At 43.0% G+C, this 115,343-nt stretch carries 105 protein-coding genes and 3 pseudogenes (1 of these 108 cut by a window edge); 27 read left to right on the forward strand and 81 right to left on the reverse strand.

The window, feature by feature from the left end:
- Both ACFWMP_RS03280 and ACFWMP_RS03285 read right to left on the reverse strand, forming a co-directional pair.
- Positions 1-2,850, reverse strand: a 2,850-nt coding sequence (locus ACFWMP_RS03280) for a X2-like carbohydrate binding domain-containing protein (RefSeq protein ID WP_379423490.1), incomplete at its 3' end; no start/stop codon positions are given.
- 367 nt (positions 2,851-3,217) lie between these two features.
- A complete protein-coding gene (locus ACFWMP_RS03285) occupies positions 3,218-4,459 on the reverse strand; it encodes a purple acid phosphatase family protein (protein WP_379421931.1) in 1,242 nt (413 codons plus the stop codon).
- A 219-nt stretch (positions 4,460-4,678) separates the two neighbouring features.
- On the opposite strand from ACFWMP_RS03285, the gene ACFWMP_RS03290 reads away from it, so the two are divergent.
- The 3 genes from ACFWMP_RS03290 to ACFWMP_RS03300 are packed head-to-tail and all read left to right on the forward strand — an operon-like array spanning position 4,679 to position 8,060.
- Positions 4,679-5,392 (forward strand): polyphosphate polymerase domain-containing protein, encoded by a 714-nt coding sequence (locus ACFWMP_RS03290; protein WP_076298420.1) that lies wholly within the window; start codon positions 4,679-4,681, stop codon positions 5,390-5,392.
- A 23-nt stretch (positions 5,393-5,415) separates the two neighbouring features.
- Complete coding sequence (locus ACFWMP_RS03295; RefSeq protein ID WP_339248529.1) at positions 5,416-6,123, forward strand: DUF4956 domain-containing protein; 708 nt, start codon at positions 5,416-5,418, stop codon at positions 6,121-6,123.
- A gap of 29 nt (positions 6,124-6,152) precedes the next feature.
- The gene (locus tag ACFWMP_RS03300) at positions 6,153-8,060 is read left to right on the forward strand and encodes a CotH kinase family protein (RefSeq protein ID WP_379421933.1); all 1,908 of its coding nucleotides are present in this window, start codon (positions 6,153-6,155) and stop codon (positions 8,058-8,060) included.
- 215 nt (positions 8,061-8,275) lie between these two features.
- Here the strand turns inward: ACFWMP_RS03300 and ACFWMP_RS03305 are convergent, their stop codons facing one another.
- From ACFWMP_RS03305 to ACFWMP_RS03350, 10 genes are all read right to left on the reverse strand, one after another.
- Entirely contained in the window at positions 8,276-8,923 is a 648-nt protein-coding gene (locus ACFWMP_RS03305; protein WP_379421935.1) for a DUF1775 domain-containing protein, read from the reverse strand.
- Between the two features lie 50 nt (positions 8,924-8,973).
- Positions 8,974-9,639, reverse strand: a complete 666-nt coding sequence (locus ACFWMP_RS03310; protein ID WP_042187189.1) for a response regulator — start codon at positions 9,637-9,639, stop codon at positions 8,974-8,976.
- The gene (locus ACFWMP_RS03315; protein ID WP_379421938.1) at positions 9,636-10,430 is read right to left on the reverse strand and encodes a sensor histidine kinase; all 795 of its coding nucleotides are present in this window, start codon (positions 10,428-10,430) and stop codon (positions 9,636-9,638) included. Before ACFWMP_RS03315 ends, ACFWMP_RS03310 begins: the two co-directional genes overlap by 4 nt.
- 269 nt (positions 10,431-10,699) lie before the next feature.
- Positions 10,700-11,659 (reverse strand): hypothetical protein, encoded by a 960-nt coding sequence (locus ACFWMP_RS03320; protein ID WP_379421940.1) that lies wholly within the window; start codon positions 11,657-11,659, stop codon positions 10,700-10,702.
- Between the two features lie 20 nt (positions 11,660-11,679).
- The gene (gene cysK / locus ACFWMP_RS03325; RefSeq protein WP_042187183.1) at positions 11,680-12,600 is read right to left on the reverse strand and encodes a cysteine synthase A; all 921 of its coding nucleotides are present in this window, start codon (positions 12,598-12,600) and stop codon (positions 11,680-11,682) included.
- Positions 12,601-12,754: 154 nt separating this feature from the next.
- Positions 12,755-16,675 (reverse strand): galactose-binding domain-containing protein, encoded by a 3,921-nt coding sequence (locus ACFWMP_RS03330; RefSeq protein WP_379421943.1) that lies wholly within the window; start codon positions 16,673-16,675, stop codon positions 12,755-12,757.
- A 361-nt stretch (positions 16,676-17,036) separates the two neighbouring features.
- Positions 17,037-18,731 (reverse strand): methyl-accepting chemotaxis protein, encoded by a 1,695-nt coding sequence (locus tag ACFWMP_RS03335; protein ID WP_379421945.1) that lies wholly within the window; start codon positions 18,729-18,731, stop codon positions 17,037-17,039.
- Between the two features lie 164 nt (positions 18,732-18,895).
- On the reverse strand, positions 18,896-19,594 hold the full coding sequence (locus ACFWMP_RS03340) for a Crp/Fnr family transcriptional regulator (protein WP_379421947.1): 699 nt from the start codon (positions 19,592-19,594) through the stop codon (positions 18,896-18,898).
- 198 nt (positions 19,595-19,792) lie between these two features.
- Positions 19,793-20,317 carry a hypothetical protein gene (locus ACFWMP_RS03345; RefSeq protein WP_379421949.1) on the reverse strand — a complete coding sequence of 175 codons (525 nt, stop codon included), beginning with the start codon at positions 20,315-20,317 and terminating at the stop codon, positions 19,793-19,795.
- Positions 20,318-20,341: 24 nt separating this feature from the next.
- The gene (locus tag ACFWMP_RS03350; protein WP_379421951.1) at positions 20,342-21,841 is read right to left on the reverse strand and encodes a DUF4153 domain-containing protein; all 1,500 of its coding nucleotides are present in this window, start codon (positions 21,839-21,841) and stop codon (positions 20,342-20,344) included.
- 112 nt (positions 21,842-21,953) lie between these two features.
- Between ACFWMP_RS03350 and ACFWMP_RS03355 the strand changes: the two genes are divergently transcribed.
- Positions 21,954-23,648 carry an ABC transporter substrate-binding protein gene (locus ACFWMP_RS03355; protein WP_379421953.1) on the forward strand — a complete coding sequence of 565 codons (1,695 nt, stop codon included), beginning with the start codon at positions 21,954-21,956 and terminating at the stop codon, positions 23,646-23,648.
- Between the two features lie 28 nt (positions 23,649-23,676).
- Here the strand turns inward: ACFWMP_RS03355 and ACFWMP_RS03360 are convergent, their stop codons facing one another.
- The 6 genes from ACFWMP_RS03360 to ACFWMP_RS03385 form a co-directional block, all read right to left on the reverse strand.
- The gene (locus ACFWMP_RS03360; RefSeq protein ID WP_379423492.1) at positions 23,677-24,147 is read right to left on the reverse strand and encodes a DinB family protein; all 471 of its coding nucleotides are present in this window, start codon (positions 24,145-24,147) and stop codon (positions 23,677-23,679) included.
- 14 nt (positions 24,148-24,161) lie between these two features.
- Complete coding sequence (locus ACFWMP_RS03365; protein WP_379421955.1) at positions 24,162-24,605, reverse strand: GNAT family N-acetyltransferase; 444 nt, start codon at positions 24,603-24,605, stop codon at positions 24,162-24,164.
- 52 nt (positions 24,606-24,657) lie between these two features.
- On the reverse strand, positions 24,658-25,080 hold the full coding sequence (locus ACFWMP_RS03370) for a hypothetical protein (protein WP_052404247.1): 423 nt from the start codon (positions 25,078-25,080) through the stop codon (positions 24,658-24,660).
- Between the two features lie 16 nt (positions 25,081-25,096).
- Positions 25,097-25,816, reverse strand: coding sequence for an ATP-binding protein (locus tag ACFWMP_RS03375; RefSeq protein ID WP_339302289.1), 720 nt, complete (start codon positions 25,814-25,816; stop codon positions 25,097-25,099).
- Between the two features lie 759 nt (positions 25,817-26,575).
- Positions 26,576-27,994, reverse strand: a complete 1,419-nt coding sequence (locus tag ACFWMP_RS03380) for an NAD-dependent malic enzyme (RefSeq protein WP_042187166.1) — start codon at positions 27,992-27,994, stop codon at positions 26,576-26,578.
- 84 nt (positions 27,995-28,078) lie between these two features.
- Positions 28,079-28,579, reverse strand: a complete 501-nt coding sequence (locus ACFWMP_RS03385; RefSeq protein ID WP_379421959.1) for a GNAT family N-acetyltransferase — start codon at positions 28,577-28,579, stop codon at positions 28,079-28,081.
- A 225-nt stretch (positions 28,580-28,804) separates the two neighbouring features.
- Between ACFWMP_RS03385 and ACFWMP_RS03390 the strand changes: the two genes are divergently transcribed.
- A complete protein-coding gene (locus tag ACFWMP_RS03390; RefSeq protein WP_042187162.1) occupies positions 28,805-29,800 on the forward strand; it encodes an acrylyl-CoA reductase family protein in 996 nt (331 codons plus the stop codon).
- A gap of 295 nt (positions 29,801-30,095) precedes the next feature.
- Here the strand turns inward: ACFWMP_RS03390 and ACFWMP_RS03395 are convergent.
- Positions 30,096-30,683, reverse strand: a pseudogene (locus ACFWMP_RS03395) (cupin domain-containing protein); the annotation flags it as partial.
- 172 nt (positions 30,684-30,855) lie between these two features.
- Here ACFWMP_RS03395 and ACFWMP_RS03400 point away from each other — a divergent pair.
- A complete protein-coding gene (locus ACFWMP_RS03400) occupies positions 30,856-31,713 on the forward strand; it encodes an alpha/beta hydrolase (protein ID WP_052404246.1) in 858 nt (285 codons plus the stop codon).
- A 101-nt stretch (positions 31,714-31,814) separates the two neighbouring features.
- Here ACFWMP_RS03400 and ACFWMP_RS03405 read toward each other — a convergent pair whose 3' ends face one another.
- Entirely contained in the window at positions 31,815-32,309 is a 495-nt protein-coding gene (locus ACFWMP_RS03405) for a hypothetical protein (protein ID WP_339802737.1), read from the reverse strand.
- A gap of 82 nt (positions 32,310-32,391) precedes the next feature.
- Between ACFWMP_RS03405 and ACFWMP_RS03410 the strand changes: the two are divergent.
- Positions 32,392-32,439 (forward strand): annotated as a pseudogene (locus ACFWMP_RS03410) (excalibur calcium-binding domain-containing protein); the annotation flags it as partial.
- 7 nt (positions 32,440-32,446) lie between these two features.
- Here ACFWMP_RS03410 and ACFWMP_RS03415 read toward each other — a convergent pair.
- The 6 genes from ACFWMP_RS03415 to ACFWMP_RS03440 all read right to left on the reverse strand — a co-directional run bounded on the left by ACFWMP_RS03415 (position 32,447) and on the right by ACFWMP_RS03440 (position 37,758).
- Positions 32,447-33,205, reverse strand: a complete 759-nt coding sequence (locus tag ACFWMP_RS03415) for an ABC transporter permease (RefSeq protein WP_042187159.1) — start codon at positions 33,203-33,205, stop codon at positions 32,447-32,449.
- A complete protein-coding gene (locus ACFWMP_RS03420) occupies positions 33,202-33,951 on the reverse strand; it encodes an ABC transporter ATP-binding protein (RefSeq protein ID WP_339247218.1) in 750 nt (249 codons plus the stop codon). The genes ACFWMP_RS03415 and ACFWMP_RS03420 overlap by 4 nt, the downstream gene beginning before the upstream one ends.
- Before the next feature lie 124 nt (positions 33,952-34,075).
- Entirely contained in the window at positions 34,076-35,701 is a 1,626-nt protein-coding gene (locus ACFWMP_RS03425; protein WP_379421963.1) for a glycoside hydrolase family 9 protein, read from the reverse strand.
- A gap of 155 nt (positions 35,702-35,856) precedes the next feature.
- On the reverse strand, positions 35,857-36,606 hold the full coding sequence (locus tag ACFWMP_RS03430; protein ID WP_042187155.1) for a GTP pyrophosphokinase: 750 nt from the start codon (positions 36,604-36,606) through the stop codon (positions 35,857-35,859).
- Between the two features lie 86 nt (positions 36,607-36,692).
- On the reverse strand, positions 36,693-37,076 hold the full coding sequence (locus ACFWMP_RS03435) for a hypothetical protein (protein ID WP_339802728.1): 384 nt from the start codon (positions 37,074-37,076) through the stop codon (positions 36,693-36,695).
- Between the two features lie 103 nt (positions 37,077-37,179).
- A complete protein-coding gene (locus ACFWMP_RS03440; RefSeq protein WP_339247212.1) occupies positions 37,180-37,758 on the reverse strand; it encodes an LOG family protein in 579 nt (192 codons plus the stop codon).
- A 97-nt stretch (positions 37,759-37,855) separates the two neighbouring features.
- Between ACFWMP_RS03440 and ACFWMP_RS03445 the strand changes: the two genes are divergently transcribed.
- Positions 37,856-38,173, forward strand: a complete 318-nt coding sequence (locus tag ACFWMP_RS03445) for a MazG nucleotide pyrophosphohydrolase domain-containing protein (protein WP_042187151.1) — start codon at positions 37,856-37,858, stop codon at positions 38,171-38,173.
- 73 nt (positions 38,174-38,246) lie between these two features.
- On the opposite strand, the gene mle is transcribed toward ACFWMP_RS03445, so the two are convergent.
- The 3 genes from mle to lepB form a co-directional block, all read right to left on the reverse strand.
- Positions 38,247-39,107, reverse strand: a complete 861-nt coding sequence (mle, locus tag ACFWMP_RS03450; protein WP_341060446.1) for an alpha/beta fold macrolide esterase — start codon at positions 39,105-39,107, stop codon at positions 38,247-38,249.
- 264 nt (positions 39,108-39,371) lie between these two features.
- Positions 39,372-40,409: an HD-GYP domain-containing protein gene (locus ACFWMP_RS03455; RefSeq protein WP_042187147.1), complete on the reverse strand. Its 1,038-nt coding sequence runs from the start codon at positions 40,407-40,409 to the stop codon at positions 39,372-39,374.
- Between the two features lie 126 nt (positions 40,410-40,535).
- Entirely contained in the window at positions 40,536-41,033 is a 498-nt protein-coding gene (gene lepB, locus ACFWMP_RS03460) for a signal peptidase I (RefSeq protein ID WP_341060444.1), read from the reverse strand.
- Positions 41,034-41,241: 208 nt separating this feature from the next.
- Here lepB and ACFWMP_RS03465 point away from each other — a divergent pair, with 208 nt between their 5' ends.
- Positions 41,242-42,180 carry an alpha/beta hydrolase gene (locus ACFWMP_RS03465; protein ID WP_341061122.1) on the forward strand — a complete coding sequence of 313 codons (939 nt, stop codon included), beginning with the start codon at positions 41,242-41,244 and terminating at the stop codon, positions 42,178-42,180.
- Between the two features lie 140 nt (positions 42,181-42,320).
- Here ACFWMP_RS03465 and ACFWMP_RS03470 read toward each other — a convergent pair whose 3' ends face one another.
- Both ACFWMP_RS03470 and ACFWMP_RS03475 read right to left on the reverse strand, forming a co-directional pair.
- Positions 42,321-42,716 carry a DUF4265 domain-containing protein gene (locus tag ACFWMP_RS03470; protein WP_042187136.1) on the reverse strand — a complete coding sequence of 132 codons (396 nt, stop codon included), beginning with the start codon at positions 42,714-42,716 and terminating at the stop codon, positions 42,321-42,323.
- A 368-nt stretch (positions 42,717-43,084) separates the two neighbouring features.
- Complete coding sequence (locus ACFWMP_RS03475; protein WP_339270464.1) at positions 43,085-43,942, reverse strand: SDR family oxidoreductase; 858 nt, start codon at positions 43,940-43,942, stop codon at positions 43,085-43,087.
- Positions 43,943-44,139: 197 nt separating this feature from the next.
- Between ACFWMP_RS03475 and ACFWMP_RS03480 the strand changes: the two genes are divergently transcribed.
- Positions 44,140-44,916: a hypothetical protein gene (locus ACFWMP_RS03480; protein WP_339247204.1), complete on the forward strand. Its 777-nt coding sequence runs from the start codon at positions 44,140-44,142 to the stop codon at positions 44,914-44,916.
- An 18-nt stretch (positions 44,917-44,934) separates the two neighbouring features.
- Here the strand turns inward: ACFWMP_RS03480 and ACFWMP_RS03485 are convergent, their stop codons facing one another.
- The 13 genes from ACFWMP_RS03485 to ACFWMP_RS03545 all read right to left on the reverse strand — a co-directional run bounded on the left by ACFWMP_RS03485 (position 44,935) and on the right by ACFWMP_RS03545 (position 52,046).
- Complete coding sequence (locus tag ACFWMP_RS03485) at positions 44,935-45,726, reverse strand: lipid II flippase Amj family protein (protein ID WP_042187128.1); 792 nt, start codon at positions 45,724-45,726, stop codon at positions 44,935-44,937.
- A gap of 24 nt (positions 45,727-45,750) precedes the next feature.
- The gene (locus ACFWMP_RS03490; protein WP_081382731.1) at positions 45,751-46,161 is read right to left on the reverse strand and encodes a ribosomal maturation YjgA family protein; all 411 of its coding nucleotides are present in this window, start codon (positions 46,159-46,161) and stop codon (positions 45,751-45,753) included.
- Positions 46,162-46,170: 9 nt separating this feature from the next.
- On the reverse strand, positions 46,171-46,596 hold the full coding sequence (locus ACFWMP_RS03495; RefSeq protein WP_042187124.1) for a hypothetical protein: 426 nt from the start codon (positions 46,594-46,596) through the stop codon (positions 46,171-46,173).
- Entirely contained in the window at positions 46,593-47,180 is a 588-nt protein-coding gene (locus ACFWMP_RS03500) for a histidine phosphatase family protein (protein WP_379421970.1), read from the reverse strand. Before ACFWMP_RS03500 ends, ACFWMP_RS03495 begins: the two co-directional genes overlap by 4 nt.
- A gap of 18 nt (positions 47,181-47,198) precedes the next feature.
- Positions 47,199-47,672: an NUDIX domain-containing protein gene (locus ACFWMP_RS03505; protein WP_042193681.1), complete on the reverse strand. Its 474-nt coding sequence runs from the start codon at positions 47,670-47,672 to the stop codon at positions 47,199-47,201.
- 210 nt (positions 47,673-47,882) lie between these two features.
- Positions 47,883-48,029 carry a hypothetical protein gene (locus ACFWMP_RS03510; RefSeq protein ID WP_156113097.1) on the reverse strand — a complete coding sequence of 49 codons (147 nt, stop codon included), beginning with the start codon at positions 48,027-48,029 and terminating at the stop codon, positions 47,883-47,885.
- A gap of 61 nt (positions 48,030-48,090) precedes the next feature.
- A complete protein-coding gene (locus ACFWMP_RS03515) occupies positions 48,091-48,555 on the reverse strand; it encodes a 2-thiouracil desulfurase family protein (RefSeq protein ID WP_379421973.1) in 465 nt (154 codons plus the stop codon).
- A 145-nt stretch (positions 48,556-48,700) separates the two neighbouring features.
- Positions 48,701-49,267 carry a putative ABC transporter permease gene (locus ACFWMP_RS03520; RefSeq protein ID WP_379421976.1) on the reverse strand — a complete coding sequence of 189 codons (567 nt, stop codon included), beginning with the start codon at positions 49,265-49,267 and terminating at the stop codon, positions 48,701-48,703.
- A 162-nt stretch (positions 49,268-49,429) separates the two neighbouring features.
- On the reverse strand, positions 49,430-49,618 hold the full coding sequence (locus ACFWMP_RS03525; protein ID WP_042187116.1) for a hypothetical protein: 189 nt from the start codon (positions 49,616-49,618) through the stop codon (positions 49,430-49,432).
- A 176-nt stretch (positions 49,619-49,794) separates the two neighbouring features.
- Positions 49,795-49,974, reverse strand: coding sequence for a hypothetical protein (locus ACFWMP_RS03530; protein ID WP_042126589.1), 180 nt, complete (start codon positions 49,972-49,974; stop codon positions 49,795-49,797).
- Positions 49,975-50,065: 91 nt separating this feature from the next.
- Entirely contained in the window at positions 50,066-50,752 is a 687-nt protein-coding gene (locus tag ACFWMP_RS03535) for an LrgB family protein (protein WP_379421979.1), read from the reverse strand.
- On the reverse strand, positions 50,752-51,162 hold the full coding sequence (locus ACFWMP_RS03540; RefSeq protein WP_076283039.1) for a CidA/LrgA family holin-like protein: 411 nt from the start codon (positions 51,160-51,162) through the stop codon (positions 50,752-50,754). Before ACFWMP_RS03540 ends, ACFWMP_RS03535 begins: the two co-directional genes overlap by 1 nt.
- Positions 51,163-51,371: 209 nt before the next feature.
- Positions 51,372-52,046, reverse strand: coding sequence for an NAD(P)H-dependent oxidoreductase (locus ACFWMP_RS03545; RefSeq protein WP_379421981.1), 675 nt, complete (start codon positions 52,044-52,046; stop codon positions 51,372-51,374).
- Between the two features lie 151 nt (positions 52,047-52,197).
- Here ACFWMP_RS03545 and ACFWMP_RS03550 point away from each other — a divergent pair, with 151 nt between their 5' ends.
- Complete coding sequence (locus ACFWMP_RS03550; protein ID WP_379421983.1) at positions 52,198-52,590, forward strand: winged helix-turn-helix transcriptional regulator; 393 nt, start codon at positions 52,198-52,200, stop codon at positions 52,588-52,590.
- Positions 52,591-52,606: 16 nt separating this feature from the next.
- Here the strand turns inward: ACFWMP_RS03550 and ACFWMP_RS03555 are convergent, their stop codons facing one another.
- From ACFWMP_RS03555 to rhaA, 3 genes are all read right to left on the reverse strand, one after another.
- Complete coding sequence (locus tag ACFWMP_RS03555) at positions 52,607-52,978, reverse strand: YkvA family protein (RefSeq protein ID WP_042187107.1); 372 nt, start codon at positions 52,976-52,978, stop codon at positions 52,607-52,609.
- 111 nt (positions 52,979-53,089) lie between these two features.
- Positions 53,090-53,728 (reverse strand): Vat family streptogramin A O-acetyltransferase, encoded by a 639-nt coding sequence (locus ACFWMP_RS03560; RefSeq protein ID WP_042187105.1) that lies wholly within the window; start codon positions 53,726-53,728, stop codon positions 53,090-53,092.
- Positions 53,729-53,844: 116 nt separating this feature from the next.
- Positions 53,845-55,119, reverse strand: a complete 1,275-nt coding sequence (gene rhaA / locus ACFWMP_RS03565; protein ID WP_379421986.1) for an L-rhamnose isomerase — start codon at positions 55,117-55,119, stop codon at positions 53,845-53,847.
- A gap of 281 nt (positions 55,120-55,400) precedes the next feature.
- On the opposite strand from rhaA, the gene ACFWMP_RS03570 reads away from it, so the two are divergent.
- Entirely contained in the window at positions 55,401-55,769 is a 369-nt protein-coding gene (locus tag ACFWMP_RS03570; RefSeq protein WP_379421988.1) for a hypothetical protein, read from the forward strand.
- 184 nt (positions 55,770-55,953) lie between these two features.
- Here ACFWMP_RS03570 and rhaB read toward each other — a convergent pair whose 3' ends face one another.
- The 7 genes from rhaB to ACFWMP_RS03605 form a co-directional block, all read right to left on the reverse strand.
- The gene (gene rhaB / locus ACFWMP_RS03575; protein WP_379421990.1) at positions 55,954-57,441 is read right to left on the reverse strand and encodes a rhamnulokinase; all 1,488 of its coding nucleotides are present in this window, start codon (positions 57,439-57,441) and stop codon (positions 55,954-55,956) included.
- A 27-nt stretch (positions 57,442-57,468) separates the two neighbouring features.
- On the reverse strand, positions 57,469-58,197 hold the full coding sequence (locus tag ACFWMP_RS03580; protein WP_042187097.1) for a LutC/YkgG family protein: 729 nt from the start codon (positions 58,195-58,197) through the stop codon (positions 57,469-57,471).
- Entirely contained in the window at positions 58,190-59,743 is a 1,554-nt protein-coding gene (locus tag ACFWMP_RS03585) for a LutB/LldF family L-lactate oxidation iron-sulfur protein (RefSeq protein ID WP_379421992.1), read from the reverse strand. Before ACFWMP_RS03585 ends, ACFWMP_RS03580 begins: the two co-directional genes overlap by 8 nt.
- Positions 59,740-60,468 (reverse strand): (Fe-S)-binding protein, encoded by a 729-nt coding sequence (locus ACFWMP_RS03590; protein ID WP_042187093.1) that lies wholly within the window; start codon positions 60,466-60,468, stop codon positions 59,740-59,742. Before ACFWMP_RS03590 ends, ACFWMP_RS03585 begins: the two co-directional genes overlap by 4 nt.
- 26 nt (positions 60,469-60,494) lie before the next feature.
- On the reverse strand, positions 60,495-61,253 hold the full coding sequence (locus ACFWMP_RS03595) for a DeoR/GlpR family DNA-binding transcription regulator (protein ID WP_042187090.1): 759 nt from the start codon (positions 61,251-61,253) through the stop codon (positions 60,495-60,497).
- Positions 61,254-61,293: 40 nt separating this feature from the next.
- Complete coding sequence (locus tag ACFWMP_RS03600) at positions 61,294-63,363, reverse strand: bifunctional aldolase/short-chain dehydrogenase (RefSeq protein ID WP_379421995.1); 2,070 nt, start codon at positions 63,361-63,363, stop codon at positions 61,294-61,296.
- Positions 63,364-63,590: 227 nt separating this feature from the next.
- Positions 63,591-64,094, reverse strand: coding sequence for a GNAT family N-acetyltransferase (locus ACFWMP_RS03605; RefSeq protein WP_379421997.1), 504 nt, complete (start codon positions 64,092-64,094; stop codon positions 63,591-63,593).
- A gap of 375 nt (positions 64,095-64,469) precedes the next feature.
- Here ACFWMP_RS03605 and ACFWMP_RS03610 point away from each other — a divergent pair, with 375 nt between their 5' ends.
- The 3 genes from ACFWMP_RS03610 to ACFWMP_RS03620 all read left to right on the forward strand — a co-directional run bounded on the left by ACFWMP_RS03610 (position 64,470) and on the right by ACFWMP_RS03620 (position 67,440).
- Positions 64,470-65,378, forward strand: coding sequence for an alpha/beta fold hydrolase (locus ACFWMP_RS03610; RefSeq protein ID WP_379421999.1), 909 nt, complete (start codon positions 64,470-64,472; stop codon positions 65,376-65,378).
- 50 nt (positions 65,379-65,428) lie between these two features.
- The gene (locus tag ACFWMP_RS03615) at positions 65,429-66,274 is read left to right on the forward strand and encodes a sugar phosphate isomerase/epimerase family protein (protein ID WP_379422001.1); all 846 of its coding nucleotides are present in this window, start codon (positions 65,429-65,431) and stop codon (positions 66,272-66,274) included.
- A gap of 119 nt (positions 66,275-66,393) precedes the next feature.
- Positions 66,394-67,440, forward strand: coding sequence for a glycosyltransferase family 4 protein (locus ACFWMP_RS03620; RefSeq protein ID WP_042187080.1), 1,047 nt, complete (start codon positions 66,394-66,396; stop codon positions 67,438-67,440).
- Positions 67,441-67,451: 11 nt separating this feature from the next.
- Here the strand turns inward: ACFWMP_RS03620 and ACFWMP_RS03625 are convergent, their stop codons facing one another.
- Positions 67,452-68,246, reverse strand: coding sequence for an AraC family transcriptional regulator (locus ACFWMP_RS03625; protein WP_379422003.1), 795 nt, complete (start codon positions 68,244-68,246; stop codon positions 67,452-67,454).
- A gap of 135 nt (positions 68,247-68,381) precedes the next feature.
- Between ACFWMP_RS03625 and ACFWMP_RS03630 the strand changes: the two genes are divergently transcribed.
- The gene (locus ACFWMP_RS03630; protein ID WP_042187078.1) at positions 68,382-69,725 is read left to right on the forward strand and encodes a glycoside hydrolase family 30 protein; all 1,344 of its coding nucleotides are present in this window, start codon (positions 68,382-68,384) and stop codon (positions 69,723-69,725) included.
- Between the two features lie 108 nt (positions 69,726-69,833).
- Here the strand turns inward: ACFWMP_RS03630 and ACFWMP_RS03635 are convergent, their stop codons facing one another.
- The 4 genes from ACFWMP_RS03635 to ACFWMP_RS03650 form a co-directional block, all read right to left on the reverse strand.
- Positions 69,834-71,438: an extracellular solute-binding protein gene (locus tag ACFWMP_RS03635; RefSeq protein WP_379422006.1), complete on the reverse strand. Its 1,605-nt coding sequence runs from the start codon at positions 71,436-71,438 to the stop codon at positions 69,834-69,836.
- A 45-nt stretch (positions 71,439-71,483) separates the two neighbouring features.
- Positions 71,484-72,407, reverse strand: coding sequence for a carbohydrate ABC transporter permease (locus ACFWMP_RS03640; protein ID WP_042187073.1), 924 nt, complete (start codon positions 72,405-72,407; stop codon positions 71,484-71,486).
- 17 nt (positions 72,408-72,424) lie between these two features.
- Positions 72,425-73,348, reverse strand: a complete 924-nt coding sequence (locus ACFWMP_RS03645; RefSeq protein ID WP_042187071.1) for an ABC transporter permease — start codon at positions 73,346-73,348, stop codon at positions 72,425-72,427.
- An 81-nt stretch (positions 73,349-73,429) separates the two neighbouring features.
- Entirely contained in the window at positions 73,430-75,034 is a 1,605-nt protein-coding gene (locus tag ACFWMP_RS03650; protein ID WP_076283055.1) for an extracellular solute-binding protein, read from the reverse strand.
- A gap of 257 nt (positions 75,035-75,291) precedes the next feature.
- Between ACFWMP_RS03650 and ACFWMP_RS03655 the strand changes: the two genes are divergently transcribed.
- A complete protein-coding gene (locus ACFWMP_RS03655) occupies positions 75,292-77,004 on the forward strand; it encodes a sensor histidine kinase (protein ID WP_379422009.1) in 1,713 nt (570 codons plus the stop codon).
- Positions 77,005-77,028: 24 nt separating this feature from the next.
- Entirely contained in the window at positions 77,029-78,639 is a 1,611-nt protein-coding gene (locus ACFWMP_RS03660; RefSeq protein WP_042187065.1) for a response regulator transcription factor, read from the forward strand.
- A 64-nt stretch (positions 78,640-78,703) separates the two neighbouring features.
- Here ACFWMP_RS03660 and ACFWMP_RS03665 read toward each other — a convergent pair whose 3' ends face one another.
- On the reverse strand, positions 78,704-79,798 hold the full coding sequence (locus ACFWMP_RS03665; RefSeq protein WP_042187063.1) for a glycosyltransferase family 2 protein: 1,095 nt from the start codon (positions 79,796-79,798) through the stop codon (positions 78,704-78,706).
- Between the two features lie 168 nt (positions 79,799-79,966).
- On the opposite strand from ACFWMP_RS03665, the gene thiD reads away from it, so the two are divergent.
- The gene (gene thiD, locus ACFWMP_RS03670; protein ID WP_042187061.1) at positions 79,967-80,779 is read left to right on the forward strand and encodes a bifunctional hydroxymethylpyrimidine kinase/phosphomethylpyrimidine kinase; all 813 of its coding nucleotides are present in this window, start codon (positions 79,967-79,969) and stop codon (positions 80,777-80,779) included.
- A gap of 90 nt (positions 80,780-80,869) precedes the next feature.
- Here the strand turns inward: thiD and ACFWMP_RS03675 are convergent, their stop codons facing one another.
- From ACFWMP_RS03675 to ACFWMP_RS03715, 9 genes are all read right to left on the reverse strand, one after another.
- The gene (locus tag ACFWMP_RS03675) at positions 80,870-81,244 is read right to left on the reverse strand and encodes a DoxX family protein (RefSeq protein ID WP_042187059.1); all 375 of its coding nucleotides are present in this window, start codon (positions 81,242-81,244) and stop codon (positions 80,870-80,872) included.
- Positions 81,245-81,484: 240 nt separating this feature from the next.
- Positions 81,485-81,916 carry an RrF2 family transcriptional regulator gene (locus ACFWMP_RS03680; RefSeq protein ID WP_379422013.1) on the reverse strand — a complete coding sequence of 144 codons (432 nt, stop codon included), beginning with the start codon at positions 81,914-81,916 and terminating at the stop codon, positions 81,485-81,487.
- A gap of 127 nt (positions 81,917-82,043) precedes the next feature.
- The gene (locus ACFWMP_RS03685) at positions 82,044-82,472 is read right to left on the reverse strand and encodes a hypothetical protein (protein WP_076283059.1); all 429 of its coding nucleotides are present in this window, start codon (positions 82,470-82,472) and stop codon (positions 82,044-82,046) included.
- Positions 82,473-82,585: 113 nt separating this feature from the next.
- Positions 82,586-83,929, reverse strand: a complete 1,344-nt coding sequence (locus tag ACFWMP_RS03690; RefSeq protein ID WP_379422015.1) for a glycoside hydrolase family 30 protein — start codon at positions 83,927-83,929, stop codon at positions 82,586-82,588.
- Between the two features lie 84 nt (positions 83,930-84,013).
- The gene (locus ACFWMP_RS03695; RefSeq protein ID WP_379422017.1) at positions 84,014-85,651 is read right to left on the reverse strand and encodes a type 2 periplasmic-binding domain-containing protein; all 1,638 of its coding nucleotides are present in this window, start codon (positions 85,649-85,651) and stop codon (positions 84,014-84,016) included.
- A 120-nt stretch (positions 85,652-85,771) separates the two neighbouring features.
- Entirely contained in the window at positions 85,772-86,659 is an 888-nt protein-coding gene (locus ACFWMP_RS03700; protein WP_042187049.1) for a carbohydrate ABC transporter permease, read from the reverse strand.
- A 14-nt stretch (positions 86,660-86,673) separates the two neighbouring features.
- Positions 86,674-87,615: an ABC transporter permease gene (locus tag ACFWMP_RS03705; protein ID WP_042193674.1), complete on the reverse strand. Its 942-nt coding sequence runs from the start codon at positions 87,613-87,615 to the stop codon at positions 86,674-86,676.
- 230 nt (positions 87,616-87,845) lie between these two features.
- Positions 87,846-88,856, reverse strand: coding sequence for a LacI family DNA-binding transcriptional regulator (locus ACFWMP_RS03710; protein ID WP_042187045.1), 1,011 nt, complete (start codon positions 88,854-88,856; stop codon positions 87,846-87,848).
- Between the two features lie 128 nt (positions 88,857-88,984).
- On the reverse strand, positions 88,985-89,272 hold the full coding sequence (locus tag ACFWMP_RS03715; RefSeq protein ID WP_042187043.1) for an ArsR/SmtB family transcription factor: 288 nt from the start codon (positions 89,270-89,272) through the stop codon (positions 88,985-88,987).
- Positions 89,273-89,482: 210 nt separating this feature from the next.
- Between ACFWMP_RS03715 and ACFWMP_RS03720 the strand changes: the two are divergent.
- Positions 89,483-89,577, forward strand: a pseudogene (locus tag ACFWMP_RS03720) (alpha-L-arabinofuranosidase C-terminal domain-containing protein); the annotation flags it as partial.
- 106 nt (positions 89,578-89,683) lie between these two features.
- Here the strand turns inward: ACFWMP_RS03720 and ACFWMP_RS03725 are convergent.
- The 3 genes from ACFWMP_RS03725 to ACFWMP_RS03735 form a co-directional block, all read right to left on the reverse strand.
- On the reverse strand, positions 89,684-92,065 hold the full coding sequence (locus ACFWMP_RS03725) for an alpha-L-arabinofuranosidase C-terminal domain-containing protein (protein WP_379422020.1): 2,382 nt from the start codon (positions 92,063-92,065) through the stop codon (positions 89,684-89,686).
- 197 nt (positions 92,066-92,262) lie between these two features.
- Positions 92,263-93,168, reverse strand: a complete 906-nt coding sequence (locus ACFWMP_RS03730; RefSeq protein WP_379422022.1) for a hypothetical protein — start codon at positions 93,166-93,168, stop codon at positions 92,263-92,265.
- Between the two features lie 205 nt (positions 93,169-93,373).
- On the reverse strand, positions 93,374-94,255 hold the full coding sequence (locus ACFWMP_RS03735) for an AraC family transcriptional regulator (RefSeq protein WP_379422024.1): 882 nt from the start codon (positions 94,253-94,255) through the stop codon (positions 93,374-93,376).
- Between the two features lie 56 nt (positions 94,256-94,311).
- Between ACFWMP_RS03735 and lacZ the strand changes: the two genes are divergently transcribed.
- The 3 genes from lacZ (at position 94,312) to ACFWMP_RS03750 (ending at position 100,538) form a co-directional block, all read left to right on the forward strand.
- Positions 94,312-97,425: a beta-galactosidase, LacZ type gene (gene lacZ / locus ACFWMP_RS03740; protein ID WP_379422026.1), complete on the forward strand. Its 3,114-nt coding sequence runs from the start codon at positions 94,312-94,314 to the stop codon at positions 97,423-97,425.
- 291 nt (positions 97,426-97,716) lie between these two features.
- Positions 97,717-98,742, forward strand: a complete 1,026-nt coding sequence (locus tag ACFWMP_RS03745; RefSeq protein ID WP_379422028.1) for an ABC transporter substrate-binding protein — start codon at positions 97,717-97,719, stop codon at positions 98,740-98,742.
- 140 nt (positions 98,743-98,882) lie between these two features.
- The gene (locus tag ACFWMP_RS03750; protein WP_379422030.1) at positions 98,883-100,538 is read left to right on the forward strand and encodes a helix-turn-helix domain-containing protein; all 1,656 of its coding nucleotides are present in this window, start codon (positions 98,883-98,885) and stop codon (positions 100,536-100,538) included.
- Here ACFWMP_RS03750 and ACFWMP_RS03755 read toward each other — a convergent pair whose 3' ends face one another.
- Genes ACFWMP_RS03755 through ACFWMP_RS03770 form a run of 4 tightly spaced genes read right to left on the reverse strand, consistent with a single transcriptional unit; the run spans position 100,539 to position 103,453 of the window.
- Positions 100,539-101,264 (reverse strand): hypothetical protein, encoded by a 726-nt coding sequence (locus ACFWMP_RS03755; RefSeq protein WP_341053859.1) that lies wholly within the window; start codon positions 101,262-101,264, stop codon positions 100,539-100,541.
- Positions 101,261-101,974, reverse strand: a complete 714-nt coding sequence (locus ACFWMP_RS03760) for a fluoroquinolone export ABC transporter permease subunit (protein ID WP_379422032.1) — start codon at positions 101,972-101,974, stop codon at positions 101,261-101,263. Before ACFWMP_RS03760 ends, ACFWMP_RS03755 begins: the two co-directional genes overlap by 4 nt.
- The gene (locus tag ACFWMP_RS03765; protein WP_042187029.1) at positions 101,971-102,825 is read right to left on the reverse strand and encodes an ABC transporter ATP-binding protein; all 855 of its coding nucleotides are present in this window, start codon (positions 102,823-102,825) and stop codon (positions 101,971-101,973) included. The genes ACFWMP_RS03760 and ACFWMP_RS03765 overlap by 4 nt, the downstream gene beginning before the upstream one ends.
- 1 nt (position 102,826) lies before the next feature.
- Positions 102,827-103,453: a TetR/AcrR family transcriptional regulator gene (locus ACFWMP_RS03770; protein ID WP_341144883.1), complete on the reverse strand. Its 627-nt coding sequence runs from the start codon at positions 103,451-103,453 to the stop codon at positions 102,827-102,829.
- Between the two features lie 171 nt (positions 103,454-103,624).
- On the opposite strand from ACFWMP_RS03770, the gene ACFWMP_RS03775 reads away from it, so the two are divergent.
- The 3 genes from ACFWMP_RS03775 (at position 103,625) to ACFWMP_RS03785 (ending at position 105,704) form a co-directional block, all read left to right on the forward strand.
- Positions 103,625-104,536: a helix-turn-helix transcriptional regulator gene (locus ACFWMP_RS03775; RefSeq protein ID WP_042187025.1), complete on the forward strand. Its 912-nt coding sequence runs from the start codon at positions 103,625-103,627 to the stop codon at positions 104,534-104,536.
- A gap of 79 nt (positions 104,537-104,615) precedes the next feature.
- On the forward strand, positions 104,616-105,131 hold the full coding sequence (locus ACFWMP_RS03780; RefSeq protein ID WP_339247117.1) for a DinB family protein: 516 nt from the start codon (positions 104,616-104,618) through the stop codon (positions 105,129-105,131).
- A gap of 3 nt (positions 105,132-105,134) precedes the next feature.
- Positions 105,135-105,704: a YdeI/OmpD-associated family protein gene (locus ACFWMP_RS03785; protein WP_379422035.1), complete on the forward strand. Its 570-nt coding sequence runs from the start codon at positions 105,135-105,137 to the stop codon at positions 105,702-105,704.
- A 136-nt stretch (positions 105,705-105,840) separates the two neighbouring features.
- On the opposite strand, the gene ACFWMP_RS03790 is transcribed toward ACFWMP_RS03785, so the two are convergent.
- From ACFWMP_RS03790 to uvrA, 3 genes are all read right to left on the reverse strand, one after another.
- Positions 105,841-106,371 carry an HAD family hydrolase gene (locus ACFWMP_RS03790; RefSeq protein WP_339247115.1) on the reverse strand — a complete coding sequence of 177 codons (531 nt, stop codon included), beginning with the start codon at positions 106,369-106,371 and terminating at the stop codon, positions 105,841-105,843.
- A gap of 20 nt (positions 106,372-106,391) precedes the next feature.
- Complete coding sequence (locus tag ACFWMP_RS03795; protein WP_379422037.1) at positions 106,392-107,405, reverse strand: LacI family DNA-binding transcriptional regulator; 1,014 nt, start codon at positions 107,403-107,405, stop codon at positions 106,392-106,394.
- 264 nt (positions 107,406-107,669) lie between these two features.
- The gene (uvrA, locus tag ACFWMP_RS03800; protein ID WP_379423495.1) at positions 107,670-110,174 is read right to left on the reverse strand and encodes an excinuclease ABC subunit UvrA; all 2,505 of its coding nucleotides are present in this window, start codon (positions 110,172-110,174) and stop codon (positions 107,670-107,672) included.
- 261 nt (positions 110,175-110,435) lie between these two features.
- On the opposite strand from uvrA, the gene ACFWMP_RS03805 reads away from it, so the two are divergent.
- Entirely contained in the window at positions 110,436-110,873 is a 438-nt protein-coding gene (locus ACFWMP_RS03805; RefSeq protein ID WP_231573481.1) for a MarR family transcriptional regulator, read from the forward strand.
- Between the two features lie 98 nt (positions 110,874-110,971).
- On the opposite strand, the gene ACFWMP_RS03810 is transcribed toward ACFWMP_RS03805, so the two are convergent.
- Complete coding sequence (locus ACFWMP_RS03810) at positions 110,972-113,725, reverse strand: alpha-mannosidase (protein WP_379422039.1); 2,754 nt, start codon at positions 113,723-113,725, stop codon at positions 110,972-110,974.
- 45 nt (positions 113,726-113,770) lie between these two features.
- Positions 113,771-115,343, reverse strand: partial view of a beta-galactosidase gene (locus tag ACFWMP_RS03815; RefSeq protein WP_379422041.1) — the 3' portion only. 1,577 nt of this gene lie beyond the right edge of the window; the window shows 1,573 of its 3,150 coding nt (coding positions 1,578-3,150); its start codon lies off the right edge, out of view; the stop codon is at positions 113,771-113,773.

The raw sequence follows: 115,343 nt of genomic DNA on the forward strand, positions 1-115,343 counted from the left end.
CGCAACCGCTAAGGATTGCGTCGCACCTGCGCTAAAGCTGAACGTCAGCGTGGTCGTTCCTACCGCTTGCGTCGCTAGATACGCCTTCTTAAGGGTTACTGTTGAACCGCTGACAGTATAGTCCGTTCCAGCTGCAAGGCTTGCCGTTCCGTTCTTGATTGTGCTGAGCGTGTTTCCATTCAGCGTCATGGTTACTGCGACGTCGGCCTGATTCGCTGTTTTCTTATCAAAGCTTGCGGTTGTTGGTGTTATCGTGGAGTTACTTACTGGTGTTGTCGTATCCGTCACCGCAACCGCTAAGGATTGCGTCGCACCTGCGCTAAAGCTGAACGTCAGCGTGGTCGTTCCTACCGCTTGCGTCGCTAGATACGCCTTCTTAAGGGTGACGGTAGATCCACTGACCGTGTAATCTGTACCACTAACCAATGTCGCCGTTCCGTTCTTGATTGTGCTGAGCGTGTGTCCATTCAGCGTCATGGTTACTGCGACGTCGGCCTGATTCGCTGTTTTCTTATCGAAGCTTGCAGTTGTTGGAGTAATGGTTGAGCCTGTAGCTGGTAGATTGACAGGATCAGCATACAATGTGCCTCGGCCATTCGTTCCGAGATATACACGTCCGTAAATTCTTGGGTCACCAGTAATCGCCATATTAATCTTGGCGTATTGGTGGGCATCGTCATTAATACGAACCCAAGTTGCGCCAACATCATCGGAACGGAAGACACCCCGCACGCCATCAATCTTCGCTACCGTGTATAGTGCCATGTAAGTTTGACCCGGCGCAGCCTTTCCATAACCAATGAGATCAGCTTCTTGTACGTTGGTTAACTTCGTGAAGCTCGCACCAGAGTTCGTGGAGTGCCACAAACCATACTTATTCTCAGTCGTATTTCCTCCTGCAAACCAGATGTCACCTTCAATACCTGGTACTGCTTTCATGCTGATCTGAGCTTCATTCGGCTGTAATCCAGCTACATTATTGGTTGGGAAACCTGAAGCTGAAGTGGCAGTAAATGTAGCTCCGCCATCCACACTAACATAGAAGACCCCAGCAAAAAATCCATAAAATTTGTTAGCATTCACTCGGTCAGATGCTACTTTTGCTCCTGCAGGTAATCCGGCGCTTGCTGTCCAAGAGTTACCTGTTGTTTTGGAGTAGTACACACCAATATCCGAGGTGCTCCACAAAATAGAGTTCCCACTTGCAGACACAGCTACTTGTCCATGCCCCACTGTTGTTTTGGTGCCATTTGACGGTTCGGAATTTGGCATGTACCAGTTCACTCCACCATCGTTAGAGATACCAATGGATTTCATACTTGGTGTCTTCTCTTTATCTGCACTGCCTACCCGTACCATATATGATGGACTCAACTCTGCATAATCAATACTCATTGTTGTTGCCCATGAAGGACTAGTCTGGAATTTAGTTGGAGCTACCGACAAATCCTCATGACGGAAACCAGAAACGTCACCAAGTGCAGTGATCAAATGGGAGGTTCCCGTTGGCGGGCTTATCAACCCTAATACTGCAGTTTCCTCCACACCTTTTGCCATAACAGAGATATTCACCTTGCCTCCGGTATCCCATGAGGTCAAATTGTTTGAGCCATAAATGGTAGCCCCCGTCCCATACATCATCCGGTTAGAGTTGAAAGGATCAATTTCCAGATCGCCCATCATCCAGCCCAGTTTTGGTGAAGGATCAAGAGAGGTCGAAGTCGTTCCGTGATCGAGCCAAGGTGCTGCTGTGATATCCATACTGAACTTATAAGTTCGTTCTGGATAATTGCCCCAGTCCCAAATTCGGCTCCATGTTGCACCACCGTTAGTACTGCGGAAAATCACTTCATCAGGCCACCAAGCGTTTAAACTGGATACCATAACTGTGTTAGGATTCTGTGCATCCACAGCTAAACCACCGAAGCCATACCAATTATCCGTTCCGGTTGAAGGACTGATGTTCGTCCATGCACCGCTTGTTTTATTGTATTTCCAAACCTCACCTTTACTTCCGTCATAAGGACCTACACCATTGCTATAAGTAATATACAGATCGCCTGTAGATGAAAGCACGCCATGATGTGGCAAGTAGCCTGAAGGTTGTCCTGCCAGAGCTGTCCAAGTTACGCCTCCATCTGTACTTCGATATACGCTGCTTGCTGTATCGGCAACCCCTACATATATCGTTTGAGTCGCATTGCCAAGTGTTCCTGTGCTCTTATCGAACGTAATCCAGGATAAGCCAACGAGATCATTTCCATAATCCAGTGTCGGATTCTGAATATATGTTCCTACATTCGTAAAGGAGGTTACCTTCGACCAAGTAACACCGGAGTCCGTACTTTTCCAGAGCCCATTGCCACTTCTGGCTCCGAAGAATAAAATATTATTCTTATTCGGGTCAATGACGAGGCGTTCACCCGCAGAGCGGCCCGGCATATTGCCACCTACCTTAAAAGGCAGCGGAGTGGTTTGCCAGGTGTTTCCCCGGTCACTAGAACGCATGATCTGACCGTTATTATCCCAGGAGTTAGTATAAGTACCTGTTGCCATATAGACTTTGTTCGGATCAATAGGATCTGTAGCAAGGGCATCTACACCATTCTTATTCCAATCGACCCAGCCTACGGAGTCACTAATCGAAGTCCAACTAGAGGTAGCCTGATTCCATCGATACGCACCACCAATATCTGTTCTGGCATAAATTAAATTGGGTTCGGACTGATTAAAAATAATTCCGGGTACAAAACCACCGCCGGCTCCCGTTACAACACTCTTCCAATTGTAAGGTTCACTTGCGGCCGCATGAGTAGTAGCTGGGAATGCAGAGAATAAAGAGCCTATCATCGCGCCAAGCAGGATTAACAATCCAGTTTTTCGGATACGATTACGAATCACGTTTTACGCCTCCTACAATTTTATTGGTTTGCTTTTGCTTTCCTCCTACTCTGTATCCCTGCTTCTTCCCTCCCCCCTAAATTCGACTATTTAAATTTTTCTGATAACGCTTTCATTATAATGGTAATGTTTTTCATAATCGATAGAAAATGGTTGTATTTTCATGAAGTTTGTCTCTAAAAATCGTACCATTTTCACACCTTAGATTACATTTCACAAGCATAAATGCCTCCCCTAAGAGGAGTGTCAAATCAAAAATCCAGAAGAATCCCAAAAAAGCCCTCTCCACCCTAACGGTGAAGAAAGCTACTACTGGTTAATGCGTAAGCACAAATTCATCCAGCATCTTACCATCCACATCATAAGCCTGATAAGTCAAACTATCCTTGGTAACACTAATCCCTGCGAACATTTGCTTGTAGTTTTGAAAATGCACCGCATGATAGAACTGATCCTCTTTTTTCTCATTAAACTTCCCACCAGATGCATTGGTCACCACATATACCGTACCTTTTTTAGCACCTACCGGATTCTCACCTTCAGGAACGATTTTTCCAGCCCGCAAAGGGTAGGATCTGGAGTACTCATGATTATGCCCCTGCAGCACCAGATCGACCTCATATGCATCAAAAATATCCGTCCAATCTTCAACCTTCTTATATGAATTGCCCCCGTAAGCCGGACGGTGCATCGCAACAATCTTCCATTCCTTATCCGTGCTCTTCAAATCTTGCTTCAGCCACTCAGCTTGCTTTTTCAAATTGCTCTCCGTATTCAATACAGACACATGTACAGGACCGTAATCGAAGGAATACGAGGTGCCCGCAATAGAACCTTTTGCCCCGTTATCTGGCAGGTTGAAATGAGAAGTAAAGTCCGTCGCATCGTCATCAACCTGATCATGATTTCCCGTAACAGGCATTAATGGTGTCCCCGAAAGCAAGCCTTGCACGTTACCAAAAAATTGATCCCAGCCCGCCGAATCCTCCGGATCCTCCGTTAAGTCACCATTATGCACAATAAACTTGGCCTCTGGAAAGGTCTGAAAGGCCTTGCTCAATGTCTTCCCCCACAGTTTAAAATCATCCGCCCTCTCCCCTTGAGAATCCGCGACGTTGATAAACGTAACACTATCTAGTCCAACCTCTTCCGTGGTAAATTCCGCAACTGAACTCCATCCTCCCTCAAGCCCGCTGCCCACTCTGTAAGAATATAACGTCCCAGGTTCAAGTCCTGTAACCTCCGCTTTGTGAACACCTCTGGGACCATGGTCCGTTTTTATGGCGCTACTATTTGCTTCTACCCTTAGTACATCCGATTCTACAAAAGAGGACATCTGTCCCTTTACTAACTCCAGAACTCCTGCGGAATTGGAATCGCTAGTATACCAAGTAAACGCACGACTCGTTCCCGCATCTCCCTTAAAGGTGGTAACAAGATCATACGGGGCTGATGATTTCTTGGAGCTCCCGGATTTGGACCACTCCATCCCAACAGCCACCAAGATCAGAACAATCACTACTATCCCTAGGATGATGGCGAATTTATAGTCTTTCATCACGGCTCCTCCTTCATTTTTCTCTCTAGTCTTCTAACTAAGATAGCCTTCCAGAAAGTCAGAAGTCAAATCTATAGATCTATACTTTTGTTAACGCAGTGTAAAACATTCAGCTAACATTCAGTCTATTTTAAGTTAAGCATAAGGTCTGTCTCCTAGAATTAGTTGTGCAACAAGGTTAGCCAACGACAGAGATAGAGATAGAAACGAGGTGGGAAAATGAGTAACAAGCTTCAATTCCGGCATGAACTAAAATTCTTCATTAACTATCATCAATACCTTGTATTACGCCAACGATTACAGAGTTTGATTGATACAGACCAGCATGCCAATGAAAGTGGCGAATATCATATCCGCAGTTTGTATTTTGACGACATCAACAACTCGGCGCTTGCCGACAAACTCGGAGGTCTCAGAGAACGCGCCAAATATCGTATTCGTATCTACAACATTCAAGACAACATCATTCACTTTGAGAAAAAAATCAAAATGGACGATTATATCGCCAAAATTAAAGAGCCGCTGACCCGTCAAATGTACGACGAGATCATGGCAGGTAACTATGAGGTCCTGAATGTCCCGGACAGTCCACTGTTCATGGAATTATACAATCAGATGCGCCATAACCTTCTTCGGCCGAAGGTCATCGTGGATTATGTTCGCGAGCCCTATGTTTGCCACAACGGCAACGTGCGGATCACGTTCGATAAAGAATTACGTACCGGTCTGCATTCGACGGATATTTTTGATAAGGATTTGCATCCGATTCGGGCGATTGATGAGAACTTTATTATTTTTGAAGTGAAATTCGATGAGTACATTCCGGAATACATTAAGATTGCGCTGCAGTTAGAGGGGCTGAACAGACAGTCCGCTTCAAAATATGTGATCTGCCGCAAATTCTTAAAAACCAACACTTGGGAGGATTATTGATTATGAATGCATCACTAGCAACAATGGCAGCAACCGCAACAACAGATACAACCACAAATACTTTTTCAGATATCATTAAAAACTCGGTGATAGACAACTTTGTCTCCGATATAAGCATCTCGAAAATGCTAATCACGTTAGGTGTGGCTTTTCTGATCGGATACTTTATTTATCTGCTCTATAAACGTGTATTTAGCGGAGTGTTATACTCCAAAAGCTTCAACGTCTCGCTAATGGGCATGACCATGATTACAGCCACTGTCATTATCGCTATCAACTCTAACCTGGTTCTGTCCCTCGGTATGGTCGGCGCATTGTCCATCGTTCGTTTCAGAACGCCGATCAAAGATCCAACTGATCTGATCTTCTTATTCTGGGCAGCAGTCGCAGGGATTGTAACTGGCGCAGGCTTCTTCACTTTGGCTATTGTGGGTTCAATCATAATCGGTCTAATTCTGTTCCTCTTCATCAAGCATTCTTCTATCGAAACACCATATTTGCTGGTCATTAACTGTGATAGCGATGAGAGTGAACATGAAGTCCACAACCATATCACCAAATCCGTGAAACGCTACAACGTGAAGCAAAAAACAGTATCTGCAAACAATATCGAATTAACACTAGAGCTTCGTCTGGATGATAAAGTAGGTGGCTTTGTCAACACAGTTTCCGACCTTAAAGGTGTAAAAAATGCACTTCTGATTAGCTACAGCGGTGACTATGTATCCTAAACATAATAAGATGAAAGGCGGTGCCCCAGATGAAAGCAAGAGGTAAATCTATCCTGCTGAGTCTTTGTTGCCTGCTGCTGGTCATCGCTGTAGCTGGGTGCCAGAACGCAAGTCCATCAGCAACAAACGAAACTGCAACAGATTCTAAGGATAAGGTAGTCTCGAGCGACGAGAAAAATCTAGACGAGCAGGTCTTTCCAAAAGATAAGGTCGTCGATGTCAAAATCACTTTGGACCCGGATGATTTTCAGGATATGCTGGATAATGCCAGCGCGGAAGAATATAAAACCGCATCGGTTGAGTACAACGGCGTTAAATTCGATAACGTTGCCGTGCGGACCAAAGGAAATCTTAGTCTCAGAAGTGTAGTACAGATGACAGACTCTGATCGGTACAGCTTTAAAATTTCTTTTGATGAATATGTGAACCAGAACTTATTCGGCATCAATAAGATCAACCTGAATAACAATTACAGCGATGCTTCTTATATGCGTGAATTTCTGACCTATGAGCTCGCTGAGAGTGTCGGACTCCCGACGCCGAAATATTCCTTCGTTAATGTATACGTCAACGATGAACTGAAGGGCTTCTACCTCGCGGTGGAACAGATCGGCGACGCATATTTGGAACGCAATTTCGGGAACTCTTACGGCGCACTTTATAAAGGGGAAATGACCGGTCAGGGCAGTGACTTGACTTGGCTTGGTGACGACCCTTCCCTCTATACCGGATTAGTAATGAAGTCGGATAAATCTAACGATGAAATTCTGATCGATATGCTGAATGAGCTTAATAACGGCACCGATTATGAAAAATACATCGACGTAGAGGAATCGCTGAAGTATATCGCTCTAAATGCGGTCACGGCAAATATGGACAGTTATTTAGGTGGTAATAAACAAAATTATTACTTATATGAAGACGAAGGCGTCTTCTCGATCCTGCCGTGGGATTATAATATGGCTTTTGGCGGCATGGGCAGCGCAGACGTACTGATTGACGAGCCTACACAAGGCACGCTGGCTGAACGTCCTCTGATTGCGAAGCTACTTGCTAACGACGAATACAAAGCGAAATATCACGAGATCGTCAGCGAAATGATTAATGGCTATCTAGCGGATGATACGTTTCAAACTAGAATGGATCAGCTGGACATGATGATTTCCAGCTATGTCAAAGCAGATCCTTCTGCTTTCTACACCTTCGAGCAATATGAAGAAGGGATTAAGTCTGTTAAGACCTTCATGTCGAACATGGCTAAAAATATCCAGCAGCAGCTCGACGGAACCATCCCTTCCTCCGGTGACGGATCGGGAAGCGGTATGGGTGGTGGCATGGGCGGCGGCGGCTTTGGAGGTGGTGCTAGGAATGGCGCTGGTGCTGGAGAAGGCGCGAACGGCGCGGGTAACGGGCAGACTGGCGCGGGGGCGGATCAGAGCGCGGGTGGTGCTGCACCGAACGCCGAAAGCGGGCAAGCTGCCACGGATGGGCAGGCTCCTCAGGGCGGCGCAGGCGGTGAGCCCGGTGCCATGGGCGGACCGGCTATCCCTGATGCCGGCGCGGGTCCCGGCAGTAACACGCAAGCAACAGCTGGCGGGCAAGCTGCTCAAGGTGGTCAAACCAACACCGACGGGCAAGCCGCTCAGGGTGCGCAGACCAATACCGATGGGCAAGCCGCTCAAGGTGGATTCACTGGAGGGCCTGGCGGTGCACCGGGTGCCATGGGTGGACCAGCTATCCCTGAAGGTGGAAATGGCCCTGGCGGTGGCGGAATGGGTGGCGGTATGCCTGGTGGCATGGGTGGTAACTTTGGCGGCAGTGCTGGCGCTATGCAGCAAAAAGGCAGCACGAGTGAAGCCATCACTACTGGGGTCGCGATACTTCTCTTACTGCTGACTGCAGTCTTTGTGACCTTCTATAAGCGGAAACGGCTGTAGCCAAGTAAAAGTAATTCACAACAAAAAAACATAAAAGAAGCTCCCGTCGTTTATCGGCTGGGGCTTCTTTCATGTCCTAAAGATCATATTGCCAAATTTCCACAAAAAAACCGTGAACAGTCTCAAACTTCACTCGAGACTGTTCACAGTTATAAATTCAAACTTTTCTCTTATCAAAGTATCCAACTCAGATCACGGAATCCAACGATCTCCGCTTACTCTTTCCGCCCGCGCAATATACTTATAGCCGCTATTAAAAAGGCAAGTAAAGATATCCCGACTGCGATGTAGACCATTGGATTGACACTGTTTGATTTTTCCTCATCTTTCATAATAGCATTATGCTCTTCCATGCTCATGGAATCGCTCTTGACATTGGAACCGTGAGAATGTTCATCCCCACCGGAAGCTTGTACAATTGTAGTAATGGAATGCGGATTCTCTGTTCCAGCCTCACCGGACCATTGCACCAAGCTTCCATCGGCATAGTGCTGATAAGCATCCCATGCAATGTCGCCAGCGCCATCAGGGTTCTTGGCCGTAAAGTAGAAGCGTTGGAATTGCCCCTTCTGAATGCCCTCACCATTAGCTATCCAGCTAACCTTATTCCCCTCAATGGTAACATCCCATCCGGGTGTAGCCTCATATTGTTTAAACTCGGCACCTGCTGGAACTCGTAGATCAACTTGTACAGTTGCCACGTCTTTTTCCGAAGGAACCTTTAATGTATAAGTCTCCCATGCCCCCGTGCTAGATTGTGCTGGTGCCACGGTTACGTGCGCGCTAGCCACTGCTGCGAACAATAACAGTGTTGCTGCAGCTGGTGCGAATAACGTCATTATTTTTCGAGATAATCTGTTCATAGTTAGCCTCTTCTCATCAATAATTATATATCTTCGTCCTTAATTCCCTGCTATACATCTTTCGAAAAATCTCGTTTACGCGAAGCAAGCCCTTGCTCCAAGGCATAACGCGTCAGCTGCGTTCGGTTTTGGAGTTGCAGCTTTTGGAGGATGTTCTTCAAATGGTTTTTTACGGTATGCTCCGAAATCCCCAAGCTCACTGCAATCTCCTTGTTTTTTGATCCAGAAGATACACAGCTTAAAATTTCTTTCTCTCTAGCCGTCAACGACTCCCCTTCATCCGTTACAGAGGGTACGGTGAACTCCTTCAAGATTTGAAAAGCCAGCTCCCGACTAAGCGGTGCTTCTTCATTAACAATGGCCTGCAAATATTGAATCCAGGTGGAAGGTGCCAGATTCTTTAGCAAATACCCCTGTGCTCCTTGCTTTAGCGCTTCGAGGAGGTGGGAAATTTCGTCCGATACGGTAACGATAACGATTTTGACATAAGGATATTCCTGCTTGATCCGGCGAGTCGTCTCCAGCCCGTCCATTTCCGGCATCTGAATATCGATTAGGATGAGATCAGGCATCCACTGGGCTGTGAAAGCGATCGCTTCAGCACCACTCTCCACTACTCCAATGACCTCAAAACTATCATCCATGGACAAAATCTCGCACATCGCCTCACGTGCATGCGCATGGTCATCTACAACTAAAACCCGGTATCGGCTCATGGACTGACTTCCCCTTTCGTAATTTCAACCTGGGTGCCTGTGTCACCAGAAGTCAGCCTAAGCTTCCAGCCCATCCCCTCGACACGTTCCTTCATGATCTGAAGTCCGTAGCTGCCACTCACTTCAAATGGATCATACTGAAATCCTTCTCCATTGTCTGTAACAACTACCCTCCAGTTCTTCTCATCGCCAGCGCCAGTAATTGAAACCAGTCCAGCTCGTGTATGCTTACGAACATTAATGATCGCTTCGCGAATACAGGATAACAATTCTGATTTTTCCGAAGGGGAGAGCGCATCATCTTGCAGGCTCCATTCGAGAGAGGCTTCAATCATAATCTCGTTCGCCATCTGGGTTAGCTGATCTTTTACCGACTGTTCCAATGAAAAAGAACTCTGCTCTGAGACCGGAATCTTCAGATTGGCAATGGCCTGCCGCACATAACGGTTCACCTCATGGACCGTCTTTTTGATCTGATCCACATTTTCCTCACTGACCTCACCATTCTTGCGGCTTGCTTCTAACCGGTCGATTTTGACAGATAAGAGAAATAAAGATTGCGCCATTCCATCATGCAGTTCTTTGGCAAGTCCTTCCCGAGCCTTCATTGCATCTTTAAGCGCACGTTCCTGCTCCAGCTCCCGCTGATTCCGTTCCATAAGAGAGAACAAAGGGACGAGCAACACAAGACTGACTAAAAACACCAGGACTGGCGTCAAATAGTTCCCCAAATCCATAGAAATATAAGGCATTAGAAACTGGTGACGCACAATCTCCCAGATCCCCACCATTAGCGTTGGCAATAACAGGATCATATACTTTATTTGTTTATACGTTGCCGTCCCCTCCTGCACATCTTATGCTTAACAATATCACCGTCTCATCTAAGCGACATGACTCGATCGGGCTATATAGACCCATTAATGTTACAAATTTAAGTATTTTAAAAGGTGATTGCTGACATTCATAATATCATAAGCAGGCTTTCTTATATTGTAGCAAAAAAAAGATACATCTCACGATGCACCATGTCATTTCTACTTTTACTGCGAAATCCTACCTAAAGTGGTGAAGTATAACGTCCATATTGGATATCCATTTCTTTAAACGAATCTCCCTCTCCTTTCAGAAAAAACGTATTTACTCCCTCTGAGCCCCACCAATTCAGGCCGAGTAATGGGCCCTCTGAGGTATAAGCAGCAAAAAGGATGGAGAACATTTCAGGCATAACCTCTCCGCCATCATCCACCCGCCAGACCGAATATTCATCTCCTTGAATCACCGCTGGATAGTCCATGAAGGTAAATTCATCTTTTTCTTTCCAAACGAGACTAAATAACATATTCTGATCCAGCCTTACGAATTGAACGAGATACAGCTGTCGATCTGTAGATAGGTCTGCCAGCTTCCAGATTTTCTGAATTTCACGTTTTTTCGTATCTACAATACGCTGTCGAATACTTTCCTCCACAGTAGATAAAGCTTCTTGACCCTCTAAGGATTCAATAGGCAAAAGCGCATCAACCTTAAAGTCTGTTTGATCCGTCAAATAGTAGGTTTCATCCGGGGTCGCACTTGCTTCTTCCACCGTAAAAAGATAACCCGCCAGATTTACAAAATTATGTGCCATCTCCCGGCCATTGCTGTTCTCTGTTCCATCCTGCCATTTATTAAATTTAACCTTTAACACATTCCCCTGATCACCAATAGCCTCATTTAATTGTGCCATCTCCTGATCCAGCCCTTTTTCATGCCCGGTAACTAGAATATTCCGCCCCTCTGCATCCGCAAAGCCAAAATTCGTCTTCAGCTTCTCAGTATCTAGATAAGCTTCAGTCTTCTGCTTGCTTGGAGTTGGTAATGGCTCTGCGCTTGGAGGAAGCGTTGGTGAAGGTAGTACAGTTTCAGCACTTTGTTCCGGTGTAGACTCAACATGATCGCCATCACTGGTCATAGAGTTGTTGCTGGAACAACCCACCAACATAAGAGCAATAAAGAAACTTACCATAAGCTTATTCATTCTTTTTCCTCCAAACGAAGTTAGAATATTCCCATGCTCAGGTAACGTTCCCCCGCATCAGGTGCAATACATAGCACTCGCTTGCCGGCCCCGAGGCGCCGTGCTTCCTGCAATGCTGTCCATACTGCGGCTCCACCTGATGGTCCAAGCAGAATTCCTTCCTGTGCTGCCAGCATTCTCACGGTATTCAGTGCATCTTCATCCGAAACTTGAACAATTTCATCGTAGACCTTTGTATTCAGAATGGCGGGTATAAAGCCCGGACTGGTTCCAACCAGCTTATGCGGTCCAGGCTTTCCACCGGATAATACTGGTGAGCCCTGCGGCTCAACAACTAGAATGCGAATATCTGGAAGCTGCTCACGCAACACTTCCCCAGTTCCAGTTATCGTACCACCTGTTCCCGAAGAAGCAACGAACACGTCCAGCTTCCCTTCCATTTGCTCCATAATTTCAAGAGCTGTCGTAGTACGGTGAATGTCAGGGTTCGCTTTGTTCTCAAATTGCTGTGGAATAAAGCTGTTTGCCACTTCTTTCCCTAGCGCAATTGCTTTTGCAATAGCTCCCGGCATCCGCTCCGCTGCAGGAGTCAGCACAACTTCAGCGCCATAAGCCTTTAGAATATTGATTCGTTCCTTCGTCATATTGTCAGGCATGACAAGAATCGCTTTATAGCCTTTTGCAGCGGCATTCATAGCCAATCCAATGCCTGTATTTCCGCTTGTCGGCTCTATAATGGTCCCTCCGGGCTTCAGCAGCCCGGCTAGTTCTGCTTGCAGGATCAGATTATAAGCTGCTCTATCCTTTACACTGCCACTGGGATTGAAGCGTTCCAGCTTTACATATAGTTCTGCATCTTGGGGGGTGGTCAACCGATTTAGTCGCACAACCGGTGTATTCCCAATCAGCTCAGTTATATTGTTAACAACTAGTGGTGTCATATATAGTGCCTCCTTCATTACTTTACATACCCTTCATTGTAACTTGAGTGGCACCTCCTGTCGATTCTGGAGCTTGCAAGCTCCCTAAGTTAAAAAGCCGCCTCCCAAATTTATGGGTAGGCGGCTTCATTATAACTGACTACTGATCTACAATTTACGGATTCACGTTAATGGTAAAAGTAGAAGTATTATTCTTAATATTTGTTACCGTGTTCGTAATCTTTAGATTGTTGAAGGTTGCTGAGCCTCTGGCTGGACCTTGACCAGCCTCAGCAGCTTCATTCACCCAGATACCCACTCCGGATTTACTATCAAAAGCATCGCCGCTCTTCTGCGCACCGGTAATTGTAACATTATTAAAGATGGTATCTGTTACAGGGAATTGTGGAGTGGAACCTACATAGTTGGTCTGGAACATGATGCCATGATAGGTCGGATCAATGATATCCACATCATTGACTCGGATACCTTGGAAGACCTTGGAGGCCGAGAATACCCAGATCGCCGGGAAAGTCTGCGCGCCCCAGAAATGCCCACCTGCACGAACAATAGAAATATTCTCAAAATTCGTAGTCGGTGAAGCTCCGAAGCCATTCATCGGATATCCAAAGTCTAAAGAGCTGATTGTAATCCCGGAGTAGCAAAGTGTATCCGCAATATAAATATTACGGAAGGTATTTGCGTATCCACCATAGACAGCTACACCAGCAGCACGCCAAGTCAAGATTGAAGTGAGGTTCTCATAGATGTTATCCTTCATATCTGCACCACCAGAATCAATCGCCGAGAACAATGCAAAGCTATCATCACCTGTTGCCCGTGCTTCAATATTAGACACCAGGTTATTCGTGCTTCCATTAGTCATATTGATGCCGTCAGCGAAGGTGTTACGTATACGGGAGTTTTTAATCACCATGTTATCGGTATTGGCTCCCCAGTACATACAGACCTGATGTTCAGTCCAGATGTTGTCGATCGTAATGTTCGCCACATTGGAGAAATCAAATACTTTACCAGGACCGTCGATACGAGAAGTATAGTTTCCGAAATAAGCGAAATTTGCAAAGGTAGATCCATTCGCAGTATCACTGGCTCGGAATCCGACATCGGTATTCTCTTGGTTAGTTGGAGCAATGAACCTTGTATACCAAGGACCCGCACCGATAACCTTCACTGCCTTGCCGTAGACCTGAAACTTGTTAGAGGTCTGATAGTTTCCTGGTGGCAAATATACACCTACGAGATTTCCTGTGGTGTCCATCCGCACTTTATCAAGCGCATTTTGAACATCCTGATGCGTAAAGCCTGCAGGAACAGTGTATTTAGTCGGATCTGGATTAGCAATCGGTGAAACCTGCTCAAGACTGATGAAGTCGATGGCGTATTGGGAAGTGTTAGTGGAATCCTTTTGTAAACGGATCGTACTTCCTGCCGGAATGGTACTATCAAACATAATGTTAGCTTCATCATAAATATGCCGTGGAGAACCTGCGCTTGGCGAATTTCCAGGACTTGTCTCAGAACCGTACAACCATGCATATTTAGAGGTTAAGTTAATAGCTTTGCTAAAGACACCATTAACATAGATGTTAAGCGTAGCATTTGTGCCGTCACCACTCGCTGAATCTGGAATCGAGAAACGAGTAACCAGAGTGTTCGTGCTGGCTTTTGTCGTGAATTCAACATAGCTACCTGTGGTGTTCAGAGTGACTGCTCTTCTGCCTGAAGCCTCACCTGCAGGATCGCCGATGGTCCGGTTGGCTGAAAGTTTCACGGCCCCACCGCCAATAACTCCATCCTCAGCCTCATACATGTCGTAAGGCATGTTCGCACCTCGACCGATGAACAGTGACTGCGTCTGAATATTATTAGCCCGTTTTACAGGCAGCTCATTAGCATCTACTGCAATTTCACTCTTCACAGTATATTTGCCATTTCCTGCAGTCCAATTGCCAAGAGCTACAGGCGCTGTGGTCACCCCACTTGCGATCACGCCGTTATAAGAGCCTGTTAGAGTCTTAACCACCGCATTCGTAGTAGCATCTAAAACCGTCAGAGTTATGTTATGCGCACCACTCGCGGAAGCTGCTGTACCTTGATTCTTAATGGCAACTGAGAAGCTTACAGTGTTGCCGCCTGCTGGATTGCCAGGTGTCCAACTGACGGAGGAAGCAACCAGATCAGAACTGGACACTGGAGCAATAATAAGGGAAGCCGGACTAGTAAAACTATTATTCCCCTCATTTGATTCAATCACTGTATTATTCTCATCGACCTTTGCACTTAATGAGTAGGTTGCTGCATCTTTTGCGCCCAAGTTAAGAGATACGCTCGTTGATGCGCCAGCAGCTAGAGCACCTACTGGACTAGTACCTACAAGGGTAGTGCCCAAATAAAAGTTCACATTAGTTGCAGCAGATGCTAGAGATCCGATATTCTTAACTATTGCATTAAGTGTAATGGCATCCGTCTCAATTGGAGAGGTTGGAGTCCATGTAAGAGCAGTCACCGTCAAATCTGGATTCGCAGATGGTGTACCAATTACCTGAAATTCAGCAATTTGTCCAGCACTTGAACCAGAGTTGGTAGTGATCTTTAGCTGCAATTCACTAGCCGTAGCCGTGACCGGAATCGTCACTGTATTACCGGTTGCCGGATTAAAGGTATACACGGTCGCAGGTACAAGACTCGTAAAAGCCGTTGTATTCTGATTATGCCCAAGGACTTGAATGGTCTGAGTACGTGTCGACCACGCCGATGCAGGATTCAGCTTGAGAACAACCGATGTAACATCAGCATTGCTGCCCAAATTAACAGTTAATGTGTTCGGATAACTTCCCCCTGCCCCCTCCCAATAAGTAGTTACATCACCGTCATTCGCATTCGTCTGCACAAAGATAAAGACCGAGGACGACGCAGTTATACTTTTGTTCAAAGCCAAATTTGAACCCGTCCCAGGTGTTGGGGTTACCGTTGGTGTCGGTGTTGGTGTCGGTGTTGGCGTTGGGGTTACCGTTGGTGTTGGGGTTACTGTCGGTGTCGGTGTTGGTGTTGGTGTTGGTGTTGGTGTTGCCGTTGGTGTTGCCGTTGGTGTTGCCGTTGGCATTGGGGTTGGCGTTGCCGTTGGTGATGGTGTTGCTGTCGGTGCTGAAGATGGAGTAAGGATCAGGTTGTCCAGATTCACGTTTCCAGTATCACCAGCGTCATATTTATAAGTAATCGTATTAGCACCAGCATTCAAGGCTAGCGTTTCAACCTTTGTGGACCATGTATTCCAGTTGGCCAGATTTAAAAGAGAAGATTGCTTTAATTTCGTCCCATTTACATAAATACTTACCGTTTTTGTGCTGCCTGAAGCATTTGCATATTTTAATGCGGCATCATAGTTTCCAGCAGAGGCAACATTAACACTAAAGGCAGTCGTTGCTCCTTGTGTCAAATAGCCATCTACAAATCCGGTTCCGGTATAACCGGTATGATCTGTATTGACTTTTGCTCCACCGGATAAAGCAGCATTCTCCGCTTCATATCCTGTTGTTGGAAGTGTCGTTGTGCTGCCATAAATCTCAAATTCCGATAACTGTGCTGCTGGCCATCCTGTATTTGCCGTGAAGTTCAATTTAACATATCTAGCACTCGCAGCTGTAAAATTAATGGTCACAGTATTAGATCCGCTTGCTGGATTAAAGGTGTAATTGGCAGAGGCTGCTAAATTAGTGTAAGTAGAATCATCAGAGCTTCCCTCCACCGACAACGTTTGGGTTCTTGTTTCCCAGTTCGTCGGCAGTTTTAGAACAACCTGATTGACACTGCTTACGTCGCCTAAGTCCACTTTAATCCATTGCGGGAATGCGTTACTTACACTCTCCCAATACGTTCCTTGATTGCTGTCATTGGCATTAGTTGCTACATAAACATCGCCAAATGAGCTTGAAGTAATGCTTTTACCTTGGGCTAAATTCCCCGCAGCTAAACTCACCGAGGGGTACAACGCTAATTGACCTACAAACAATATTACAATCAAAAAATACATTACTGCCGACTTACCCGTATTTTTTTTAGAAGCTGCTATCATTAGAGAACCACCTCCCAAAGTTTTGTGAAGCTATGCAGCCAATAAGAATACGCTTTCAAAATAGTATTGTTATAGACATTCGCCTCCTAAAATGGACCTGATAGTTTTCAACGAGACTTAACAATCGTTTTATTATTAGCTGCCTGTCCTCCCGTATCCTTGACTCTGACTTCAATAAGTCACTGATCTATACCCAGAGGTTGACCACAAACTAACTAATAATGGTAATAATATAAGTTATAGGCAGGTGGACGTCGATGGCAATTTCTATGCTTAGTATGTGGGATATTACGTTCAACCAAATAAAAAAAGAAAGCTCCAGAGAGCACTGGGATTCCCCCTCAACTCTCCGAAGCTCGCCTTATACATTAAATCTAGCTACCAGCCCCTGTAGTCCATGAGCCATTAAGTTTAATTCACTTGCAGAGGAAGCAATTTGTTCCACCGAAGCCCTTTGCTCTTGTGAGGCTGCCGACACATGTTGTGTACTCGCTGCAGTCGTTTCTGCAATTGTCGTAACACTTCGAAGCGATTCCACAATCTCTTCCGTAGCCGCTGTTATCTCTTCCACAGCTCCGGATACTTCCTGAACCTGCTCGGCTAGTGAATCTATAGATAACCGAATCTCACCAAAGGAACGTCCAGCCTGCTGAATAATCTCCGTGCCTCCCCTTACTTCACTCATACTACTCATCATAACCTTCATCGCATTATCTGCTTCACTTTGAATCCCGCTCGCCATTTCCGCAATTTGATTAGCGGATTCTGCGGATTGCTCTGCCAGCTTACGAACCTGGTCGGCAACTACAGCGAAGCCTCTCCCTTGCTCACCCGCGCGGGCTGCCTCAATAGTCGCATTTAACGCCAGCATATTCGTTTGCGAAGCGATCCCTTTTATAACTCCTACAGCACCGCCAATTTCCTGTGATCGATTTACAAAGCCTTGGACTTGCTGTGACAAAGAATGTATAGATCGATTAATGGATTCCATCTGCTGACCTGCCGCCAGAAGTGATTCATCTCCGGCAATAGCAAACGACGCAGAACGATGCGAGGCTTCAGAAATATCCTGAACACTGGAGGCAATTTGACCGATTCCAATCGATATTTCTGAAATTGTTATTGTATTGGTCTGTAGATCATTCATCTGTTTAGCAGTTCCCGAAGCTACTTCACCCATAATATCCGATATTCGTTCTGTCGCTCCTGCTGTCACTCCACTATCCGAGGTAAGATTTGTAGAGGAATTCGCGAGACTATTCGCCGATAGCTTCACTTGTTCAATCATCGAGCCCAAATTTTCTGTCATTTTATTAAAATTAAACGCCAGTTCACCTATCTCATCTTTTGACCGGACGTTTAGCTTGCGAGTAAGATCGGCATCTCCATCTGCAATCTCCTTCAGCTGTGTGTTCACATCCCGAAGTGGTTTAATAATTCGTCCAGATATTAATAGTGCAAGAATTAGGGCAAGAACAACCGATAATCCGGTCACACCAAAGCTAGTAATCATAGCGTTATTACGATGGGCTTCTGCTTGACTCTGCCCGTTCTGTATTTCCTCCATGAGCATGCTCTGGAATACAATCTGAGATTCAATCATTGCATCTAAAGATAAATTGGTAAACTTCTTCTGCGCTTCCGGGAAGTTTCCGTCCTTGGCTAAGGCGAAGGCTTCCTTCAAAACGATCAAATAATCATTCCATTTCCCCTTCAGCTCCGTTACACCCTCTAGTTCTTCTTCACTTAATCTAACACTCTCCAGCTCCTTGATGGCATTCTCAATCAATGGGAGCGTCTCTTCGTACTTAGACAGATATGATTTCCGCTCAGCCTCTGTGTTGCTCATCACATAACGAGCCCCTAGCTCATCTGCCGTACGAATTTTATCCGTTAATCCCTGTACAAGCGACAGCTTGTTCCAGTTGCGATTGACCTGATCCGTCAGCATCGTAGCCTTTCCTTGAAACCATGTATTTCCTGCTATTGCCACTAGAAAGACCACAATCACAGCAGTAAATCCCAATATCATTTTTCCGCGGATATTTCTGAACATCGTTGTTCCTCATCTCTATATGTATAGTAGGTTTCTAATTGGTACTTTTATCCTACTATCGTTCCCTTAAGCCACTCTGAATTTGAACTGAATGTTCGCTTAAAAAAACAAAAAGACCTCTACGTCCGGCCCAAGGCTGGAACTAATGGTCTTTAGAGATCTTTTTATTCGTATAAATTTCCGTTCGCCAGCTCCGCGAGCTTCTCTTCGTCCAGTACGCTTAGGCGTCCACGATTTCGTGTAATAATTCCTTCATCAATGAACCGACGCACGATCCGGTTAAGATGCCGATAACTTGTACCTAGCAACTCTGCTGTCTCTATAAGGCTTGAGGTCCGAATCTCCTCCACACGTCGGTCACCGTTTTTATCGGCGAATAAAGACATCAAATAGCTGGCAAATCGATTCTCGACCGGATACAACAGGTTAAGTGCGGAGGCTTGACCGAGCGTATGCAATTTGTGACTAAGTTCCCCTACGAGAAAACGTAACAAAGCTGTATTTTCCTCAAGCTCTCTCAGCAGTAATCTTCTCCCGGCAAAAAGAATCAAGCTCTCACCCACAGACTCCACTTGATTCTTGACAGGAAAGCGATGAAGCAGCTCCACATCCCCAATTACTGATATCGGATTTGTAAACCGCACCAGCATAGATTTGCCGTTCGGCAGCAGTGTCTGAATTTTGAGCTTGCCCTCAACCAATATGAACATCCCATCCAACTGATCGCCTACCAAACACAGCTTCTCTTCATCCGTATAACGTCTCAATTCCATTTTATACGTGACTAGCGGGCTAAAAATTCCGTCCAGACCGTTCTTCACTGCCAAGGCACGGACAGCTTCACGGTCATTTATCGTTTGCATGTGGTGCCCCCTCTATTGTTTGCTCAAATAAGTGTAATTTAGAATACCCCACAAAAAAAGGACATATGTCCTTTTTAATAATATAAGAAAGTATAAGTTTCACACAATACAATATTTCTTATATTTCTCGCTTAACCACTTACCGACCTTATAAGGAAGCCGAAGGCGTTTATGCTTGTAAGGATATCCCAAAACATCTTACATCACAACAGAGTCCACACTATATCGGATCATATTCACTTTCTGATCTTGTAACCAAAATTCTAAATTCCGATGATTGATTTTATCCACATACCCGATAATATCAGCCCCTTGTTCCCCTCTTTTATAATAAGAAGAGCCATAAGCTTCAATCACATCATCTGTAGAAGACCCCACGTGAATACCTCTGGCAGTACTCATCTTCAGATCTGAATAGACGCTAATTAGAATGATTTTATCGTCACCACGCGCTGTGGCTACTGTTGTTTCGTTGTCCAAATGATAATATTGATACCGTTCAATATCGTCACGTGGTTTAGGTGCCTGGGTGAGCGATTCGGGACTCTGAAGCAGCTGGATGCCTCCCAGACGTTCCTGCTCTAGATTGCTGCTGGATACGCGAGAGTAATGACTTTGTCTTGGGGCATTGTATAAATAAATATGATAGATCCCATAACTTAAACCTACCGTAATAAAAATGATGATAAATAACCAGCCGTTACTAAATGGCTTCTTTCTCACTTTCCTCTCACCTTCTTCTAACCTTTACTGTGCAAAATACTTCTCCAGCTCACGCTGCGCCTGATATTCCGGGAAATTAAAGGACTGCCACTTCCGCTCTTGCTGAGCACCGTCCCACCATTTGTTTTTCAAAAATTGATCTAGCATCCCGTCTTCCTTACGACTGAACTTAATCAGAGAAGGGATGACTTCCGGTGACAGACCAACCAAATAATCTGCATCCAGCTTACCACTCACCTCATAACGCTCCATATTCTTATTAGCTATAATGACATCCATACCTATATAGTTCATAACAACATAAGAGATCAGACCTAGCACAATATAACATTTAGCCAACGGCAAACGGGGCACTACAATCCGTACAGCTGCAAGAATCAACAGCAAACCCATAAATATCATAAATGCATGAACTAGGAAACGAATCGTAGTATATCCATACGCCTCTTCATATAGGGTTAGTCTAGTATAGGCAGAATACAACATGACAGTTGAACAGCCAACTAAGATATACAGCATAATATTAATGACTTTTTGGAGCAGTCCTCCCCTCTTTCCTTCTGATCCCAATGCCAGCATTAGAATCACGAAATTAATCGCGGTCACCATAATTAACTCGAAGAATCCACTACGAGCGTAATCAGCATAGGAACTACCCTCTGGTAACATCCCTTCCCAAGCTCCAAACAAGTAAGAAAATTGGACGAATACGAACAGAACATATACCGTGTTAATGGCTATAAGAATTGTCGTCATAATTACTGGATCAACCTTAAAGGTCACAGGCGCCTGCACAGGTCCGTACTCCCTTGGTTGCACATTCCAGTCATAGACCTTCGAATCTACAAAGCCCCATACTAAGCCGAACAATCCCATGCCTATCAGGAGTACCCATAACGTCCGTACAATAATTTCACCAAATGAAATTCGATCCAGCATATTTGGCAGCCATATTAGCACATGATGAAACACACCATCGGCCGAGGCCAGCAGGGTAATCACAACAAGCAGTATCGGTAAAGAGATCGCAAGTCCTGTAAACACTTTCCCCAGCACTTGCTTGCGTCCATCCTTCACCTTACTATCACTGCTACTTTTGACGTCCTTGAACACAGTACCCCAGTGGCGAAAGTTCTGGGGAAGCAAATGCTCTAGTGTATCCCAAAGTATTCTGAATTGACTCCAAGAGGGGCGTTTATCACTTAGCAAATAAGTCATATGTAATAAAATCAGCATAGGGATTACTAATAGGTTCAACCCAAAGTAGAAAAGATTATGAAACAACACATAGGTCATCGAGAGTAGAAAAATCGCTCCAAACCAGAAATAACTGAGTTTGGTCAGTTTGCGCATTTTAGCCTTAGCGTAATAAAGCATATAAACATAAAACAGACAAACGAAGATAGGATAAGAAACACCTGGCAACTTTCCGTAGAACAACAACTGATGAACAATCGCCAGTAAGAAGGCAACAATTAAAGCGGCAAGTGATCGATTAAGCTTAAGCTCCGTTTCATCGGTCATGGTAAACACCCCCATATTCTTACTTTCTTATCCTTATTCTAAGTGATAAAATAAGAAAAAAAAGAGAAAGAATTTTTTAATAATTTCCTATTTTCTGAAAGGGACTTAAAACATGAAGCTGCATAGCCAATATTTAAAGCTGCACTCGCAGTTTGGGGGAGTCACAGAAATCTCAGTTACGATGGATGAGCTAGCCTTGACCTTCGGATGTACACACCGCAATGCCATGCATATTGTGAATAAAATGATGCAGCTGGAATGGGTCCAATGGACGCCGAAGCGCGGACGTGGAAGTCGTTCCTTATTACAGTTCCTTGTCCCTTCCGAAGAAATTGCGCTTCAATCCATGATGCAGGCTATCAGCCGTAAAGATGTTCACAAAGCTATTGATGGCATCAAAACCCATGCCAGCTCTTCCTCGCTGCAGGATACTTTACAAGGCTGGCTGCTGACCTATTTTGGTCATCATTCCGAAATCCGAAGTGACAAACAGATTGATACCCTGCGGCTTCCCATCACCCAGCAGCTACATACCTTCGACCCGCTTCATATGAATCTATTGGCAGAGTCTTTTGTTTCCAGTCATGTCTTCGACGGATTAGTGAGACGCAGCGGGGAACGGGATAAGATTGTGCCTAGTCTTGCTCATGCCTGGGAAGTGGATGAGAGCCGTACGATTTGGACTTTTTTTCTTCGCAAAGAAGTGCTGTTTCATCATGGAAAAGTACTGACGGCAAAAGATGTAGTCTATTCCTTGGGACGGCTGATGCAAACCTCAAAGCGGACACTCTATAGCTATATTTTCAAAGAAATCCAGCAAGTTATCGCACTAAACCCATCCACCGTTCAAATTACACTTAAACAGCCCAATGAGCTTTTCCTCCCTTTCTTGTGTACGAGTAGAGCGGCAATTGTTCCGCGTGATTTAGAAGGAATGGACGAACCTAGCTTTGGCCGCAGACCTGTGGGGACAGGACCATTTAAGGTTGTGGACATGAATGAGGACACTTGTGTGCTGGAGGTTTTTCCTTATTATTTTCTAGGAAGAGCTCATTTAGATCGAGTCGAAATAATGTATGTTCCGTGGGATACTGCGTCCGATTCCTCAGATACTGGCTCGGCTTTTCATGTGATTCAGAATCCTTCATCCAACAATTCTTCTTCTTGGAGTCGGATTCATTCAGAGTCCTACATCCGTAAATTTGTTACCTGCAACACACAAAAAAAAGGACCGCTTAGCGACCCCCTTCTTCGGGCAAAGATCGTATCCTGTTTAAAAGAAGAGTCATCGTCTGTAACGCATAAGTCAATGGAAGACTATGAGGTCACCTTGCAAATAACTACCATTCCGCAATATGCTAACGATGCTGAATGTATTGCTGCTAAACTAGAGCGTCAAGGTTATCCGTGTACGGTTGTTTCCGTGTCTCCAGAGGAGTTCAAGGGCCCGATCCGACTGGAGTCCGACCTGATTGTTTTTTCATTATTTCGTGACGAGGATGAACAGCTTCGTTTATTTGATCTATATCTCACGCTTTCCCAGCATATAGAACCGCATACTCGTGCGGATATTGAAGGCTGGCTCTATACCATTGCACGAGAACCTAACCCTGAGGCTAGATCCGAGAGCTTTAGTATGATCGAGAACCGTCTTCTTGAGGAACATCATCTGCACATCTTGTATGAAAAACCCACCCAAACTGCTTATCTCCCCTCGGTCCGAGGCGTAAGCTTCAATAGTCAGGGCTGGGTTGATCTTCGTCATTTGTGGTTCCCGCCGCTGCTCTCCAGCGACAGTACTTCATGATATACGCAATGCCCAGTCGATTGCAGAATCATCGGAGCCCTTTTCCAATCAAATTGGCAGAAACTGGATCCTTCCCGATTTCCCTTGCCCAAACGGACAACTGTCCGACATGATGAATTTCATGAGCGATCACATGGCGCATCACTTCACCCCAAGTATCCGTCACGATCCGGCCATCCGCTAGGTGATCCTCAAAAATATTCCGCTCCAAACCCGCATGCCAAGAAAGTACAAAGGGCTCTACATCGGGCCGGAATTTCGCATCTAGTTCTCTTACCTGCTGCAAAGACTTGTAATGTTCGAAATCCTCCTGAAAATCCGGTCTACCTTGCAACACTTGAATCCAGCTCCACTCCACATCAACAATATGAAACAGAGTCTTCAATATGCTGCCTACACCACCATTACGTGCCCCAAGTAGCTCTTCTTCAGAAATACTCTCACACCACTCGTACCATTGTTCACGAACTATCCAGTTATATTGAAAGAATGTTTGCAGATCAAGGCCTCCTTTTAATGGGAACTTAGATGTTTCCGGTACCCTTCCACCTTCTCATCTCTATACCCTAACGATTCATAAAAAATATGCGCTTCCTTACGCTTCTCTCCAGAGACTAAAATGATATAAAAGCAGTCTCTCTCGTGAGCCATTTCTTCAATGGCAAGCATTAGTTTTTTACCCACACCTTGACGACGGGCCCGCGATGAAACTACTACATTCTCAATTACCATAAACGGTTTGCAATCTCCTACCAGGTCATGACAGACAATCCCCATCAAAGACCCCATCAACTCCCCGTCCACAAAAGCGCCCAACAATATGTACCGACGATCTGTCTTAATCACTTTAAATACTTGTTCCATTTTATTAAGATCAGAAGGTTGATTCATTAGCTCCTGATATAAATCACCAAGTTCATGGAGAGACTCCAATTCTATTTCTTTAATAACGACCATGGATGTTCAACCTGCTTTCTTTAATTTAAGAATCTTTTTCATATATGCTCCACTATTTACGTACCTTCAGTTCAAATTCATCCTTCTGCCCATCCCACTCTACAACAACCTTAATAATCGAGTCCTCGTGTTCAAACGCCCCGCTTCCACCTCTTTCGGACTTCAGCTCACTTTTTCTTACTCCCTCGACATCTTCTAAGGTTTTACTTCCTCCACCTGATGTTCCCTTGAAGCTATATTTAAATGAATTAATCTTATCAAGATCCGTTTGCTCACCTTTATATTTAAGCTCAAATGTAGATTGCTGCGAGGTTTCATAATCTGGTCTCTCACCCTTTTTATCGATGAACTTCTCTGTTGCCTTTTGAACATATTCAGCCGACCATACTTTTCCTTCTCCTGTAAATGTGTAATTGTGTTTATAGGTAGTTGTATTGCAGGCAGCAAGAAGAACTATGATTATTCCAGACAGCATCAGTGCGGATAGCCTCTTAATGATTATAGATCCCTCCCGATTCTGATAAAAAGCGAATAGTAACTGTTGTCCCCTTACCTTTAGAGCTATTATAATAAATTTCCCCACCATATTTTTCTACAATATTAAAGCAAATCATTAACCCTAAACCGGTTCCATTACTTTTTAATGAATAAAAAGGCGTGCCCAGCGACTTAACCTCAGCCTCGGACATCCCACTTCCTTCATCGGTGATCATGATCTCGATAAAATTATTATTTCTATTTGCTATGACTGAGACGGATTTCCCTACATCCGAGGCTTCTAGCGCATTTTTTATAATATTAATGAGTAACTGCTTAAACTCAATTTTATTAATGGAAATAAAACAATCTTCCTCTACCTTTATATCGATTTGGTTATCAGATAGCATGGCATAGGAATGAAGCAGACCCGTAACACTTTGAAGAACATCCTTCACATCTACTTTCTCTAGTCTTTGATCTCCATTTGGTTTGGATAGGGTTAGAAATTGAGAGATAATCTGTTCTACTGTGTTTAATTCATCAATCATTAAGTTGAACTTACTTTTTTTAGAATCATCAAATGAATCGTCCTCTTTGAACAATTGCAAAAAACCTCTAACCACGGTTATAGGATTTCGTATTTCATGTGCAACAGCAGCTGTTAATTGTCCTACCATCTTTAACCGCTCGGATTGCTGTAATTGTTCATAATACAGTTGCTGCTTTTTCATCCGTTTAAATGATAGATGGAAAATGAAAAATAATAATGCTTGAACAGCTATTATATTTATAATGTTGCCTATAATGTCATGATGTAAGTAACTATATAATGCACCTTTATCAATGAAGATGACATAACTAAAAGTAATTACCATCAATATTCCATTTATAATAAAGGAAAAGTAGAACAATTTTAAATCGAAAAATAGTATAGAAAGTGCAGGAATAAGGCAAATCAAAATATAGGTGGTCCAAGTTTGAGGATATAAAAAGAAAAGCGTATAGAAGTACGCAAATCCAAAAAGAATGATGATCTTTCTAAAGGTATATGTCTCATACTTAGGATAGATCCATAAACTAATGGATAGAATTATCACGCACAAAAAATGTACCATATATCCAAAATTAATCCCATTCAACTCTGTTGTAGACAGTATTAATCCAGATATCATAAGGGTAATGTTTAATATCATTACAATGTAATAGATTTTTCGATTCACCTGACTGTAAAACTCTTTCATGAATTCACCACTTCTATATTAATTTAACCCTTTTTTGGATACTACCCTCTCTAGAGGCAAAATTTAAGGGCACCCACTTGGATGCCCTTTCTACATCTCATACATTATTGTAATTATATCAGCCACTTTACTAAAATGGGAATAAATACTTTTAGCCCTAATTATGATAAGCCTCTCAGTTATGTGTCAATCTATAAAAAAATAGACTGCTCTCTCACTAAGCAAAGCAGTCCATTTATAGTATCGCTTTTATTCCATATCCTTATCAATATCCTTAGGGATCCGGCGGGCTACATCCGTTGCAATAGCTGCATGGATCACTGCCAGACGCACTAACTCTACCACTTTTTCGTTAAAAATACTTGGGATTACGTATTGCTCATTAACCTCATCCGGATGAACGACTGAAGCAATCGCTTTTGCCGCGGCTAGCTTCATTTCAAGGTTCACTGTTTTTGCTCTGCAATCCAGTGCGCCACGGAAGATACCCGGAAAACACAGCACATTGTTGATCTGATTCGGATAGTCACTTCTACCTGTCGCTAACACGCGAACAAAAGGCTCGGCCAATTCTGGTTCAATCTCCGGTGTCGGATTAGCCATTGCAAACACAATGTTATCGCTGGCCATACTCTTGAGATGATCGACGGATAGAATCCCACCACGTGACACCCCAATAAAGACATCTGCTCCCTGTATAACCTCCGTCAGTCCACCTTCAATACCTTCCGGGTTAGTTGCATCAGCAAGCTTCCGCCATTCCTGATTATCATACTGAAGATCTTTTCTAAGAACACCTTCACGATCTACCGCGTAGATTTTGCGAGCTCCTGCCGCCAGAAGCATATTACAGATGGACACACCAGCCGCACCTATACCCACAACGACAATTCGAACATCTTCGATAGATTTATTTACTACTTTAAGCGCATTCAAAAGACCTGCCAAAACTACAACAGATGTACCGTGCTGATCATCATGAAATACCGGAATATCCAGCTCTTCGGCAAGCCGACGTTCAATCTCGAAACAGCGCGGAGAACTGATATCTTCTAAGTTGATTCCCCCAAATCCAGGAGATACTGCTTTAACGATATTAATGATTTCATCTGAATCTTTAGTATTTAAGCATAGTGGAAAAGCATCGATGTTCGCTAATTGCTTAAACAGCATAGCCTTACCTTCCATGACAGGCATAGCCGCTTCCGGTCCAATATCCCCTAGTCCAAGCACAGCCGTTCCGTCTGTAACGACGGCTACTGTATTCCGCTTCATCGTCAAAGAATAGGCTTTGTTCGGATCTTCAGCAATCGCCGTACACACTCGGGCAACTCCCGGGGTATACACCAGCGATAAATCCTCCCGATTTTTGATTGGCATTTTAGGTGTGATTTCAATCTTCCCGCCTAGATGAGCTAGAAATGTTCGATCTGACACATTAATTACTTTGACCCCTGGCATCTTCGATAGTATAGACATCATTTCTCCATTCGAGGCATCTTGCACGTTTATTGTTATATCTCGAGTTGTTACATCCTTACCTGCACGAATCACGTCAATAGCAACGATATCTCCACCTGCAGTGGCAATTCCTGAAGCAACATCACCAAAAGAAGCAACCGATTTCCGAATTTCGAGCCTGACAATCATCGTTGTTGCAATAGCCATGAATTAGCCTCTCTTTCTTCAACCCTAAGATTTCAAATACACTATACTATACCATTTAAACAAACTTTCTTCCTATTGAATAGATCACCTTAGTATTTTTCTTAAGATAGTATTCCCTTCGGCACCCGGACCAAATACATCAGGGATTGTAGCGACGGGCACAAAGCCGTTTTTACCGTAAAAAGCAATCACATCATAATCTTCTGCATAGGTCAGCATAAGTAAACAGTAAGCTCCCCTGCTCTTAACAACTTCTTCTACATGCTGAAGTAAAATACCTCCTATTCCTTTTCTGCGATGATCTTTACATACTCCAATATCTAGGACTTCGGCTCTTGCTCCAAGCGCGGGAATGCCAATCGGTGCCTCCTCATGCAGAACGGCAACAATACCAAAAGCATCGTCTTGTTCCTTCTCATGATAGGCATAAAACAACGCCCCCCGCTGAAAATGTGATTGTATGCGGCGTCTCAGCCACTGCTCATGGTTAGGATTGTTTCTATCCAGATGGATATGTTCAACCTCAGCTAAGAGGTCCAAATACGGTTCGATCTCATGTTCACGAATTAACTTTATAATAGACATTTCAACAATTCTCCCTTAATAACAAGTTATATACCAGCAGTCTGAACTTAACACGTCCACTGTACAAATAACATGTAGAGTTCGATTATAATGTTACAATACACAATGAAAGAGTCCTACACTACGTCTAACTTGCGTTATATCATAGACAATGACAAGTTGACTGATCAGAATAAATAATATATACATGTCTTACCTATAACGTAGTTGAAGGAGCTTACACTTATGACAGAATCATTTCAAGCATTAGTTGTCGACAAAACAGAATCATCATTCTCCGTCGCTGTTAAGCCGGTTACCTTAGAAGAACTACCCGCAGGAGAAGTTGTAATTAAGGTTGCATACTCCAGTGTGAATTATAAAGACGGATTAGCCAGTATCCCTAACGGAAAAATTGTAAGATCATACCCTTTTATTCCAGGCATCGACTTATCCGGTACTGTGGTGTCTTCTACAGACGAGCGGTTTCATGAAGGACAGCAAGTTATCGCTACAGGGTATGGTATGGGTGTATCTCACTTTGGAGGATATAGCGAATATACACGAATTCCTGCCGCTTGGATCACCCCACTGCCGGAAGGACTTACACTAAGAGAAGCTATGATTTATGGTACAGCTGGACTAACTGCAGCCTTGTCCATTCAAGCTCTGGAAGACAATGACTTAGCACCAGACAAAGGCAAAGTACTCGTAACGGGAGCGACCGGTGGTGTGGGTGGATCGGCTATCGCTATGCTAAGCACAAAAGGCTATAGCGTAGTGGCCAGCACTGGTAATACAGAAGCTAACGAATATTTGAAAACTCTTGGCGCGGAGGAAGTCATTTCACGCGAGGAGGTTACGGGCGGATCTAGCAAACCATTAGAAAAGCAACTATGGCAAGGTGCTGTTGATTCCGTTGGTGGAAACTCACTTGCTTCGATTTTGAGTAAAATCTCCTACAGAGGTTCTGTTGCTGCAAGCGGCCTGACCGGTGGCACTTCTGTTCCAACAACCGTCCTTCCCTTTATTCTTCGAGGGGTTAACCTGCTCGGTATTGATTCCGTAGAGTGTCCTGCTGAGCTACGCGAAAAGGTGTGGACACGGATGGCGACTGATTTGAAGCCTGCACAGCTTGAGAACCTTGTAGATCGTGAAGTAACCTTGAATGAACTGCCACAAGCATTGGAAGATATTCTGCAAGGAAACACACGAGGCAGAGTGCTTGTCCGTTTATCTTAAGCCCTAACAAGAAAACCTCCCGGGAGATTTAATCTCAGGAGGTTTTTTGTTGTTACTCTTGATTATTTGAATATTGATAATTCGGCTGTTGTTGTACATAAGGCTGTTGGCGATAGTGCTGTTCATAGCCTTGAGTGTAGTATCCTTGCATTGGGTAAGGCTGATAATTAAATGCTTGCGTCGCTGGAGGCATTTGTGAAGATATAGGGATGGGCTGAGCTTGCATATGAGCATATGGCTGCATGTTTGGATGCATGTTAGGTTGCATATTTGGTTTCATATTTGCATGCATATTCATATTGGGAGCCATATTCGGGGCCATATTATTGACTCCCTTTACTTTATCTTCTTCACAGCAGTCGGCAGGTGGGCCGATAAAGGTGCCAGGTTTAATAGGAGCTAACGCTTCCTTTACCAATGCTTCATTCAAACAGTAAGTATGGGCCAATACATTTGCCGGAGTTTTGCTCAAAATATCCGAACCTAAGATAACCTCAGGAATAGGTGCGTCAAAAATGGCAAGCAGATGTGTATTATCGACAGTAGCTACTTCATAATGCCACCAGCCTTGCGGCACATTCGCCACTTGACCTGGACATATTGGGAAATGAAGAAGTTCATTTGTAAACGGATTGAGTATAGACACTACTGCTGAACCGCAGATACAATAGACAAGCTCTGCCGCATTTTGATGATAATGAGGCTCCACCACATTCGATTTGCTAAGAAAAATATCAAGGAGTGAGGTATTCTCCAGTGTGTTCAGCTGCTTAACCGACAGCAAATTAATGTAGTTGTTGGCATCCTTTTTAAAGAGAGTATTAGTGTTCACATCGAAAGTAAATTGTGTATCAGGGGACGTATAATCCATGTATGAAGTCACTGTTTATTCCTACCCTTCTGTTCCCGTAAATTTTTGATTTCCTAGAACAACATATGCGTTTGCCTATGCCTAGGTGCCGGAGATTCACTGACTCCAATAAAAATTCATCTTTCTCTGTCAATCGGGGCATCCTCTATAATGTTAAATTCTCACACTATACAGGAGGCAAAGTATGAAATCGATTCACATTAAAATAGTATTTGCGTTATGCATCTCTATCTTCACCATTATGGGGTTGCAGCCTTTGAATCAACACCCCGCGGTTGCAGCCGCTAACCACAAATCCTCTACCAAACAGACTCCATTAACCTTTGTTCTGATCCATGGGTCTTGGGCTACAGCAGGTTTTTGGGATGAAACAGCCGCAGAGCTTCGTAAGTTAGGGCACACCGTCTACACACCGGAATATGCAGGACATGGCGCGGATAAGAATAATAATGTAACACATGAGCAAATCACAAAGTCCGTTGTCGACTATATCAAACAAAAAGACTTGAAGGATTTTATTCTGCTCGGACATAGCTTTGGCGGATCAGTCATTCAAACAGTTTCCCAGCAAGTACCTGATCGGATCAAACGGATCGTGTTCTTTGATGCCTTCGCTCCGCTTGACGGACAAAGTGTGGCAGATCAATTTCCTGCTGAGTCACTTAAATCCTTTGAACAGCTAAGAGACGCTTCCGGTAATAACACCATCACGCTCCCTTTCCCGCTCTTCCGGGATACCTTCGTCAACACTGCCAGTCTTGCGCAAGCACAAGCCTTTTATAAACAAGCTCCGCCTGAACCAGCTACCCCACTGTTTGAAAAGCTGGATCTCAAGAAATTCTACAGTCTCCAAATCCCTAAAAGTTATCTTTATTTGACGGAAGACACGGCTATCCCACAAGGTCCATATGGGTTTCACCCGACTCAATCCAGTCATTTGGGCGTTTTCCGCTTCATCGAGGGCAAAGGTGATCATATGACCACTGTCCGAACCGAGCCAAAAATGATGGCGGAATTGATGGTCAAGGCGGGTAGAGATTAGTCGCGTAATAGCGGAATAATGCATTCAGGCAGTAAAAAAGAGCAAGCGTACGGGAATGTTCCCTACTACGCTTGCTCTTTTTACAATTCTCCGCATGTCATTTAAGGATTCGGCTTCACTCCGGTAATCACCCAGCTATTATGATCTTTAACAAGTGAGATCGTCAGTAGCATGGATGGTTCCGGACCATTTGAAGTCGCGGAATCTATGCGCATTTCTATGACCTCTGAATTTTGGTTAATTACTGTTTCTTTAGTAACCTCGTACTTTGTGATCCATGGGCTGGATACACCAGTTACCCAGTTCAGTTCAACAAACTGTGGATACATAACCTTTTTGAGTTCTTTGGAAAAGATCGAATATTGAATCGACGCATTCCTGTGCTGTAAACCGAACCCGTATAACTCAGCCGCTTGAAATGCTGTTGGTAATATGATTCGTTTAGACTCCGGGGCTGGCAAAGGCATGGCTGAGAGCAGCTTTCCATTAGACTGAATCACCGTTCCGTTATCAGGTGCACCTATTGCGATACCTGGCAGAAGCAATACGCCTGCGATCAGGGTAGCCGCCAATTTCTTTTTACTAATCAGAATCACCTCATAAAAAGCTTTTTCACCTCATGTGAATTGAATTCTAATTATTCCCCGTTACCGCTAACTTTTATGTAACCAAAATGCCAACAAAAAAAGCGACCGTGACAATAACGGAATCGCCTGTGAGAAATAGAAATCTATTATCGTTCTACCGATTGTTTAAGCCGTTGATCAGGCGTGAAAAAGAGTCGGTAGCTCAGTACACTTAGCAGTATACTTGTTATGGCCGCAGAAGCGGTGAATGAGAACACAATCAGAATCTGGTAGCGAACAGCGATTACCGGATCAGCGCCTGCTATAATCATCCCCGTCATCATACCTGGAAGCTGGACAAGTCCTACTGTCTTCATTCCGTCGATGGTAGGGATCATGCTGAATTTCACAGATCTTTTTCTAACTTCATGGATCGCTTGCGGAACGGTAGCACCGAGTGACAGCAGGGTCTCGATTTCCCCTTTGCTCTGCTGTATTTCGTGCTTGATATGGTTAATGAACAAACCCGAGACAACCATAGCGCTACCAATGGTCATGCCACTAATGGGAATGATATATTGTGGGGTCGCCTCAATAATATGTAAGCCGAGCAGAATCCCCATCATAAGGAGCTCCATAGTAGCGATCGCAAGTCCAATTCTCCACACTAATCCACGTAGACCTTTTCCTCTTTTCGCTGCATTCCATGCGGCTACACTTATCATAAAGATTATTATCAAAATAACATAGATCATCTGATCGGTTTTAAAAATAAATTGCAGTACATATCCGACCGCAAGCAATTGAATTGCCGACCTTATAGTGCCTACAATAATATCTTTTTCTAGTCCGAGCTTTTGCCATACCGAGACCAACATCGTCCCTAACACAAACAGAAGCGTGAAACTCAGTGCAGTATAACTCATAAGAATGACGCTCCTTCTAACGGTCGAATAAATCTTTTTGCCAAGTTTTCCGCAGATTCAGCAAAAAAAGATTCACTCAAGTGCTGTTCCAGCTTACCATTCCCCATAAACCATGTAGTAGTGCTTATTCGGCTAGCCTGTTTAAGGTCATGGGTCACCCAAATCATTGAAGTCCCTTCTTCTTTATGCCACTGTTCTAGTAGATCCTCTACCCTTTGAGTGCTGTCAATGTCTAGTGATGCAGTGATTTCATCGAGCAGTAGAACATTAGGTCGCAGCAGCAATGACCGAATCAGGGATATCCGCTGCTTTTCACCGCCAGAGCAATCTGCTGCTTTTTTACTCAAATCCAATTGTTCCAGCCCTATTTGTTCCAATAGCCGCTGTACTAATTTATGGTCATATGGTCTGTCATGCAGCTTGCTGACAGTTCTTAGGTTATCCTCCACACTGCCAGGCAACATAACCGCTTGTTGAGCCACAAACCCGATTTTCATTCTCCACAGCTTTGAATCCATATTTTTGAATGAAGTGCCCTTGACAAGCATATCCCCTTCATCTGGAGCATCCAGCAGAGCCATTATTCTAAGTAGTGTGCTTTTACCTTGACCCGAGGCACCGATCAGAGCGATTCGGTCCGATTCAGATATTTCAGCGGAGATGTCCGAGAATAGATATTTCGAAGCTTGTTCGCTACTTTTCCAGTTCAATTTTGCAAGTCTTTGAATTTCAAAAATACTGCTCAATGCCTTACCTCCTATTGCCAATCGAGAAAATATCATACCATTTCGTATTATAGCATTTTAGCTACATAAAAAAAGAGAAAGGCATCTCCCCCATGAGACATGCCTTTCCCATATATTAATTAATTTATTGATTAAACCGAGCTGTAACGAACACCGCAGGTGAATTCCAGTAGATCGTTACCTCATTCGTAGAATAACTAAGTTCATGATCGGCAAAGCACTGAGCGGCTGGTTTTCCTTGTAAATGTTCTACTACATATTCATCATGAAGCCCACGATCTGGCCCCCCAGATACAAGACCCGGCACAGGATCAACCACATGGTCACCAACAGATGGACGATGATGAGGATGCATCACTGGATGATCGCCAAATCCGGTAACATAACTGATATCCAGTACGTTACGACCCATCAGATAGTGCAAATGATCTAGCGCACAGTCCGCAAAGCTCGAATCTCCACTAAAATATTCAGCCACTAGCAGCAGCATAGCATTGTTCATTACTAGCATATTGCTACCCCAAATATAGTCTTCCTCTTTTAAGGAGATCCTATAGCCATCCTCGCGACTCTGTTCAGATAAACATCCAGCTTCAGCTAGAAGTCCTTCTCTTAAGGAAGCATACAAAGCACGGTCTGCTAGATCTTCACCATTTAATAGATACGCAAGTGTGCCGTAGCCCCCCATATCTGCCCAGCCTAGACTGTATTTTGAAAAAGACAACTGCACCAGTTGCAGAACAGCTTGATGGTATTCTTCTTTCCCCGTCGTACGATAGAGCTCCGCAGCTGCCCAATACCGCTCATCCTTGTCGTTCCCATCTCCATATTCACCGGTGCTAATTTCTGGCGGATTTATAAACCCTGGCGCATCTGGATGTTGAATAAGCCATTCCCAAGCTAGTGTTGCGGCATCCAGACATTTCTTCGCATAGGCTGAGTCAAAGGGCTCATATATCCGCGCTGCCATGGCCATGACTCCAGCAAAATCTCCAGTGGCGGTTGCTGACACCGGTGAGAAATATAGATCTGCTGTATCAGCCTCTGGCATCACATCCAAATCTGGAAAGCTCAGCGTAGTCAGTTTATGATACACTCCACCTGTTCTATAGTCTTGCATTTTGAATATCCAATCCAGCTCCACTTTGCATTCCAGCAATATATCTGGAGTTATCCCCCCACTTTCAGGAATCGGGATAGCGCTTACAAAAGCAGATGGATATAACTCATAGGCTAGTAAGAGATCGGCGATGGCCTTGGCTCCGGGTCCACTATATTTACCATAATCACCTGCATCATGCCAGCCTCCAGAACAATCTAGCCGACGCTCCGTTTCACCATATACAATTCCCTCTGCTGTATGACATGCCTTATGCTTCCAATCTCCAGCATACTCTTCAGTCAACTCAACCCCGCAACGATAATAATAAAAGGCCTTCAGCAAGCCCTGTTGAAGCTCCTGATAAGGTTTATCTGAGATTATAAATGATGCCGAAGCTATCCCCTCACCTTGCTCAATCCGGTATCTGCCCACTGCATGAACCTCAGAAAAGTCACCTGTATGTACAGTTACTCCGCTTGCCTCATCAAATCTGGGAGTACCTGTCTGCCCTTCGAATACAACATTTCCATGATCAACATCAACAACCTGAAAGTCATGTCCAGCACCAGTAAACACTGCAATCTTTTCTCCACCCACCGGATATCCGATTTGATTTACAGTAATGGTTCGGAGTTTACGCTCACTCATCTTCATTCTCCTTCATATCAATTTGATGAAGCCAATGATTACAAGTCTCTCTTTCAAGTTGAGAATACTCTATTCTAGTTGTACGTGGCAATGATAACTACAATAAAAAAACCTAGAGTTAACCAGAAACGGTAACTCTAGGTGATATGATCAGCTTATTTGTCTCCAAGCAGCTTAATAAAGTTAGCTGGAAGTGTGAATTGCTGATTGTGAATCACTATACGGCGAAGCTCTTCAAAGGAACTAAGATCATCATCTTCATCGTCGTCTTTGATTTCCTTAATGTCCCGATGCAGTCGCTCCATTTGCAGATCAAGTGCATGAGCGGCATCCGCTGCATTTTTCAATTCACGCGTCATACTCTCTGGTACTGACTTATTATATTTATAGAAAATTTTATGTTCGAGACTTGCCCAGAAATCCATAGCAATGGTACGAATTTGTACCTCAACGCACACTAACTCCTGACGATCTGACATAAATACAGGTACCTGAATCAGCAAATGCAAACTTTGATAACCGTTAGGCTTGGGATTCTTAATATAATCCTTCACTTCAAGAACCGTTAAGTCGTCCTGCTTCTGAAGCATTTCACTTACATGATAAATATCTGAGATAAAAGAACAGGTAATTCGTAGACCTGCAATGTCTTTAATACAATTTCTCACAGAATCTAGAGATAATTCTCCATTTTTGCGGAGCATTTTGTTCATAATACTCTCGGGAGACTTGATTCTCGATTTGGTATGTTCAATAGGACTGTAATCGTGTAGAGACTGAAACTCCTGTTTGAGGATCTCAATCTTCGTCTCCATCTCATCAAGCGCAAATTTATAAATCAACATAAACCGGGTGATCTCGTGCTTAAGCTTCTTAAATTGTTCGATTTGATTCTCGGGGGTCATTATCCATTTCTCCTCTTGTAGCTTTTCTCTATATTTATCATAGCCAATCCACTAGTGAAATTCAAATTCAGCGAGCGAATGTGAGGTTATTCAAAGTTAATTTGATTCAAATCCCATATTTCAAATGGGGTATTAGACAAGGGTTTAGTATAACAAGCCATTCGTACTTTAAAAGGCTTATCATTAATTTCAACCATTACATCGCGAAAATAATCAGGTCTTGGTGCTACTTCAGGAGTTGTAGAAAGGACCTTTATGTTCAAAGGATGCTTCATTAGGCTTATTTCTTTCACTGCATCAGCATCGGAATTATAATTTACTTGATTTATGGTTTGGAGTCCCTGTAGTTCCGCATTTAACTGACGTTCAAAATTCCATTTGGAATGCCCAACTTCTATAGTGATCCATCCAATAATAGCTACAATTACAACTAAACATAAAATGAATAGTACATTCTTTTTTACGTTCATTCGCACACCTCCTTGAAGCATACCCATATTCTACCACAACCAATGATTAGCAGAAAAAGAGCTCCCTCTCGGCAGCCCTTTCATCTGTTACAGTAACTGTTCTTTAGTTAAGCTGTTTCCACTTTTGCTCCAACGTTTGAGGGACATAGCTTTCTAATTTTTTTAATAGTTCCAAGGGTTCTTGATCTATATTTAACAAGCTAAGATGCGAAGCGTTAGAAAATCCCTCGTTAATGCTATGTTGAATTAGATTCATCAGAGGATCAAAATAATTCCTGATATTTAAAACCCCTACCGGTTTCTTATGTATACCGATTTGTGACCAGCACAAAACCTCAAACAGCTCTTCATACGTTCCAAAACCGCCGGGTAAAGCAATAAACCCATCCGCCAATTCTCCCATTTTTGCTTTACGTCCATGCATATCGTCCACTTCTATCAGCTGCGTTAATTCTCTATGTACCATCTCTCCATTAAACAATCCCCTAGGCATAACTCCGATCACCTCACCTCCACCGTTCAAAACAGCATTGGCGACTTCACCCATTAATCCAATTTTTGACCCCCCGTAAATTAAGCGATAATCGTTCATAGCCATGTAGTTTCCAAGTTCAACAGCTTTGACTTTATATTCCTCATGCACCCCTAAATTCGATCCTGCAAAAACACAAATTGATTTCAAATCCTCATCTCCAAACTATATATTGATAATATCCGACATCTAATATACTATATGTTGGAGAATAAATCATATAAAAGATTAAGGAGAGCTACATAATATGGAGATCAATGAAGTGCAGAAATGGATTAAAAGTTATTATGGACAAAGAGGCTGGACCGATTATGGTCCTTTTATACGGGTTGGATTTCTTATGGAAGAGACAGGTGAGGTTGCACGGGCAGTACGATCCTATGAAATCGGAAGAGATCGCCCAGATGAATCTACCCCTCCACCAGAGCAACTGAAACAAGACTTGATTGAGGAAATTGGTGATGTGCTAGGCAATATAGCCTTGTTAGCCGATTTGTATGGTATCACTTTAGAAGAGGCATTTACTGCACATAAGGAAAAATTAGTTAAACGCTTTAATTCCTAAGGAGAAGTAGAAAAAGGGCTACAATCGGCATCACCGTATTGTAACCCTTCTTTATCTAACTATTTAAGCCTCGTTAACTATTACTGCCTAATGTATGATTCGAAATAGCATTAATTATTGTTTCCCAATCATCTGGGTGAACTTCGTGACCCGTTCCTTCTAGGGTTAGTAGCGACGCATTAGGAATTTCATCGGCAAGCGCCAGACCATGCTCCAAGGGAAGTACGCTATCTTCTGTACCGTGGATAACTAAGGTAGAAACTATGATATTTTTCGCCTTCCCCTCGTAGTCATCCACTCCTGTAAGAAGCGAATGATTAAACATGCTGAGCAAGTTGTTTGCACGTTTTATTTCCATCCTAACTTGTTTATACGCTCTTTTCTCATCGAATTTATGTTTTGATCCACAGAGTATGCTGGAACCGGAAACCAAGTAATCTGCGACCGCTTTTTCATCTGACCAATCCAGACTAGCTCCATTTGCATGAAAAGCGAGGATCCTCTCATCCATTGGAGGTAAGTTCCGGTCATTATCATCAGATTCAAAAATGCTAGATGCGACCAATGTTAAGGTTAGAACCTTTTGGGGATGACGTATAGCAAGGACTTGTGCAATCATTCCACCTAAGGACATCCCAACGATATTTGCCTGTTCTATATTATAAGCGTCAAGTAACCCAGCAGCATCATCGGCCATATCAATTACCGTATAATTAGAACTCCCAGGCTCATATACAACAGAACGTCCCACATCCCGGTTATCATACCTTATAACATATCGTCCTGTATCTGCTAATCGTTGACAAAACTCCTCATCCCAATAAACCATTGAACAAGTGGCACCCATAATTAGTAATATTGCAGGATTGCTAGGGTCTCCAAAACTATCCGAACATATATCAATTCCGTTTACTTTAAATATCTTTTCGCTCATTGTTTATTCCTCATTTCATTCGAATTTGGTAATCAAAGAATGCACACTTAAATAAGACCCGTCACATTTTGAAATAAATGGATGTTGGTGTCATTGAATTGCACCTCGAATTAACGCAAACGAATGAACTTGATAATCACGATAAGCACTCTCCTACTTCATATTAAAGGGTTGTTAACCCAATTTCGATTATAACATAAAAAGACTATCCTCTGATTTTGAATCAGGAGATAGCCTTTCCATTTATCCAGATAAAACTATTCGTTAAATAAATACTTCCTCAACGGTCAAATTTCGCTCCTTGGATAAATCCCTAAACGTAGTTTCATCTACTTTCACTAACGGTTTAAAAATATCCAAAGGGTTGTTCATAATAATCGTACCTTGCTCTCCGTTGCTAAGCTGAACACTTTTACCTACGAAGTTCGGCAGTAAATGTCCAATCAAAGCTTGTACCGCATTTCCATTCAGCTTGCCAAAGCCCAGCTCATGCACCTTGCGCAGAACGGTAATCAGCCCTTGTTTGGGTTGATTCACTCTTGCAGAGGTCATCCCAACATAGGCATTAGCAACAGCCACAATCAGTGTATACGGGTGCAGGTCCGCCTTACGAAGCATATTAGGATAACCAGTCCCATCCTCGAATTCATGATGCTGAAGCGCCACCAGAGCGGTCTTCTCGTCATTCATAGATTTAAGAATAATATCGTATCCATACGAAGTGTGACGCTTTAGTTCTTCAGTTTCCTCAGGGGTTAAGATCCCCGTCTTATTTAAGATAGATGGGTCGATCTGACTTTTTCCTATGTCGTGTAAATACCCTGCCCGGCTAATCTCGTAGCGTTCTTCTTTGGTATAACCTAACCAAGTCGCTATGTAAAATGATAGCAGTCCCACCTGTAATGAATGATTGTATGTACCAACGTCTTCTCGTTCAAGCAACAGCAATAAGGAAACTACATCCTTATGTTCATCCATTTTTTCCAGCAAGGGCTGCAACGTAAGATCAACATCTGACTGCGTGAAACTGCCCTTGCTGAGTGCTTCTAGAAAAATAGATTCATAGTTTTGGATTGCTAGATCAAAGTTTCCATTTAAGCTTTGCTCCAGATTCGTTCCCTCATTATCCATCGCAATGCTGCGAGGTTCAATATCGACATAATCGATACGATGTCTCATCAGGAGGGTGATTTCTTCTTGGTAAACAATTGTCCCTTTTGGGAGCACGTGTAAACCAACACTATTAAAAGTGTCCAACATAAGACAATCGCCATGTTTGAGATCCGTGACATGAGCTTTCAAAATTCTGCACCCTTCCTATCAATGGGTATATTTTACCTTAAGGATAGCTAAATTATTCCAAAGTCACAATATGGTTAAAGTCTCATTAACACTCTCAATTAGTTCAAAAGACCCCCGCAACATCACCTAAAAAGGAATACTAAAGTCCGCTATCACTTTTCCAATCAACTGATCCTTCGCTACAAAAGGAGTAGCCCAGAGATGAGCATCGTAGCTTATATTCCGGTTATCTCCGAGAAAAAAGTAATGGTCCGACGGAACCGTAACGGGTCCAAAAGTATAGTCCATCCGCTCATTAAGATAGGGTTCATTGATCTCCGTTCCATTTCTGTAAAGGGCTCCGTCTTTAATTTCAATGGTATCACCTGGCAACCCTATCAACCGCTTTACATATCTTTTATTCTCATCACCTGCTACCGGAGGCGTAAACACGACGATATCTCCATGATCGAGTGTCGTCATCCATAACATTTTTTCAACGATTAGACGGTCATTAATTTCAATTGTAGGAATCATAGAGCCAGTAGGAACCCTCATGGCTTCAGCAACATAAGTTCTTACAAACAAAGATAGGACCACTGCGATAGCAACACTAGGCAAATATTGTTTGATAAATTTCAACATAATTGCTCACCTCATATTCATTTTATAAACTCTTTGATCGGTGCAGAAGCTTTTTTCGCTCGTTCATATTCAGTTCATATTGTCGTCATGTATAGTTCATCTTCATCGGGTAAGCTTCCTTTAGCAATTCGTTAAGGTAACTAAAATAAAGCGATTAGAACAGGAGAAGATACGAGTGAAACCAGAAGAAGAGGTTATAAAAAAAAGGATGAATAAACCGCTTAAAATTATACTTATTTCCATAGGGGCTTTAGCAACTGCAATAGTACTTTTTCTAGTGACTGTTTTTGTCGCTAATATTTTCCTCAATAAATCGGACCAAGCTAAAATAAAACCCTATGGTCAGTCTGTAAGCGTCGATGGTAAAAATATGAACGTTTTGATTCAAGGAAAGGGTGAAGAGACAGTCGTGCTCTTACCTGGTTATGGGACGGTGGCACCGGGACTTGATTTTAAGCTGTTAATAGATGAACTATCTCCATTTTACAAAGTTGTCGTGATTGAGCCTTTCGGTTATGGATTAAGTGATAGAACTGAAAAAGAGCGAACCACGGAAAATATTGTGAGTGAAATTCATGAAGCTGTAAAGCAGCTTAATATTGACCGTTATATTCTAATGGCTCACTCTATTTCCGGTATGTACAGTTTGAATTATGTGAACAAATATCCAAACGAAGTGAGTGCATTTGTCGGGATTGATAATAGTATTGCAACGGAAGACAGAATAGGTGTTAAAATACCAACAGGAAAATTAAAACTACTTAGAAAATCAGGCTTGGGCAGATTGTTATTTAAATCAAGTGGAAATCCCTATGCTGAATTGCCGTTTGATGATGAAACTAAAGAACAATTGAGATTGCTTACGCTTAGAAACACTTATAATTACACTAACTTAAATGAAGTGGAACATATGTCTTCTAATTATAAAGGGGCTCTAAATTCAACTTTTCCAAAGGATCTCCCCCTTTTGCTCTTTGTTCAAGGGGATGATACTCTCTTAAAAGATTGGATATCATTGCATGAAGAGCAAGTCAAAAATTCCGTACAAGGAAAATTGGTAAAACTTGATGCAGGACATTATCTGCACCATACCAAATCAAAAGAAATCGCCGAAAATTTTAAGACATTTATGAAAGAAATAAAATAAGTATAGATTGTATCGCTCAGATTGTCTAAAGCGTTTCACCTATTCTCCATGCTGCTGCATCATGTGCAAGCTTCCTTGCATTTCATGCCGCAGCATTTTTTTTCTTATTCATAATCGTAAATATTTACGTACCCACACTTCTAAAACCGCTCAATAATGCGATTCATTTCCCCATCTACGTCCATCAAAGTATTCTTAGGTATATGAATGACCAACAAACCGCCAAAGATCTGTTCACATTTCCCATCATTCTCTGTAATCCGTTGTTTAAAAGCAGAAATGGCTGCTGAATCAACAGCCTCTTTACTGAGGAGCCAAGCGTACCTTTTGAAATGAGATTTCTGTACAGTTTCCTGATAGTAATAGATCCCTAGCTCTTCTTTCACCCGTATAATATCACCCATTGTAACACTTGGATTAAAGATCGGCGTCTCTTCGATGCGGTATTTATCTTTACCGACTGGAGTAACATCAAGGATTTCTATTTCACGGCCTGCTGGATCGAAGCAAATATGTAGTCCTGACGAATCTAGCATCAGCACACCTCAATTCTATTCAAAATCTGATCTTGATGATTCTAAATAACACAAAACACAATAAATACATTAAGCTTGTAATCCCGAACAACCTGAAGATTCCCGGCGTTAAAAACATATATAAACTGTATGGAAAACTCCAAATAAAGGCGAGAAGCATGAGAAGGCTTCTGTTTAAAGAGACACCTATCGCAAGTAATCCGGCAGGCAACACCAACATTACCATACTTATTATAATACTGGATTGATTCGTAACCTCAGCATACGGATTAATGAATATAAATATAAACCATAAAAAAACGGTCATCAAACTGGATACATATCCAATGAGTTTAATGATTGTTAAGTTTATGGATTGCTCCATTCCATCACCTCAATTCTTTCGCAATAATTCTCTCCAGCCATTTCCACGGGAGCAGCGTTTTGCCTAAGATCAAGATCCGGGTGCCTTTGCCGATAGGATACCGAAGCCTCGGTGACTTCATTTCAGTAATACGACCGATGAGATCTGCCACTTGCTTTGGATCAGGTGCAGTTTCAGCGGTATGCTTGGAATATCGTAGCACAGCGTCCAGACGGTCTCTATAAGGAGAATCCTCGACTTGACGAATTTGTGCCATTCCTTTTCCCCAAATCGGAGTACGGAAGGAGCCAGGTTCAATTAATACTACACGTATTCCATAAGGAGACATTTCATGACGCAGACTTTCACTGAATCCTTCTACTGCAAATTTGGAAGCTGCATATGGAGCATACCCCGGAAACCCGGACAACCCGCTTATACTCCCCACATTAATAATCGTACCACGTTTCTGTTCTCGCATAACTGGCAGCACAGCTTTTGTGACCGCGACTAATCCGAAAAAATTCGTCTCCATTTGCTGACGCCATTCTTCCATGGATATCTCTTCTATGAAGCCGCCTATAGCAAAGCCTGCATTATTTACCAAAACATCAATTCTTCCGAATGTTTCATGTACTGAGGTTATAGTCGCCTGTATAGAATCACTATCGGTAACATCCATGGTCATAAAATGAAGCTGCTTCAAGAGTCCTGCTTGCTCTGCCTGCTGTTCAAGCTCGCCTTTACGACTCAAATCGCGCATGGTTGCTACAACTTTGAATCCCTGTCCTGCTAGTTTAAGGGCTGTGAGCAGTCCAAATCCACTAGAGGTTCCGGTTATTAAGGCCACTCGATCATGCATTCGATCTAGATGTGAATTCATCTTTGACTCTCCTTATGTTTCATTATTTCAAAAAAGCAAACAAACGTTCTTTTTCGGATTGACTATCCATTAATTTCAAGTTATAGTAAGTGTATCATTTATATTTCTGCGGGAGAAGCACCTCGCAAGATAGGCATTCATGCCTATCTTGGAGGTGCTTTTTTTGCGCACATAGACTAATTAAGGAGCTGAAATGAATGTTTATTCACAATTTTAGTTATTTAAAGAGGTTTGTCCAATTAATCCTAGTAGTAGCTCTCCTCAACATCAACCTTACATTAGCTTCTGCAGGTACAGACTGGGATTCAGCCTTAGATGACATTAACGGTCTCCATGGTAATTATACCTCGCTTCAAGTAGCCCTCAAGTCCGATAGCTCAAAAATTCAAATGCTACGTAAGCAGAACAATGAAACTCTGAAATCTATTCACTCTGTCATAGAGTCAACAGATAAGGTTCTGCTGAGTCGTTTATCATCTGAAGCAACGTCTGCTCAGAAGAAACATGCTCCTCTACTGGACCAATACAGCACACTCAGTAAGCAGTCTACCGCAGCCAAGAAAGCTAAGGACTTTAAGACAGCCACTCTCCTGGATCTAAGACGCAATAAGCTCAAAGCTGCGGTAACACTCGCTAGAACTGAAATTAAGGCCAAGACAGACGCTTTGGCAACTGCCCGCAAGCAAACAGCTGCCAAGATCAAGCCTATCAAAGATGCTCTGGCACCAATCACAGCTCTGAAGAAGCAAATCACCGCCGAGAACAAGAATATCGCTGTAGCGCAGAAAGTTCGTTCAGAAGCAGATAAACAATATAAATCGGCTGTAAAACAAGGGGATGCAATTAAGGCAGTATCAGAAATGAAAATATCCTATGAGCAAATGAAACGAATTCATGACATGCATCAGAATATTTACAGCTGGGAGCAGAAGATCTCCTTAGCTCTACGATCTGCAGAGTCTAAGCTTCCATAAGGATTCGTTCCCACCGGCTCATATCAGCTTCACTAACATACTAATTAGTTGGGCTGCAGGCACAATTAGGAGCTGAGCAAATATAGTACCTATAAATCGCGAACCCATCAATACCACATATATTTTTCCTAGCTGATCACGGTATTCTACATTTTCAGTGGCTTTATGGGTAATAAGACCAAGCTGTGGGTCGATAAATATGGTCAGCAGTATAGTCGCCATTCCGTTAATCAATCCTGAGGCTTGAGAAGCAGTCGTGCTATATTGAGGCATTAGATGAGCAGCATACAAAGATGATATGACCCCTACGGTGTAAAAGGCTGTAACAAAAACATTCATAACAATAAAACGTTTAGGAATCCCCAGGTATCTGAAGTTATATAGATTCACTTTTGGTTTTCTTATGTATTTTCTAGTATTTTTTAACTGCCCGATCGTTACGCTCGTAAGCAGCTTGGGAATAGAACCTTCGATTTCAAGCTTTGAGATGATTCTCCCAAACAAGCCTACAAAAGTAGGGAAAATAGCAATGGCAATTAATGTCCCTAATGAAGAAGCTAACAATATAATTCTCAAGTAATTAAGAAGTGGGAAATCAGAATGTATTTTGGCATAATCTACGAATTTAGCCGTCAGTGGAGCTTGAATCATGTTTGCAGTTCTTGACACGAGAACAATAATGCCTGTCAGAGACAAAGCAATAGCTATCTTGTTCAGCTTCACCCCGGCGTATCTTACCGAATAAGATAAGGTTTCTGCTGTATGAATAATCATTGTAAGCAAGCATACTACAATCAAGCTATTTACCATTTTTAGGTTCATCTCCATTAAAAGCTATTTATCTATTCGGTGCAGTTTTGGGCGAAAGTATTGATCCAGTCCGTAAGAAAGCGTAATTCCAACGGTATATCGAACAAGGTCAATCCATAGGAATCCCTTTCCGAGAATCAACCCACCGAGTATGGTAGCACGGATGCTGTTGATCCACTCTGCTTGATACAGTTGGCTAAATTCTATGCCGAAACTAAACATCAGGCTCCACATAAAAGCGATCCACAGCTTCCGGTTCACTAGCAGTACACGAAACATAAAGTAAACCATGCTGCCCCAAAGCGCATCTCCAAAATGTCTCGTTACAAACAAAGGTAGCTGTTCCGAGAATGCTCTAGAGCATAACCCCAGTACAATAACAATTAAGCAGATGCATCCATAAATAACTCTTTCTTTTAAAGCATTGACTCTCATTTCCATCCTCTATCCTGCGTCTGACTTGAAATTTATGCTTGATATAATATTAATCATCACGATATAAAACGGATAAATAATCATGGCCCCTATTATGATTAACCCCGTTACCGGAACTGGTTTATCCGCAGCTTCTGTAATCGGGAACCATGCTGCGAATAAATTAATAAACAGAACCAAATAGGGAAACCACAGGATCGTAGTGAAATATATGGATTTTTTACCGCTCAAATATTTTCTTGTCATCCAAACAAACCCCATAGAAAAAAATATAAACATCACAAATATGAAAATAAGCTGCAAGTTATTCACTTTATCCAGCTCCAAGCCAGAAATTCTACTAATACGATAAATATTTACTAGTAGCTCTATTACGACAAACAACATAAAGGCATAAAGTACGCTTAACGAATTCAGCTTAATAAAATACTTCATTTGCTCAGGACTTCGGGGTTCCACATTCGTTCCACACTAGTAAGCTCTAATTCATCAAATTCCAGCCTATAAATATCTGGTTTCGAAGTCTGTTCAAAGAACTCATAACCATACTCTTTATTGAAGTAATTCAGGATAATGGTCATGATATTCCCGTGGGTACCTAGTGCTATTTTGCCGCCTTTATTTTGCTGGATCAATTGCTTCATGATGGGGATCGCACGCTCTTGCGCTTCCTGAGTACTCTCACCATTTGGCATTTTATATTGTAAGTCTGTGAATGATGTCTGGATACCCTGAAGAAATTCTTGTTCACTGATCTCGATTTCAACGCTTGCGATGGCTCTTTCTCTAAGTTCCTCATACAGCTCAATTTCTTGATCCGATGCCTCAGCCAAATACTTAATCGTATCTATGGCTCGTCTATAAGGACTAGAAACAAAATGTGTGATCTCTTCCTCCGCCAACAGTTCTTTAATTCTATATGCGTCCTCATGCCCTTTATCAGATAATCCTCGTTCTCTCTCATCCCCAAGCACAAAAGGTGATACTACGTGCCTAATCATATAAATAAAAGTCTTCATGAGTTACTCCTCTCCAGCTCATTCAAATATCGTTTTTGCCACTTCGCGGTCTTTCTTGAAAATCTCCACTGGATAGGGAATGGCCATCTCGGGCAGCTCACTCTCTTTAAAGAACTTAAATTCTTCGACTTCTCCATCCATTGCTCTCAGCGTTCCACGGATGATAGAACACTCAAATACGATGACTGTATATTCCACCTGGTCTCCATTGTTATATTCGTATCTATATTTCCCTCCACCAAAAACCCCAAGAATGGAAGTAGGATGCACCATTAATCCAGTCTCTTCATATACTTCTCTGCGCAAAGTTCTTCCCGGCCGTTCCCCTGGCTCGATGGCGCCTGCTGGCAATCCCCACAAGGACTCTTCAGGTTTTCGAATAAATAGAATTTCATCTTCTTTATTTCTTATTACTGCAGCTACGGAAGGCATCATTAATAACTCTGAACCCACTTTTCCTCGGATCTCCTGATAATACTCAGACATCGGCACGCTATTCATCCATCCTCTCACACCGTTTTGTAGAACATCATCCTATTTTCCTCCGGCTTCCCAAAAACCCACATTATGTATATATTAGACATCACTGTGATGGAATCCTTTAGAATCGGTAATATGCTTAGCGTGGAACAAAAAAAGCTTCCGAACGGCTCAATACTTTCTGAGGTCCGGAAGCAGTTACAATGAGGTGAGACTTTGAGCTTAATGTTTCCCTTTGTAGCCGGCAAGCTGTACGATCATGATGACAAGAACAAGCAATGAAATGAGCTGATCAATACTCATCTGCGTCCGCCTCCAATCCCAAATGAAGGATGGCTCTTCGGACGGCATTTCCTCTCCCAAGGACACTGCTTCGTTCCCCTTATACACACTATGTAACGTGAGTTCGATTTATTACTTTAAGAATGACTTACCCCTCCATACGAGCAAGTTCTTTCTCCACTTCATCTAGTTGATCTTCGCCGAACACTTTAAAGCCATTTTGCCGTAATAACTCCGTAGTTGTACCTTCTCCTGACATCTTCGTATCCCTAAAAGTACCATCATAAATATAAAGACTACCACAAGAAGGACTATCCTGTTTTAATATTGCAAATGTAACTTGATGTTCTGTAGCCAGCTTCAGCGTTGCTTGAGCACCTTTCATATAAGGTTCCGTAACATCCACACCTGCACCTGTTACTACCCGCTCACCTTGCCGCTGGGCATCTGGACGAGGCGTTGATAACCCTCCGACTACCTCAGGACAAATGTGGACAAAACGCCCTTCCTCATACCACTTCAAGAAACGAGCATCGAGACACGGCACATCACCATTATCATAACGCACTTTATGTCCTAACAGACATGCGCTTACTAGAATCTTCCCTGTCATCGTAATCTCCACCAGTCCGTCTAGTATTTAATATATGGCTATATTATTTACGACACAAAACTGATATGCAAGATCGAAATGCTTGTCACTGAAATGTTTGTGCTTCATATACAAAAGAATGCTTATTATGTCCATATAGGCATCATTAATCTTGATATTGGGGGGTCTTCTCACTTCTATACCGACTCCAGCAAGTCCACAATAAATCAGCCATAAGATAGAGTCCCACGAAAGGAAATATAATTCCCCAAACATTATGGACTAGTGAATACAAACGCTCCATAAACGGCTGAATCCCATATACACAAGCTACTGATAGCGCCCACCAATATAGGGAGAATCGAAGGCAAATATGCCCTTGCAGTTGATAAGACATCCCTGAGTAATCCCACCATTGCTTTTGAAAGACAGACTTCAGCAGCCAACCACTTACATATTCAACAGCTGAAGGAACGACTAACGCAAGCAGGAGGAAAATTGGGAAAGGCAGGGTTAAGTCTCTGGCAATCAATAGAAGCAGTGGTGCAAATCCATACATTGGTTTAAAAGGGCCTTTTAGAAAGCCTTCTTTGCGAAAGCTTCCATTACTATATAAGTTATATGTACCTTCCAATACCCAGCCTAAAAAAGAGTAGATCATAAAATAAAAGAAATATTGGCCCGCCACTGCCATCGCAGAATCTCCGCTTGAAGAAAATATAGAAGTCATCATGTTATACACCACTCCTAGTTGTCATTATTTTCTTAAATATCCATCCGGCCCTATTATGCCTTAATCCTTCAGGAGATATGCGTAACAAAAAAGACATAACCCAAAGGTTATGTCTTCATTACAAATTATAAAGAGTGAAGCGGATTCTCTATCCATCCACGCTTATGGTTTTAGCCGTTCTTCATGATGCTGAGCCGATATTAGCGACTGATCGTCGTCTTGTTTCTTTAACGTATCCGTTGAAAGTTCACTACGTACGCCAAAGTTTGAACCATACTTTTTCTCAAAGTTGCCTGCAAGGGCCTCACCACGTTTTTGCCGATATCGGCTGTTCTCATTCCGACTACGCATTTCATTTCCTCCCTGCTACAAGAATGGCTGAGATCTGTGAAATTTGCGAAAAGCTACTAAGAATTTGGAGAAAACTCTCTGATGAGGTTGTACCTGAATTCATTATACAATAATTGCTAAAATCATCTCAAGAAAAACAGACTGCCCAATGAAGGACAGCCTGTCTTCCGAATCATTTAGTCCAAATCGTTAGGAAGCGGATCAGGATGCGAGGACTCTGCAGGCTTGGCTACCCAATCGTCTGCTTCTGGCTCGATGTCCACACCATTCTCCATCTTCTTAATTTCAGCTAATGAATCGCCGTCTTTATTTTCCTTGTTGCGGATTTCCGCTTCATCTTGAGAATAATCTGACATGTGAAATCCTCCTCAGGTACTTTGCTTTATTTGTTCCTTAGTTATAGTTACCCGATGGAGTGTTTTGCAAACATAGTTACGATGAATGAATTTAAGGGTACATGATCCAAGCTACAACCGGACCGATACATGAACCGACAATAGCACAAACGGTCATCGCTACGGAGCTCATTGAAACTGACTGTTCACCGTATTCCAGTGCCTTTGCAGTCCCAAGTGCATGAGAACCCGTTCCTAACCCGATCCCAATCCCAACTTCGCTTCGAATCTTAAACAGTTTAATAATGAGAGGACCGCCAATCGCACCTGTAAATCCGGCAATCATTACAAATACGGAGGTTAGCGAGGAGTCCCCACCTAAACCATTTGAGATTTGTATCGCCACAGGTGTTGTGATCGATTTTGGCAAAATGGACAGAACATACAATTTAGAGAATCCTAGACCAGCCGCCAAAAGCAGACCACTAAACATCCCTAATAACAGACCTGCAATCGCTCCCCCCAGGATGGCCGGAAGATTCTCAACTAACACATTACGTTGTTTATACAATGGGTAGGCTAGTGCCACTACAGCAGGACCGAGTAACTGATTGATCCACTGACCGCCTATCATATATGTATCATACGGAATATGAAAATATAGAAGTATTGCTACAACAAAGACTGTTGCTGTTAGTGCGGGAATCAGTACAGGAAACCGAAAACGTCTATAAATTACGGACATCATCAAATAAATAGCAACATTAAGCAGAACAATTCCTGTCGCGATAAAAAACATTATAATTCCTTCCCCTTTTCGCTTAAGCTCTTGCTGCTCCAGCCCGCCTTGCTCTTTCCTTTCAAGGTTGAAAGCCATTGACTCGTATGTGCTGCTGCTGCAATTGTGAGGACGCTGCTAACGATAAGAATCAAGATTAAGAGCAAACCTCTTCCACTAAAAATATCCATATGCTTCACGATCCCAGCCGTCGCTGGAATAAAAAATAACGGAAGATAAGCTAATATTGTTGTTGCACCATCTTCAATCCACTTCACTGGTACAACCTTGAATAGCAATAAAACAAAGAGCAATAGTAATCCGACGATACTCCCAGAAACGGGAAGATGCAGCTGCTTTTGCAGGAAGTCTCCAGCCAAGTAGAACAAATAAAGCAGGAACACTTGGATAATTATGCGAATGATTTTCATGATGCAGGATCCCTTCATTGTTAATTAACTCGATAAAGCTTAAAATGGGTCACCTCAATAAGAGTATCAGAGTTTTCATGAAAATTTCAATTACTTTTCGAATCTTGTAAGAATTAAACAAAAATAACCTGCATGATCTCCAAGATGCCGGAGACTTTGCAGGTTTAATTATTTTCGTAATGCAGCTCAAAAATGAGATTCCAGCTTAGTTAAACCCACTGAACGACTTGCTCTGCGCTTTGTCTTGTTTTTCCACGTGGTTCATTCAAACGATACCCAAAGGCTACCATGCAGGAGATTCCAAAATGTTCGGCATCCATAATCCCCTCGTCGGCAAGAACTTGCTCTATCTTCGCCTTATCGAAACCTTCCATTGGGCAAGAATCGATTCCGATTAAAGCGGCTGATGTCATCATATTACCAAGGGCTATATAAGTCTGACGGCAGCTCCATTCGAACATTGCACGCTCATTCTCCATCAATCCGAAATCAACCTTTAAGAACTTATCGAACATAATACCTTTCCCCTCCATCACTTCTGGAGGTAGCTCCTGCACATGCTCCATGATCCCTTTAATATAATCTGAATCAGCAGCCATATCTTTAGGAAGACGTGAGAGAATCAATACAAAATGACTTGCGGTTGACAATTGCTTTTGTGCTCCCCAGGCATGAGCACGTAATTTCTCTCGTATTTCCGGACTTTGTACTACGACAAAACGCCAAGGCTCGAATCCGAATGAACTTGGTGACAGACGTCCTGTTTCCAGAATAAACTGAAAGTCTGACTCACTAATTTTTTTATGACTATCAAATTCTTTAGTTGCATGTCTGAACTGGTAAGCAGACAGGATTTCATTCTTGTTTAATGATAAAGTATCCATATTTAACGCTCCTTTTATTTGCTTAGAATCAACGGCCCATTTGACTGTTTGCCGTTCTCATGCTTAATATTAGAATATATATCACTTCTTTAAAAGTACGCACATTAATGTTATGTAGTATACAAAATGATACTATGGGAGTTGAACGGCTATGCGTGATCGAAAAGGTGGATTCGGAGATTTCCCAGGAGGCAATAAGGAAGCTTGCCCTGTGGAATTTACGCTCGATGTTATAGGAGGAAAATGGAAGGGGATTCTCATCTATCACTTGATGGATGGAACGAAACGCTTTAACGAATTTCGCCGAATATGCCCAGGAATCACTCAACGCATGTTAACCTTGCAGCTTAGAGAGCTGGAAGAAGATGGAGTTATTCACCGTGAGGTCTACCATCAGGTTCCCCCGAAAGTCGAATACTCGTTAACTGAATTTGGCAAGACACTGACCCCTATTATTAAACTCATGAAAGACTGGGGAGAGGTTTACAAAACAAAACAGCTTTCCGCAGAAAGCTGTCCAGAAGGTATGGATATTACGGTGTAGCTTAAAGCTGCACCTTTTATTTTTCAAAAAATGCCTCGGCCTTTTCCTTATGCTCGTTGGTTACCTGACCAGATATCGCTTTAATGCCTGCTGCAATGATCGCTGCATCATCTGTAAATCCAAGGCCGAGAATCGCATCGGGTATCGCATCAATCGGGGAGATGAAATAAGCCAACGCTCCGAAGGCAATTCCTTTTGCCCATAAAGGGGTCTTTGCGTCGACTGCGCAATAATACATCGCAATAGCATCTTTAGTAAATGGGATCTTTCCTGCGAACTTTTTAGTTTTAGTCCAAAAATTCCGCGTCACCATCTCCTCGTTCTCTTTACTGTATGGAAACTTCTCTGCTGTGAGTTCCGCAGTGATCTTATCATCATCTTTCTTCATTAGATTTTCCCTCCGCAAGGTTCATATGAAGTACATACAGTCAGTATACCCTCAGCTATTATTTATATCTTTAAGATAAACTATAGCTCGTTCTATGAAACTTACACAATATCATTTAATTTCTTTGATCTTATTCAAATCACTGCTGCATAACGCTTCAAGATTCTTAAAGATTCGCTCGGCATCCCAATCCCACCACTTAAGCGCTTCTAGATGTTCGATCAATTCATCATCAAAACGTTTTCTAATTACTTTACATGGATTTCCTCCAGCCACACTATAAGCCGGAATATCTTTCACAACTGTTGAATTGGCCGCGATGACGGCCCCATTCCCAATATGTACACCCGGCATAACCGTAACATTCTGCCCTATCCACACATCGTTGCCGATCACCGTATCTCCTTTTAAGGGTAGCTCTGATAGTTCTGGAACCGCATGCTCCCAGCCATTAGACATGATATTAAAAGGGTAGGTCGTAACAGAATTCATTCGATGGTTCGCACCATTCATGACAAATTCAATACCTTTGGCAATCGCACAGAATTTCCCAATAATAAGCTTGTCTCCAATAAAATCATAATGATGAGTCACATGCTCCTCAAACTTTTCCGCACCGTCTATATCATCATAGTAAGTATAATCGCCAACCATAATATTGTTCCTTGTAATCACATTTTTAATATAACAGATGCTTTTGATCTGTTCATTCGGATAGAGCGAATTCGGATTCGGTCCATATTTCTCCATAATATCGCCTCCCTCTCTTTTGATAAAACATAGCAGAGATCACAGATCTTTTCAAATAAGTACGAATCATGAACATAAAAAGCGGCTACCGTGTGGTAACCGCCATTACAAGTACTTTATCGCTTTGATAAAACATCTACTTCGTATTGCTTCACATCGCTCAGCCAACTTTCTCGGACAGGCACACCATTCGTCGCACAATAATAATCCCAAATAGCTCCGAACGGATAGGATTTCAATTCCTCTACCAATGCAAGTCTAGTAGTATAATCCCCATCCAGTTCAATTTGCTTCAATAGCTCTATCGGTTCCAGCATCGCACGTAGCAGGGCTTTGATTGTGTTACGTGTTCCGATCACCCAAGCGGCAATGTGATTAATACTTCCGTCAAAGAAATCGAGTCCAATATGAGTTCTTTCTAGGAATTGACCTCTAACTAGTTCACGAGCAATCTCCAGCAGTTCATCATCCATAGTCACCACATGATCGCTGTCCCAGCGTACTGGACGGCTAACATGCAGCAACAATTGATCACCAAACAGCAGCCAAGAGGATAATTTATTCGAGATGGTCTCGGTCGGATGGAAATGCCCAGCATCGAAGCAAACCGCTTTGCCCCGACTTAGTGCATAACCCATATAAAATTCATGCGAACCTACCACATAACTTTCTGAACCAATTCCGAACAGCTTGCTTTCTACAGCATCAATGTTATATTGCTGATCGATCTCCTCGCTGAAGATCTCGTCCAGTGATTGCTGAAGTCGCACTCTCGGTGACAGACGGTCGATCGGTGTATCTTTATATCCATCTGGAACCCAGAAGTTGGTTACACAAGGCTGACCTAGTGCCTGACCGAAAGATTCGGAGATTCGGCGTGAAGCCTTGCAATGAGCAATCCAGAAATTGCGGATTTCAGGATCCGAGTGGCTTAGTGTAAAGCCATCATTAGCTTTTTCATGAGAGAAGCAAGTGGGATTGAAATCTAATCCAAGTCCCTGCTCCTTAGCCCAGTCCACCCATCTTTCAAAATGCTTAGGCTCTAGCGCATCAAGATCTACAGTTTCTTCCGTATCGGCATAAATAGCATGTAAATTAACTTTATGACGTCCGGGGATAAGTGCTAGTGCTTGCTCCAAATCTCGGCGCAGCTCCTCCGGATTTCTTGCTCGTCCCGGGTAACTGCCCGTGACAGCGATCCCGCCACTTAGCTCCTTTTCCTTATTCAGGAAGCCCTTTACATCGTCTCCTTGCCAGCAGTGCAATGAAATTTTGATTGCTGCAAGCTGCTCTAATACTTTATCTATGTCAATACCGTGCTGAGCGTAGAGCTTTTTCGCCTCATTATAGCTCGTCTGAATGCTCTTTAAGCTTTCTGTATTCTGCTCCATGCTTGAGCCTCCTGATCTTGTCTTAGTGATTTCATTTAGGGGGATTTTTCCCCTTCTTTTGCTCGTTTTCCGCTTTTTGCGCTCAATGAGGGGGATTTATACCCTTCTTTTGCTCGTTTTCCGCTTTTTAGCTCAATGAGGGGCATTTATACCCTTCTTTTGATCTTTTTCCGCTATTTACGCTCAATGAGGGGGATTTTTACCCCTCTTTTGCTCGTTTTCCGCTTTTTGCGCTCAATGAGGGGGATTTATACCCTTCTTTTGCTCGTTTTCCGCTTTTTATGCTCAATGTGGGGCATTTATACCCTTCTTTTGCTCGTTTTCCGCTTTTTACACTCAATGTAGGGGATTTATACCCCTCTTTTGCTCGTTTTCCGCTATTTACGCTCAATGTGGGGCATTTATACTCTTCTTTTACTCTTTTTCTGCTTTTTCCGCTCAATGTGGGGGATTTTTACCCTTCTTTTGCTCGTTTTCCGCTTTTTGCGCTCAATGAGGGGGATTTATACTCTTCTTTTACTCTTTTTCTGCTTTTTCCGCTCAATGTGGGGGATTTATACCCCTCTTTTGCTCGTTTTCCGTTATTTACGCTCAATGAGGGGGATTTATACCCTTCTTTTGCTCGTTTTCCGCTTTTTTGCGCTCAATGAGGGGGATTTATACCCTTCTTTTGCTCGTTATCCGCTTTTTATGCTCAATGTAGGGGATTTATACCCTTCTTTTGCTCGTTTTCCGCTTTTTGCACCCAATGAGGGGGATTTATACTCTTCTTTTGCTCATCCATAGCTATTTAATAGTCATCCCATATATTCTCGGTTACTTTATTAGTTACTCTTAAACGATCTGCAGTCGAGCAAACTCAGCTAATGCCGCGGTTTTTAGGGAAGAGTCCATCTCTTGTGGAATATAGATTGTTACATCAAATGAACGATATATAATTTCTCTTGCTTCTTTAATATCTGTGACCGTACCCACACTGATCATTTGCATAACTACATTACCTAATGCGGTTGATTCCGTTGGTCCAGCATAAATTTCCATCTCTAGCAAATCGGCCGCAATTTGGCATAGCAATCCATTATTCGCCCCTCCGCCTACGATGTGCAGCCGCTCCCACTTCTCGCCGGTCAATAGCTGAAGATCCTGAACATAGAAATAGTAAGAAAGAGCAAGACTGTCAAACACACATCTGGCAATCTCCCCTGGTGTCTTTGCTACCCACTGTCCGACTTCCGCACAATAGCTCTGTATCTCGCTGATCATGTTGGATGGATTCATGAATCGTTCATCATTGCAGTAGATGATGGATCTAAAAGGAATTTCTTGCGCTGCCAATTCTACCAGTTCGCCGAAGCTGTATTGACCACCATATTCCTCACGAACCTTTTGGATCAGCCACATCCCCATAATGTTCTTAAGAAAACGGAATGAGCCGAAGGCTCCCCATTCGTTTGTATAATTGCGCTCCATCGCTTCTGGACTTGTAATGGCTGAAGCTCGTTCCACCCCGATGAGGGACCAAGTACCACTACTGAGAAATCCCCATTTGTCGCTACTTGCAGGAACGCCTAGTACAGCTGATGCTGTATCATGTGTGGCAACTGCTATGAACTCACAATCTGGAAGATCACCCCGTGCCACCAAGTCATCAGTCAATCCGCCAATTCGTTCCCCAGGTTCCGTTAAGGGAGGAAACTGCTCTTTTGAAAGACCAAGCAGTGCCAGTAAATCAGTATCATAATCCCGAGTTTGCAGATTCAGCAGACCCGTGGTTGAAGCATTCGTGACTTCACTAATTCTTCGTCCCGTAAGCCGATAGTAGAGATAATCAGGGACTAACAGGATTGAATATGCTGCTTCAAGATCTACCTGATCATGCACAAACAGCTGGTACAACGTATTAATCGGGAGAACTTGTATCCCCGTCTTTCGGTAAACGCTTTCAGTTGATATATTGCGATGTAGGCTTTGTACCGCTCCATCTGTTCTGGAATCACGATAAGAAAAAACTTCATGAATTCGTGTACCCTTCTGATCTAGAAGTACGTAATCCACGGCCCAAGTATCAATTCCGACGGTACAATGCTCAATTCCTTTTGACTTCGCCTTCTGTAAGCCTTTTACAATTTCAGCAAATAAATAATCGACGTCCCAATAAAGATTACCATTCTTCTCAGAGAACCCATTACTAAAACGGTGAATTTCTGTTAATGATAAGGTTCCTTCCGGTTCTTGCAAGGTTCCGCAAACGACTCTCCCACTAGAGGCTCCAATATCAATAGCAATATGATTCTGACCCTGTTTATGCGCCCCAGCATTCATTCTTAAACAACACTCCTTATCTCCTCATCAGCCTACCAGCAAGGCGAATACGATTCCAGGGCCATGCACACCTATCGTCAGATCATTCTCAATATCCGCTGAACGGCTAGGTCCAGAGATAAAGTGAATACCTGCGGGGAGACCCGATTGTCCCGCTTCATCAAAATCAATAAGCACCTCACCCAGACGAGTCTTCAGCCGCTCCAGCGGAATGATGGCAATTAATGCGGTTGGCAACAGACTGACAGAGCGCCCTTTATCCGCAGAAGATAACACTGTAATAGAGCCTGTATAAGCAACTGCATAATCCGCGATCACAATCCCAATATCGGCTTCCGCCGCCCTAACTTTCCATGCTTCTTGCATATCCGTATTCCAGACAGATACCCGCGAATCTACAAGTTCTTCTTCTAGCCGAAGTGCCGCAAGCTCAGCTACATTTTGCCGGAGAATATAACGGGCGAGCATATCACTCGCTTTATTGACGATAAAAGCTTTAGCTTCATCCATCGTTGCCATGCGAAACACATGTCCACCTGCACTTTGAAAATTCGCAGTAAATTGATCGATTCGTTCTTCTGGACTCCACTGGAACTCTTGCCAATAATCTGGAGCACCGCGAAAAGGATGTAACGGAGCCGCAGTCGTTCTTGGCCGCTTCAGGCGACGAGCGATATCGTTCATGAATGCCTGCTGTTTCTCACGAGAATCATGGTCCATACGCTCCAGCCATTCTCTGTGCGTTTCCTCAGTCATATCCGGGCTCTCCTTTCAGTTCTTCCGCCTTCCGCTTCGCTAATAAATCTTCCATCCGCTTCTGTATCGACGGGTCCATCTCGCGACTATTTTTGTCTAACTCCTCCTGCAGCTCTTTCCAACTCTCGCGGAAGGATTCATCTGCCAGCTTCGGAGCGATCCGGTAGTTATTCCAGCCTTTCAGCGGCCCAAGCTTTGACGGAATTCCGCCGTCTCTCACAAGTAGCTTTTGTCCGATTCTGCCTACTTTCATCACACTACTGAATCGCTGGGACTTCGCCATAATCGCACCAAAACCTTTCATGCCAAGACCTTCCGCTTTGTCTCCATAACCTCTCTCTACCTTACGTCGCCGTAAATAGATAAGCATATCATGCAGAGGGATTTTGACTGGACAAGCTTCATAACACGCACCGCATAGACTCGATGCACCTGCGATATCATCCCATTGATCTACATTTTTGTTCAGTGCTGGGGTCAACACTGCTCCGATCGGTCCGCTATAAGTTCCACCATAGGCATGACCGCCAATATGACGATAGACAGGGCAGGCATTCAGACAAGCTCCACAGCGGATGCAGTTCAGTAGCTCCTGAAATTCTGGATCGCCGAGCTGCTCAGATCGACCATTATCAAGGATAATAATATGTTGCTCTTCCGGTCCGTCCCCATCATCCTTTCTACGGGGTCCTGAAATACCGGACATATACACTGTTAGCTTCTGGCCAGTTGCTGAACGAGGTAATAACGTAGCCATCACCTCAAGGTCGCTCCAAGAAGGAATAATCCGCTCCATCCCCATCAAAGTGATTTGCGTCTTTGGCAAGGTGGTGACCATGCGAGCATTGCCCTCATTCTCAAATAGCACCATGGAACCTGTCTCTGCAATCGCAAAATTGCATCCCGTCATCCCAATATCCGCTTCTAGGAATTTCTCCCGTAACTTGCGCCGTACAAATCCTGCAAGGATTGTAGTCTCAGGCAAAAGCTCCTCCCCTGCCTCCTTGGACAACAGCTCAGCAATCTGATAGCGGTTCTTATGGATGGCTGGGATAATGATATGAGACGGAGTTTCTCCGGCAAGCTGGATAATATATTCGCCAAGATCTGTTTCAATCGTCTCCACGTCAATGGATTCAAGAGCCGTATTCAAATGCAGCTCCTCAGTCACCATCGATTTTGATTTGACCACGGAAGCCGCTTGTTTTCGCTGTGCAATCTCTAAAGTAATCTTCACTGCCTCTTCACCCGTTGCCGCAAAATGAATATGCGTGCCGTTCGCTCTTGCATTGTCCGCAAATAGATTTAAGTAATAATCCAGATGAGCGATCGTATGCAGGCGAATTTGCCGCCCACGTTCGCGCCATTCTTCCCAGTGTCCATGATCGTTCGCCGCTTTTTGTTTCCCGTCACGCAGCCTTTCCGTAGTAAAGCGAACCGCCTTGCGCAAAAAGTCATTATTCAGCGCCAAGTCGGCACGCTCTTTTACCGTAGCTGGCTTCACATTAATCGATTCCGATTTAGCCTGAGCGGCATTCTGACTCATTGTCCACTCACCCCCTCATACAGTAGCTCTGCTAAATGCATGACTCGGACCGGTTTGTGGCGATAACGCAAATTCCCAGCAATATTCATGAGACAGCCCATATCCAGACCCGTTAAGACTTCTGCTTCCGACTCCAGCACATGATCTGACTTCTCGGTGACCATCGCCCCGGAGATATCAGACATCTTCACGGCAAAGGTTCCACCAAACCCACAACAGTCCTCAGCAAAAGGTAGTGGCACTAGCTCCATCGCCTTCACATTCTGCATAAGTAACATAGGCTCATCACGAATCCCCAGAATCCGAGTGCCATGACAGGAAGGATGATAGGTAACTTTATGCGGAAATACTGCCCCTAGATCCGTTACGCCAAGCACCTGTACCATGAACTGGCTGAACTCATAGGATTTACGCTGCAAATTCTGCGCCTTGACCAAATTAATCGGATCATCCTGAAACAGTTTCGGGTAATGATGAAGCATCCCGGTGCAAGACCCGGAAGGAGCAATGACAAAGTCACTGTCTTCGAAAGCCTGCAAAATCGTAAGTGCAGCTTGACGTGCCTCATTCCAATAGCCACTATTGTACGCAGGCTGTCCGCAGCAGGTCTGCACTTCGGGAAAATCCAGCTGTACGCCATATCTGGCAAGCAGACGTGCCATCGCTTCTCCGACCTTCGGGTACACAGCATCACTGATGCAAGTAATAAACATCGATACCTTCATGTCTTCACCTCCTGCAACACTATTTTCTACACGGTTGTTATTGCGATGTTCAGCTCCTGTAGCTGCTTTAGCTGTTCTGTGGCAGGGCTGTAATCCGTTATCACAACATCCAATTCACTAGTCGTGGCAACATGTGTGAACGCTTGAATTCCGAATTTGCTGGAGTCACAAAGTAGGATCACCTGCTCCGCGATAGAAATCATCTTTCGCTTCACCATCGCTTGCAGCTCATTCGATTCACTGGCGCCGCGTTCGAGATGAAATCCTTTGCAGGAAAAAAACATCTTATCCACGTGATACAACTCAAGCGAACGCTCGGCTAAATGACCAACAAAGGACATCGATCTGCGGCTCAGTTGACCGCCAGTTGAGATCACATCTATTCGTTCCTTCCCACTTAATTCCGCAGCTACCCTAATAGAATTAGTCAGTACAGTTAGTGGCATATCCGGCAAATGTGAGGCCATATACCATGCAGTTGTGCTAGCATCCAGCAAAATCCGATCTCCCGGCTTTATCATCATCACTGCTTCACGAGCAATCTGCTGCTTCTCCGCTGCGTTCATAATTTCACGTTCAGCATATGGCGTCTCTGGCTGACGATCACGTAGACTGACTGCACCGCCGTGCGAGCGTAGCAGCCTCCCCGCCTTTTCCAAGCGATCAAGATCCCGGCGGATGGTCTCCTCCGTCACTTGGCATAATGTACTCAGTTCCGAGACACGAATGCTGCCACGTTCATTCACTAGTTCTACGATTCTTTCATATCTGTCTGCAATCAGCATGGCTTCCCTCCGTTATATCTATCTATATTCCATCTTCCACTTATCTAGTAAAAGCTGCCGGCACTCCACCGTCAATCGTCAGCATGCAGCCCGTAGTCTTCTCTGACTTGGATGAAGCGAAAAAGGCCACCCCTTCAGCAATATCACGTGGATAAATATTTACAAGCAGTGTTGTGCGTTTACGATAATGTTCCTCTAGTTGATCTGGCTCAATCCCGTAAGCAGCAGCCCGTTCATTCCGCCAGTTCGAATTCCAAATCGCTGAGCCTTGTAGAATGGCATCCGGCAAAATGGTATTGGCGCGAATACCGAACTCTCCACCTTCAGCTGCAATACAGCGAGCTAAATGTGCTTCGAGTGCTTTGGCAGAACTGTAAGCCGATACGCTTTTTCCAGCAAATATAGAGTTCTTAGAGCCAATAAATACCATGCTACCACCGATCTTTTGCTCCTTCATCACCTTGAAGGCTTCACGTGCAACGAGGAAATATCCAGTTCCTAGCACGGAAATGTTCAAGTTCCACTCTCTTAATGAAGTCTCATCAAAAGGACTGGAAGTCGCAAGCCCAGCATTATTAACAATAATATCTACTCCGCCATAAAAGAGTGCTGTATCTGCATAAGCTGCGGTAACTTGCTCCTCCTGCGTTACATCCATTTTAACAGCGAACGCACGATTCTCACCGTATTTATCGTTAATCTCCTCGGCAATTTTCTGTGCGCCCTCCAGATTGAGATCTGCCAGCACAACATGCGCCCCTTCGGACACTAGACGACGAGCAGTTTCGCTCCCGATTCCTCCTGCGCCACCAGTAATGAACGCAACCTTACGCGAGAATTCTGCTTCTGCTGGTGCCAGCGATAATTTATATAATTCCAAAGGCCAATATTCCACATTGTACGATTCATTTTCACTTAGAGAGACGAAATCTCCCAATGCGGTAGCCCCGCGCATAACAGCAATCGCCCGGTGATACAAGGCACCGCTAATTTTAGAGTTGCTCCAGCTTTTGCCGGTGTTGATCATTCCCACTCCGGGAATTAGAATCACACGCGGTGCGGCTTCGAACATTACATCTCCCTCATGCTTATTGCGATCGAAGTACGCTTTATACTGCTCTTTGTATGCGGTAATCGCTTCGTTCAGCTTCGTCTTCAAACCATCAATATCACTGGCATTTGGTTCCCAATTCACAAATAGTGGCAGCATTTTGGTATGTACCAAATGATCCGGACAAGCTGCACCTACACTGGATAATTTCTCCGAGTTAACTCCACCTACAAAACGCAGCACATCCTCTGCGTCATCAAAGGTCAGTATCATTTTGCGCTCATCACTGACTGCGCCTCTAATCAATGGCATTACTGCAGCTGCTACAGCCCGCCGCTCTTCTTCAGGAAGCGCTTCCGATTTGCGACCTCCGAACAGATTCTCATCTTCAATTCTATCTTGGATGTAACGCTCTGCTTCATTAATGATAGAAATCGTCTTCGCGTAACAAGCTTCCGGCGTATCCCCCCAAGTCACGAGGCCATGCTTCTCCATCAACACCAATTCTGCTTGAGGATTAGCAAGTACGCCTTCAGCGATCATTTTGGATAAAGTGAACCCAGGACGAATGTAAGGCACCCATACGAAACGATCCCCATAGATTTCCCGCGCAATATCTTTACCGTTATGAGCACAGCATAAGCTGATAATCGCATCTGGATGCGTATGATCTACATGTTTGAATGGTAAAAAAGCATGCAGCAGCGTCTCAATTGAAGCACGCGGATGCTTAGGATCAATCATACAATTCGCGAGGTAAGCCACCATTTCCTCATCAGGCATTTCCTCCCGATCAAACAAAGACGCAATATCCTCAAGCCGCAATCCGGTAAAATTGCCTGCTTTCATCGTAGCTAGGTCAGAGCCGCTACCCTTCACCCACATGACTTCAACCTCACGACCACGGAAATCTAATTCTATAGTTTTACTAGAGGTATTCCCTCCTCCAAAATTACAGACTCTACGATCTTCACCCAACAGATTGGAGCGATAGACCAGTGCATCCAGACCTCCGTTGATGATTTTTTCCCGTGCAGAATCCCATAAACTTTGTACCATTTGTGAATACCTCCGTTTTTGAATGTTTATTTTTTTGTTTATTTTTGTTTGTTTTGATTTTAATCTATTTGTTTGTGTTTGAATAGAGCGTTTTCAACAAAATTTAAAATTTATTTCACAAGTTAGACAATTCCTCGTTGGATGAACTGAAATTCCATTGCGAAAAAACAAAAAAAGAGTTGCCAATTAGCAACTCCTTCACCCCTACTATTCAGCAACGACTCGACTCATAAACTAATCCAGTAGTTACATTTTCCATCCTCGATACCGCTAAGTATTCCTCTGTTCACTTCAATAACCTTTCTCGAAGATACATTGTTCGGCTCACAAGTCAGCATGACCTTATCAATCCCCAGATCCGCAGCTTTTTTTAACAACTCTGCTAAAAAAATCTTGCCAAAGCCCTTTCCTCGCTCACTAGGCCTGATGCTATATCCGATGTGTCCACCTGATTTTCTTAATTGATCATTTAAGGAATGTCTTAGCTTTCCAACACCAACAGGATAAGAGTCAATCAGTAACCAATAGTTGGTTTGCGGGACATAGTTTGGTAGGAGATTATCGCCTCTTGAGAGTGCTATCCGATCTCTGATGAAATCAGGAAATTCACTGTAAGCCAAATCAAACCCATTGTTAACGAATCCATTCTCCCCAGGGCCGATCTCCATAATCATTTCAAAAATATCGCGTCCATCTGACAAACTAGCTTCCTTTAGCTCAATCAACATCATAATCCCCCCTAGAACACAAATTGCTTACCATATCAAAAAATTTTACTGCAAAAAAGAGCCCTCTGCATTATTTAATTGCACTTTCTACAACTAAAATTAACTTCAGCACGTCTGTCTATCGTTAAGTGTACTTTGTGCAACTAAATTCCCCCAATTAAGCTGTATCCGCTGATTTCCAGAGATATAGTTGTACAAAGTACATCTATATCACAATAACCGGAGTAAAGTAGCTGTTTAGTTGTATTAAATACACTTATCTGCTCCCGCCCTCTTTTTCACAGTAATGTTTCTATTTCTATCTCCTCCTTGCGGACTCTCGTAGTATACTAATTGGAATAAGATGTAGATGTTTTATTTTGGATAAGGAGGTTTGAGATGGTAAATAGCTTCAAGAATGTAAAAGCGCAAGAACGAGTGTGGCACTCCTATGAGCAGATGATTGAGCAGTGGCCCATTCCGCTTGAGGAGATTGATGTTCCAACCACATATGGACTGACGCATTGTATCCTTGCTGGTCAAAAGAGTAATCCACCTTTACTACTGTTTCATGGTGTTGGTGATAACTCGGCGGTCATGTGGATCTTAAATATCGAGGAGTTATCGAAGCATTTTTATTGCATCGCGATTGATACTTTGGGTGGACCCGGAAAAAGCATACCTAACGAGCAGTTTAACAAACAGAAGTTTGAGCAAGTAAAATGGATTAATGAAATAGCGACGTATCTGAATATAGACGTCTTTAATATTGCGGGTGTGTCCAATGGCGCCTATATTGCTTTTAATTATGCGACCGAGCAACCGGACAAAGTGAACCGTGTCGTTTGTTTGGAGGGCGGGATGGTCACTGCACCGATTAAAGCCATGATCCAAACTTTAATGATGATGTTCCCGGAGATTCTGATTCCAACGGATCGCAATTTACTGAAAGTTCTGAAGAAGTTAAGCGCACCTCACTCCCCTTTATTTGACAACCATCCAGCATTAGCTGCTCATCTGATCCTTTTAATGCGCACTCATAATCAGCAAGCCATGTTTGTGCATAAGCTTCATCCATACGATAAAAACGCTGCAGTCGCAGTTAGAGACAAGCTCTATTTTCTAGTTGGAGAACACGCGCTAAAACAATCGAAGGATTTCATAAATATTTTAGAAGATGGAAAGTTCTATTACCAAGTCATCCCCCATGCGGGACACGGGATTAATCATGAGCAACCGGATAGAGTAAACACTGAGATCATCAATTTCCTGATAGACGATAATGATAAATCACTTGTATCCAGATGAAAGCGCTACTATTATGTTTGTAATTACACATACCCATCCTAGATAAGGAGATGATTACCATCAGATACGGAACATTAGCGCATACATTTGGTTGTTTACCCCTCAAATCGTTGACAGCAACGCTTCAGAATTATGATATCGATTTTGTTCAACTTGCTTTATCCAAAGCTATACAGGACATCGATACCTCCACAGGTAAATTAAGTCCAGGCCTCGCAAACTATATTGGCGAACAATTTGACAGAGCAGGTATACGTATCGGAGTGTTAGGCTGTTATATCAATCCCATTCACCCGGATCCTGTTATTCGGAGATTAGAAATAGATCGCTTTAAAGAACATCTTCGGTATGCCCGCCAATTCGGCGCCCCTATGGTGGCTACGGAGACGGGCGCACTGACTACTTTCCAAGCACAAGATCCGCTCCATTACGAAGAGATCGGCTGGGATATATTAAGGGCAACTGTACAAGAGCTTGCGGAGGAAGCTGAAAAATGGGGTGTTTTTCTGGGATTGGAGGGGGTCTGCACACATACTCTTTCTACACCCGACAAGATGCGCCGCATCTTAGATGAAATTCCCTCTGGCAATATTGGGGTTGTCCTGGATCCATGCAATTTTATTGGTGACGCGGTAGATATGCAGGATCAAATTGTTGATGACGCCTTCAGGTTGTTCGGGGATCGGATCATTTTGGCGCATTTAAAAGACATCTATCAAGATGGAGAGAGAATTTACCACGGTAAGGCTGGTGGAGGGCATTTTCATACCGAAGCATTCCTGAGCAAACTCCAAAAATATAAGCCCATGATCGACCTATCTTTAGAAGATATAACGAACCTCGAGATTAATGAGACCGTTGCTTTACTGAAGAATATTGCTCATATGGAAAAATAACGCTTTTCAAAATCAGCTAAATGGTACCTTTCTATGCGAGTTGAATAAAATAAGAAACAGAACGATTGAGTAACATCGTTTGACGATTAAGCCCTAACTTGGAAGGGACGGGATTACCGATGAGATTCACATTCCCTATTCTGACCTTATCTCATGGTGGAGCTCAACGCATGCTGGTAGAACTCGCCAATGGGCTAACAGCTATGGGGCATCAGGTTACTATCCTCATGCCTGTGGATGGGGTTGTTTCCTATGATGTCCGCTCCACCTTAATCCGTTCCACACATATGGAGCTTCAAGAACAGGACTATCCCATAGGCGATGTTATTGTTTCTAATTTCCATACGACAGTCCCTACCTCTCAAGCAGCTAGCAATCAAGGAAAAGGAATTCATGTAAGATTGTCATTATGTTATGAACCCCCCTTTTTACCAGATAGTTCGCTGTCGTTCCCTTCTTATCATGTCACAGAGCATCTAATTGTTTTATCGCATTGGCAGCAGGAGCTGATTCGTTTAAATCATGGGATCACAGGAAAAATCGTGCCCATTGGCATTAGCTCCTCCTTCAAGAATATGAATATCCGTTACAGTCTTCAGGAGCCTTTAAACATAACAGCTATATTAAGAAAAGCAGAACGTGGATTCTCATGGCACCGTGAGCAAGACTATCTTATAGAGCAGCTGGATCACGTGAAAAATCAATGTCCCAATGTAAATATTAACTTTATCAGTCCGCCCGACGAGTTCAATACTTCAGAAGTTCTCCAAAGAATGAAAGCTACTGGCAAATATCGATTCTTCACACCTGCTAATGATGAGGAGCTCTGTTACCATTACAACGGTGCAGATATCTTTGTTAGTTCTAGTATTTTTGATACGGGTTCTTTGCCGGGGCTTGAAGCCATGCGGTGTGGCGCAGCACTCGTCTGTGTTTATTCAGGCGGAAATATGGAATACGCAAATCACGAGAAGAATTGCCTGCTCTCCTATCGGTACGAGAATCGGCTTGGTGAAGATGTCATCCGCCTAATTCGAGACCCAAACTTAAGAACTAAATTAGCCGTACAAGGTGAAAGATCTTCCCTCAAATGGACATGGGCAAATAGTGTCAGATTATTTGAGCAAGCGGTTAGGGACTTCTTGTTAAAAACTAGACGATCTTAAAATAGTGAAGGCTACTCTCTCTTACGATAGTTGCCTGGTGAGACGCCATAACGTTCCCGAAATACCCTGTGGAAATAGGTGTAGCTTCCAAACCCCGTCTCCTCTGCTATTCGCTCTAAGGTATAATTGGTGTTGTCCATTAATCGAAGTGCCATAGCAAGCCGAATTTGCCCAGCATATTGCATAATAGAGTAGCCGAATTGAATTTTGAATACATGTACGGCCCTCGTTACACTAATTCCGGCATGGGCAGCTACATCCTTTAGCCTGATTTCTGATGTAGCATGCTCCTCTACATAACTCTTCATCTTAAGCCCGTGTAACAGTGAGGCTGATGATGATGCAGGTGCTTCTTCCATTGCCCGATCTAACAGCAGACATAGCGCTTTAAACAGCGCCTCAAGTATTTCAGGGCTACCCCCATCTAGTCTTCTATTCTCCAGATCAAGCTGTTGCCATATACTTTGCAGCTTGCCATCATCCGCAATTCTAACCTTCTTCGGTCTTTCGCGCAGGTTCCACCACTGATCCACCCATTCCCCTGTACACATTACAAAATAGTCCACACTATGTCCCAGCGGACTCTTCTTTTCCCCGATTCTCAGATCATATATATCTTGAGGCTTAAATAATAACAGATCACCAGGCACCACGGTTACCATGTCCCCATCGATCAGTACTTCACACTCCCCTTCTGCTTGCAGCCTGATGATATAGGTATCCAGCCCACTGCGATATAATTGCCGAAAAGGCTGAGTATGGCGAATAAAGCCGCATAGGCTTATTTGGACACAATTAGTTTCCATTGCATTCACTCCTCTTCTCTAAGTAGTCGATGACCAGATCGTTGAGGTTCTTAGCCATATTGTTTCTTCAAAGAGCAGTGAATCTCCTTCTATAATAAAGACAGAATTTATATGTACAGGAGGTTACCAACCACTATGAGTAAAATTGTCCGCGTCATTCAAACAGCAAAAGAAACTACCGACCGTCTGACAGAAAAAGACCCTCTGATCTTCCTCCCCGATACATCAGGCGTCGAATCAGAGCTCATCAATATTTATGATGATCTGGAGTATCAGGAAATGGAAGGTTTCGGTGGTGCACTTACCGAGGCTTCTGCTGTTACCATCGCTAAACTAAGTGAAGCTAAACAAAAAGAAATCATCGACGCTTATTTTGATCCTGAGCACGGAATTGGGTATACCCTTTGCCGCTCGCATATCCAGAGCTGTGACTTCTCACTCGGCAACTATGCTTATGTAGAAGAAGGCGATGCAGAGCTCCGTTCGTTCGATATTTCCAGAGATCAAGAGTCAATTATCCCCCTAATCAAAAATGCTGCAACAGCTGTTGGTGAAGATTTCCGTTTGTTCTCCTCTCCTTGGAGTCCGCCAGCTTTTATGAAAACGAACGGTCAAATGAACGGTGGTGGAGCTCTTAAGCCTGAATACCGTGAGGCTTGGGCCAACATGTTCGTAAAATATATTCAGGCTTACGCAGCTGAAGGCATCGATATTTGGGCTGTTAGTGTTCAGAATGAAGCGAAGGCTGTTCAAATCTGGGATTCTTGCCTTTATACTGCCGAAGAAGAAAAAGATTTTGTTCGTGATTACTTGGGACCTGCCTTGGAACAAGCCGGTTTGGCTCATGTAAAGGTTATGATCTGGGATCATAACAAGGAGCGCGTGTATGATCGTGCCAAGGTTGCTTTTGAAGATCAAGAAGCTTCCAAATACATTTGGGGAATTTGCTTCCACTGGTACTCCGGAGATCACTTCGAAGCCCTATCGGCCGTTCATGATCGCTTCCCAGACAAGAAGCTGTTCTTCAGTGAAGGCTGCCAAGAAGGTGGCGTTCATCTCGGCTCATGGAACACAGGCGAACGTTACGGCCATGATATCATTGGTAACCTGAACAACTGGATGTCAAGCTGGACGGACTGGAATATTGTCTTGGACGAGCAAGGGGGCCCTAACCATGTAGGTAACTACTGCGATGCTCCAATTATTGGAGATACGAAAAACGATGAAATTATATTTGAGAGCTCCTTCTATTACATCGGGCATTTCAGTAAATACATTCGCCCAGGTGCTAAACGAATTGGGCACTCTAAATATACTGATAAGCTTGAAACAACGGCTTTCCGTAACCCAGATGGCACCATTGCTGTTATCGTTATGAACCGCACGGAACAAGAGCTTCCTTTCACCCTGCGCTTCCATAACAACTTGGCTGAGAACATGATTCCGGCTCATGCCATTCAAACCCTGCTAATAAAGTAAAAAGAATAAGGAGGTTCTCTTTATGCCACTCGCATAGAGAGAACCTCCTTAGTTTAAATAAGTGAAATAGGATGTTACAGCCTAGCCGTCAGTATTTCACATAATACTCTATTCTACATTCACATAACGACTGTAAGCATCGGTACGAATTTTAACCAGCTTCTCCAGTCCCATTCCCCGCAGCTGTTTCACATAATCAGCCCAGCCCTCGTCAATTTTACCTGTAATTATAAACTGAGCACGCATTGTATTGACATAACTATCGATGTCCGTAGTCAAAGTCGGCAGCAGCTGAAACTCTTCAACGGTGTACATTACATCAGGGAAAGGTGGCGTTGTATAATCACTTCCCAGCTTATCGAGCTGCAGCTTCAGTCCATCTCCGGTTTTTGGGTTTAGAAAGATGGATTTTTCAAACACTGGACTGACATATTTCGGCCCGAAATCCCGGAGTGATTGATCCCAATACCAGGCATCAGCACTGGTACCCATCGGTGGGTCCATCAATGTATAAGAACCGTTAATATTTTTCTTAATAACGGTGTCTATCGCTCCCCAGAAATTTTGAATGCTTGCTTCATTGGTGTAGAACTGATCAGCCCAGCGGGCAGCAATCTCTGGGTATTTGCAAGAAGTGGAAATTAGCAGCTCGTTGCGCTCCAGATTCATTCCATACGGATTTCCTATGGTGTAGCGCTTACCATCCGGTCCTGCAATCGGAGGAATCGTGATATATTGATCACTCCATTTGCCAAACACGGCATCCGGCGTCCACTGATACGAGAATCCTACGATAGGAGCATCCGGATTAAGAAACTTGGCTGATCTCATCGTTTCATCTTGCGTGAATAATTCTTTATCAAGCAAACCTTCGACAAACAATTTATGCTCCCATTTGAGCCCTTCTTTGTACGCCTCTGAAACAGGGTAATATACCGCATTTCCGTCCTGGACGACCATAAAGTTATTGTTCAGATCCGTGATTCCGAAGGGACTGATAAGATCATTACTTACTTCGATAACAGGAATCTCATCCAGCCTTCCATTCCCATTAGGGTCACGTTCTTTAAATGCTTTTAGCACGTTGTATAAATCATCAATCGTATCGGGAATCTTCAATCCCAATTTATCCAGCCAGGTTTTGTTAATCACGGGTTGGCGTGAGCTTTTAGGACGTAATGGTAATCTTGCAGGCAAAGAGTAGATTTTCCCGTCAGGAAAAGTACTGATTTTTTTCAATTCAGGCTCTTCCTGCATGGCTGCTTTGAGGTTAGGCATATAGCTTTCGATATAGTCATCAAGCGGCCTGAATAAGCTTAAATTATTGACGATATCCGAATCTCCGAAGGTCTCACTCCCTAAAATGATATCTGGAAGTGTACCGCTTGCCAGCATAATGGACTTCCGCTCACTCCAATCATTAGCAGACATCACCTGCCATTCGATTTTGACATTCGTATTTTTTTCCAAATCCTTCAGCCATTGATTCTGGATAAAGTTATCTCCCATGCTTCCCCACCGAACCGTTAGAACCTTCAGCGTCATGGGCTTATCCACGATTGGCAAACCTTCTTTATGAAATTGACCCGGATCAGATTCAACAGAGTTTACCCTTTTATCCCCTTTACAGGCTGTAAGGCCAGCAAGCAACGTTGTCACTAGAAGAATGACGGTGATTGTTCTATTGATACTGTTTTTGGGTTGCTTTTTCATTACGGTCTTGCTCCCTCACAAATGTTAGTTGAAAAGTAGAAGAGCTTATTCCTTCACTGCGCCGATCATTACCCCTTGGTTAAAGTATTTTTGCACAAATGGGTATACACACATAATTGGAACAGTTGCTACGATAATAACCGAATACCGCATCATATTTGCGAGCCGTAACGCGATTTGTGCGGCTTCTCCGGTCCCCATACCAGACTGCATCTGATTGGTAATCAGAATATTTCGCAGGATCAGCTGCAAAGGATACATATTAGGATTTTTCAAATAAATCAAGGCATTAAAATATGAATTCCAATAACCTACAGCGATCCATAAACCTAACACTGCAATAATAGCCTTCGACAACGGTAGAACTATCTGTGCAAAATAACGGAGATTGCCACATCCATCAATTTGCGCTGCTTCCCATAAATCGCCCGGAATACTAGTCTGGAAAAAAGTTCGTGCCACTATGATATTAAAAACTCCAACTGCGAAAGGAAGTACCATTACCAAGAAAGTATCATAGAGATGGAAATCACGAACCGTTAAAAAAGTAGGAATCAACCCCCCGTTAAAGAACATTGTAAATATGAAAAACAGCGAAATGTATTTCCGCCCCACAAGGTCCTTTCTTGACAACGCATAGGCAGCTGAAATATTAACTACTAAACCGATTGCAGTCCCAACCACCGTGTACAGGATGGTATTCCAATACCCGATCCAAATATTCTCATGACGAAGTAGCTCTTTATAACCATCAAAAGTAAACCCTTTAGGAAATAACCAAACTTGACCTCCAGCAACCGCAGAAGGATCACTAAACGAAGCAATGACGATAAAATACAGCGGATAGATCAGGATGATTAGAAAAATTGCTGATATAACGTACATCACAATTTCCATTATAGTATCTGAGGAGCGATTCTTCTTTATTTTTCCTACATTTCCTTTAGTCGCTGTCTCTAAACCTCCCATTTCAATGCTCCTCCCTTCTACCACAAGCTATTTTCGCTTAATTTTTTAGAAATCTGATTGACCATGATCAATAAAATAAAATTAATGACCGTGTTGAACAGGTTGATCGCCGACGAAAAGCTATACTGACTGCTGAGCAGACCAATTTTGTAGACATAAGTAGACAGAATTTCACTTGAAGTGATGTTCAAGTCATTTTGCATTAAGTACACCTTTTCAAATCCAACCCCAAGCAGTCCCCCGACCCGCAGGATAAGCAATGTTATCGCTGTTGGCATCAGCATCGGAATATCGATGTAACGAATTTTATGCATCCGACTTGCGCCGTCTACGGTTGCAGCCTCATACAAACTAGGATCAACAGCAGAGAGAGCAGCGATAAAGATAATGCTGTCCCAACCGACATGCTGCCACACATCCGACCAGACGTACACACTGCTGAATAATCCGGCAGAGCCCATTAGATCAGGAGCTTCTTTTCCAAAAAGACTATATACATTGCCCAGTAGTCCGGTGCTAGGTGAGAACAGAATCATCATTAAGCCCACCATAACTACGGTTGAGATAAAATGTGGCATATAGGATACCGTCTGAAAAAACCGTCTAAAACGGTTTGGTCTCATCTGGTTAACCATCAGCGCAAGTATAATCGGAATCGGAAACGTAATCAGACTGTACACACTGATAATTAGCGTATTTTTGATCGTTGCAGAAAATTGATAGGAATTAAAAAACTTCTCGAAGTATTTGAATCCGGCCCATGGACTTCCGCCTATTCCCAACGCCGGGCTATAATCCTTAAAGGCAATGAGCACCCCATACATGGGTTTATATGCGAATAATAACGTAAGGACTACTGCAGGAAAAAGCAACGTATATAAACCCCAGTTTTGTTTGATTTGTCCGAGTTTCCGACTCAAATGAATTGGATCAGATTTCATAACATCCCCTCCTTATTAAAAATAGAGAATGCTACCCCACAAATTTATGTAGGGCAGCACCTTTTTCGAAAGACGAATAGGTTATTTCACACTCATATAACGACTGTAAGCATCTGTGCGAATCTTAACTAATTTTTCAAGCCCCATTTTATTAAGCTGTTTGACATAATCATCCCAGCCTTCGTCAATTCCGCCTTTGCTAATAAATTGAGCGCGCATTGTATTCACATAACCGTCGATATCCGTGGTCAAGGTTGGCAGCTCCTCGAACTCATCGGAGGTATACATAACGTTAGGGAAAGGCTCTGTTACATATTCACTACCCAGCTTATCCAGCTGCAGCTTCAGTCCATCTCCACTTTCAGGATTAAGAACGATTTTCTGTTCAAAGGACGGGCTCACATATTTTGGTCCGAAATCTCGAAGAGACTGATCCCAATACCAGGCATCTGCGCTGGTTCCAGCTGGTGGATCCATCAATGTATAGGTGCTGTCATCATTCTTCTTAATTACAGTTCCAATCGCACCCCAAAAATTCTGAATGCTCGCTTCGTTCGTGTAGAACTGATCTGCCCAACGCGCAGCAACCTCTGGATACTTACTCGAAGTAGTAATCAGCAGTTCATTACGGTTAAGACTCATCCCAATTGGATTACCGATTGTATAACGCTTACCATCCGGTCCGGCAATCGGTGGAATCGTCACATATTGATCGCTCCATTTACCAAACACAGCGTCCGGGGTCCACTGATACGTAAAGCCTACGATTGGAGCATCCGGATTTTGGAACTTCGCCGATCTCATCGTATCATCCTGAGTGAATACCTCTTTATCTAATAAACCTTCCGCATACAATTTATTTTCCCATTTAAGGCCTTCTTTGAACTCCTCCGAAACAGGGAAATAGATCGCTTTTCCGTCCTTGATGATCATATTGTTGTTATTCAAGTCGGCAATTCCGAAAGGACTGATCAAGTCATTCCCAATTTCAATAAAAGGAATCTCATCTTGTTTGCCATTTCCGTTTGGATCTTGTTCTTTGAAAGCTTTAAGTACGTTGTATAACTCATCAATCGTTTCAGGAGCCTTCAGGCCCAATTTATCGAGCCAAGTTTTGTTAATCACAGGCTGACGAGAGCTTTTTGGACGCGATGGAAGTCTTGTTGGCAGTGAATAGATTTTCCCGTCAGGAAAAGTGCTGATTTTTTTCAACTCAGGCGTTTCTTCCATGGCCGCTTTAAGATTTGGCATATTTTTTTCAATATAATCATCTAACGGCCGGAAAAAGCTTAGATTATTAACGATATCAGAATCTCCGAAGGTTTGATTTCCGAGGATAATGTCTGGAAGTGTACCGCTAGCCAGCAGAATGGACTTCTGTTCGGCCCAGTCATTGGAGGACATCACTTGCCATTCGATTTTGACATTTGTATTTTTCTCCAGATCCTTCAGCCATTGGTTCTGCGTAAACGTGTCTCCCATGCTTCCCCAACGTACGGTCAGCACCTTAAGTGTTACAGGCTCATTAACAATTGGCAGACCTTCTTTGTTGTAACTGCTCGTCTCACTAGTCGCAGCATTATTCCCGTCTTTTCCGCCGCAGCCAGCAATACCAAATACCATAGCCGCCGCCAGCAGACCCACAGTCCATTTCTTTGCCGTCTTTTTCTTACTGTGTTGACTCATCCTCTTAATCCCCCATTTCAATTAATCAAAGATTATCTGAATAGCTTAATCATAACGTCTTATTTTTTCGTATTCCGGACCCTTTAAGACGGTTATCCAGACCTTTGAATCCGCTTACAAAAAACACGAAATCAAAAGCCTTCGCTTGAAGGGACTTAATAACAGTATCCCGACTTCTGTATGTGCTTTCCGGACTTTGCGGTAAATCGCTAGCGAGTTCTCCTGTATTTTTCCTGCAGAGGTCTTATAATGATTTTATGAACAAAAAAACAGCGAAGCACAAAACCTACCCCATTCGTCATTATATAAAAGTCATGATGGCAGTCTCGTTCACAGTCCTCATTCTGGATTTAGCGATCAGCATTACTTCCATTTCTATCGTTAAGCAGCAGTCCACTCGAAATTTACAGGATACTGCGGCACTCTACATTAATCGTATCAATCATGATTTCGCTTACATTAATCACTATATGGGCTGGACGCTTGGGAACGATGAGAGCTTGCTTGCGATGAATACTTACGGGGTCAACAGTATCGAGTTCTTGAAGGCAAATGATAATCTGCATAAACGCTTTACCGAGCTGCAAAAAAACTACGGACATGAGTACAACTTTTTCTACTATTTGAAAAATGAGAACTACTTTTTAAATTGTGCACCGATCAGTGTGACCTATACGGATTACAGGCAGCTCAAAACGAAGATTATTTCTTATATTGATGATAAGGAGATGTATGAGAAGTTTTATTCCAAATGGACGCCTATCCTTGTTAACAACCACTACTACGTAATTAATATCGTTCCTTATTACAATCGTTATTTAATTGGACTGATCTCCGCCGATAATCTGATCCGTCCTCTACGCCAAATTAATCTGGGTGCCAATGGTTATGTTTCTCTCGTAGATGAGAATGAACAGCCTTTATCGAGTCCCATATCGAACAGCGGAAAGCTGATAACGGAAGAGAGAGGCTTCTCTAATCTTTTGCAATCGCGTACAACAATCAACAGCGCCTTCTCGGACACCACCTTCAGCACTAAAATGGTCATTAAATATGGCATATTCGAAAAAATAATCATTGCTCAGCTGCTTATAATGTTACTCTTCTTCATTGTCACTTCCACTTTATGCATCGTCCTGCTGTTTTTCAAGAAAAGAGTACTAGGCCCGATTCAAAGCTTCTCTGAGAACCTTGCTTTCATTAATGAGGCTGGGCAACCCGCAGATTTCAAAAGCAGTGAGATTATAGAGCTGGAACAAGCAAACACACAGTTTAAAGATTTAGTTGATCAAATCAAAACCTTCAAAATCGCTATGTACGAGCAGGAACTGGAGAAGCAGCGGATACAACTGGATTATATGAAGCTACAGATCAAGCCCCACTTTTTCTTAAATTGCCTGACTAGCATCTATAGCATGGCCCAAATTGAAATGTATAAAGAAATTGAGAATATGACGTTATCTACGTCGAAATATTTCCGTTATATTTTTCAAAATGGAGAGAATTTTGTCCGGCTGGAGGATGAAATTGAGCATGTCCGAACCTATCTAGAGATTCAAAAGCAACGATATCAGGATGCATTTATTTACAATATTGAGCAAGAGGATCAGGCAAGCTGTGTGGAAATTCCGCCATTAGTGCTGCAAACCTTCATTGAAAATTCTATTAAATATGCGATTTCACGAGAACATGAAGTAGAGATCAGGCTTACAGTCCAGCGATTACGGATTGAAGAGGAAGACATGCTCGTTATCCAGCTCACCGACACCGGTCCCGGTTTTCCACCGCAAGTGTTAGAGAAGCTTAATCTTGGTGAGCCCTTGGATCAAAGCAACGGTATGCAGATCGGTATTATGAATACGCTTAAACGGCTGGAATATCTCTATTTAAAAAGAGCAACTATCACCTTTTCCAATTTGGAGAGCGGCGGCGCTAGTGTAATCTTATCTCTCCCGGAGCTTCCTAAATAAATCTAAATGAATGGAGAGCTAACTATGAATGTACTGCTTGTTGATGATGACTTTTATGTTATTGCTGCATTGCAAAAGAGAATAGATTGGGAATCGTTACACATTGATACTGTCTATACAGCAAATAATGTCGCTCAGGCACGTGAAATAATAGAAAAGCATTCTATTCAAATTCTAATTTCGGATATTGAAATGCCTCAGGGCAGCGGATTGGAATTACTGGCCTGGATTCGCGAAGGGAATTATAGTATTCAGACTATACTTCTTACTAATTATGCGGATTTCAACTATGCCCAGAAAGCGATTGAATTGCAAAGCTTTGAATATTTTCTTAAGCCCATCGAATTTGATAAGCTGATGCTGATTATCCATAAGGCTGTCACACAGGCAAAAGAGCAGCAAAGAAATGAAAAAGCCATTCAAGGCGGTTACTTTTGGCAAAAAAACCAAGCGAAGATTCTCGAGCATTTTTGGCGTAAGTTGGTTAGTGGAAGCACATCATTTCCGATTAAATTAGCGGACATCACCCTTGCCATTGAGGAACAGAACCTCTCCTATCAAATGAGTGACACTCTGCAGCCTTTAATCTTTAACCTATTTCCTTACAACGGCAGTATGGGAAAAGAAGAGAAGGATCTTTTTGATTTTGCTCTGCTGAACGTATTATATGAATTGTTACAGAGTCCTTGCTTTACCATCGAGAGTATTCTGGAATATAAAGATTATAATTGGATCGCCATATTAAAATGGAATCAGACACCAGACACGTCCTTGCTTGAAGAATTATGCTCTTCCTTTATTCAAAAGGCGATTCCTTATTTAAAATGCGACGTCTGCTGCAATATTGGTTTATACGATAAACTGAATCATGTGGGGAATGTTCTGAAACAATCGCTTCGCATGGATGAGGAAATTACGAGATGCAGAAATCAGACTTTTTTAGTGGAAGCCTATCTCTATCAAAATAAAACTGGCTATACGCCACCGGATCTTGTCTATTTGGAAGAGCTGCTGAACCAGAATCAGTTCACTACTTTTCTTGAGGAAGTTACGAAATCTCTAAGGGTTATGCTTAACAATAGAACTCTGGAGACCTCTGTCCTTAGCTTGTTCCGCTTAGATATTGTTCAGCTAGTCTATTCATTTCTCAACCTCAAAGGGATACGGTCACACAAACTATACTCCGGCAAAACTAACGATAAATTATCCTTGCACTCTCTGAACTCGATCGAGGATATGGAAGAATATCTTAAATATCTAGTGACTACAGCGATGAAATACCGTGAGTTTGCCGCACAGACCAAATCCGTCGCGGAGGAAATCAAACAATACATTCATTCGCATTACGGTGATGATCTGACACGAAATGATTTGGCCGAAATTGTCTACCTCAATCCTGATTATCTGGCAAGAATATTCAAACGAGAAACTGGTGTTTCATTAGGCAGCTACGTCATCCAAGTTAGAATCGCGGCTGCAAAGCATCTATTGGAAACCACAAATATGTCTGTTTATACTGTCGCAAACAAGGTTGGCTATAACAACTACTCCTATTTCTCTAAGCTGTTCAAACAAGAGGTTGGACTCCCTCCCAACGATTACAAAAAAGAACAACAATACAATCCAGCATATTAAAAAGAGGGTGTCTTAACGACGAAAACCCCCAGAGTCAAAATCATGACTACTGGGGGCATTTTTGTTAAGCTTGAATCGCTACATATTTGTCGCCAAGCAGATTTTTAAAATAAGTGCGGTTATATAACATGCTAGGATGGGACGGATAAAAGTTCAACGCCGTTTCATTATGATGATTCGCTAACTCGTGTTGGCCAAGGCGATCATAACAGAGTGCCAATTGGAGATGCGGCAGCCAGGTATAAAAAATCCCATTTTTCATCCCCATCGAATCGTTATCCCGTGGCAGCTGTATCGCAAGCTCATACCAGTATGTTGCTGGGTGCAATTGACCCTTTTCCAATAGAAGGGCCCCAAGTCGGCAGCAGAACTCTGAACGTGGTTTATCGTACTGTAACGTTCTGCATAATGCTTCATATGCACCGTCTTTATCCCCCAGCCGTTCCCGGCATTCGGCAAGCCTTAAGCAAGCTTGAAAATTATCTTCTATCCAGCCCTGTCCACCCGCCAAAAACAGCTCGTAGTATTTGCAAGCCTCTTCATTTATAGCATGATCCCTTAATTCATTCGCATAATAATACTGATCCCTTGGAGAGAATGCTTCACCCTCGGCCACTCTTTTTTGGTAAATCCGCAAATTACGGTCTGTATATTCCTTATCCTTCTCATGGGTAATACAGACATCGCTACTAAAGGAAGGGCCACTTACCTCTAGATACTCATGTACTGGGCCAATCCATTGAAAATTGCAGCTCCGGCGAACTAGCCGATTCCGACGCAAGCTAGCTGTGACATTACCCGCCTCGTCAAAAGCCAAATTATACTGCATGTTCACGCTGTGAAAATGTCCTGGCAGAATCTCCTTTAGCTTTTTAAACAGAATCTGATCCGCTTCCTTTATATAGTCATCCGCATCCAGCCACAAAATATACTCCTGAGTAGCTTTACTGAAGGCAAAATTACGTGCGGCACTAAAGTTATCGATCCATTCAAAATCGTAAATCACAGCTCCGTAGGACATTGCGATCTCTTTCGTCTTATCCGTCGAGCCTGTATCCACGATAACCACTTCATCTACAAGATTTGCAACGCTAGACAAACATTTATGCAGGCTTTTTTCTTCATTTCGTACAATCATACATAAACTAATCGTGACCATACTCGCCCTCCTAAGCGTTTTGTTTAAAATTTCTTTCTATATTGATATGCAGGGTTAGTGAAATGGAATCCTACACTTGCTTTTTAGAAAGACTTAGGTGCTATTTTTTGTTATAATCAATGCAATGCGTTGTTTATAAATTCAGACATATATAAAGGGGACGTTACCATGACTCAAATTATTAAAACTCTAACTATTGCAGGCAGCGACTCCAGTGGTGGCGCAGGCATCCAAGCGGATCTAAAAACATTTGAAGAGTATGGTACCTACGGCTTTAGTGCCTTGACAACTATCGTTACAATGGACCCGGACAACGGCTGGCACCATAATGTTTATCCAATTGACGCCTCCATTGTTGCTGAGCAGCTAAAAACTATTTTCGCAGGTGGTCCAGTAAATGCCATGAAGACAGGTATGCTGGGAAGTGTTGAAATTGTGCGTGTTGCTGAGCAAGCGATCAAAGAAAATCTACAGACCAATGTAGTGATTGATCCGGTCATGGTCTGCAAGGGTGAAGATGAAGTCTTGAACCCAGACAGCGCGGAGGCTATTCGTGATTTACTGCTGCCACTTGCCACTGTGGTTACACCAAATCTGTTTGAAGCTGGCGTTCTTTCAGGTCTTGGCAAACTTTCTACCCTAGAGGATATGAAAGAAGCTGCTCGTCTGATTCATAAGCTCGGAGCAAGTAATGTCGTGGTTAAAGGCGGCAAAGCACTCGGGGGCGATCAAGCGATTGATGTCTTCTTCGACGGTGCTGAGTACACCGTATTTCAAACAGCCAAAATCGAGCCTGCTCACAATCATGGGGCTGGATGTACCTTTGCCGCTGCCATTACAGGCGGTTTAGCTAACGGTCTGTCCGTTCATGAAGCTGTAGCAAAAGCTAAAGATTTTGTCTCCGCTGCCATTCGCAATGGCTTTGCGTTCAATGAATATGTGGGTCCTGTATTTCATGGTGGCTATCGTTTAGAACGTTAGAACCCTAAGCTACAGATCCTGAAACAAAAATGGCAGTCCAGATGCTGTATTTCAGCACTGAACTGCCATTTTTTTATTGGGTGAGTATAATTACTTAAACCCTGGAAAATCAGCCAGATCGGAAAGACGGATGAAAAATACAATAATTGCTAACACGCCAAGCAGGATAATCGGAAACGTCTCTTTGAACGAATCTTTTTCGCGTATATGAACCAGAATTCCGCCGATAGCTGTAACGCCAAGTATAAGTGCGCCTGCTGCTGCCCAGCTAGGCTCCCAGTAGCCAACAACCAATACTGCCGCTGCCACAATCTCAACTAGACCCGTTACTACTCGAAACCATTGTGGTAAACGCCATTTTTTAAAGTTATCCACGTGCATTTTTGAACCCGCTACTTTTCCCGACCCTGCCATAACGAAAGCAAGTATCAACAAGCTTTGTAATACGATGGATACAATATTCATGATCATCACTCCCTAAAATAATTTGCAACTATAATAAGCACATATTAAAGTACATGAACCCACTGCTAAACAATAGATGTTACTTACGCTACTCCGCTTTGTTTATTCCCCCTTGCTATTATATGTGCTCACCTCAAGCACAATACCTACAAAATAAAATTGCAGTGCCGACTGCAACTCACTTTATTATAGTAGCTTAATAAATATTTTACCAGTACCTTTTTTTTGAAAATTAAAATATTAAGAAAAAAACTCTACCCGCTCCATCACATTAGTAATCGTATATTGGCGTAAATATTGAATGGTCCGTTGTTCTGTCTCCTGGAGAATTTTTTCAAGCTCTACATCGAGCAAAGCACTTGCTCCACAGGCCATATCCACTTCTAACTCCTCCGTCGTTGTACTAACTGCTTCATAAATCTCTCCCAGTGTAATCTCATCGGCAGATTTCAGAAGAACGTACCCGCCTTCTCTTCCACCTTTGGACTCCACGATTCCCGCAGTTGCCAAAGACTGCATCACTCTACGCATAAAGGTTGCGTGTGAATTGACTTGGCTTGCAATCATTGAACTAGATAGGATGCTCCCGCTTTTAGCCAGCCAAACGATCGAATGTACCGCTATTTTAAAACGGGGAGGTCCGATGTTCACTCCACGATTAGCTGTACTCATGCCCCATCTCCCCTTTCAACTGCAATTATATAAAGCACATTATAGAGTAAAACAAGGGATGGAGCAAACCAACAAGGGCATATTCCATAGGAATATACCCTGTAATATTTAGCGTTTCTATGATTGATTATTCAAAATTCGCAAACTTAATACTTTGCTTATGCTTACGTCTATTCTGATCATTCCACGAGAGAACGACTTCCAGTTCTTTTGCCCCACTCTTTATAAAAAATTGACTAAAGCTAACCGTCTCATTCGGTCTCATATCATAGCTAAATGGATCAGCTAAGATGATTTGTTCCTGATTAGCGTCTTGTACTGGTCGATACAACTCAAAGGTTACATCTATCGTATCTTCACTCAAATTTGTGACTAATAGCTCGTAGCTCTTATATTTTTCCGGCTGTGGCGAAGGCAGTTTACTTTTATGGAGCTCCACTGCCCATTTGGTTGTTTCACTCTTTACAGGTAGCATACTTTTAACCGCATAAATACTAGAGCCACCAGTAATCATCAAACACAGAACTAGCAGCGTCAGCACAAACCTTCTATTCAATGCTCATATCTCCTCGCTATAGGTATGCGTTTAAGATTCACGAACACTGATTTTTTATGCATTTTTCGGCAAAAAAAGTACTCGAATCTAAATTCGAGCACTTCATACACATATTATTTAATTAAAATAGATAAAGCACTTTTAGAGCCTAAACGGAACGATAAATCATCCTTACCCTGCAATTTCACAGCTACATTCTCAGCCTTTTCACTATCGTTGAACAGAACAACCGCAATAGAGTGGTCTGTATTCTTAAAAGCTACGGAACGAATCACTTCTTGATTAGTGGAAGCGTCAATACGTACAGCCTTAGGGCGAATGAATTTGCTGAAGTGTGCCAGTGCATAGTAGTCCAGTGTATACGTAAGTTCCTTAGTCTCTTGGTTGACCGTCACAATACCGCGACAAGTACTTTTACCAAAGCCCGGTACAGTTGGACCGTTCTTCTCATCTAAGGCCATATTCCACAAGACAAAGGATTTACTATGGTTTCTAAGAATATCAATCCCTGTTCTCATGACATTCGAGAAGGCTTGTTCAAACGGAGGAATCCATTCTCCACCAGAACCTTCTGTGAAATGCACTTCTTTATCCGCGAAAGCTCTCAGCACCTCTGATTGTGCTGACGCATTCCCGCCATACCAGTGCCAGGCAACACCGTCCACTTCATCTTTCGCATAATCGAGCACCGTGAGTGGATAATCCGGACGATCCCAGTTGTGATCATAGCAGAGAACTTTTGTATGGATGTTGTTTTTCACGAAGCTAGGCTTCAAATAATTTTTAATGAAATCTCTTTGCGCCTCTGGCAACATTAACATACTAGGATAGTGCTTTGGTTCAAAAAGAGGCTCGTTCTGCGGGGTTACCGCATAAGTTGGCAGACCATGCTTTTCAAATGCTTGAATGTATCGTACAAAATAATCGGCATAAGCCTGGTAATATTCTTGTTTAAGTTCACCGGCGATCATCGATCCGCTAGTCTTCATCCAGCCTGGTGCACTCCAAGGCGAAGCCATCAGCTTGATCTCAGGGTTAAGTTCCAGTGCTTGTTGTAACAAAGGGATAATATCAGCTTCATCATGTGCGATGGAGAAATGAGTTAATTCTGTATCGGTTTCCTGAGCAGGCATATCGTCATAGCTATAAATATCTCTAGCATAATCCGATGCTCCCATTGGATTTCTTAATACGGACAAGCCAATTCCATCTTGGGAATCAAAAAGCTTGCTCATGACTTCTTTTTTCTGTTCATGATTCAGGACTTGGTTAATCAAGTAGGCGGATGAATCCGTAAAGGATGCCCCAAAGCCATCCATTTCCTGAAAGGTTTGATTCTCATCGAGGTTTACAGTAGTGACCGGCTCATCTGAAGCCATTGGAGTCAATTGTTCTAGCGTTTGCTCTACGAACAATTCGTTTTCCCCTGTAGATTGATAAATTTTAAGTTTTGTCATGTTGTTTCCCTCCACTTTTCTATATATTTTGCTATGTTTCTGTATGATAAGGCCCCGGTAAAGGGGCCCCATCCAGCCTTTTACTTATTTAAGACCTAATTTTTCTTTGTTGTTCTTCATTTTTTCAGTGCGAATTTCTGCGATCTTATCCCAGTTGTTATCCTTCAAGAATGATTTGTAAGCAGCCAAGGTGCTATCAAATGTTGCTTCATCCTTAGCACGAATCATACTCACAAGCGTAGTGTTCCAATTTGTATCGATTGCAGATAGACTACGAGCTTCAGGCGTTCCTTGAGCCGGGTTGATATTTTCAAGAATAAAGTGTGGTTTCAGCTTACCTTTACCCCACTCTTGCATTTGTTTAATAGAATCTGCGAATGCGTCATTACTTAGAGCTTTATCGCGGTCATGTCCAAAGAACATAAATTCGCCCATCCGGTAATCCTTTTTAAATTTATCAGCATTATTCAATTGAAGATCTTTGATTTCAGGTAAAAATTCAATTTTACCATCTTCGTTAACCTTATAGGTCTCCCCTTCAATACCATAGTTCATAAGCTTTTGTCCTTCTTCACTCAATAGATAAGTGTAGATCTGAATCGCTTTGGCAGGGTCCTTAGCCTTTTTAGTGACATAGGTAATCATCCAGCCTGTAATTCCTGACTGATTCAACGTTGGCTCATGTCCAACTGTGCTTTGCGGTCCATCAATAGCGATATATTCTTTGTCTGGATTTTCTGTCATGAAGATTTGCAGGTTACCACTTTGTTGAGGTGTTCCATCGAGCATCAGCGTTGCATATTTACCGGATTTCAATTTTTCTTCAAAAGCCGTCCCGTCATCTGCAAAGCTGTCATCGCTGATGTCACCATTTCTGTAGACTTCATTTAATGTTTTCAACCAAGTCAGATAATCCTCATCTAGGTTACGGTTGTAGAATTCACCATTTTCGGTTTCCATCGGTACGCCGATGAAATCCTGAAGAACATCTCCCAAAGAACCAGTGCCTGTGCCAATAGAGTTAAAACCAAAAGGAATCATTGCCGGGAATTGCTTTTTGATTTGCTGCATAACACTCTTGAATTCTTCAGGAGTTCCAATAGTTGGTTTTCCAATCGCTTCATAAACATCCTTACGGATGACGAATGCCGTTTTAGCAGGAATGTTACCGCTGTCAAAATCGTTTTGCGTATTAGAATAGTTAGGATAGCCATAAGTCTTACCGTCTGCTAATTGGAACCAGTTCATCGTATCTTTTGCTGCTACTTTATTGAAATAAGGATCATATTTATCTGCCAGGTCATTCAAAGGCAATGCCCAAGTTGCGGCTTTTTGTACCACTGGTGAGTTCGAATCAAAGATAGTCAACATATCCGGCATTTCGCCACCGGCAAAAATAGTATTTAACTTCGTGTCGTCCCCAGTAATGAATTTAATATTGATGTTCAGGTCCTCTTTAATCTTTTTAGTAACGAGGTCCTTACCAAAGTCTGTGTTCCACCAATCCGCATTTACATACCAAGTGAGATCCGTAGTTTCTTCTTTTTTATCAAGCTTCCAAGCTGGTGTTTCTGGGTCAATTGTATATCGCCCTTCAATGGAGCTTAATTCTTTGCTGGAGTTATCAGAACTACCCTTCGATCCACAACCCGTAAATACCAATACAACAGCCATAAGCGCAGTACAAAGTTTGAGTCCTTTTTTCCCAAATGCTTTGTTCATCCCTTGTTTCCCCCTAAAAAAGTTTTGGTAGTAACGGAAGTGTAGATCTGATAGTACAAGCTACACTTCCGATGGATCATTTCGTACATAAGTGTTTGTTATAAAATCCCTCCAATCTTTCTATTCTTTCACCGCCCCCATCATCATTCCTGAAATAAAGTACCTCTGTAATATTGGATACATCACAACAATCGGCAAAGTTGTAATGACAATTGTTGCTAGTTGAACCCCTTTAGTAGTAGTTTCGATAATCGCAGATCCGCCGACATTTTGCATGGATTGCGTTTGCGACTGAACGATAATTTCATAGAGCTTCATCTGCAGCGGATACAGTGCTTGATCGGTAATGTATAATTTGGTAGTCATAAAGTCATTCCACTGCCCAACCCCGTTAAATAACGCGATCGTAGCCATAGCCGGCATGGAAAGAGGGATAAAAATCTTCAGGAATATACGCCAGTCACCTGCACCATCGATTTTGGCCGACTCTTCAAGTGAATCCGGTACGTTTCTAAAGAAGTTCATTAGAATAACTACGTCATAATAACTGAACAAGGCTGGGATAATATAAACCCAAAAGCTGTTCAATAGACCGAGTGATTTAATCAATAAATACGTTGGAATCATACCACCTGAGAAGAACATGGTGATTACACCCATGGCAACGTATAGCTTGCGGCCACGTATGTATTTTTTACTCAAGCCATAACCGATCATCGCGCAAAAGAATACGTGGGTAATGACACCGATGAACGTTTTGGCAATGGAGACTAGAAAGGCTAATCCTATCGTCTCGTCATTAAATACTGCGCGGTAATTCTCTAAGGAGAAATCAGTAGACCAGAATATAAATCCACCTTCCGCGAGCGCTTTACCTGAGCTTAAGGAGGATATGACCACATTCCATAAAGGAACAACGATAATTACAGTACAGATACAGAGTAAAATAATATTTATAGTGTTAAAGATTCGACTGTCGAGATCTTCTTTAGCTACCGTACGATTCACAAAAATGCCTCCTTCTACAGAACTGATTGATTATCATTTAATTTGCTGGACACTTTGTTGGCACTAATCAGTAGGATCACAGAAACAATGGAGACACCTAAACCAACAGCAGTAGCATAAGAGAAGTCACCTTGCGTCATACCCATACGATACACATAAGAATTGATTACCTCTGCTTTGGCACGGTTCTGAGAATTCATCAAGACCAATGTTTGATCCAGATTGGATCCTAATAAACCGCTTACAGTCAGAATCAGATTTAAACTGATAATTGGCTTCATATTAGGTAGGGTAATATTCCAAATTTGTCTCATACGACTTGCCCCATCTATTTTGGCAGCTTCATAATAAGTAGGATCAATTTTGGACATGATGGCTAAGTATAAAATTGTTCCCCAACCTGCCTCTTTCCAAATATCCGATAACGTTGCAATCCACCAATACTTGTTCGCATCAAGCAAGATATTTACCGGTTTCGAAATGATTCCCAAATTGAGCAGGATTTCGTTAAACATACCGGAGGAAGAGAACCAAGCAATCAACATCCCGCCCAGAACGATCCAGGACAAAAAGTGTGGTAAATAAGAGATTGTTTGTACTATTTTCTTAAAGCGTCCACCGCTTAATTCATAAATCATGACGGATAGAATAATTGGAATAACAAAACCTATAGCTAATTTCAGAAAGCTGATCCCCAAGGTATTGACTACAGCATCCCAAAAATATTTGTCTGATAAAATAATTCTGAAATTATCAAGCCCCACCCATGGTGCAGAATCGAGCGTGTCTATTACGGTGTAGCTCTTAAAAGCAATCGTTAATCCGTAAATAGGAATGAAACAAAAGATAATCATAAAAATGATTCCCGGGATGACCATGGACTGAATCTCCCATTGCCTCTTATAATCAATCACAAATTCTTTGACCCTCTGTCCCATAGGTTTCTTACTGTTCATTGGATTCTTCCCGTTCACTGGCACTACGGCTAATTTATCCACGTTTTTCTTCTCCCCTCCAAATCATGATCCCCATAACAATAAAAACGTTTTTATTTCTTTTTAAAAAAAACCTCCTAAAAGCAATAAAATTATCAAGCATAAACGCCTTCAGTGTCCTTATCAGGACGATATACTTTCTTATATTTAAAAAATGATCGGATACTATCTTGTTGCCCTTCTTGAAAGCGTTAGTACCGATCAATCTTCACTTGAGTAGAACCACGTACAATTAGTTCACCTGGCAATTTCATCATTTCGCCCTGTTCCTTCTTCTGAATCATGCGAACCAGGTGATTTATGGATAGAATACCTTGTCTGGCAATTTGATTTCTTACCGTCGTTAATGGCGGTGAGAAATACTGCGCGATATCAATATCGTCAAACCCCATAACGCTTATATCCAACGGGACTTCATATCCATTCGATTTCAAAGCTTGAATACATCCAATGGCACTCAAATCATTCCCCGCTAAAAAAGCATCAGGCATTTTTTCAGGACTTAAATGAACTAGAGACTTTATAGCGTTATAGGTGCTCTCTTCCTCAAAATATCCTTGGATAATATACTCTTCGTTCGTAGGAAGCTGATATTGACGCAAAGCGGCCAAGTATCCTTCTTTCCGCTGAACACTGTCATACATCTCATCTACACCAGATATGTAAGCAATTTTCTTGTGTCCCAGACTGATTAAATATTTAGTTGCTTCGTAAGCAGATTCAAACGAATTAAAGATTACGCTTCCCATCGTTTCATTCTTAAGTGGTCGATCCAGAAACACAGCCTTGATCTTGTCTTTTACCATTGCGGCAATTTCTTCTTCATCTATTCTCAGCTCTTCATAGATAATGACACCATCCACACGTCGACCTAGAATATTGCTCATAATTACTTGTTTATCCTTTGTAACAAATACATTTAATCCATAACCTAACCGATCACATTCACGAGACATGGACTCCACCAGCTTATAGAAGTACGGGCCCGCTACACTTGTCGTGAAAAAACCTAGCATTTTAGTTTTTCCGTTCCTTAGGAGCTTGCCATTTAGGTTTGGAACATAATTTAATTGCTTCGCAACCTTAAGCACATGTGATTTGGTCTCCGGATTTAATACATCAACGTCATTTAGTGCGTTGGAAACTGTAGAAATGGACACTCCAGCCTCTCTAGCAACGTCTTTGATAGTTACCTTTTCCATAACGATTCAATCTTCCTTTACAAATAAAAACGTTTTTATAAATTTAAATTATCATAAAAACGTTTTCATTACAATATGTTTTTTTTATTTTTATTAATTCTCTATTTCGTATCATTCACAATATCTGATTAGCAGATTCCCCGAGATCCTGATAATTTAATCTGCAGGCAGTTCGTAGACAGTGAGCAATACTTATATGTCCCTCCATCCACACGTCTCATTTTAGAGTTAATCAGGCCTGCTTTTTGTAGCTTGGCAACATGGGTGCTAACCATCGCACTACTTATATAGAGCTCGGCAGCCAGTTCTTTAATATGCATCTCTTTTCGGTCTAGTAGTTCGATAATCCTTAACCTGACTTCACTTGCAAGTGCTTCATAGACTCGAAGCGATTCTGAATCTGTAGTTAAGTGCATTTTATTGTCTCCTATGCCTTTGAATTAGTATTTTTATGTATTCACAAATCAATTCCTTAGTTAACAATAATATTAATCATTAATTTAACATAAGCGAGATAAGTATGGATGCAGTGTAGCTACTACCTGTGATTATATTCAAGCTATGAAAAAGAGCAAGAAGAAAATTAAAGTTCGAAGATGTATACCCACTAGAAGAACACTGGTCGTGGCTGCTGTCTCATTACATTACTAAAACATGTGAACCGTGTAAAGATGGTCTGCGTCGGCCAGCTATTAATGATATTGCACCTATCATGACCGAGAATATCCTAGAATGTGATCGTCTATGGGTGAACAGCTATACAACCGGACATAAACGCCCCTTTGAACCTTTTTAACACTAAGGATTCAGAGGGGCGTTTTTAGTTTTTATTTTATTCTAAAAATCGTTACGGATTGTTTAGGGAACTCATAAGAAAAACTGCTGCCCATCGTCGTAAAATTGGTTTGCTTAGGGGAGACAAACTCTTTATTCTCGAAGTTATTTTCATCCTCAAGCTGGTATCCCGACAGTTCATATACTTCGATGGACAAATTCTTTTCTGCCAACTCTTCTAAAATAATTTCAGCAGAAACGCTGTTCTCTTGTACATTCACTGTCTTTAGAATGATATCTCCTGTGGAATCCTCCACACTTGCTGTGTAATACAGCGGTTCGATGACCGGAAGTTTGTCCTCCGTCTCATTGATCAGCTCTCCGTTAATATAAGTACGAATATGTCTGCCTGATACTTCTAGCATCAGATTGTATTCTACGTCTGTTTCAACTGTAAACATAGAATGTGTAAGTACAGTGTTTCTCCCGTTAATAATAGAGGCCACAATGGAATCCTGATTTTGCCAGCCACCTAGTTCCCAATACAAATGATTCTGACCATCTACTTTACCAAAATAGAACACAAACCCTATATTCCCTGCGGTTCTAGTAGCCTTAAAATTCAAGGTATAGCTCTCCCACTCCGTCTCTCCAAGCTCTAGTGTTCGTTTGGCCGTTCCGTTCTGAGCAGGATCAGGCAGGTTTGATACTTCTTCTGACAACTCAGAATACGTCTTCACTTCTCCCGTAACATTGTTGACCAGTGTGATTTCTGAATATCGAGCAGCGGATGCATCCACACCCAAGCTAATCGCTCCTGTGATCGCTTCAGCTTTGCGTTCCTCAGATACTGTGAAGCCGTTCGCTTTTATCTCCAGCAGCTGATCTCCCTGATGGTTCATGAATAGCTTTTGAACATAGTAGTTCGCAGTTCCGTACACTTCATGATTATTAAACCAGATTAGATCCGGCTTCCAGTTGATATAATCCACATTGCAGAGCATAGGAGCATAACATGCCAAACCAACCGCATGAGCGTTGTTCTGAAGTCCCGTCATAAAAGCCGCTTCCACTAATGCGTTATAATAGGTATTGCCCCATGAAGCATATTCACCTAAGAATACTTTCGGTTCGTCGCCCTTAAAGTCATCATAACGATGATGATTCGCCAGGAACCATTCAGGTGTACAGTAATAATGCTCGTCTACAAGATCAGACTTATTCTCTTTTGCCGATGTCCAGCCCCGCTCATATTCCTTACCAGCAGAGAATGGACCGCTCGAATTAATGACCTTAATATCCGGATATTTCTCTTTAATGGCTTGATGAAAGTATGGATATCTCTCGAAAAAGGGTGCACCTACCTCTTCATTGCCGATGCCGATATACTCTAACCCAAAAGGTTCCGGGTGCCCAAGGTTCGCACGTATCCTTCCCCACTTCGATGAAATGTCCCCATTGGCAAATTCGATCAAATCCAGTGCATCCTCAACCCAGGGCATTAATTCACCCAGCGGCACCATACGTTTATGATGCGGATCGTAGCCGCCCGGAAGAACGGGAATCGGCTTAGCTCCAATATCCTCACAGAACTGAAAATATTCAAAGTATCCTAACCCAAGCGTCTGATTGTAAGACCAGTTATTCCGCCTTGCCGGCCTTTGTGCCACATCCCCTATTGTATTCTTCCATCTGTACATAGAATCTCTGTCATCTGGATTTAAGGAACCGTCATGTACCAGACAACCTCCCGGAAACCGCATGAATTTAGGCTTTAAGTCGGCGAGTAACAGTGAAATATCTTCACGCATGCCCCCAGGTCTGTTCATAAAGGTCTTCTCCGGAAACAGAGAAACCATGTCCAGATATACCCTCCCGCTGCCTTTGGTAACGATTACAAGACGTGAACTAGTATCTGTAGCCTTAGACTTAATAACTGCTTCGTATCGAGTCCATTCGGAGTGATTCACAGCGATTTCCGCTTCACCATGAATGATACCATTTGTACTTTCAATGGATATGATAAGGGGTACGTCAAAGCTTGTCTCCCGACGAGCATATACCGAGAACTTATAATTCTCGCCCTCTTTTACCGGAATACCACTATTGAATCCCAGATTCATTAACCCAACGCCGTCACCTTCAGCCACAACATCAATGGCTACATAATGTGGATTACGATCATTCAAGGGCTCGCTATCTTCCACGGTGATTACAGTTTTCCCATCTCCACGTTCTACAGGCTCCCAAGCCATTAACGCATGATAATCGGCCCGATCGATCGGATCAAATTCAAAGGATCGATTCTGAACTAGCTCAGCATAAAGTCCACCATCTGCCGCATGATTTAAATCCTCAAAGAAGATTCCAAATAAATCACCTAATGCTGCACCATGCTTCTGTGTATGTATTGTCAGAGTTCCTTCTGTCTTCATTCTTTCATCACTCCCTTGTAAAAATCAGTTTAGTTTATAATTATATTACTTAGTTCATATCTATATAAATAATTATAGTGAGTTCACTTCACATTCGTCAATTCAGATGCTTTGAATGTACAACAAAAAAGCCGATATCGTATGAGAATCCATACAACATCGGCCTTTATAACACAGGTCCATTTATACCTACTCATTTATTTAGCAGTCATTTGCCCTACTAAGAACTCAACAAAATCAGTTGATTTGTTCTTATCTTCATCTTCTCCAAACACCCCAATGATCATCTTCCGTGAATGAATTGGAAGGTCTGTAGCAAATTTCGTATCTGTGATATCTACGCCTGTGATCCATTCTTCACCGTTCTCCGTATTTTTTATACGTTTCAAACGAATATCATCTAGAGGAAGTCCCGCTGATTTAACAAACGGCTCTAGATTCTTAAGTCCCTGCTGTTGTCCGATCCAATCAAAAGTAGCATCATCCAAAATAAGAATATTCGGACGATCCGCCGCCAGCATCGCCATCGCGCGCTGGATATAAGTCATGTCTAACGCGCCTCCACCTTCTCCACCTGTTGAGGGAAGGTATACGACTTCCGTCTTTACCCGCTTCCAAGCTGGATAACGATTGACGATCTCTTGTTTAAGCTCTTCATCCTTACCTGATGGATCTTGAGATTCATAGTTTCCTAGGAACATGATAGTTACATCCACTGGCGGGAGTGAAGCTTCATATTTTTTGGCTTGATATTGATTATAAAGAGCGTTACCTCCAAAGATTAGCACTAACAGCACAACGATAGATACAAATGTATGGACTTTGTATAGCCTAAAAAAATTCTCCGATTTACGCGCTATGCCGGAAAATGCTCCCCATTTCTCTAGCCGCTTGTCCTCTGCCTCCTGAATTTCCTGCTGATCTATGCCGTCTAAGATCGTTTTGTAAGCCAGAAATTCTTCTTCATAGGCTGCAGCCTCAGTTTCTGAGGAATTTGATTTACGGCGTTTCAAGTGCAAATCAAACTTTTTATTCAGTTCCTCCCGGGTAATGTCTACAGGCAAGTCCAAACGTTCGTATGCCTCTTTTAACTTCTCATTCAAATTGATGACTCCTTCCTGATGCTTTGCTAGATATCTGATCGTAAATTTGGTTCTATGTATTGAATTAGATTGGACATACACATATTGCAAAAAAATGAGCGAATTCGTGAAAAATACAATATATGAACTCAATTAAACTATATCATGGAGTGCTAGACGCTAACAAGTAAGCGTTTATCATAGGGCTTAGAGGCATTCTATTACTCTAGTCCAAACCATGCAGCTGTTTAAATTGCTCTGGACTCATTCCAGTCAACCGCTTAAACACTAGACAAAAGTAGCTGGCATTTTCGAAGCCCACTAACTGAGCAATTTCATACATTTTTTTATCTCGTTCATTGAACATTAGCTGTTTACTCAAGTTAATACGTTGCTTGTTGATATAGGTTACAGGTCGATCATGAATTGTTTTTTGAAAAAGCCTGCATAAATACTGTGGCGACACTGCAATAACCTCCGCAAGTTCCTTTAATGGGAGGGTCCTATGAAGATTCCTTTCTATATGTCGCAACACCGGTTTAATTCGCTCCAATTCAAGAGCCTCGTTTAGAGGAGAAACTAGGTTGCTTTTTAAATCCAGTAGCAGCGCGTATAGTTGTTTGGATCGTTCCAGATTCGTTTCCAGTTCATTACTATCTGACAAGTTGAGCATTTCTTTTAAAGGATTTAGCCACTTATCCTCCTTCAACCTTGCAGGGCCTGATTCGCGGATTCCTGCGTACAGCAGCATTTGACCGGCCTCTCTACCATTAAATGAAATCCATGACAGCTTCCACTTACTACTGATTGGCGCATACGAATGCGTAATATTCGGGAACAAAAAGAATACATCCCCTGAACCCACAATATATCGTTTCTCCTGAATGACAAGTTCGCCTTTGCCTTCGTGAATCTGATGTATTTGGTAATCCGGAAATCCGGTAGGACGTAAGGTTTCTGCCTGATGCTCCCAAAATCCAATGGTTGTAGCATACAGCGGCAGCATATTCGTATCTTCCGTTTGGCAAAAAATTATTTTACTCTCCATCTGATCACTCGTTTCATATTTTGTTATATTGGATGAAAAATCTTTTATATCTCTTACCATTACTCCAATTTATAATATGAATATAATAACATCACTATTATAAAGGAGATTTACTCATGCGAGCAAAATTTGTTTACCAGCCTCCTGCAAATGGTTATCCAGAATGGAATAATAATCCGGAAATCTTCGAACTAAATCGCTTGGATGCACATGCTTCCATGATCCCTTATAGCAATCTAACGCAAGCCCTGGTGGGAGATAAAGAAACCTCACCATACTACAAAACGCTTAATGGTATTTGGAAGTTCTCTTTTTCCGAAACACCTGATCTACGGGTCGTGGATTTTTATAAAGCTGATTTCGATTGCAGCAATTGGGCTATGATTCCTGTACCTTCTCACTGGCAATTCCATGGGTATGATTACCCGCAATATACGAATGTCCGATATCCTTGGGCGGAATCTGAACCTGATCTCAAGCCACCCTTTGCTCCGACAAAATATAATCCCGTAGGCTCCTACATTCGAACCTTTACTGTACCTGAATCTTGGAACGGTCAACCTGTATACCTTAGCTTTCAGGGGGTTGAATCCGCTTTCTATGTATGGATAAACGGAGAACGGGTCGGTTACTGTGAAGACACCTTTACACCTTCCGAGTTCGATATTACCCCTTATTTAATTGCTGGTGATAATAAACTAGCTGTCGAGGTCTATCGTTGGTGTGATGCCAGTTGGCTGGAGGATCAAGATTTTTGGAGGCTTAGCGGTATTTTTCGGGAGGTCTATCTGTACACGGCCCCTTCTGTTCATGTTGCTGATTTTTTCGTTAAAACCGAGCTAGATGAAGCTTTCGTACATGCGGATTTAAACGTAGACATCAAAGTAGAGAATTATTTTAACGAGAAACTAAACCCTTATACACTCCATATGCAGCTATACAATAAAGAGGATCAACCTCTATGGGAGTCACCAGTATCTACAGTCACTTCCATTGATCAAGAGGGCGTTCAGCATTTCAAGCTTTCTGAGCATGTAGAAGATCCTTATAAGTGGAGTGCTGAGACACCGTATCTGTATACATTGGTTCTCTCCATGATTGACGATAAAGGAAACACTACTGAAACGGTCAGCTGTAAGGTCGGATTCCGTACCTTTGAGATCAAAGACGGACTTATGAAGATCAACGGCAAAAGAATCGTACTTAAAGGCGTTAACCGGCACGAGTTCTCTTGTGACACAGGACGTGCGCTATCCAAAAACGACATGATCCGAGATATCAAACTGATGAAAACACATAATATTAATGCGGTTCGGACCTCTCACTACCCGAATCAGTCTGTTTGGTATGAGCTTTGTGATGAATACGGACTTTACGTAATCGATGAAACCAATCTGGAAACGCACGGTACTTGGCAGTATGGGCAACAAGGTATACATGAGGGAAATGTACCTGCTAGCAAACCGGAATGGCGGGCCAATGTGATTGACCGTTGCAACTCCATGATGCAAAGAGACAAAAACCATCCTTCGGTTATCATCTGGTCACTGGGGAATGAGTCCTACGGTGGTGATAATTTTATCGCCATGCATGACTATCTCAGAGAAGCTGACCCGACACGACCTGTTCATTATGAAGGAATCTTCCATTGCAGAGAGTCAGAAGCAGCTAGTGATATAGAGTCGACTATGTATGCTAAACCGCACGATGTTGAAAAATATGCGCTAAGTCATCCTCAGAAGCCTTACATCATCTGCGAATACAGCCATGCTATGGGGAATTCTTGCGGTGGACTACACCTATACACCGATATGTTTGACAAGTTCGATGTATTTCAAGGTGCATTTATTTGGGATTGGGTGGATCAGGCTATCCGAACCAAAACATCCGAAGGTGTCCCATATTTAGCATATGGTGGTGATTTTGGTGAGTCGCCACATGATGGGAATTTTAGCGGAAACGGATTACTTTTTGCCGATCGCTCGGTTACTCCAAAGCTATTTGAGGTCAAAAAATGCTATCAAAATATTAAAGTAACTGCTTTAAATATCCGTGAAGGTCTCTTTCAGATTCGTAATAATTTTTTATTTACCGATATTGAACAATACGAACTTAAATGGGAAGTTTCTTTAGACGGAGTAACTGCGCAAGAAGGTTTGCTGCAAATCTCTGCTGCACCAGGAGAAATCGTTGAATGCACTATCCCATATGAACTGATTTCACATAGAGGTGATCATGAAGCTATTCTGAATCTCTCCTTTATTCAGCGTTCAGAAACTTCTTGGGCTGATGCTGACCACGAAATCGCTTGGGAACAGTTTATTCTATCCCCGCGTATCGTGATAAAGGCTCCAAAGACAACGGATGGAACGTTACATGTGCAGGAACATGAAGGTGCATTGACCGTACAGGGTGGGAATTTCACTCTAAACTTTAATACAACAACTGGTGAGCTAAACTCATACTATGCTGCCGGTAAAGAACATCTGCTTGAACCCGTAAGACCTAACTTCTGGAGAGCGGTCACGGATAATGATCTTGGCAATGGATTGCCAAAGCGCTGTGCAGTGTGGAAGCAGGCTTCTAATGAGCGGAATCTGTTGAGCATGAAATATAGAACTGAAGGAAATCTCTGTTTCGTTTCCACCACTTACCTTCTGCCAACGAATCCGTACTCCACCCTTCTGATTCAGTATGAGATTCGCCCTGACGGATCTTTAGAGATCCTGCAAGAACTGAATCCGGGTAGTAGCGTTCTGCCAGAAATTCCTGAGTTCGGAATGATGTTCGTGCTTGCTGGAAGACTCGATACCCTTTCATGGTACGGCCGTGGACCCCATGAGAATTATTGGGACAGACAGACTGGAGCACCTCTTGGCCGCTATACGGGCAAAGTCAGTGACCAGTTCATCCCTTATCTTAGACCGCAGGAGTGCGGCAATAAGACGGATGTCAGATTTGCTTCGATTACAGATGGCAACGACGGATCAGGACTTTATTTTGATAGTGCAATCCCTATGGAAATTAATGCTCTGCCTTGGAAACCCGAGGAATTGGAAGCACATGATCACGTATATAAATTGCCAGTCTCGAACAAAAGCGTACTGAGAGTCAACTACAAGCAAATGGGAGTTGGGGGTGACGATAGCTGGGGTGCACCAACCCACGAAGAGTTCACTCTGCCGGCTAATCGCCCATATACATTCCGCTTCACCCTTTCTCTTCTCTAATTTCTTTTATTAAAAAGGCCGTCTCTGGTAGGTTTCTACCAAACAAGACGGCCTTCTTCTATTTAATTCAATCTCACCGGCAGAGTTTTGCGTGCTCCTCAATGACTTCCTAGCCTTATCAATCTTTTTTTCTGGCTATCAACTCCAATAACAATAGGCTTGTTGTACAAATCAAATAGCCATAATGTGTTTTGTCCATTGAGTAAAAGGAGACTTTAATTTATGATAGTTTTCGTCGAGAATGATTATCATTATTGGTGATCGCTACATATTTTAGGGAGGCAATATTATATGAATAAGGTAAGACAACCGTTCGCCGTATTATGTGTACTCTTTCTGATGACCACAATACTACTCGCCTGCGGAAACTCAGGAGAACAACCAGCCAAGAACAATGCGTCGAACGCAGCCGGAAATAATACTTCTGCTACCACTGTACCTTCTCCAGAAACATCCGACAAGGGCACTAATGAAACTGCGGCAACTACTCGCTCCTACACGGATTACATAGGCCATACCGTAGAAATACCTGTTAACCCGAAGCGCGTGATTTATTCAGGAGAAACCTATGGAGATCTACTCGCACTTGGTGTGCAAGCGGTAGGATATCCACTTTCCATGGGTGAGGGTCAGGTTTTCGAAGATCAGCTACAAGGTGTCGAAGATGTAGGGTTCCCTATCAATCTGGAAAAGACGCTGGAACTTCAGCCTGATTTGATTATCTATGCAGGAACTGATGAAGCTGATTTCGAGCAGCTGTCCAAAATCGCACCCACGATAATATTTGACACCTTTGCCCCGCTAAATGAACGGATGCTTGATATCGGTGGAATTCTTGGGAAAACGACCGAAGCAGAGGCATGGCTGGCAAAGTATAAAACGAGTGAAGATGCCATGTGGGAACAATTAAAGGCAGCGGGCATAAAAGAAGGAGAAACAGCTACGGTCTTTACTTATTATCCTGGTGACAGACTATTTGTTATGGCGACGACCGGACTTTCGCAAGTCCTTTATGGAGAGAATGGTTTCAAGCCAACCCCAGCGATTCAAAAGGTTCTCGATGAAGGCATGGGATTTCAGGAAGTATCCATGGAAGTGCTTAAAGAATATGCCGGAGATCGGATTTTCATTCTAACTCCTGTGGCCGATGAAGCCAAGCAATCCACAGCTACTCTATTAAAGAGTCCGATCTGGAAAGGTCTCCCTGCCGTCAAGAACGGATATGTCTATACACAAGATATTATGAAGACTTCAAGTGATGCAACAACAAGAGAATGGCTGCTCGGTGAACTCCCACAGCTTTTGAATACGAAATAATTTTCACCTTCATGAAGCGTTTGGCACTTCGCTGATAGAAAACTGCAAGAAGCATGTCAACAGCTGTTGATATGCTTCTTTATTTTATATACAATGAATTAATTGATAATGATTCTCACCAAATGAACGGAGGCTTCCTCTTGCTGCAAACATTACCCGTCGCTGCACCGCTCCGCTCGTTGCTGTTTCAGCTGACTGATGCGGAACTACATATTCAACCGGCAGGCTCTTGCTCTAAGACTCTTACAACTCACTTTTATAGACTTCTAATATTCACTGGCGGTAGTGGACAGCTGATCCTTAGCGATCAAACCATAACACTGACTACAGATACGTGTTATCTCCTATCTCCTGGAACTTCCTATAGCACGAACAATCAAGAGACGACTCTTTATTATTATCTCATCACTTTTACAGCAATTAATAATGCCGAGTTTCCCGAATATTATTCAGAGGAACTCCTTCCGGGTAGGCAGGAACTAATTGTCCACCCGTTCACTAGGGTAATCCGCCTTGCGGAAGATCTGCTTATGAGTAAAAAAAATGCCGATGATGTGCTTTTTTTTAAGCGGCAATTAAAATTCCAAGAATTGCTGCTCTTACTCTTTGAGCATAATTATCCTTCCGAGCAGGTGCCAAGTCCCGCGGATTCCGTGGAAAAGACCATCCAATATATGCAAGATCACTATACGGAGAGTATCACCGTGAAGCAACTGGCTGAGCTCGCAGGGATAACATTGTGGCAATATACTCCGATCTTTCAAAAGCTTACCGGAAAAAGACCGCTCGATTACCTGACCGAACTGCGCATTAACCATTCGAAGCGTTTCCTTCTGGAATCCTCTGAACCGCTGCGTGAGATTGCTCGTCTGGTTGGCTTCTCCGATGAATATTATTTCAGTCGCCGGTTTCGTCAAAAGACTGGAATTACACCCGGACAATATGCGCATCAGCAAGGTCGGAAGCTTACTGTGAAAGACTGGACTGGCCATGAGGTGGATATTCCGGAGCGTCCAAAGCGCATTGTCTACCATGGTGAGACGCTTGGCGATCTGCTCGCATTAGGTATAAAGCCTATCGGAGGAGATGAAGTCTTTGCATGGAACAGAGTCTATAAACATCGACTTAAAAAGCTCTCTAACGTTGGCTTTCCTCTGGATCCGAAGCTTACCGCTTCATTAAATCCTGACCTAATTATTATAGCTAATTCAGATGATAAGGCCTATCGAGCAGTCGTCGACATCGCCCCGACACTTACCTTTGATTCATTTGCTCCACTTGAACACCGTATGCGGACACTTGGAAGCTGGTTAGGTAAGCAGCACGAAGCAGAAGCATGGCTGGATTCATTCGCAGCAAAAAATGCTGCCATGTGGCAGCAGCTTTATATGAATACTCTTCGACCTGGAGAAACAGCTTCTGCATTGATTTATGACCATGGAAATCATCTATATGCTATGGGAATGTCCGGTTTGTCTACTGCTCTCTATGCCCCTAACGGTTTACAGCCCACAGATGAGATCAAAGCGATTCTCGATGGAGAGTTAGGATTTGCAGAAGTCGATCCAGCAAGGCTGCCTTTCTACGCCGGAGATCATATCTTTATGCTTATTCCGGAACGTCAAGACTCGCGAGTTGCTATGGAGAAACTACTAGACAGCTCACTATGGAAGAATATACCCGCTGTACGTAAGAGGCAAACTTATCTGCTTGACGGAAGCAAATGGAACTATGGAGATGCTTTAACACGTGAAAAGCTTCTAACGCTGTTGCCTAAGCTGCTTGGAGGAGGCTAATCAATCAGCTCTTTTAATAAAAATCCTAATCATGATGCTCAGAAGACTCAAGTGAAATAGAAGTCCCACCATAAAGTATGCAAGCACAATAAAACCACTAGAAGCTTCTATAACAAAAAATAACTTAGCAGGCCAATAGGTAGGAATCCACGCACCGATAAATTGCCATGGTGATGGAACAAAATAAGCTACGATTGGTCCTGCTATAAACAGACCACCGATCTTTGATAAAGCTAATCCTTCTACCTTATTTGCAGCGAAAGAAGCTAGGAATAATGCAAAACAAGGGGCTTCAAATGCTAATAGTATAAGGATGTATATATGCTCTAATTGGAAGCTAGATAAGCCGGAGACTATAAAAAATAGCGATGAAAGAAATGTACATAGAAGAGATGGAAGAACTAGACGATACACCATGTACCCTCTGCGCATTAATGGTGTAACCGCGTAATAAGAGATGACATTCTCATCTCTTTCATCAAGCATTAAAAGACCTGTCATCATACCGGTTAGCATGGGAAAGGTCATGACTAAGAAAATCGCAGCAAAGCTACTATATTTATATAAATCGAAAGCATAACCGTTCGTAAGCCAATCGGCTATCATTGGAAATCCAAATCTTGAGACGACTAGAAGTGCTAAAGGAGCAAAGATGCCGACCATAAGCACTGGGTCCAAACCAGTATGCCGGATATCGCTTATAAAAAGCATACGATACTTCTTCATTTTCTTGCTCCTCCCTTACCTATGCGCATCATTACATGATTTTCGAAGGACATTTTTGCCCATACGTATATCACAACATTCCATAGCAGTAATATCGATATGGAGTAGATGTAATTGCCAAATGACATAGCCGAGGTTCCCGAACGCAACAAGCGAAGTGTTCCTTCCGTAGGAAGCCATAAAAAAAGTTTGGAGTTCCACACCTTAAAATAACCAAGCAATGGAAGTATAAAAGGCAATGCGAATACTTGTGATAGTAGAATGAAACCATTAATTGTCTGGCAACGAGCCACAACTCCAATCGACAATAGCGTCATAAAGCTTGACGTTAGAATGATTCCAGTAGAAAAGCCAAACGGGGATTGCGGAATCCCGCTTGCTACTACATGAATAACCCAAGCGGCTAACAGGGATAGTACAGACAATGAGCCTGCTTTTGAAAGCAAATATTCTCTAACACGAATCGGAGTAACAAATAAAGGATCATGGATGCCCTGGTCTCTTTCCAGCAGCACAATCCCCCCTGCGAGAATAAGCCCTAAAGCACTCGGATCGCTAAAGGTCAATAACAACATCGTTTGTTCTCGATAATGATCAGGAATAAGATGCAGCAATACCAAATAAAACGCACAGATAATGACGTAGATCCAATAAAACCCATGCCTCCATTGAAACCGGATGTCAAAGGCAAACGCAGATCTGAATCTCATGTTAACTGCCTCCCAGTTACGTCAATAAATATTTGCTCCAAAGACGCCTCCTGCGAATGAATGGTTTCTATTGGATGTTCACGAACAAGCTTTAAGAAATATTCATTCTCCCCTATATCATCAAGTGAGAATTCCTCATTTCTAACTTCATTATGATGGCGGTATTCCAGCCGCACTCGTTTTTTTCCATTTAGAAGCTTAAGCTCCCGAGGAGAATCAATCAACTTAATCTGACCGTCTACAATAAAAGCGACCCTGTCGCAGAGCTCCTCAGCGGCTTGCATATTATGTGTTGTAATAATTACAGTTGTCCCATTTGCCTTTTTTTCCAGGATTAAATCCTTCATTCGTTTCGCATTAACAGGGTCGAGCCCGGAAGTGGGTTCATCCAGAAATAGAATTTGCGGGTTATTTAAGAGTGCTCTACAGAAATTCAGCCGCATCTTCATCCCCTTCGATAACTGGGAGACCTTCAAATTTGCAGCTTCAGTGAGATTTACTTGCTCCAGGAGAAACCTCGGTTCCGCTGTTCTCCCTGAATACAGAGAGCGAAATAGCTGCAAATTTTCCAGCGCAGTAAACTTCGAATAGAAATTTGGAAACTCAAAGGCTACCCCTATTCGCTCAAAATACTCCGGTCCGGTATTTCTTATTTCCTTGCCCATTACGTTAACGCTGCCGAGATAATTTTTTAAGACTCCAATTAGTATTTTTTGTGTTGTGCTTTTACCCGCTCCCGAAGGACCGAGAAAACCAAACACTTCTCCTTGAGGTATGGAAAAGTTAAGTCCACTAAGGGTTGGCTCTTTTATTTTTGGGTAGGTAAAATGAAGCTCCTTCACTTCGATCATTTCATACTCCCCCAGTCATATTATCCTTCAAAGAAGTCATCCCCTCAGCCAGAACCCCTATCAAAAGTTCTATAGTTGCCTGATAGCGTTCATCACCGATCTCTTCCTTATGCAAAGACAGAAGGACTACAGAGCGAATCATGCTTACGATTAATCCCGGGTCAATCCCAACCATGATACCTTCGGCTTGCCATGATTGAATGAAAGGAATAAAAAAGTCTTTATCCTCTGTAAAATTTTGTTCCAACAACTCATTAGGTAACTTTCTTAATAGCTGCTCCATTTCGCTTCTTACGAACATCTGGCGGACGATCGGACTCTCTTCCATCATGCGGAAAGATTTCAGTAAAAATAATCTGATTTCTTCCTTATTTACAGGCACGCCTACGCTAAATGAATCGAACATTGTACTACGAATTCGTTGTTCCTCTTCAAGCAATATGTGATAGAACAATTCCTCTTTCGATCCAAAGAACATGTAAAACGAACCTTGCGCAATCCCGGCAGCTTTTGTTAATTCTTCAACACTAGTTTTTTTAATGCCATGTACTTCAAAACAGCGGCGACCTTCTGTCAACAATTTATGTTTAATCCATTCTCTTTCTTGTTCTGTGAATTTCTTAGGCATACATCTCAACTCGCTTTTATGGTTTTATGAATAATTTTATTTTATATTCACAAGTTAACCCGCCAACCATATTTTGTCAATCTATTTCTCTGTAAGCGCCAAATTAGCTTGAAAAATCTATGCTATAATCATGCAGTAACACGAAATGGACTAATGGGTGGGAATACACAAATGAAATTGGAACGTTTGATTTCTATGATCTACAAGCTGTTGAACCACGAAGTTTTATCTGCCTCCAAGCTGGCTGAAGAGTTTCAGGTTTCCCAGAGAACTATCTATAGGGATATCGATGTCATTTGTGCCGCAGGCATCCCGGTCGTATCGTATCAGGGAACTAAAGGCGGATATGGCATCATGGACGGATATAAAATGGATAAAAGCCTGCTCCGTTCTTATGATGTCACTTCTTTGATTACCGTGCTGAACAGTCTCTCTTCCGTGTTTGAAGACGAACAAGCGCAAGGAACCATTGAACGGCTGCAAACGATTGGAACAGAACAACAGACTTCTAGTCTAGCGGTGGATTTTGAAACACGTCGTATGGATCCCGATGCACTTTCTCTTTTACGTACGGCTATTACGGAACGAAATATCGTCCGTTTTGATTACATCAATGTAAAAAACGAACGCACAGCCCGTAATATGGAACCAGTAAAGCTTCATTTTAAATATAGCAACTGGTACATCTATGGTTATTGCCAGGAACGACAGGATTATCGAGAGTTCCGGCTATCCCGGATGATGAATTTGCTTCTGACACAGAATACCTTTCATTCCCAACATGAGGTACCCATAGAGGCCGTTTGTTCAAACAGGGTCGATCAGGTTGAGGAAGTCGTGATCCGGGTGGGACCTGAGGCTTTGGCAGAAGCGCTGGATCAATTTCACCAGGTAGATAAGGAATTTCATACCGATGAGAGCATGACGATGCGAATTCCTGTGTATAAACCATTGGAAGCCCGCTGGCTATGGTCAATTCTGCTAAGTTTCGGCAGCGGCGCTGAAGTCCTCGAGCCTCTTGCACTGCGAGGTATCTTAAAAAAGCAGTTGCAAAATACCCTAAATCTTTATGAAGAAGTATGACAGTCTGCTGTCATACTTCTTCTTTTATATTAACAACAGCTACAAAATAATCTATCACAACTCAAAAGGAGATCATACAATGACCAATCATCCAGTAGAAATGTTTAATTACCACATTTGGGCGAACCAAACGATCTTGGGAAGAATCAAGGAACTCTCTCCCTCTGTGCTAAATCAAGAAGTGAATAGCTCTTTTCCCACCATCGCTCATGCCCTTAGCCATATCTATGCGGTGGATACGATGTGGTATCTGGTTTTAACAGGCACTGGTATGCCTGAGGCTTTTCAAAAAAGTATCCCGCTAAATATGAGCATTCTAGATTCGGTTGATGAATACGCTAATCTTTTTGCCCAGCTATCTGAACAATACAAAGAATGGATACAAAACCAAACCGATTTGGAGAAGACTATTCTACTTGATAACCCATTCGCTGGAATCCGGCAAACACGTCTATCAGAAATTGTGCTGCATACCGCCAATCACGGGACTTATCATAGAGGTAATATATCTACTATGTTACGTCAGTTAGGACACGCTTCTACCATGAACGACTATTCCCTTTTTTGGTATCAGATGCCTGCGGAAGCTATTTAATTTATGCAGATTGAAAATCTAATTAAAGTGAAATCGAGAGAACATTTAAGAGCTTGGCTTCAGGAAAATTGTAAGACTGAAAAATCTTGTTGGGTACTCGTAAGTATGACGCCAACCCCAGAAACATTGCTATATTTGGATGTGGTTGAGGAATGTTTGTGCTTTGGATGGATCGATGGAGTGAAAAAGAAAGTTTCTGAAACGGAGCTGGCGCAGCGACTGTCTCCCAGAAGCAAACGAAGCTCTTGGACAGAATTAAATAAGGAACGTGTCCGCCGCCTCAATAAACTGGGGTTAATGAGTGACGAAGGAAGAAAGGTACTTCCGGATATGAACCTCGCTTCTTTTAAAGTCGATAGGGTCATAGAACAAAGGTTAAAAGAGGAGCAGGAGGTATATGAGAACTTCTTAACCTTTCCCGCTCTTTATAAAAGAGTCAGGATCGACACGATACAAAGCAATACACATCAACCAGAATTATTTAAGCGTAAATTAGATAAATTTATAACAAACACTAAAGAAAATAAAATGTACGGTCAATGGCATGATCATGGACGGCTTCTAAATTATTAAACTGCTAGATCATAAGAATGCTTTGTAACTCTTGCAGATTGATTAATAAAGATGAGAAACCCAGTCATTCTCATGACCTTGGGTTTCTCTTTTTATATTTAAATATGGAAAAATAGCATAATGAACGACTTCCAGCTTACTTGAGCTCAGCGTTCAGCCTCTCAATCAACTCTAGCAATTGCAGCGGCTCACTAACTGTATACGTCGGACGCTCAGTCTCATCTGCCGGCTCATGGGAATAACGGGGCGTCCAGCTCTGAAAAATGCTGGTGATGCCTAGCGCATTGGCCCCCTTCATGTCACGGCTAAGATTGTTGCCAATCATAACGGTACGGGAGAAATCCGCTTCAGACAAATCAAGCGCACCAATAGCAGCCTTAAACATGCGCGGGCTTGGCTTGACTGCTTTGATATTCTCGGAAATAATCATGGCGCTGAAATAATCGCTTAGTCCATGCTGCTTAAATACATTTTTGAAGGATTGCGCATCACCGTCTGCAACCAGAGCAAGCGTGTATCCTCTCTCATACAGGGTCTGAATCGTGATATCTGCTCCCGGAATCAGATCCGCACTCTGTACGATTCCTTCTTCATCCCTAATTTCAGTCGATTCATCAACAATGGTATCTCCGCTGTCAAAAAAGATAATTAACCTTTTCTCGTCCATGTTCTCAATAACCGTCCTCTTTATTTAATGGGTGAGTTGCCTGTGGATTCTCGGATCACCAGTTCAGGCTGCAATACAATTCTTTGCTTGATATCATCTGTATGATCCAGACTGCCGATCAGCAAATCAAATGCCATCTTCACCATCTGATTCATCGGTTGAGCAATAGTTGTTAACGTTGGATTCGTCACGGTTGACAAAATGGTATCGTCAAAACCAATGATAGAGAGCTGTTCCGGTACAGATATTCCCTCTTCCTTCGCAGCCTGGAGTGCGCCGATGGCAATCAAGTCGTTGCAACAAAATAATGCTGTCGGACGCTCCACGCCGCGGAGAATCTCGGATGCTACCCGTTTACCGTCTTTGATATTCGACTCACACGCAAAGATATTCTTCGGGTCCAGTGAAATTCCAGCCTCAAATAATCCAAAGCGGAAACCCCTGACCCGCTCAAAGCTGCTGCTTACATTGAAATCCTCGGACAAAACCGCCATCTTGCGATGACCTTTTTCAAGCAAATGTTCAGCGGCAATAGCGCCTCCTTTGAAGTCATCGTTCAATACACGGTGGACAGCTATGTCTGCGGTCTCCCGCGCAATCATAACAATGGGGAAGGATTTCTCTACATGCAGCGCCAAAATATCCGCATTTCCCACACCTGTTCCGATCAGAATACCGTCAACATTTTTTTGCTCCAACAGCCGAATGTATTTCTCTACGCGTTCATCTTTGTTATCTGTGCTGCACACAATAACACTATACCCCTCGGAGTGTGCCAGATCCTCTACGGTTCTAGCTATCTCGGAAAAAAAGGGATTCGAGACATCTGGAATAAGAAGACCAATGGTATAGGTCTTCTTCCCCATTAGTGCCGAAGCAATGACACTGGGCTGATATTGCAGCCGCTTCATCACCTCAAGGATTTCATCTCGCTTCTTGTTGCTTACTTTTCCTTTACCGTTAATCGCATTGGAGACGGTAGCAATTGATACGCCCGCTTCCCTGGCAACATCATATATCGTGGTCGTTTTCATGGCATTAACCTCATTATAAATATTAAGTGGATCGGAGTCTTTGCATCCTCCCTTCACATAAGTTAAGCGCTTAACCTAATGTTACTATGACGACAGCAATAAATTCAATTCATTTTTCTTGGAGGTTTAGATACTTCGTCTTCTGCCGCTCAATGCTAGGCTTGGTGAATACGCCGGAACACACAAAGAAGTGCCCCGAAGCCATGAATTGTATGGCTTCGGGGCACTCTCTTTTTTCCAAATGGATATCTGATTTAAAATGGATTAAAGCCCCTCAGCCAGAATCCGTTTCAAAAACATCCCTGTATAAGATTCCTGTACTTCAGCGACCTGCTCCGGTGTGCCTTCAGCTACAAGCTTACCTCCAACTGTGCCCCCTTCAGGGCCAATGTCGATCACCCAGTCAGACTCCCGAATCAGTTCTAAGCTGTGCTCCACAACAACAACCGTATTTCCCGTATCTACCAATTTGCTCAATAAGGTATGAAGTTGCTTGATGTCTGACGGATGTAGACCTGTCGTTGGTTCATCGAGCAAATAGAGCGTATGATTTTTAGATGGCTTGCTCAGCGCTTTGGCCAGCCTGATCCGTTGTCCCTCGCCGCCTGATAAGGTTTTGACAGATTGTCCCCATTTAAGGTATCCAAGACCCACCTCACATAACGTCTCAATAATACCGGCCATTTTGGCCTCCGACTTAAGAATTGGCAAGCTTTCCTGTATAGACATGTCCAACAGATCTGAGATTGAGAAGCCATCATACTTCACCTGTAAGACCTCATCCGTAAACCGTCTTCCTTTGCAGGCGTGACACTTTACTTCTAGATCAGGCAGAAAGTTCATGTCTACGGACAATACACCAAGTCCCTGACAGGTTTCGCACCGTCCCCCCGGTGTGTTAAAGGAGAAATGCTTGGAGGTCAGTTTTCTTTTCTTCGCCTCTGGCAAAGCCGCAAATAACTGACGCAGATGTGTAAATACATCGGTATAGGTCGCTACATTTGAACGCTGCATCCTACCCATGGGTGATTGGTCAAAGATCACAATACTCCCGACTTCACCTAGACCCGTAATCTCCTTACAGCCTGTTTGTTCATGACCATTAGAGCTTCCTTGCGCAAGGATATCAAATATAAGCGTGGACTTACCCGAACCCGAAACCCCTGTTACAGATACAAGACAACCAAGTGGAATGGAGACTTCTTGAATATCAATATTCCGGTACTGTGCCTGCCGGATAGTGATCTGCTTTCCGTTCCCTTTTCGGCGAATACGTGTGGGAACTTCGAGACGCTCTTCTCTGAGATAAGCTCCTGTAACCGAAAGCCCGCTTGCCATCAAATCTTCTAAACTACCTTCACCCACAACGATTCCACCATGCAATCCAGCACCTGGACCCATATCAATAATATGATCCGCAGCACGCATCATCTCAATATCATGTTCAATAACGAGCACAGTATTCCCAAGATCACGCAGCTCCTGAAGCACACGAATAAGGCCAACTGTATCCCGAGGATGTAGTCCCGTCGTCGGTTCATCCAGAATGTATAACACACCGGTCAACCCTGAACCCAGCAGTGATGCTAGACGCAGGCGCTGTGCTTCCCCGCCAGATAAAGAGACTGTCTGCCGGTTCATGGAAAGATAACCTAGGCCAACATCGATAATCCGCTTTAGTCTAGTAGGCATATCATGAAGGATCGGTTCAAGTAGATGTAGACCTTCGGCAGGCAGTGCCGCCTCCAGTCCTTTCGTCCACTCATATACCTCACTAAGCGACCAGTCGGATACATCTATGATCGATGCGTCAGCTACTCGAACTAGACGAACTTCTTTTTTCAGGCGAGCTCCTAGGCATTCCGGGCATTGCTGCTCATGAAAAAATCCGCCATCTTTCTCCTGCGTACCAGCCTCCCCTTCCTTCTCCTTATACCGCCGCCACAAACCGGGTATAACACCTTCAAACTTCGTCCCTTGGATTGGCTTAATATTAGGGAAATGGCGTTTAAAAGCTTCACTCTCCACACCGTAGTAGAGCAAATCACGCTGAATCTCACCGTAATCCTTCAACGGTTGATCCGGGTCAAACACAAATCCGAAATGTTTTCCCGCCGCTACTAATATCCGCATCTGTATATCCCGATGAACGCCATTCAGAGAAGCTACTCCCCCCTCTTTCATGCTAAGCTCTGGATTAAATACCGCTGCTTCATTTATAGTCGCCACAGACCCAAGTCCACCACAAGCTTCACAAGCCCCTTCCGGTTTATTGAAGGAAAAATGTGACATGCCAAGTTTCTCAAGCTCAGCTCCGCAATGCGGACAGCCCATCGACTGACCTTCCATTTCCTCGTCTTCTTCTATTAGTAGCCCCCTCGCTTCAAAAGAAGGTGGTATGCTACCCTTGCAAGAAGGGCAAATCCGCTCCCCTAATCTAGAAAAAATAAACCTGACAAAGGTATAGATGTCAGTTACAGTCCCTACTGTCGAGCGTGGATTACGATTCGTAACATGCTGTCCAACGCTAATGGATGGAGACAGTCCAACAATGGACTCGACCTTTGGTTTACTGATCGTATCTGAAGTCATGCCCATGGAATCTAAATACTGTCTTTGGCATTCCCGCTGAAGTGTATCCATAGCTAACGTCGATTTTCCTGATCCCGAAGGTCCCGTCAGAACAACAAGCTTATACTTAGGAATCGTGAGCGAGACATTCTTCAGATTGTTCTCTCGTGCACCTTTAATAACAATAGCTTCTTTCACCATGATTCCCCTCTCAATTAAAGCAATCACACCTAGATATATCTCTTATCCATAACCATTTACGAATGCTGTCATACTACTTTTTTTTGCAAAAGTATGCTTAATTCGATAGAATGTATTTGTAAAATAACACATTTCAAAATAACTTCATAATCAAATATCTTGATTGACGAGATATAAAGATTTTAAAAGGGGCGTTATCCTTTGTCAAGCCATGAACAAGTACAACCTACACCAGAGCAAGAACAATTCACCTTACTCATGCGTGGTCTGGGAACACGAACGGTGGTATACCAGCAAAACGTAGCCGCCTCTCTTGGGTTATACAATAATGATTTTTTGTCTGTGGATATCCTGCGTGAAAAAGGCCCCATTACCGCTGGAGAGCTGTCCAAACTAACTGGACTTGCCACAGGTAGCGTTACTGCATTAATAGATCGTCTCGAAAAAAACGGATACGTTCGCAGACAAAATGACCCTAATGATCGCCGTAAAGTAATTATTGTCCCGTTGTATGAAAATAAAGAAGATGTCATTGACACGTACATGCCACTTCATACCGCTATGGTTAAATTGGCTGCTTCCTATACGGATGAAGAACTTGCCCTCATTTCACAATTTTTAGGCAAAGCCAGCACCGTTCTAGACGAGCAGATTGATCATCTCAGTTCCCCAACGCGTAGTAAGTCTTCTTCTTAAAGCTCATAGTTATAAACTTAAAAGGACGATAACCAAAGAGTCGAATGACTTTTGGTTATCGTCCTTTTGTTAAATTATAAGAAAAAAATAAGTTAATTCTATCTCCGAATACCAATCGTTACAATTTCGCATGGACCGATCTGTAAGGCCGAACTACCTTTCTCTTCGCTAGAGAGTGGGTGGCTCTCCTCTTCCAGGATCGACGTCTTATAGAAATACTGCTGCGGTATCGTTGAACGGATGGTCAGGTCGGTACTTTGCTGACTCATGTTGTACCAGCGAAGCAGCAGGTCTCCAGTCTGCTCGTTCATTTTTAGAGAGGAAAATGCGAGCTCCTGACTCTCCCATTCGAATGGAGTATACACCGGAGCAATCGCTCCTTCATGTACATCAGTCTGACATACGACCCAAGGAATCTGGAATTGATAAGCTTCAGCAAAAGCACCTGAGGTTATACCATCTCCTGTGTGTGGGATGAGCTCCATACGTACAACATGCTCTCCGAGACATTGCGCTTCCGGAGTTGGGAACAGACCCCAGTCTCCCAGTTCACCCACGCTACGGAGTAATGTAATCGCAATGGTGTTACGACCATCTCTTAGCACTTCATATTCATTTAATCCAAAGTTAGCGACGGTTAGACCGGCTGTTTCATTACTGATATCAACAAAGGCCTGCTGATGCTGCGTGTTACTCGGATTCATCCATTCTGTAGCTGGCTCAATATTCCGCTCCGCAACCTCAAACATCGAATCCACATGATGTGTGACGGCGTTCAAATCTGTCGGAAATAACACACGAATCCGGTGATCTTTGGCTTTATTGTCTATCGTCGTTTCGATATGCAGCCCTTTCCCGCCCCGCTCCAAGCTAATTACGGTACGAAGTTTAAGAATGACTGTGTCACTACTGCGCTGCGCTTTCCGCTCGGGGTAGTACACAAGGGCACGCTGTTCCTCGTCCAGCTTATTATCTGCTGAGGCTGGAATCTCCCAGTCATGCTTAATTTCCACAGATGCTCGATAAGGTGTATTTTCCAAAACGCAAATATTCGCCTGTAGTCCCTTGGTCGTTAAAGCTTGTTCACCCTCTGGCTGTTTATACATGTATTCATTCCCGATATCACCTGTGTTCTCATACACACCAAGATCCCGGTAGGTCATGCCACTGGCTTTGTCACTTAGCGTAAATGAACCATTATCATGGATCACTACTTTGATGGCCTCATTCTCCAACACCCGATCCCCTTGAAGCAAAGATTCAGGAGCTATAGGCAACCCTGCGTTAGCACGACGAACCCACGCATATGCACGAAGACCCAGCGCCGGAACTTGCACAGCTTCAAAGGTAAGTCTTACTCGGCGGCACATATAGGGCTGGCGGAATTTATCGTCAGGCAAATCATAACCAAACTGAAGACCCAAATCCTCCATCTGGCATGTAATGGCATTCCCTTGATCGTCTGCTAATTCACGACCGTTTAAGTCAATATCTTTCATACGGCTGGCCGTTTCTTCTAGAGAGAAACCCTCTCTCAAATAGAGACGTGCCGCATCAATTTCTATGCTCACTGTACCCGTGCGTCTCCACCCTGTCATATTCATGACTACTAACGGAAGCACTTCTTCACCATATGCTGCAAAACCGGACGTATTCACAGCTTCAGCGATCATGCGCTTACTATCATCAACAATGGTCTCTGCTACATGACGGCTTTTATCAAAGCGTGTTACCATTTCGCGATGTACCTCATCCACGCTGCAGCCACAAATGCTGTCGTGAGGATGGTTCTGCATTAACGTCTTCCAGGCATAGGTGAACAGATGATGAGGGTAATCTTTGCCCAATACATGTGCGAATGAAGCGAGTGGCTCAGCCACCTTTTCAAGCAAGACTTGCCCTTCCTGATTCATCTGTTTCAAATAGACACGAGCAGATGCAGTATTCACTAACGTCCCCCATCCGTCAGTGTGCTGGCTCCGCAGTTCGCCCTTTACGGTCGACAAGTTGTTGTGATCCATTACATCTTCTACAGCTTTAAGGTAATCAGGGAAGTTGGAATGGATAAATTCCATATCTGGATATAACCGCTTCGCAGTTTCAATAGCCTCCGGCAAATCCAGTTGAGCCGGTTGATGATCGCAGCCGTTCATGAATAATAACTCGCCTGTAGAGGCAAATTTCCGAGCATCTGCTAACTTCTTCTCCCAGAACTCTTTTGCCTCTGCTTCATTCACTGGCACTTCGTTTCCGTTCGAATACCAATTCGCAAATAGAATTCCAAGTACTTTCGATCCATCCGGACCTTCCCATATCAGCTCAGAGAACGAAGATTCATATCCACCGTCCGATACTGTATTGTTGAACCCAGTCGGCTTTACACCTCTTCCAAAAAAGGCATTATTGATGCCTGATTGCTTCATTAATTGTGGAGTCTGACCCACTAGACCAAAGGTGTCCGGAAAATAACCGATCTTAGAAGGTTCACCGTAACGCTTCGAATCCTGATGACCAATCTGCATATTACGTACATTTGCCTCTCCGCTGGTAAGGAAAGCATCTTGCAGAATATACCAAGGTCCAATCAGAAGACGACCTTCCGTAATATGTTTTTGTAGACGATCTTGATTCTCGGGACGAACTTGAAGATAATCTTCCAGAATGATTGTCTGTCCGTCAAGATAAAAACTCTTAAATTCACCATCCTCATCCAATCGATCCAGCAATTCATCGACCAGTTTAATCAGGCGTACATGATGCTTTTCATATGGAAGATACCATTCCCGGTCCCAGTGAGTATGAGAAATAATATGGGCAGTCTGAGGTTTAATAGATTTATTTGAGCTATCCAATGTGAAGACCTCCTTATATGCAATACGTACTCTCTACTAAGATCCTTAATGTAGTAGATGTGGATAAGTTATATGGATTTCAACTTCCTGCTGGCGATACACGCCAAGAAGATCACCTTTATAGTCCGTAGCAAACAGGACTGAACGTTCCTGTTCCAACAAGAACGCGTAGGTTCGGCCAGTGGCTGAATCCTTCACCTCGATTTTCGCATCCTGAGCATATTCCGATACGAAGGTGAAGAGCGCTCCTGTAGCAAAGCTCAATTTCCGTCCGTAGATACCTACTAAGTCCCCTCCGCTAATCCACTCCAAGTCACACTCCACATTAGCAGCATGGAGCGCGTAGCGATACAGTGCAGACGTAGTATCACTTCGGTCGCTCAATTCAACGGGCAGTGGACTCCATAGGAGACGACCCTTGCCAAGCGGGATGTTTATGACTGAGTCTATAGTAGAGCTTCCGCTTCCGCCGGATTCGTGAATCATCATTTCCTTCGATACCTCAGCAATCCGTCGGTGACCGAAGGAGACGGGGAGTTCTTGGCCTTGAAGGCTAAGCACTTCTTCACGGCGCACATTACGTAATTCACGCTTGCCAAGAATATCACTTAAGCGCTCTGAAGAACGCCAGTAAGCATCAATGTCGAGCGGGCCTGTAGCAAGCAATACCGCACCTGTCTCTTCGACGATGTGTAACAACCTTTCCATCGCTGCATCATCGAAGTTATGCGCGCTTGGCAGTATAATAAGCTTCACAGGATGGTTCTCCAAATCATCTAGGTGGTATTCAGAAGCCCCTCTAAAAGGCATCTTTAGATCATATGAAAGAATACGGGTAAGCTCTGTTGTAGCAGCGAAAGCCAGCTTCCGGTTAGAGAAATCATTCGAATACGGAAACACTACAGCGATCTCTTCCAGTTTCCGATCTCCAAATACGTCACGAATGCCTTCTATAAACTTCCCGAAGTCATAAGAGACATCCGCCTCTGGCTTTTCGGTTCCATCTGCTCTCAATGCTCCGATATGGGACTCATTCGCATTATCCATATAGAAGTTCGTATTCCAAATCCAGTGTATGGCCCCCGCACCAGCAGTTCCAAACGCATAGGCATATTTGCGTTCGAGAAGATTTCGCAGCTCTAGCTCCGAACGTTTGGCTCGTCCATCAGGAGTTTCTACATACATGACGCCAGTCTCTTGAATTAGGTTTGGCTTATTAGGTGTCTTGGCAAAGATGCCGTCCCACACCAGATAATCATTAAACCACCAGGAATGTACAGTGGTGTAATCCACCGCCTCCTCGTAGAAGAACGGCGAAGGTCGCTGTGCCCCTAGCCCTTCATCCTGACCGACCGTAACCATCTGATCTGGACATTGCTCCTTAATGGCGTCAGATAACTGCTTCACCCAGCGGTTATGCATATCCATGGAGAACAAGCAATAATCAAGCCAACGCGTCCCTCTTTTAGCGCTGTGCATATCCTGTACATCGAAGTTCATCTCTTTCGCTTCTGGCAGCCCTGCCGATTCAAAGTCAGGAAGCTGTGCGGGTGTCATATTCCAACGTTCCTGTAGTACTTCGATTTCCCCATGTCTATGTCGAAGCCATTCTATGAAA

Origin of the sequence: Paenibacillus sp. NPDC058367, assembly GCF_042723305.1 — a bacterium.
In the GTDB taxonomy this organism is placed as follows: Bacteria; Bacillota; Bacilli; order Paenibacillales; family Paenibacillaceae; genus Paenibacillus_AQ.

Excerpts from the sequence above, each read along its gene's own strand:
- ACFWMP_RS03285 (WP_379421931.1), bottom strand. The coding sequence starts at position 4,459 with ATGAAAGACTATAAATTCGCCATCATCCTAGGGATAGTAGTGATTGTT.
- ACFWMP_RS03290 (WP_076298420.1), top strand. The coding sequence starts at position 4,679 with ATGAGTAACAAGCTTCAATTCCGGCATGAACTAAAATTCTTCATTAAC.
- ACFWMP_RS03295 (WP_339248529.1), top strand. The coding sequence starts at position 5,416 with ATGGCAGCAACCGCAACAACAGATACAACCACAAATACTTTTTCAGAT.
- ACFWMP_RS03300 (WP_379421933.1), top strand. The coding sequence starts at position 6,153 with ATGAAAGCAAGAGGTAAATCTATCCTGCTGAGTCTTTGTTGCCTGCTG.
- ACFWMP_RS03305 (WP_379421935.1), bottom strand. The coding sequence starts at position 8,923 with ATGAACAGATTATCTCGAAAAATAATGACGTTATTCGCACCAGCTGCA.
- ACFWMP_RS03310 (WP_042187189.1), bottom strand. The coding sequence starts at position 9,639 with ATGAGCCGATACCGGGTTTTAGTTGTAGATGACCATGCGCATGCACGT.
- ACFWMP_RS03315 (WP_379421938.1), bottom strand. The coding sequence starts at position 10,430 with ATGGTGGGGATCTGGGAGATTGTGCGTCACCAGTTTCTAATGCCTTAT.
- ACFWMP_RS03320 (WP_379421940.1), bottom strand. The coding sequence starts at position 11,659 with ATGAATAAGCTTATGGTAAGTTTCTTTATTGCTCTTATGTTGGTGGGT.
- cysK (WP_042187183.1), bottom strand. The coding sequence starts at position 12,600 with ATGACACCACTAGTTGTTAACAATATAACTGAGCTGATTGGGAATACA.
- ACFWMP_RS03330 (WP_379421943.1), bottom strand. The coding sequence starts at position 16,675 with ATGATAGCAGCTTCTAAAAAAAATACGGGTAAGTCGGCAGTAATGTAT.
- ACFWMP_RS03335 (WP_379421945.1), bottom strand. The coding sequence starts at position 18,731 with ATGTTCAGAAATATCCGCGGAAAAATGATATTGGGATTTACTGCTGTG.
- ACFWMP_RS03340 (WP_379421947.1), bottom strand. The coding sequence starts at position 19,594 with ATGCAAACGATAAATGACCGTGAAGCTGTCCGTGCCTTGGCAGTGAAG.
- ACFWMP_RS03350 (WP_379421951.1), bottom strand. The coding sequence starts at position 21,841 with ATGACCGATGAAACGGAGCTTAAGCTTAATCGATCACTTGCCGCTTTA.
- ACFWMP_RS03355 (WP_379421953.1), top strand. The coding sequence starts at position 21,954 with ATGAAGCTGCATAGCCAATATTTAAAGCTGCACTCGCAGTTTGGGGGA.
- ACFWMP_RS03365 (WP_379421955.1), bottom strand. The coding sequence starts at position 24,605 with ATGGTCGTTATTAAAGAAATAGAATTGGAGTCTCTCCATGAACTTGGT.
- ACFWMP_RS03370 (WP_052404247.1), bottom strand. The coding sequence starts at position 25,080 with ATGCTGTCTGGAATAATCATAGTTCTTCTTGCTGCCTGCAATACAACT.
- ACFWMP_RS03375 (WP_339302289.1), bottom strand. The coding sequence starts at position 25,816 with ATGAAAAAGCAGCAACTGTATTATGAACAATTACAGCAATCCGAGCGG.
- ACFWMP_RS03380 (WP_042187166.1), bottom strand. The coding sequence starts at position 27,994 with ATGGCTATTGCAACAACGATGATTGTCAGGCTCGAAATTCGGAAATCG.
- ACFWMP_RS03385 (WP_379421959.1), bottom strand. The coding sequence starts at position 28,579 with ATGTCTATTATAAAGTTAATTCGTGAACATGAGATCGAACCGTATTTG.
- ACFWMP_RS03390 (WP_042187162.1), top strand. The coding sequence starts at position 28,805 with ATGACAGAATCATTTCAAGCATTAGTTGTCGACAAAACAGAATCATCA.
- ACFWMP_RS03400 (WP_052404246.1), top strand. The coding sequence starts at position 30,856 with ATGAAATCGATTCACATTAAAATAGTATTTGCGTTATGCATCTCTATC.
- ACFWMP_RS03415 (WP_042187159.1), bottom strand. The coding sequence starts at position 33,205 with ATGAGTTATACTGCACTGAGTTTCACGCTTCTGTTTGTGTTAGGGACG.
- ACFWMP_RS03425 (WP_379421963.1), bottom strand. The coding sequence starts at position 35,701 with ATGAGTGAGCGTAAACTCCGAACCATTACTGTAAATCAAATCGGATAT.
- ACFWMP_RS03430 (WP_042187155.1), bottom strand. The coding sequence starts at position 36,606 with ATGACCCCCGAGAATCAAATCGAACAATTTAAGAAGCTTAAGCACGAG.
- ACFWMP_RS03435 (WP_339802728.1), bottom strand. The coding sequence starts at position 37,076 with ATGAACGTAAAAAAGAATGTACTATTCATTTTATGTTTAGTTGTAATT.
- ACFWMP_RS03445 (WP_042187151.1), top strand. The coding sequence starts at position 37,856 with ATGGAGATCAATGAAGTGCAGAAATGGATTAAAAGTTATTATGGACAA.
- mle (WP_341060446.1), bottom strand. The coding sequence starts at position 39,107 with ATGAGCGAAAAGATATTTAAAGTAAACGGAATTGATATATGTTCGGAT.
- lepB (WP_341060444.1), bottom strand. The coding sequence starts at position 41,033 with ATGTTGAAATTTATCAAACAATATTTGCCTAGTGTTGCTATCGCAGTG.
- ACFWMP_RS03465 (WP_341061122.1), top strand. The coding sequence starts at position 41,242 with ATGAATAAACCGCTTAAAATTATACTTATTTCCATAGGGGCTTTAGCA.
- ACFWMP_RS03470 (WP_042187136.1), bottom strand. The coding sequence starts at position 42,716 with ATGCTAGATTCGTCAGGACTACATATTTGCTTCGATCCAGCAGGCCGT.
- ACFWMP_RS03475 (WP_339270464.1), bottom strand. The coding sequence starts at position 43,942 with ATGAATTCACATCTAGATCGAATGCATGATCGAGTGGCCTTAATAACC.
- ACFWMP_RS03480 (WP_339247204.1), top strand. The coding sequence starts at position 44,140 with ATGTTTATTCACAATTTTAGTTATTTAAAGAGGTTTGTCCAATTAATC.
- ACFWMP_RS03485 (WP_042187128.1), bottom strand. The coding sequence starts at position 45,726 with ATGGTAAATAGCTTGATTGTAGTATGCTTGCTTACAATGATTATTCAT.
- ACFWMP_RS03490 (WP_081382731.1), bottom strand. The coding sequence starts at position 46,161 with ATGAGAGTCAATGCTTTAAAAGAAAGAGTTATTTATGGATGCATCTGC.
- ACFWMP_RS03495 (WP_042187124.1), bottom strand. The coding sequence starts at position 46,596 with ATGAAGTATTTTATTAAGCTGAATTCGTTAAGCGTACTTTATGCCTTT.
- ACFWMP_RS03500 (WP_379421970.1), bottom strand. The coding sequence starts at position 47,180 with ATGAAGACTTTTATTTATATGATTAGGCACGTAGTATCACCTTTTGTG.
- ACFWMP_RS03515 (WP_379421973.1), bottom strand. The coding sequence starts at position 48,555 with ATGACAGGGAAGATTCTAGTAAGCGCATGTCTGTTAGGACATAAAGTG.
- ACFWMP_RS03520 (WP_379421976.1), bottom strand. The coding sequence starts at position 49,267 with ATGATGACTTCTATATTTTCTTCAAGCGGAGATTCTGCGATGGCAGTG.
- ACFWMP_RS03525 (WP_042187116.1), bottom strand. The coding sequence starts at position 49,618 with ATGCGTAGTCGGAATGAGAACAGCCGATATCGGCAAAAACGTGGTGAG.
- ACFWMP_RS03530 (WP_042126589.1), bottom strand. The coding sequence starts at position 49,974 with ATGTCAGATTATTCTCAAGATGAAGCGGAAATCCGCAACAAGGAAAAT.
- ACFWMP_RS03535 (WP_379421979.1), bottom strand. The coding sequence starts at position 50,752 with ATGTTTTTTATCGCGACAGGAATTGTTCTGCTTAATGTTGCTATTTAT.
- ACFWMP_RS03540 (WP_076283039.1), bottom strand. The coding sequence starts at position 51,162 with ATGAAAATCATTCGCATAATTATCCAAGTGTTCCTGCTTTATTTGTTC.
- ACFWMP_RS03545 (WP_379421981.1), bottom strand. The coding sequence starts at position 52,046 with ATGGATACTTTATCATTAAACAAGAATGAAATCCTGTCTGCTTACCAG.
- ACFWMP_RS03550 (WP_379421983.1), top strand. The coding sequence starts at position 52,198 with ATGCGTGATCGAAAAGGTGGATTCGGAGATTTCCCAGGAGGCAATAAG.
- ACFWMP_RS03555 (WP_042187107.1), bottom strand. The coding sequence starts at position 52,978 with ATGAAGAAAGATGATGATAAGATCACTGCGGAACTCACAGCAGAGAAG.
- ACFWMP_RS03560 (WP_042187105.1), bottom strand. The coding sequence starts at position 53,728 with ATGGAGAAATATGGACCGAATCCGAATTCGCTCTATCCGAATGAACAG.
- rhaA (WP_379421986.1), bottom strand. The coding sequence starts at position 55,119 with ATGGAGCAGAATACAGAAAGCTTAAAGAGCATTCAGACGAGCTATAAT.
- ACFWMP_RS03570 (WP_379421988.1), top strand. The coding sequence starts at position 55,401 with ATGCTCAATGTGGGGCATTTATACCCTTCTTTTGCTCGTTTTCCGCTT.
- rhaB (WP_379421990.1), bottom strand. The coding sequence starts at position 57,441 with ATGAATGCTGGGGCGCATAAACAGGGTCAGAATCATATTGCTATTGAT.
- ACFWMP_RS03580 (WP_042187097.1), bottom strand. The coding sequence starts at position 58,197 with ATGACTGAGGAAACGCACAGAGAATGGCTGGAGCGTATGGACCATGAT.
- ACFWMP_RS03585 (WP_379421992.1), bottom strand. The coding sequence starts at position 59,743 with ATGAGTCAGAATGCCGCTCAGGCTAAATCGGAATCGATTAATGTGAAG.
- ACFWMP_RS03590 (WP_042187093.1), bottom strand. The coding sequence starts at position 60,468 with ATGAAGGTATCGATGTTTATTACTTGCATCAGTGATGCTGTGTACCCG.
- ACFWMP_RS03595 (WP_042187090.1), bottom strand. The coding sequence starts at position 61,253 with ATGCTGATTGCAGACAGATATGAAAGAATCGTAGAACTAGTGAATGAA.
- ACFWMP_RS03600 (WP_379421995.1), bottom strand. The coding sequence starts at position 63,363 with ATGGTACAAAGTTTATGGGATTCTGCACGGGAAAAAATCATCAACGGA.
- ACFWMP_RS03605 (WP_379421997.1), bottom strand. The coding sequence starts at position 64,094 with ATGATGTTGATTGAGCTAAAGGAAGCTAGTTTGTCAGATGGACGCGAT.
- ACFWMP_RS03610 (WP_379421999.1), top strand. The coding sequence starts at position 64,470 with ATGGTAAATAGCTTCAAGAATGTAAAAGCGCAAGAACGAGTGTGGCAC.
- ACFWMP_RS03615 (WP_379422001.1), top strand. The coding sequence starts at position 65,429 with ATGATTACCATCAGATACGGAACATTAGCGCATACATTTGGTTGTTTA.
- ACFWMP_RS03620 (WP_042187080.1), top strand. The coding sequence starts at position 66,394 with ATGAGATTCACATTCCCTATTCTGACCTTATCTCATGGTGGAGCTCAA.
- ACFWMP_RS03625 (WP_379422003.1), bottom strand. The coding sequence starts at position 68,246 with ATGGAAACTAATTGTGTCCAAATAAGCCTATGCGGCTTTATTCGCCAT.
- ACFWMP_RS03630 (WP_042187078.1), top strand. The coding sequence starts at position 68,382 with ATGAGTAAAATTGTCCGCGTCATTCAAACAGCAAAAGAAACTACCGAC.
- ACFWMP_RS03635 (WP_379422006.1), bottom strand. The coding sequence starts at position 71,438 with ATGAAAAAGCAACCCAAAAACAGTATCAATAGAACAATCACCGTCATT.
- ACFWMP_RS03640 (WP_042187073.1), bottom strand. The coding sequence starts at position 72,407 with ATGGGAGGTTTAGAGACAGCGACTAAAGGAAATGTAGGAAAAATAAAG.
- ACFWMP_RS03645 (WP_042187071.1), bottom strand. The coding sequence starts at position 73,348 with ATGAAATCTGATCCAATTCATTTGAGTCGGAAACTCGGACAAATCAAA.
- ACFWMP_RS03650 (WP_076283055.1), bottom strand. The coding sequence starts at position 75,034 with ATGAGTCAACACAGTAAGAAAAAGACGGCAAAGAAATGGACTGTGGGT.
- ACFWMP_RS03655 (WP_379422009.1), top strand. The coding sequence starts at position 75,292 with ATGAACAAAAAAACAGCGAAGCACAAAACCTACCCCATTCGTCATTAT.
- ACFWMP_RS03660 (WP_042187065.1), top strand. The coding sequence starts at position 77,029 with ATGAATGTACTGCTTGTTGATGATGACTTTTATGTTATTGCTGCATTG.
- ACFWMP_RS03665 (WP_042187063.1), bottom strand. The coding sequence starts at position 79,798 with ATGGTCACGATTAGTTTATGTATGATTGTACGAAATGAAGAAAAAAGC.
- thiD (WP_042187061.1), top strand. The coding sequence starts at position 79,967 with ATGACTCAAATTATTAAAACTCTAACTATTGCAGGCAGCGACTCCAGT.
- ACFWMP_RS03675 (WP_042187059.1), bottom strand. The coding sequence starts at position 81,244 with ATGAATATTGTATCCATCGTATTACAAAGCTTGTTGATACTTGCTTTC.
- ACFWMP_RS03680 (WP_379422013.1), bottom strand. The coding sequence starts at position 81,916 with ATGAGTACAGCTAATCGTGGAGTGAACATCGGACCTCCCCGTTTTAAA.
- ACFWMP_RS03690 (WP_379422015.1), bottom strand. The coding sequence starts at position 83,929 with ATGACAAAACTTAAAATTTATCAATCTACAGGGGAAAACGAATTGTTC.
- ACFWMP_RS03695 (WP_379422017.1), bottom strand. The coding sequence starts at position 85,651 with ATGAACAAAGCATTTGGGAAAAAAGGACTCAAACTTTGTACTGCGCTT.
- ACFWMP_RS03705 (WP_042193674.1), bottom strand. The coding sequence starts at position 87,615 with ATGAACAGTAAGAAACCTATGGGACAGAGGGTCAAAGAATTTGTGATT.
- ACFWMP_RS03710 (WP_042187045.1), bottom strand. The coding sequence starts at position 88,856 with ATGGAAAAGGTAACTATCAAAGACGTTGCTAGAGAGGCTGGAGTGTCC.
- ACFWMP_RS03715 (WP_042187043.1), bottom strand. The coding sequence starts at position 89,272 with ATGCACTTAACTACAGATTCAGAATCGCTTCGAGTCTATGAAGCACTT.
- ACFWMP_RS03725 (WP_379422020.1), bottom strand. The coding sequence starts at position 92,065 with ATGAAGACAGAAGGAACTCTGACAATACATACACAGAAGCATGGTGCA.
- ACFWMP_RS03735 (WP_379422024.1), bottom strand. The coding sequence starts at position 94,255 with ATGGTAAGAGATATAAAAGATTTTTCATCCAATATAACAAAATATGAA.
- lacZ (WP_379422026.1), top strand. The coding sequence starts at position 94,312 with ATGCGAGCAAAATTTGTTTACCAGCCTCCTGCAAATGGTTATCCAGAA.
- ACFWMP_RS03745 (WP_379422028.1), top strand. The coding sequence starts at position 97,717 with ATGAATAAGGTAAGACAACCGTTCGCCGTATTATGTGTACTCTTTCTG.
- ACFWMP_RS03755 (WP_341053859.1), bottom strand. The coding sequence starts at position 101,264 with ATGAAGAAGTATCGTATGCTTTTTATAAGCGATATCCGGCATACTGGT.
- ACFWMP_RS03760 (WP_379422032.1), bottom strand. The coding sequence starts at position 101,974 with ATGAGATTCAGATCTGCGTTTGCCTTTGACATCCGGTTTCAATGGAGG.
- ACFWMP_RS03765 (WP_042187029.1), bottom strand. The coding sequence starts at position 102,825 with ATGATCGAAGTGAAGGAGCTTCATTTTACCTACCCAAAAATAAAAGAG.
- ACFWMP_RS03770 (WP_341144883.1), bottom strand. The coding sequence starts at position 103,453 with ATGCCTAAGAAATTCACAGAACAAGAAAGAGAATGGATTAAACATAAA.
- ACFWMP_RS03775 (WP_042187025.1), top strand. The coding sequence starts at position 103,625 with ATGAAATTGGAACGTTTGATTTCTATGATCTACAAGCTGTTGAACCAC.
- ACFWMP_RS03780 (WP_339247117.1), top strand. The coding sequence starts at position 104,616 with ATGACCAATCATCCAGTAGAAATGTTTAATTACCACATTTGGGCGAAC.
- ACFWMP_RS03785 (WP_379422035.1), top strand. The coding sequence starts at position 105,135 with ATGCAGATTGAAAATCTAATTAAAGTGAAATCGAGAGAACATTTAAGA.
- ACFWMP_RS03790 (WP_339247115.1), bottom strand. The coding sequence starts at position 106,371 with ATGGACGAGAAAAGGTTAATTATCTTTTTTGACAGCGGAGATACCATT.
- ACFWMP_RS03795 (WP_379422037.1), bottom strand. The coding sequence starts at position 107,405 with ATGAAAACGACCACGATATATGATGTTGCCAGGGAAGCGGGCGTATCA.
- ACFWMP_RS03805 (WP_231573481.1), top strand. The coding sequence starts at position 110,436 with ATGCGTGGTCTGGGAACACGAACGGTGGTATACCAGCAAAACGTAGCC.